This window comes from Paractinoplanes toevensis, assembly GCF_018332695.1.
GTDB lineage: Bacteria > Actinomycetota > Actinomycetes > Mycobacteriales > Micromonosporaceae > Actinoplanes > Actinoplanes toevensis.
Genome location: NZ_BOQN01000048.1, coordinates 1 through 113,316 on the forward strand (window position 1 = coordinate 1; position 113,316 = coordinate 113,316).

At 70.5% G+C, this 113,316-nt stretch carries 107 protein-coding genes and 1 tRNA gene (1 of these 108 only partly in view); 68 read left to right on the forward strand and 40 right to left on the reverse strand.

Annotated features, from left to right (window positions below):
* The 6 genes from Ato02nite_RS15955 to rocD all read left to right on the forward strand — a co-directional run.
* A partial coding sequence (locus tag Ato02nite_RS15955; protein ID WP_213007309.1) for a cyclic nucleotide-binding protein occupies positions 1–2,642 on the forward strand: 2,642 nt, incomplete at its 5' end.
* Positions 2,643–2,906: 264 nt separating this feature from the next.
* Positions 2,907–3,401, forward strand: a complete 495-nt coding sequence (locus tag Ato02nite_RS15965) for a hypothetical protein (RefSeq protein ID WP_213007311.1) — start codon at positions 2,907–2,909, stop codon at positions 3,399–3,401.
* 61 nt (positions 3,402–3,462) lie between these two features.
* Positions 3,463–4,062: an ATP-dependent Clp protease proteolytic subunit gene (locus tag Ato02nite_RS15970; RefSeq protein ID WP_213007312.1), complete on the forward strand. Its 600-nt coding sequence runs from the start codon at positions 3,463–3,465 to the stop codon at positions 4,060–4,062.
* A gap of 120 nt (positions 4,063–4,182) precedes the next feature.
* Positions 4,183–4,773: a hypothetical protein gene (locus Ato02nite_RS15975; RefSeq protein WP_213007313.1), complete on the forward strand. Its 591-nt coding sequence runs from the start codon at positions 4,183–4,185 to the stop codon at positions 4,771–4,773.
* A 187-nt stretch (positions 4,774–4,960) separates the two neighbouring features.
* On the forward strand, positions 4,961–5,746 hold the full coding sequence (gene ddaH / locus Ato02nite_RS15980; protein WP_213007314.1) for a dimethylargininase: 786 nt from the start codon (positions 4,961–4,963) through the stop codon (positions 5,744–5,746).
* Entirely contained in the window at positions 5,743–6,951 is a 1,209-nt protein-coding gene (gene rocD / locus Ato02nite_RS15985; protein ID WP_213007315.1) for an ornithine--oxo-acid transaminase, read from the forward strand. The genes ddaH and rocD overlap by 4 nt, the downstream gene beginning before the upstream one ends.
* On the opposite strand, the gene Ato02nite_RS15990 is transcribed toward rocD, so the two are convergent.
* Positions 6,948–8,102, reverse strand: coding sequence for an FHA domain-containing protein (locus tag Ato02nite_RS15990; protein WP_213007316.1), 1,155 nt, complete (start codon positions 8,100–8,102; stop codon positions 6,948–6,950). The genes rocD and Ato02nite_RS15990 overlap by 4 nt on opposite strands.
* Before the next feature lie 134 nt (positions 8,103–8,236).
* Between Ato02nite_RS15990 and Ato02nite_RS15995 the strand changes: the two genes are divergently transcribed.
* On the forward strand, positions 8,237–9,031 hold the full coding sequence (locus Ato02nite_RS15995; protein WP_213007317.1) for an LppX_LprAFG lipoprotein: 795 nt from the start codon (positions 8,237–8,239) through the stop codon (positions 9,029–9,031).
* Here the strand turns inward: Ato02nite_RS15995 and Ato02nite_RS16000 are convergent.
* Together Ato02nite_RS16000 and Ato02nite_RS16005 are read right to left on the reverse strand one after the other, a co-directional pair.
* Entirely contained in the window at positions 9,010–10,080 is a 1,071-nt protein-coding gene (locus Ato02nite_RS16000) for a 1-acyl-sn-glycerol-3-phosphate acyltransferase (RefSeq protein WP_213007318.1), read from the reverse strand. The two genes, Ato02nite_RS15995 and Ato02nite_RS16000, sit on opposite strands and share 22 nt — an antisense overlap.
* Positions 10,080–10,928, reverse strand: a complete 849-nt coding sequence (locus Ato02nite_RS16005; protein WP_213007319.1) for a patatin-like phospholipase family protein — start codon at positions 10,926–10,928, stop codon at positions 10,080–10,082. Before Ato02nite_RS16005 ends, Ato02nite_RS16000 begins: the two co-directional genes overlap by 1 nt.
* 80 nt (positions 10,929–11,008) lie before the next feature.
* On the opposite strand from Ato02nite_RS16005, the gene Ato02nite_RS16010 reads away from it, so the two are divergent.
* On the forward strand, positions 11,009–12,301 hold the full coding sequence (locus Ato02nite_RS16010) for a serine hydrolase domain-containing protein (RefSeq protein WP_213007320.1): 1,293 nt from the start codon (positions 11,009–11,011) through the stop codon (positions 12,299–12,301).
* Here Ato02nite_RS16010 and Ato02nite_RS16015 read toward each other — a convergent pair.
* On the reverse strand, positions 12,298–13,671 hold the full coding sequence (locus Ato02nite_RS16015) for a chitinase (protein WP_438873045.1): 1,374 nt from the start codon (positions 13,669–13,671) through the stop codon (positions 12,298–12,300). The two genes, Ato02nite_RS16010 and Ato02nite_RS16015, sit on opposite strands and share 4 nt — an antisense overlap.
* Positions 13,672–14,020: 349 nt before the next feature.
* Here Ato02nite_RS16015 and Ato02nite_RS16020 point away from each other — a divergent pair, with 349 nt between their 5' ends.
* Both Ato02nite_RS16020 and Ato02nite_RS16025 read left to right on the forward strand, forming a co-directional pair.
* Positions 14,021–14,257 (forward strand): hypothetical protein, encoded by a 237-nt coding sequence (locus Ato02nite_RS16020; RefSeq protein WP_213007322.1) that lies wholly within the window; start codon positions 14,021–14,023, stop codon positions 14,255–14,257.
* A gap of 831 nt (positions 14,258–15,088) precedes the next feature.
* The gene (locus Ato02nite_RS16025) at positions 15,089–15,898 is read left to right on the forward strand and encodes an Fpg/Nei family DNA glycosylase (RefSeq protein ID WP_213007323.1); all 810 of its coding nucleotides are present in this window, start codon (positions 15,089–15,091) and stop codon (positions 15,896–15,898) included.
* On the opposite strand, the gene Ato02nite_RS51620 is transcribed toward Ato02nite_RS16025, so the two are convergent.
* The 3 genes from Ato02nite_RS51620 to Ato02nite_RS16040 form a co-directional block, all read right to left on the reverse strand.
* The gene (locus tag Ato02nite_RS51620; RefSeq protein WP_246607033.1) at positions 15,895–17,205 is read right to left on the reverse strand and encodes a polysaccharide deacetylase family protein; all 1,311 of its coding nucleotides are present in this window, start codon (positions 17,203–17,205) and stop codon (positions 15,895–15,897) included. The two genes, Ato02nite_RS16025 and Ato02nite_RS51620, sit on opposite strands and share 4 nt — an antisense overlap.
* A 124-nt stretch (positions 17,206–17,329) precedes the next feature.
* Positions 17,330–18,700 (reverse strand): FAD-dependent oxidoreductase, encoded by a 1,371-nt coding sequence (locus tag Ato02nite_RS16035; protein ID WP_213007324.1) that lies wholly within the window; start codon positions 18,698–18,700, stop codon positions 17,330–17,332.
* Between the two features lie 46 nt (positions 18,701–18,746).
* Positions 18,747–19,904, reverse strand: coding sequence for a carboxylate-amine ligase (locus Ato02nite_RS16040; RefSeq protein ID WP_213007325.1), 1,158 nt, complete (start codon positions 19,902–19,904; stop codon positions 18,747–18,749).
* Between the two features lie 64 nt (positions 19,905–19,968).
* Here Ato02nite_RS16040 and Ato02nite_RS16045 point away from each other — a divergent pair, with 64 nt between their 5' ends.
* The 5 genes from Ato02nite_RS16045 to Ato02nite_RS16065 all read left to right on the forward strand — a co-directional run bounded on the left by Ato02nite_RS16045 (position 19,969) and on the right by Ato02nite_RS16065 (position 25,264).
* A complete protein-coding gene (locus Ato02nite_RS16045; protein WP_213007326.1) occupies positions 19,969–20,241 on the forward strand; it encodes a DUF6412 domain-containing protein in 273 nt (90 codons plus the stop codon).
* A 200-nt stretch (positions 20,242–20,441) separates the two neighbouring features.
* Positions 20,442–21,089, forward strand: a complete 648-nt coding sequence (locus tag Ato02nite_RS16050) for a YidC/Oxa1 family membrane protein insertase (RefSeq protein WP_213007327.1) — start codon at positions 20,442–20,444, stop codon at positions 21,087–21,089.
* A gap of 105 nt (positions 21,090–21,194) precedes the next feature.
* On the forward strand, positions 21,195–22,625 hold the full coding sequence (locus tag Ato02nite_RS16055; RefSeq protein WP_213007328.1) for a carbohydrate-binding protein: 1,431 nt from the start codon (positions 21,195–21,197) through the stop codon (positions 22,623–22,625).
* 179 nt (positions 22,626–22,804) lie between these two features.
* Positions 22,805–24,058 carry a chitinase gene (locus Ato02nite_RS16060; RefSeq protein WP_213007329.1) on the forward strand — a complete coding sequence of 418 codons (1,254 nt, stop codon included), beginning with the start codon at positions 22,805–22,807 and terminating at the stop codon, positions 24,056–24,058.
* A gap of 15 nt (positions 24,059–24,073) precedes the next feature.
* Complete coding sequence (locus Ato02nite_RS16065) at positions 24,074–25,264, forward strand: glycosyl hydrolase family 18 protein (protein WP_213007330.1); 1,191 nt, start codon at positions 24,074–24,076, stop codon at positions 25,262–25,264.
* Here the strand turns inward: Ato02nite_RS16065 and Ato02nite_RS16070 are convergent.
* A complete protein-coding gene (locus tag Ato02nite_RS16070) occupies positions 25,261–25,920 on the reverse strand; it encodes a DedA family protein (protein ID WP_213007331.1) in 660 nt (219 codons plus the stop codon). The two genes, Ato02nite_RS16065 and Ato02nite_RS16070, sit on opposite strands and share 4 nt — an antisense overlap.
* Before the next feature lie 70 nt (positions 25,921–25,990).
* Here Ato02nite_RS16070 and Ato02nite_RS16075 point away from each other — a divergent pair, with 70 nt between their 5' ends.
* Genes Ato02nite_RS16075 through Ato02nite_RS16105 form a run of 7 tightly spaced genes read left to right on the forward strand, consistent with a single transcriptional unit; the run spans position 25,991 to position 33,396 of the window.
* A complete protein-coding gene (locus tag Ato02nite_RS16075; protein ID WP_246607035.1) occupies positions 25,991–26,338 on the forward strand; it encodes a PadR family transcriptional regulator in 348 nt (115 codons plus the stop codon).
* Complete coding sequence (locus Ato02nite_RS16080; protein WP_213007332.1) at positions 26,335–27,270, forward strand: hypothetical protein; 936 nt, start codon at positions 26,335–26,337, stop codon at positions 27,268–27,270. The genes Ato02nite_RS16075 and Ato02nite_RS16080 overlap by 4 nt, the downstream gene beginning before the upstream one ends.
* On the forward strand, positions 27,267–28,913 hold the full coding sequence (locus Ato02nite_RS16085) for an alpha-amylase family protein (RefSeq protein WP_213007333.1): 1,647 nt from the start codon (positions 27,267–27,269) through the stop codon (positions 28,911–28,913). The genes Ato02nite_RS16080 and Ato02nite_RS16085 overlap by 4 nt, the downstream gene beginning before the upstream one ends.
* A gap of 49 nt (positions 28,914–28,962) precedes the next feature.
* Positions 28,963–29,727: a 3-oxoacyl-ACP reductase FabG gene (gene fabG / locus Ato02nite_RS16090; RefSeq protein WP_213007334.1), complete on the forward strand. Its 765-nt coding sequence runs from the start codon at positions 28,963–28,965 to the stop codon at positions 29,725–29,727.
* A 38-nt stretch (positions 29,728–29,765) separates the two neighbouring features.
* Positions 29,766–30,170, forward strand: coding sequence for a hypothetical protein (locus tag Ato02nite_RS16095; RefSeq protein ID WP_246607036.1), 405 nt, complete (start codon positions 29,766–29,768; stop codon positions 30,168–30,170).
* 2 nt (positions 30,171–30,172) lie between these two features.
* Positions 30,173–31,636 carry a glutathionylspermidine synthase family protein gene (locus Ato02nite_RS16100; protein WP_213007336.1) on the forward strand — a complete coding sequence of 488 codons (1,464 nt, stop codon included), beginning with the start codon at positions 30,173–30,175 and terminating at the stop codon, positions 31,634–31,636.
* Positions 31,633–33,396 carry a SpoIIE family protein phosphatase gene (locus Ato02nite_RS16105; protein WP_246607037.1) on the forward strand — a complete coding sequence of 588 codons (1,764 nt, stop codon included), beginning with the start codon at positions 31,633–31,635 and terminating at the stop codon, positions 33,394–33,396. The genes Ato02nite_RS16100 and Ato02nite_RS16105 overlap by 4 nt, the downstream gene beginning before the upstream one ends.
* Before the next feature lie 70 nt (positions 33,397–33,466).
* Here Ato02nite_RS16105 and Ato02nite_RS16110 read toward each other — a convergent pair whose 3' ends face one another.
* Together Ato02nite_RS16110 and Ato02nite_RS16115 are read right to left on the reverse strand one after the other, a co-directional pair.
* Positions 33,467–33,898: a hypothetical protein gene (locus tag Ato02nite_RS16110; RefSeq protein ID WP_213007337.1), complete on the reverse strand. Its 432-nt coding sequence runs from the start codon at positions 33,896–33,898 to the stop codon at positions 33,467–33,469.
* Positions 33,891–34,256, reverse strand: coding sequence for a hypothetical protein (locus tag Ato02nite_RS16115; protein ID WP_213007338.1), 366 nt, complete (start codon positions 34,254–34,256; stop codon positions 33,891–33,893). The genes Ato02nite_RS16110 and Ato02nite_RS16115 overlap by 8 nt, the downstream gene beginning before the upstream one ends.
* Positions 34,257–34,326: 70 nt before the next feature.
* Between Ato02nite_RS16115 and Ato02nite_RS16120 the strand changes: the two genes are divergently transcribed.
* On the forward strand, positions 34,327–35,241 hold the full coding sequence (locus Ato02nite_RS16120; RefSeq protein WP_213007339.1) for a Gfo/Idh/MocA family protein: 915 nt from the start codon (positions 34,327–34,329) through the stop codon (positions 35,239–35,241).
* Here Ato02nite_RS16120 and Ato02nite_RS16125 read toward each other — a convergent pair.
* From Ato02nite_RS16125 to Ato02nite_RS16135, 3 genes are all read right to left on the reverse strand, one after another.
* On the reverse strand, positions 35,213–36,379 hold the full coding sequence (locus tag Ato02nite_RS16125; RefSeq protein WP_213007340.1) for a hypothetical protein: 1,167 nt from the start codon (positions 36,377–36,379) through the stop codon (positions 35,213–35,215). The two genes, Ato02nite_RS16120 and Ato02nite_RS16125, sit on opposite strands and share 29 nt — an antisense overlap.
* A complete protein-coding gene (locus Ato02nite_RS16130; RefSeq protein ID WP_213007341.1) occupies positions 36,376–36,903 on the reverse strand; it encodes a SigE family RNA polymerase sigma factor in 528 nt (175 codons plus the stop codon). The genes Ato02nite_RS16125 and Ato02nite_RS16130 overlap by 4 nt, the downstream gene beginning before the upstream one ends.
* 64 nt (positions 36,904–36,967) lie before the next feature.
* Complete coding sequence (locus Ato02nite_RS16135) at positions 36,968–37,258, reverse strand: hypothetical protein (protein ID WP_213007342.1); 291 nt, start codon at positions 37,256–37,258, stop codon at positions 36,968–36,970.
* Between the two features lie 215 nt (positions 37,259–37,473).
* Between Ato02nite_RS16135 and Ato02nite_RS16140 the strand changes: the two genes are divergently transcribed.
* Positions 37,474–37,839: a hypothetical protein gene (locus Ato02nite_RS16140; RefSeq protein WP_246607039.1), complete on the forward strand. Its 366-nt coding sequence runs from the start codon at positions 37,474–37,476 to the stop codon at positions 37,837–37,839.
* Positions 37,840–37,843: 4 nt separating this feature from the next.
* On the opposite strand, the gene Ato02nite_RS16145 is transcribed toward Ato02nite_RS16140, so the two are convergent.
* On the reverse strand, positions 37,844–38,848 hold the full coding sequence (locus tag Ato02nite_RS16145; RefSeq protein ID WP_213007343.1) for an AraC family transcriptional regulator: 1,005 nt from the start codon (positions 38,846–38,848) through the stop codon (positions 37,844–37,846).
* A 298-nt stretch (positions 38,849–39,146) separates the two neighbouring features.
* Between Ato02nite_RS16145 and Ato02nite_RS16150 the strand changes: the two genes are divergently transcribed.
* Both Ato02nite_RS16150 and Ato02nite_RS16155 read left to right on the forward strand, forming a co-directional pair.
* Positions 39,147–39,503, forward strand: coding sequence for an STAS domain-containing protein (locus Ato02nite_RS16150; RefSeq protein WP_213007344.1), 357 nt, complete (start codon positions 39,147–39,149; stop codon positions 39,501–39,503).
* A gap of 26 nt (positions 39,504–39,529) precedes the next feature.
* The gene (locus tag Ato02nite_RS16155) at positions 39,530–39,865 is read left to right on the forward strand and encodes a YnfA family protein (RefSeq protein ID WP_213007345.1); all 336 of its coding nucleotides are present in this window, start codon (positions 39,530–39,532) and stop codon (positions 39,863–39,865) included.
* Positions 39,866–39,872: 7 nt separating this feature from the next.
* Here Ato02nite_RS16155 and Ato02nite_RS16160 read toward each other — a convergent pair whose 3' ends face one another.
* Both Ato02nite_RS16160 and Ato02nite_RS16165 read right to left on the reverse strand, forming a co-directional pair.
* The gene (locus Ato02nite_RS16160) at positions 39,873–41,435 is read right to left on the reverse strand and encodes an MDR family MFS transporter (RefSeq protein ID WP_213007346.1); all 1,563 of its coding nucleotides are present in this window, start codon (positions 41,433–41,435) and stop codon (positions 39,873–39,875) included.
* 1 nt (position 41,436) lies between these two features.
* On the reverse strand, positions 41,437–42,036 hold the full coding sequence (locus Ato02nite_RS16165; protein ID WP_213007347.1) for a TetR/AcrR family transcriptional regulator: 600 nt from the start codon (positions 42,034–42,036) through the stop codon (positions 41,437–41,439).
* 81 nt (positions 42,037–42,117) lie between these two features.
* Here Ato02nite_RS16165 and Ato02nite_RS16170 point away from each other — a divergent pair, with 81 nt between their 5' ends.
* Positions 42,118–42,507 carry a VanZ family protein gene (locus tag Ato02nite_RS16170; RefSeq protein ID WP_213007348.1) on the forward strand — a complete coding sequence of 130 codons (390 nt, stop codon included), beginning with the start codon at positions 42,118–42,120 and terminating at the stop codon, positions 42,505–42,507.
* Here the strand turns inward: Ato02nite_RS16170 and Ato02nite_RS16175 are convergent.
* Positions 42,413–43,261: an alpha/beta hydrolase gene (locus tag Ato02nite_RS16175; protein ID WP_213007349.1), complete on the reverse strand. Its 849-nt coding sequence runs from the start codon at positions 43,259–43,261 to the stop codon at positions 42,413–42,415. The two genes, Ato02nite_RS16170 and Ato02nite_RS16175, sit on opposite strands and share 95 nt — an antisense overlap.
* A gap of 70 nt (positions 43,262–43,331) precedes the next feature.
* On the opposite strand from Ato02nite_RS16175, the gene Ato02nite_RS16180 reads away from it, so the two are divergent.
* Positions 43,332–43,664 (forward strand): winged helix-turn-helix transcriptional regulator, encoded by a 333-nt coding sequence (locus tag Ato02nite_RS16180; protein ID WP_213007350.1) that lies wholly within the window; start codon positions 43,332–43,334, stop codon positions 43,662–43,664.
* Here the strand turns inward: Ato02nite_RS16180 and Ato02nite_RS16185 are convergent.
* Both Ato02nite_RS16185 and Ato02nite_RS16190 read right to left on the reverse strand, forming a co-directional pair.
* Positions 43,649–43,996: a VOC family protein gene (locus Ato02nite_RS16185; protein ID WP_213007351.1), complete on the reverse strand. Its 348-nt coding sequence runs from the start codon at positions 43,994–43,996 to the stop codon at positions 43,649–43,651. The two genes, Ato02nite_RS16180 and Ato02nite_RS16185, sit on opposite strands and share 16 nt — an antisense overlap.
* Before the next feature lie 45 nt (positions 43,997–44,041).
* Positions 44,042–44,515: a hypothetical protein gene (locus tag Ato02nite_RS16190; protein WP_213007352.1), complete on the reverse strand. Its 474-nt coding sequence runs from the start codon at positions 44,513–44,515 to the stop codon at positions 44,042–44,044.
* A gap of 10 nt (positions 44,516–44,525) precedes the next feature.
* Here Ato02nite_RS16190 and Ato02nite_RS16195 point away from each other — a divergent pair, with 10 nt between their 5' ends.
* The 3 genes from Ato02nite_RS16195 to Ato02nite_RS16205 all read left to right on the forward strand — a co-directional run bounded on the left by Ato02nite_RS16195 (position 44,526) and on the right by Ato02nite_RS16205 (position 47,879).
* Positions 44,526–45,659 (forward strand): serine hydrolase domain-containing protein, encoded by a 1,134-nt coding sequence (locus Ato02nite_RS16195; protein ID WP_213007353.1) that lies wholly within the window; start codon positions 44,526–44,528, stop codon positions 45,657–45,659.
* Positions 45,660–45,682: 23 nt separating this feature from the next.
* The gene (locus Ato02nite_RS16200; protein WP_213007354.1) at positions 45,683–46,048 is read left to right on the forward strand and encodes a nuclear transport factor 2 family protein; all 366 of its coding nucleotides are present in this window, start codon (positions 45,683–45,685) and stop codon (positions 46,046–46,048) included.
* 64 nt (positions 46,049–46,112) lie between these two features.
* Entirely contained in the window at positions 46,113–47,879 is a 1,767-nt protein-coding gene (locus tag Ato02nite_RS16205; protein ID WP_213007355.1) for a protein kinase domain-containing protein, read from the forward strand.
* On the opposite strand, the gene Ato02nite_RS16210 is transcribed toward Ato02nite_RS16205, so the two are convergent.
* Positions 47,819–48,826: an ArsR/SmtB family transcription factor gene (locus tag Ato02nite_RS16210; protein WP_213007356.1), complete on the reverse strand. Its 1,008-nt coding sequence runs from the start codon at positions 48,824–48,826 to the stop codon at positions 47,819–47,821. The genes Ato02nite_RS16205 and Ato02nite_RS16210 overlap by 61 nt on opposite strands.
* A 70-nt stretch (positions 48,827–48,896) precedes the next feature.
* On the opposite strand from Ato02nite_RS16210, the gene Ato02nite_RS16215 reads away from it, so the two are divergent.
* Positions 48,897–49,688: an isocitrate lyase/PEP mutase family protein gene (locus tag Ato02nite_RS16215; protein WP_246607043.1), complete on the forward strand. Its 792-nt coding sequence runs from the start codon at positions 48,897–48,899 to the stop codon at positions 49,686–49,688.
* Between the two features lie 16 nt (positions 49,689–49,704).
* Here the strand turns inward: Ato02nite_RS16215 and Ato02nite_RS16220 are convergent, their stop codons facing one another.
* The 3 genes from Ato02nite_RS16220 to Ato02nite_RS16230 all read right to left on the reverse strand — a co-directional run bounded on the left by Ato02nite_RS16220 (position 49,705) and on the right by Ato02nite_RS16230 (position 51,638).
* Complete coding sequence (locus Ato02nite_RS16220) at positions 49,705–50,016, reverse strand: hypothetical protein (protein ID WP_213007358.1); 312 nt, start codon at positions 50,014–50,016, stop codon at positions 49,705–49,707.
* A 44-nt stretch (positions 50,017–50,060) separates the two neighbouring features.
* Positions 50,061–50,804, reverse strand: a complete 744-nt coding sequence (locus tag Ato02nite_RS16225) for an alpha/beta fold hydrolase (RefSeq protein WP_213007359.1) — start codon at positions 50,802–50,804, stop codon at positions 50,061–50,063.
* A gap of 171 nt (positions 50,805–50,975) precedes the next feature.
* Positions 50,976–51,638 carry a type 1 periplasmic-binding domain-containing protein gene (locus Ato02nite_RS16230; RefSeq protein ID WP_213007360.1) on the reverse strand — a complete coding sequence of 221 codons (663 nt, stop codon included), beginning with the start codon at positions 51,636–51,638 and terminating at the stop codon, positions 50,976–50,978.
* Between the two features lie 161 nt (positions 51,639–51,799).
* On the opposite strand from Ato02nite_RS16230, the gene Ato02nite_RS16235 reads away from it, so the two are divergent.
* The 5 genes from Ato02nite_RS16235 to Ato02nite_RS16255 all read left to right on the forward strand — a co-directional run bounded on the left by Ato02nite_RS16235 (position 51,800) and on the right by Ato02nite_RS16255 (position 58,052).
* Positions 51,800–52,987, forward strand: a complete 1,188-nt coding sequence (locus Ato02nite_RS16235; RefSeq protein WP_213007361.1) for a HupE/UreJ family protein — start codon at positions 51,800–51,802, stop codon at positions 52,985–52,987.
* A 105-nt stretch (positions 52,988–53,092) separates the two neighbouring features.
* Positions 53,093–55,066, forward strand: coding sequence for a purple acid phosphatase family protein (locus Ato02nite_RS16240; RefSeq protein WP_213007362.1), 1,974 nt, complete (start codon positions 53,093–53,095; stop codon positions 55,064–55,066).
* A gap of 61 nt (positions 55,067–55,127) precedes the next feature.
* The gene (locus Ato02nite_RS16245; RefSeq protein WP_213007363.1) at positions 55,128–56,147 is read left to right on the forward strand and encodes a WxL protein peptidoglycan domain-containing protein; all 1,020 of its coding nucleotides are present in this window, start codon (positions 55,128–55,130) and stop codon (positions 56,145–56,147) included.
* A gap of 35 nt (positions 56,148–56,182) precedes the next feature.
* Entirely contained in the window at positions 56,183–57,814 is a 1,632-nt protein-coding gene (locus Ato02nite_RS53270; protein ID WP_213007364.1) for a GGDEF domain-containing protein, read from the forward strand.
* A complete protein-coding gene (locus tag Ato02nite_RS16255; protein WP_213007365.1) occupies positions 57,795–58,052 on the forward strand; it encodes an STAS domain-containing protein in 258 nt (85 codons plus the stop codon). The genes Ato02nite_RS53270 and Ato02nite_RS16255 overlap by 20 nt, the downstream gene beginning before the upstream one ends.
* Positions 58,053–58,684: 632 nt before the next feature.
* Here Ato02nite_RS16255 and Ato02nite_RS16260 read toward each other — a convergent pair.
* From Ato02nite_RS16260 to Ato02nite_RS16270, 3 genes are all read right to left on the reverse strand, one after another.
* Positions 58,685–58,756 (reverse strand) — tRNA-Arg (locus tag Ato02nite_RS16260).
* Positions 58,757–58,805: 49 nt separating this feature from the next.
* A complete protein-coding gene (locus tag Ato02nite_RS16265; RefSeq protein ID WP_213007366.1) occupies positions 58,806–59,474 on the reverse strand; it encodes a DUF305 domain-containing protein in 669 nt (222 codons plus the stop codon).
* Entirely contained in the window at positions 59,474–60,283 is an 810-nt protein-coding gene (locus Ato02nite_RS16270) for a thioredoxin-like domain-containing protein (protein ID WP_246607044.1), read from the reverse strand. Before Ato02nite_RS16270 ends, Ato02nite_RS16265 begins: the two co-directional genes overlap by 1 nt.
* 85 nt (positions 60,284–60,368) lie before the next feature.
* Between Ato02nite_RS16270 and argS the strand changes: the two genes are divergently transcribed.
* The 5 genes from argS to thrC are packed head-to-tail and all read left to right on the forward strand — an operon-like array spanning position 60,369 to position 66,204.
* Positions 60,369–62,033, forward strand: a complete 1,665-nt coding sequence (gene argS / locus Ato02nite_RS16275; protein WP_213007367.1) for an arginine--tRNA ligase — start codon at positions 60,369–60,371, stop codon at positions 62,031–62,033.
* A 3-nt stretch (positions 62,034–62,036) separates the two neighbouring features.
* Positions 62,037–63,422, forward strand: a complete 1,386-nt coding sequence (lysA, locus tag Ato02nite_RS16280) for a diaminopimelate decarboxylase (protein ID WP_213007368.1) — start codon at positions 62,037–62,039, stop codon at positions 63,420–63,422.
* Positions 63,419–64,729, forward strand: coding sequence for a homoserine dehydrogenase (locus Ato02nite_RS16285; protein ID WP_213007369.1), 1,311 nt, complete (start codon positions 63,419–63,421; stop codon positions 64,727–64,729). Before lysA ends, Ato02nite_RS16285 begins: the two co-directional genes overlap by 4 nt.
* 3 nt (positions 64,730–64,732) lie before the next feature.
* Entirely contained in the window at positions 64,733–65,104 is a 372-nt protein-coding gene (locus Ato02nite_RS16290; protein WP_203801101.1) for a VOC family protein, read from the forward strand.
* 50 nt (positions 65,105–65,154) lie between these two features.
* On the forward strand, positions 65,155–66,204 hold the full coding sequence (gene thrC / locus Ato02nite_RS16295) for a threonine synthase (RefSeq protein ID WP_213007370.1): 1,050 nt from the start codon (positions 65,155–65,157) through the stop codon (positions 66,202–66,204).
* On the opposite strand, the gene Ato02nite_RS16300 is transcribed toward thrC, so the two are convergent.
* Entirely contained in the window at positions 66,190–66,612 is a 423-nt protein-coding gene (locus Ato02nite_RS16300; protein WP_246607047.1) for a MarR family transcriptional regulator, read from the reverse strand. The genes thrC and Ato02nite_RS16300 overlap by 15 nt on opposite strands.
* Positions 66,613–66,835: 223 nt before the next feature.
* On the opposite strand from Ato02nite_RS16300, the gene Ato02nite_RS16305 reads away from it, so the two are divergent.
* Both Ato02nite_RS16305 and Ato02nite_RS16310 read left to right on the forward strand, forming a co-directional pair.
* The gene (locus Ato02nite_RS16305; RefSeq protein WP_213007372.1) at positions 66,836–70,090 is read left to right on the forward strand and encodes an efflux RND transporter permease subunit; all 3,255 of its coding nucleotides are present in this window, start codon (positions 66,836–66,838) and stop codon (positions 70,088–70,090) included.
* A 52-nt stretch (positions 70,091–70,142) separates the two neighbouring features.
* Entirely contained in the window at positions 70,143–71,363 is a 1,221-nt protein-coding gene (locus Ato02nite_RS16310; RefSeq protein ID WP_213007373.1) for an MFS transporter, read from the forward strand.
* Here Ato02nite_RS16310 and Ato02nite_RS16315 read toward each other — a convergent pair.
* Complete coding sequence (locus Ato02nite_RS16315) at positions 71,352–71,708, reverse strand: hypothetical protein (protein WP_213007374.1); 357 nt, start codon at positions 71,706–71,708, stop codon at positions 71,352–71,354. The two genes, Ato02nite_RS16310 and Ato02nite_RS16315, sit on opposite strands and share 12 nt — an antisense overlap.
* A 61-nt stretch (positions 71,709–71,769) precedes the next feature.
* Between Ato02nite_RS16315 and thrB the strand changes: the two genes are divergently transcribed.
* From thrB to Ato02nite_RS16335, 4 genes are all read left to right on the forward strand, one after another.
* Positions 71,770–72,681, forward strand: a complete 912-nt coding sequence (thrB, locus tag Ato02nite_RS16320; protein ID WP_213007375.1) for a homoserine kinase — start codon at positions 71,770–71,772, stop codon at positions 72,679–72,681.
* Positions 72,682–73,018: 337 nt separating this feature from the next.
* A complete protein-coding gene (gene rho, locus Ato02nite_RS16325; protein ID WP_213007376.1) occupies positions 73,019–75,004 on the forward strand; it encodes a transcription termination factor Rho in 1,986 nt (661 codons plus the stop codon).
* A 132-nt stretch (positions 75,005–75,136) separates the two neighbouring features.
* Positions 75,137–76,279: a nitric oxide synthase oxygenase gene (locus tag Ato02nite_RS16330; RefSeq protein ID WP_213007377.1), complete on the forward strand. Its 1,143-nt coding sequence runs from the start codon at positions 75,137–75,139 to the stop codon at positions 76,277–76,279.
* An 8-nt stretch (positions 76,280–76,287) separates the two neighbouring features.
* Positions 76,288–76,683 (forward strand): VOC family protein, encoded by a 396-nt coding sequence (locus Ato02nite_RS16335; protein WP_213007378.1) that lies wholly within the window; start codon positions 76,288–76,290, stop codon positions 76,681–76,683.
* Here the strand turns inward: Ato02nite_RS16335 and Ato02nite_RS16340 are convergent.
* From Ato02nite_RS16340 to Ato02nite_RS16355, 4 genes are read right to left on the reverse strand one after another with little or no spacing between them, the layout of a single operon-like run.
* The gene (locus Ato02nite_RS16340; protein ID WP_213007379.1) at positions 76,670–77,389 is read right to left on the reverse strand and encodes a class I SAM-dependent methyltransferase; all 720 of its coding nucleotides are present in this window, start codon (positions 77,387–77,389) and stop codon (positions 76,670–76,672) included. The genes Ato02nite_RS16335 and Ato02nite_RS16340 overlap by 14 nt on opposite strands.
* Positions 77,389–78,006 (reverse strand): RNA ligase family protein, encoded by a 618-nt coding sequence (locus Ato02nite_RS16345; RefSeq protein WP_213007380.1) that lies wholly within the window; start codon positions 78,004–78,006, stop codon positions 77,389–77,391. Before Ato02nite_RS16345 ends, Ato02nite_RS16340 begins: the two co-directional genes overlap by 1 nt.
* 2 nt (positions 78,007–78,008) lie before the next feature.
* Complete coding sequence (locus Ato02nite_RS16350) at positions 78,009–78,905, reverse strand: phosphatase domain-containing protein (RefSeq protein WP_213007381.1); 897 nt, start codon at positions 78,903–78,905, stop codon at positions 78,009–78,011.
* Positions 78,902–79,972: an RNA ligase gene (locus Ato02nite_RS16355; protein WP_213007382.1), complete on the reverse strand. Its 1,071-nt coding sequence runs from the start codon at positions 79,970–79,972 to the stop codon at positions 78,902–78,904. Before Ato02nite_RS16355 ends, Ato02nite_RS16350 begins: the two co-directional genes overlap by 4 nt.
* A gap of 214 nt (positions 79,973–80,186) precedes the next feature.
* On the opposite strand from Ato02nite_RS16355, the gene rpmE reads away from it, so the two are divergent.
* Together rpmE and prfA are read left to right on the forward strand one after the other, a co-directional pair.
* The gene (gene rpmE, locus Ato02nite_RS16360) at positions 80,187–80,411 is read left to right on the forward strand and encodes a 50S ribosomal protein L31 (RefSeq protein WP_203801071.1); all 225 of its coding nucleotides are present in this window, start codon (positions 80,187–80,189) and stop codon (positions 80,409–80,411) included.
* A gap of 78 nt (positions 80,412–80,489) precedes the next feature.
* A complete protein-coding gene (gene prfA, locus Ato02nite_RS16365) occupies positions 80,490–81,581 on the forward strand; it encodes a peptide chain release factor 1 (protein ID WP_213007383.1) in 1,092 nt (363 codons plus the stop codon).
* Here the strand turns inward: prfA and Ato02nite_RS16370 are convergent.
* A complete protein-coding gene (locus Ato02nite_RS16370) occupies positions 81,565–84,231 on the reverse strand; it encodes a TIM barrel protein (protein WP_213007384.1) in 2,667 nt (888 codons plus the stop codon). The two genes, prfA and Ato02nite_RS16370, sit on opposite strands and share 17 nt — an antisense overlap.
* A 10-nt stretch (positions 84,232–84,241) precedes the next feature.
* Entirely contained in the window at positions 84,242–85,012 is a 771-nt protein-coding gene (locus tag Ato02nite_RS16375) for a citryl-CoA lyase (protein WP_213007385.1), read from the reverse strand.
* Between the two features lie 152 nt (positions 85,013–85,164).
* Between Ato02nite_RS16375 and Ato02nite_RS16380 the strand changes: the two genes are divergently transcribed.
* The 6 genes from Ato02nite_RS16380 (at position 85,165) to Ato02nite_RS16405 (ending at position 92,167) form a co-directional block, all read left to right on the forward strand.
* A complete protein-coding gene (locus Ato02nite_RS16380; RefSeq protein WP_213007386.1) occupies positions 85,165–86,205 on the forward strand; it encodes a ThuA domain-containing protein in 1,041 nt (346 codons plus the stop codon).
* Between the two features lie 13 nt (positions 86,206–86,218).
* Positions 86,219–88,345, forward strand: coding sequence for an outer membrane protein assembly factor BamB family protein (locus tag Ato02nite_RS16385; RefSeq protein WP_213007387.1), 2,127 nt, complete (start codon positions 86,219–86,221; stop codon positions 88,343–88,345).
* A 94-nt stretch (positions 88,346–88,439) separates the two neighbouring features.
* Positions 88,440–89,117 (forward strand): thiaminase II/PqqC family protein, encoded by a 678-nt coding sequence (locus Ato02nite_RS16390; protein ID WP_246607048.1) that lies wholly within the window; start codon positions 88,440–88,442, stop codon positions 89,115–89,117.
* Positions 89,114–90,445: a pyrroloquinoline quinone biosynthesis protein PqqE gene (pqqE, locus tag Ato02nite_RS16395; RefSeq protein ID WP_213007389.1), complete on the forward strand. Its 1,332-nt coding sequence runs from the start codon at positions 89,114–89,116 to the stop codon at positions 90,443–90,445. The genes Ato02nite_RS16390 and pqqE overlap by 4 nt, the downstream gene beginning before the upstream one ends.
* Positions 90,442–91,251 carry a pyrroloquinoline quinone biosynthesis protein PqqB gene (pqqB, locus tag Ato02nite_RS16400; protein ID WP_213007390.1) on the forward strand — a complete coding sequence of 270 codons (810 nt, stop codon included), beginning with the start codon at positions 90,442–90,444 and terminating at the stop codon, positions 91,249–91,251. The genes pqqE and pqqB overlap by 4 nt, the downstream gene beginning before the upstream one ends.
* Positions 91,252–91,312: 61 nt before the next feature.
* Positions 91,313–92,167, forward strand: coding sequence for a shikimate dehydrogenase (locus Ato02nite_RS16405; protein ID WP_213007391.1), 855 nt, complete (start codon positions 91,313–91,315; stop codon positions 92,165–92,167).
* Here Ato02nite_RS16405 and Ato02nite_RS16410 read toward each other — a convergent pair.
* Positions 92,148–93,317: a CaiB/BaiF CoA transferase family protein gene (locus tag Ato02nite_RS16410; RefSeq protein ID WP_213007392.1), complete on the reverse strand. Its 1,170-nt coding sequence runs from the start codon at positions 93,315–93,317 to the stop codon at positions 92,148–92,150. The two genes, Ato02nite_RS16405 and Ato02nite_RS16410, sit on opposite strands and share 20 nt — an antisense overlap.
* Positions 93,318–93,338: 21 nt before the next feature.
* On the reverse strand, positions 93,339–94,103 hold the full coding sequence (locus Ato02nite_RS16415) for an IclR family transcriptional regulator (RefSeq protein WP_213007393.1): 765 nt from the start codon (positions 94,101–94,103) through the stop codon (positions 93,339–93,341).
* Positions 94,104–94,234: 131 nt separating this feature from the next.
* Here Ato02nite_RS16415 and Ato02nite_RS16420 point away from each other — a divergent pair, with 131 nt between their 5' ends.
* From Ato02nite_RS16420 to Ato02nite_RS16455, 8 genes are all read left to right on the forward strand, one after another.
* Positions 94,235–95,710: an aldehyde dehydrogenase family protein gene (locus Ato02nite_RS16420; RefSeq protein ID WP_213007394.1), complete on the forward strand. Its 1,476-nt coding sequence runs from the start codon at positions 94,235–94,237 to the stop codon at positions 95,708–95,710.
* On the forward strand, positions 95,710–97,425 hold the full coding sequence (locus tag Ato02nite_RS16425) for a thiamine pyrophosphate-binding protein (protein ID WP_213007395.1): 1,716 nt from the start codon (positions 95,710–95,712) through the stop codon (positions 97,423–97,425). Before Ato02nite_RS16420 ends, Ato02nite_RS16425 begins: the two co-directional genes overlap by 1 nt.
* Before the next feature lie 28 nt (positions 97,426–97,453).
* Positions 97,454–98,593 (forward strand): ABC transporter substrate-binding protein, encoded by a 1,140-nt coding sequence (locus Ato02nite_RS16430; protein WP_213007396.1) that lies wholly within the window; start codon positions 97,454–97,456, stop codon positions 98,591–98,593.
* Between the two features lie 53 nt (positions 98,594–98,646).
* A complete protein-coding gene (locus Ato02nite_RS16435) occupies positions 98,647–99,516 on the forward strand; it encodes a branched-chain amino acid ABC transporter permease (RefSeq protein WP_213007397.1) in 870 nt (289 codons plus the stop codon).
* A complete protein-coding gene (locus Ato02nite_RS16440; RefSeq protein ID WP_213007398.1) occupies positions 99,513–101,318 on the forward strand; it encodes a branched-chain amino acid ABC transporter ATP-binding protein/permease in 1,806 nt (601 codons plus the stop codon). Before Ato02nite_RS16435 ends, Ato02nite_RS16440 begins: the two co-directional genes overlap by 4 nt.
* Positions 101,315–102,046: an ABC transporter ATP-binding protein gene (locus Ato02nite_RS16445; RefSeq protein ID WP_213007399.1), complete on the forward strand. Its 732-nt coding sequence runs from the start codon at positions 101,315–101,317 to the stop codon at positions 102,044–102,046. The genes Ato02nite_RS16440 and Ato02nite_RS16445 overlap by 4 nt, the downstream gene beginning before the upstream one ends.
* A 2-nt stretch (positions 102,047–102,048) precedes the next feature.
* Positions 102,049–103,866, forward strand: a complete 1,818-nt coding sequence (locus Ato02nite_RS51625; protein ID WP_246607049.1) for an oxidoreductase — start codon at positions 102,049–102,051, stop codon at positions 103,864–103,866.
* Positions 103,867–103,963: 97 nt separating this feature from the next.
* Positions 103,964–104,620: a TetR/AcrR family transcriptional regulator gene (locus tag Ato02nite_RS16455; RefSeq protein ID WP_213007400.1), complete on the forward strand. Its 657-nt coding sequence runs from the start codon at positions 103,964–103,966 to the stop codon at positions 104,618–104,620.
* On the opposite strand, the gene Ato02nite_RS16460 is transcribed toward Ato02nite_RS16455, so the two are convergent.
* Genes Ato02nite_RS16460 through Ato02nite_RS16470 form a run of 3 tightly spaced genes read right to left on the reverse strand, consistent with a single transcriptional unit; the run spans position 104,604 to position 108,753 of the window.
* Positions 104,604–105,929 (reverse strand): outer membrane protein assembly factor BamB family protein, encoded by a 1,326-nt coding sequence (locus Ato02nite_RS16460; RefSeq protein WP_213007401.1) that lies wholly within the window; start codon positions 105,927–105,929, stop codon positions 104,604–104,606. The genes Ato02nite_RS16455 and Ato02nite_RS16460 overlap by 17 nt on opposite strands.
* Positions 105,929–107,251: an outer membrane protein assembly factor BamB family protein gene (locus tag Ato02nite_RS16465; RefSeq protein ID WP_213007402.1), complete on the reverse strand. Its 1,323-nt coding sequence runs from the start codon at positions 107,249–107,251 to the stop codon at positions 105,929–105,931. The genes Ato02nite_RS16460 and Ato02nite_RS16465 overlap by 1 nt, the downstream gene beginning before the upstream one ends.
* Complete coding sequence (locus Ato02nite_RS16470) at positions 107,248–108,753, reverse strand: GGDEF domain-containing protein (protein WP_213007403.1); 1,506 nt, start codon at positions 108,751–108,753, stop codon at positions 107,248–107,250. Before Ato02nite_RS16470 ends, Ato02nite_RS16465 begins: the two co-directional genes overlap by 4 nt.
* A gap of 80 nt (positions 108,754–108,833) precedes the next feature.
* Between Ato02nite_RS16470 and prmC the strand changes: the two genes are divergently transcribed.
* Genes prmC through Ato02nite_RS16490 form a run of 4 tightly spaced genes read left to right on the forward strand, consistent with a single transcriptional unit; the run spans position 108,834 to position 111,921 of the window.
* Positions 108,834–109,697: a peptide chain release factor N(5)-glutamine methyltransferase gene (gene prmC / locus Ato02nite_RS16475; RefSeq protein ID WP_246607052.1), complete on the forward strand. Its 864-nt coding sequence runs from the start codon at positions 108,834–108,836 to the stop codon at positions 109,695–109,697.
* 37 nt (positions 109,698–109,734) lie between these two features.
* Positions 109,735–110,379 (forward strand): L-threonylcarbamoyladenylate synthase, encoded by a 645-nt coding sequence (locus tag Ato02nite_RS16480; protein ID WP_213007471.1) that lies wholly within the window; start codon positions 109,735–109,737, stop codon positions 110,377–110,379.
* Position 110,380: 1 nt separating this feature from the next.
* Positions 110,381–110,974: an arsenate reductase/protein-tyrosine-phosphatase family protein gene (locus tag Ato02nite_RS16485; RefSeq protein WP_213007405.1), complete on the forward strand. Its 594-nt coding sequence runs from the start codon at positions 110,381–110,383 to the stop codon at positions 110,972–110,974.
* Positions 110,971–111,921, forward strand: coding sequence for an L-threonylcarbamoyladenylate synthase (locus Ato02nite_RS16490; RefSeq protein ID WP_213007406.1), 951 nt, complete (start codon positions 110,971–110,973; stop codon positions 111,919–111,921). The genes Ato02nite_RS16485 and Ato02nite_RS16490 overlap by 4 nt, the downstream gene beginning before the upstream one ends.
* On the opposite strand, the gene Ato02nite_RS16495 is transcribed toward Ato02nite_RS16490, so the two are convergent.
* Positions 111,914–113,316 carry the 3' portion of an SDR family oxidoreductase gene (locus tag Ato02nite_RS16495; protein ID WP_213007407.1) on the reverse strand. Its footprint extends 52 nt past the window's final position, so the window shows 1,403 of its 1,455 coding nt (coding positions 53–1,455); its start codon lies off the right edge, out of view; its stop codon occupies positions 111,914–111,916. The genes Ato02nite_RS16490 and Ato02nite_RS16495 overlap by 8 nt on opposite strands.

Genomic DNA, 113,316 nt, shown 5'->3' on the forward strand with positions numbered 1-113,316 from the left:
ACGTCGACGGCCTGGTCACCGCGCTCTACCGGGCCGGCGGCAGGCTCTTCTTCGGCACCGGCGCCGTCGTCGGCACCAGCCTGCTCGCCGTCGTCGGCCTGGCCCTGTTCCTGGTGACCTGGTCGCGCGGCAGCCGCTCGCTGTTCCTGACCGGTGATTCCTACCTGCTCGGCGCGGCCGTGCTGGTCGTGCTCAACGGCATCGTGCTGTTCACCCACGAGCTGGCCCGGGCGCTGGCCGCCAAGGCCGCGGGCCGCGAGGTGCCGGCCGCCGGTCTGCTGGTCTACTTCGGCATCCCGTCGTTCTTCGTGGACACCACCGACGTGTGGATGGCCGGTCGCCGGGCCCGCATGCTGGTGGCCGCGGCCGGCCCGGCCAGTGCACTGCTGCTGGCCGGCCTGGTCCAGCTCGGCGGTCTGGCCGTCCCGGCCCTCGGCGGCCTCGCCTTCAAGCTCGCCTTTTTGTGGTATTTGAACGCGTTCTTCCAGCTCAGTCCGTTCCTGCCGCTCGACGGGCAATACCTGTTGATGGACTGGCTGGAGATCCCGCAGTTGCGCGCCCGCGGCCTCGCCTGGATCGGCGCCCGGCTGCGCGGCCGCCCGCCGCGCTGGTCGGTGCTCGACCGCGAGGGCCGGCTCGTCGCGCTCTACGGCGTCCTCTCCGTCGCCTGGCTCGCCCTCGCCGCCGTGCTGACCCTGCGGGTCTGGCAGGACCGCGTCTCCGGCCTTGCCACCGGGCTGTGGCAGGCCGGGCTGCTCGGCGGTCTGCTGCTCCTGCTGGTCGTCCTCGGCCTCGGTGCACCCGCCGTCTTCTTCCTGCTCGGCCGCCTGACCCGCCGGTGGCGCCGCTCCCGGCAACGCAGCGCCGAGAGCGACCGGGAGGCGGACAGCCCACGCCGGGTCGCCGCGCTGCGCGCCTCCGAGCTGGGCGGACTGCCCGAGCCGGCGCTGCAGGGCCTGGCCGCCCGGGCCCGCTGGGAGCACCCGGCCACCGGCCGCCCGCTGATCCTGGCCGGCGGTTCGCAGTCGGCCGTCTACGTGGTGGTCGAGGGCACGCTGACCGCGCGCAAGCCCGGCGACCCGCCCGGCACGGTCCGCCACCACGTCGGTCCCGGCGGAGTGGTCGGCCTGGTCAACGCGCTCACCGGCCGGGCCACCCAACTCGACTGGTACACGTCCGGCACCACCCTGCTCTACATCCCGAGCGCCACGGTCGCCACCGTGGTCGGCCCGCTGCCCGGCCCGCCGCCGCAGGACCGGGCCGAGGCCGAGGCGCTGTTCGCCGACACCCCGGCACTGTCCGGGCTCGCCGTCGACCAGCGGCTCGCCCTGATCGCCTCGGCGCATCCGGTCGACCTCGAGCCGGGCGCGCCGGTAATCCTGCCCGGCCCCACCCACGCGGTCGTCGTCGAGTCCGGCGTGATCGCCATCCCGGACGGCATCGAGCTGCGCCGGGGCACCCTGGTCGGCCCGGTCGGCGACGGCAGCCCCGGCGAGGTGGCGCAGACTCTCACGCCCGTACGGCTGTGGGTCCTGCCTGATGCCTCTGACCTTCCCCCGCTGGTCGGGGCCACGCACCGGCCCGGTTCGCCGATGCCGGTGGTCGCCGTCAACGGTGGCCCGCGGCCCGGCGCGCCCGCGCCCGACGCGTACCCTCCGCTCGCCGTTCCGCCCGGCCCGCCGGAGGGTCCCGACGACCAGTCGGTCGACCGCCGGTTCGAGGGCCGGCTCTGGTGGTTCACCGTGGTGCTGCTGGTGCTCGCGCTGGTGCTGACCGTGCTCAGCTTCCGGCCCGGGCCGGCCTGGGCCGAAATGCCCCGCGACCGGGTGCTGGTCACCGTCGACAACGGCCGGGCCACCACCGAGGCCGGGAGCGAGGTGACCACGGTCGAGGCGGGTGCCGAGCGCTACGTCGGCCAGGGCACCGAAGTCGACGTGCCGGCCGCGTCCACCGCCCGGCTCACCTTCCCGGGCGGCGGCGTCACCGTCCTCTGCGCCGGTTCCCGGGTCATGGTCGGCGGCCTCTCGGTCGACGGCGGGCGGCACCAGAGCCCGCGCGGCGCGATCAGCCTGCAGGCCGGCCGGGTGCTCGCCGACACGACCGGCACGAGCGGCGCGTTCAACCCGCTCGCCCTGACCGTCACCCGGCCGGACGGCAAGATCACCAACACCGGAGCGGCCTGGTACTCGGTCGACCCGACCGCGGTGACCGTCTCGACCGGCAAGGTGTCCGTGGCGGGGCAGGCCGCCGAGGGCACCGGCGCGAAGCTGAGCTGCGGCGACGGCGTCGAGGTCACCCAGCCGTCGGAGGAGCAGAGCACCGAACCGCTGCCGTCCGAGTCGGTCGCGCCGGCCGAGTCGGCGAGCCCGGTGCCGTCGGTGAGCGCCACCAGCGCCACCGCCGACCCGACCGTGACCGCCGACCCGACCGAGGAGACGCAGCCGACCGAGGCCGCCACCACCCGGCCGCCGACGGCCCGGCCCACCACGACCCGGCCGGCGACGACGACGCCGACCACCAGGCCGACGACCGCGCCGACGACGACACCGCCGACCACCGCGGCGCCCGAACCAACGCCGACAACCACCGCACCGACCACAGATCCGGCCACTTCGGAGGTACAGCAGACGCCGTCCGGATAGGTAATGTCTGATGCATCGGAAGGGGAGCCGATGCTCTGTTGGTTCTGTGCCGAGGCCGCTCGCGCGAGTTGCCGCTTCTGCGGGCGTGCCGTCTGTCCCGACCATGCCCGCTTCGGGCCCTACCTTCTCCAGGTGAGCCGCTCCGAGACCCGCCAGCGGGTCGAGGCGCTCGTCGTGGAGGACGCCGTGCAGTGCGGCACCTGCCGGCCACGACCACACCCCGTGGCGATGCCCGAACTGGACTGAACGCCGTACCTTCTAGGAATGAAGCAGAAGGACGGCGGGCACGAAGACCACGACATGTGGTCGGAGTTCGGCACGGCGGCCGGGATCGCGGCCGCCAAGCTGCCCGGCGGCAGCCGGGCGGGCCTCGGTGAGCGGCCCGACATCGACGGGCTTCCGGCCGTGCAGGGGCTGGGCGACGCGCCGACCATCGGCCTCGACGAGGCGGTGCGGCACGCCACCGCCAAGGTGCGCCAGACCGCCGCGCCCGAGGGTTACCACAACCGGGTCGACGCGGACGGCGACGGCCACCTCGACAAGGCCACCTACCGCGGTGACGGCAAGGGCGGCGCCGAGATCCTGGTCGACCTCGACGGCGACGGGAAGACCGACTTCATCGGTCACGACACCGACCTGGACAACCGGGTCGACTTCGCCGATTACGACAAGGACCACGACGGCGCCTTCGAAAAGCGGATGTACGACGACGACGGCAACGGCTACCTCGACCGCACCGAGTGGACCCACGGCAGCTGATCATTTCTGCCTAGAGGAGAATCGCTGGGTGGGAGCACTGCGGCTGAGTAAAGGTTGGGTCATGAGTGACGAGCTGACGATGCGCGGCGGCGGCGCATCCTTCGACGACCAGGTCTTCGAGCGGCTCCTGCGGGAGCGCATCATCTTCCTGGGCAGCGAGGTGAATGACGAGGTCACCAACCGCATCTGCGCCCAGATGCTGCTGCTCGCCTCCAACGACAGCGAGCGGGACATCGCGCTCTACATCAACTCGCCGGGCGGCTCGATCAGCGCCGGCATGGCGGTCTACGACACGATGCAATACATCAAGAACGACGTGGCCACGATCGCGCTCGGCATGGCGGCCTCGATGGGCCAGTTCCTGCTCTGCGCCGGCGCGCCCGGCAAGCGTTACGCGCTGCCGCACGCCCGGGTGATGATGCACCAGCTCTCCGGCGGCATCGGCGGCACCGCGGCCGACATCGCCATCCAGGCCGAGAGCATGCTGCACGTCAAGCACGTGATGAACGAGCGGATCGCCTTCCACACCGGGCACACCCCGGAGGAGATCGAGCGGGACGCCGACCGTGACCGCTGGTTCACGGCGACCGAGGCCAAGGAGTACGGCATGGTCGACCACGTGATCGCGAAGGCGACCGACGTGGTGGCCCTCCCGGCCTGACCGGTCTTCCACCAGTCTTCCACCAGGGCGCGCGGCGGTTGCCGCGCGCTCTTTGTGTGCTCCTGGGGCGATCGGGGTATAGGACGTGTCATCCCCCACAATCGTCAAGGAGGTGCTGACGTGAGGCTCCCGACGTTCTCCCGCCAGTCCGAAGCCGAGACCGCGGAGGCGGACCGCCCGAGCACGGCGGGTCCCGCCACGACGACCGACACCCCGGCCCGGGCCGTTCGCCCGCGCAGCGACGACACCACGGCCGACCTGCGGCCGGCCGATCGCACCGTGACGCCGCCACCCCCGCCCGCCGCCGTCAAGCGGTGGCCGGACAACCACGACACCGCCGAGCAGCCGGTGGTCGAGGAGAAGCCGACCCCGGTGGTGACCGGGCCGAAGCCGCGCGCCAGCCTGCTGGCCACGCTCGGCCTGATCCTCAGTGTCGCCGCGGTCCTGCTGGTGCTCTCCGGCCCGCTGCTCGGTTACGGCATCGGCGTGGCCGGCCTGGCTCTGATCCTGTCGCTGGCGGGCATCCACGCCACCGGCAAGCGCCACGTGGCCGGTAAGACCGACGCCCTCATCGGCATGGTGCTGTCGCTCGGCGCGATCGTGCTCGGCGTGCTCGCCCTGACCGGCTCGCTGTCCTGGCTGGGCACCGATGTGCAGCCCGTGAACAGCCTCCGTGAGTGGCTTGATTCACAGTTTGTGAACAAGATCTGACGGGCATCATCCGTACGCGGTCAGCGGTTCGCGACCGCAACACACTCTGAAGGGCGGCTCAACGACGAGCCGCCCTTCGGTGTTTGCAACGAATCTTCGTCCTGCCGGGAAATGACGCAACGATCGAACGCGCAACGCATGATCGAGCCATGGGTCCGTGCGTCGATGCGGCCCTACCGTTTCAGTCATGCGCCGATACCTGATGTGCCGCCCCACCCATTTCGCGGTCACGTACCGGATCAACCCGTGGATGGACCCCACGGCGCCGTATGACAACGCCCTCGCCGTCCGGCAGTGGGAGACGCTCCGGCAGACCTACCTCGACCTGGGTCACACCGTCGAACTGATCGAGCCGCTGCCCGGGCTGCCCGACATGGTGTTCGCGGCAAACGGCGCCACCGTCGTCGACGGCCGCGTGCTGGCCGTGCAGTTCCGCGACGCCGAGCGGGCCGACGAGGCCCCGGCGTACGCCGCGTGGTTCCGCGAGCGCGGTTTCGACGTGACCGAGCCCAAGCACACCAACGAGGGCGAGGGCGACATCCTGCTCGCCGGTGACATCCTGCTGGCCGGCACCGGGTTCCGCACCGCGCACGCGTCGCACGCCGAGACGCAGGAGGTGCTGCGCCGGCCGGTGATCACGCTCCAACTCGTCGACCCGGCCTATTACCACCTCGACACGGCGCTCTGCGTGCTCGACGACACCAACGTCGCGTACCTTCCGTCGGCGTTCTCGCCGGGCTCGCAGGCCGTGCTCCGGCAGCTCTACCCGCACGCGATCATCGCAAATGCGGAGGATGCCGCGGTATTGGGCCTCAACGCGGTCAGCGACGGCCGTACCGTTGTCCTGCCGGTCCAGGCCACCCACCTGACCGCCGAGCTGAAGGCCGCCGGTTACCGGACCGTCGGGGTGGACGTCTCCGAGCTGCGCAAGGCCGGCGGCGGACCCAAGTGCTGCACGTTGGAGGTGCGATGACGAGCGTCGACATGCGTACGCCGGGAGAGCTGGCGGACGCCGAGCGGTGGACCGCGCACAACTACCACCCGCTGCCCGTCGTCATCACCGAAGCCGAGGGTGCCTGGGTGACCGACGTCGACGGGCGCCGCTACCTCGACTTCCTGGCCGGTTACTCGGCGCTCAACTTCGGCCACCGCCACCCGGGGCTGATCGCGGCCGCGCACGCCCAGCTCGACCGGGTCACCCTGACCAGCCGGGCGTTCGTGCACGACCAGTTCGCCGACTTCTGCCATGGGCTGGCCGAGCTGTGCGGCAAGGACCTGGTGCTGCCGATGAACACCGGCGCCGAGGCGGTGGAGACCGCGATCAAGGTGGTCCGCAAGTGGGGTTACCAGGTCAAGGGCGTGCCGGACGGGCAGGCCGAGATCATCGTGGCGGCGGACAACTTCCACGGGCGTACGACGACGATCATCAGCTTCTCCACCGATCCGGACGCCCGTAACGATTTCGGGCCGTACACCCCGGGTTTTGTCACCGTGCCGTACGGCAACCTGGCCGCCCTGGCCGACGCGTTCACGCCGAACACGGTGGCCGTGCTGATGGAGCCGATCCAAGGCGAGGCCGGCGTGCTGGTGCCGCCGGAGGGCTACCTGGGTGGCGTTCGTGAGCTCTGCGACGCGAACCACGCGCTGTTCGTAGCGGACGAGATCCAGTCCGGTCTGGGCCGCACCGGCCGCACGTTCGCGATCGAGCACGAGGACGTCGTCCCCGACATTTACGTGCTCGGTAAGGCCCTGGGCGGCGGCATCGTGCCGGTCTCCGCGGTCGCGGCGAACAAGGACGTGCTCGGCGTGCTCAAGCCCGGCGAGCACGGCTCGACGTTCGGTGGCAACCCGCTGGCCTGCGCGGTCGGCACCGAGGTGGTGCGGCTGCTGGCCACCGGCGAGTTCCAGAAGCGCTCGGCGGAGTTGGGCGATCGCCTGCACGCCGGCCTGAACGCGCTGGTCGGCCGCGGTGTCCTGGCGGTGCGTGGCCGTGGCCTGTGGGCCGGGGTCGACATCGACCCGGCGCTGATGACCGGCCGCGAGGCGTGCGAGCGGCTCGCCGAGCGGGGCGTGCTGGCCAAGGACACCCACGGCTCCACGATCCGCCTGGCCCCGCCCCTGGTGGTGACGGCCGAGGAGCTGGACCACGCGGTGGCCCAGCTCGCCGCCATCCTCTAACGATCGAATTTGCGGAGGGCCATCGTCGGGGCCTCGCCCATGACCGAATGCGGCTGGACGACCCCGCCGGTGGCCCACATCTTCGACCGGCCCACGTTGACGCCCGCGTAGAGCTCCACCACGTCGGCCGGGGCCAGCGGGCGGCTCTCGTTACGCCCGAGGGTGACCCGCTTCTCATCGTCCTCGGTGCCGCCCGGGCGCAGGCCGGAGCCGTTCGTGCTGACGTCCTGGACCGTCAGGGTGCCGTCCTCGTGCAGCGTGAACTGCACGTGGCCGCGGCTGATCCACTTCCGGGCGTCCTCGCTCAGCCACTGGCCGAGCATCACGCCATTACCGCCCTCGGGTGCCCGGCCGACCACCACCGGCGCGTCGGTCGAGACGACGAAACGCTGGCGGACGATGCCGTCGATGCGTACCGAAAGCACCTCGACCGCCGGGCGGGCACCGTTGTCCTTGAGTTTCGCGCCGTGCCGGGGGCACGTCGGCGCCCCGGCCCGCACGGCCGGCGGCGGCTGGGAGACCGGGCTGGTGAAGGTGCGCATGTCGGCGAACGGGCTGTCCGAGTCGACGCCCGACCCGAAGCTCGTGCAGTTCGACTCGGGGCAGCGCCACACCCGGGCCAGCAGCCGCTCGCCCATCGGCGAGCGCTCGGCCTGTTTCGCCGGGTCGCCGCGGCCCACCCGGGACACCAGCACCGGGGTGCCGCCCTCGCCGGCCACCGCGGCCAGCAGCCGGCCCGGCTCGTCGACCCACGGCCGGCGGGCCCGGAACTGCTCACCCCGGGTGCGGGTGAGCACCGGGACGCCGAGCAGCTCGGCCACCTCGAAGACCCGGTCGTCGAGCATCGGCAGCACCTCGACCTTGCCGTCGTCGGCCCAGCGGCGGATCACCATCCGCTCGTTCGAGGTGAGCTCGGTGTCGGAGAGCAGGGCGCGTGGGGACACCACGTAGACCGGCACGTTCTCCTCGGCCAGGTAGCGGCCGAGGGCGTCGACGACCAGGCCGAGGCGGACCGAGTTGGCCGGCCGACCCCCGTCGAGATCGGCGTAACGCACGATCTCCGACAGGTCGACCACCGCCCGCGCCAGTGCCGGGTCGGTGGACAGCCGCGCCTCGATGGCATCGAGGACCTTGCTGACCTCGAATCTCACGGATCCTCCAGGTGTTCTTTCCTCGGCCCATCATGCCGTACCCGGAAGGTGCCGTTTGCCCAGCGGGCCGGTCGGGAATTGACATCGATCAGCCGGAGTCACCCCGGACACCGGCCACGTCAGGGAGGACGTACATGCGGACACCACGGCTCGCCGGGCTGAGTCTTGCAACGATCGCCACGGTCGGCTTCGCGATGGCCGGCTGCGACAACGGCGGCACTGCCAGCACTTCTGCCTCGGGAGCGCCGGTGCCGAGCGTCGCGGCCGGCCCCTCCTCGGGCGCTGCCGAGGCCGGCGCGGTCTCGGCCCTGTCGAAGGCCACGGCCCTGCTCGGCACGACCAGTTTCACGCTCACCGCGACCTCCGGTACCGGTTTCAAACTGACCGGCGCCATCGACCCGGTGGGTGGCAAGGCCACCGCGCAGCTCACCGCGAGCGGCCCGAACGCCGAGATCAACATCAAGTCGCTGCTGATCGGCGACGACCTCTATGCCCAGGTGCCCGGCATCACGAAGGCCGGCACGTGGACCCACCTCGACGGTTCCCGGCTGCCCGCCGGGGCCAACATCGGCCTGCGGCCGAATCAGATCGACCCGGTGGGCACGGCGAATCTGCTGGGTGCGGCCACCGACGTCAAAGAGACGGGTACGGGTACGTACGCCGGCTCGCTCGACCTGACCAAGGCGGCCGGTCTCGCCGGTCTGAGCCAGGTGACGATCGACGGTTACGGCACCGCCGCGTCGAACGTGCCGTTCACGGCCACCCTGGACGACCAGGGCCGGCTCTCCAAGCTCACCATCACGGTGCCGCAGGGTGACCCGATCGACGTGACCTACGCCGATTACGGCGCTCCGGTGAACGTCACCGCGCCGGCCGCGGCCGAGATCACCGAGGCCCCGGACAGCTTCTACAACTCGCTCGGTTCCTGAGCCCGCCGGCGGGCGGTCCAGTCCGTGGTCAACGGGCGGGCCGCCGGCCGGTTCTCCTCGATCCACCTATCGATCCGGGCCCACCAGTCGTAGAGCCAGGCCACGCGTTCCTCCTCGCCGGCCGGCACCTCCTCCGGCGGGACACTCCAGAACCGCATGATGAGCTGCTTGTCCATCGGCAGCTCACGCCACACGTCGGAGACCGTGATCATCCGGTCCAGCCCGGTGTGGGCCACGAAGATCACCCCGGCGTCGGGGGCCGCGTCGATCGCCGCGGCCAGACCGCCTGGCTTCGGCGGCAGCAGGTTACGCAGGTTCTCCGCCTTCTTGGCCATGTCGGCGAGCCCGCGCTGGCGCAGCCACTGGATCGCCTTGACCCTGCGCCGAGGCGTGAAGTTGCCGCCCTCCGGGAAGATCACGAAGGCGTCGTTCTCGTCCAGGCCGACCGCGAGCTCGCCGACCTCGTCCTCCAGGCTCTTCGTCCCCGGCGTGGTCCGCCCCGGCGTGATGAACCGGCTGGGCAGGCGGTTGAGCAGCACGTCCACCGCCGGGTCCCACTGCAGGGTCGCCTTGAGCACGATCCGCGGTTCCCGGTCGAACCAGTTGACCAGCGCGTGGATCAGGATGAACGAGTCGCCCGGGCCGGCGTGCCGGCTCACCACGATCTCCGGGCGGCCCGGGATGGCGGTGTCCGGGTCGGTGCCGACCACGTCCACGGTCAGGTGCAGCGACCAGCGGGCCAGCCAGAACAGCACACCCAGGAACCGGCCGGTCAGCACGTAGTGGGCGCGCTGGAAGACCGGGCCGCGGATCTTCCACCCGAAGCCGGAGGCCACCCACAGCGCGGCCAGCGCCACCAGGGCCGCCGCGTCCCACACCACGTAGACGATGCCGAGGAAGACCAGGCGCGGCACCCGCAGGTGGCCCGGCACCAGCGGCGACGCGGCCAGCGCGAGCAGCAGCCAGACCGGCAGGGTAGTCAGCAGCACCACCGCGAGCAGGACGACCGCGGGGGCGAAGATCAGGCGCCGTATCCAGGTCGGCGGCATCAGTGCGGACCCGGCAATGGGTGCACGTTGGCGGCCAGGTAGCGGCGGGAGGCGGTGTAGGCACGGCTGATCCGGCGGCCGACCGCGGCCATGTCACGGTAGGCCCACGGGCTGTCGTCGCGCCCGTCGCCGCTGCCGGCCGGAAGGACATGCACCCGTACATCGTCGGGCAGCGAGGCAACCTCGCGCGCGAACCGGTGCCGGCGGGCGATCTCGAACGCCACCTGAGCCACCTCCCAGGGCCGGCGGGGCACGCTGAGCGGCCGCTCGATCCGCCCCACCTGAAGCACGAAGATCAGTTTCGCACCGATCCGGACCGCCTCGCCAATCGGAATCGAGTTGACGATGCCACCGTCCACATAGTGCTCGCCGGACATTTCCATCGGCGGCAGCAGCCCCGGCACCGCGGAGGAGGCCAGCACCGCGTCGACCAGCGGACCGCTGTCGAACCAGTGCTCGGCGGCCCGCTCGATGCTGGCCGCGCAGCAGCGGAACGGGATCTTCAGATCGGCGAACGTGGTGTGCTCGCCCAACTCGCCCTCGAGCAGGCGGCGCAGCGGCATCGGTGAGTGCAGGTGGGTGCGGGCCGCGAACCGGCGCACCTGCCGGCCGATCGAGTCGCCGTAGACCGCGGCCGCCTCGGGCGAGGTCCAGAGCCGCACCAGCCGGTCGGTGACCGACTCGCTGGGGTCGGCCGCGACCAGAGCACCGTTCACCGCGCCGATCGACGTGCCGACCACGACGTCCGGTTTGAATCCGGCCCGGAAGAGCGCCCGCAGCATCCCGACCTCGACCGCACCGAGAACGCCGCCACCACCGAGAACGAACGCCACCGACTCGTTGACCATGAGTTCATCGTGTCACGATCCGCGCCGGCCACAGCGGCTCTCGCCTGCGCCCGCACCGCGTCCGTGTCATCATCGTCGCCGTGACTCTTCCGCGCCGCGCTGTGCTGGCCGCCGGACTGGCCGCCGGTCTCGCCGGGTGCGGCCGGGCCGCCTCGCCCGCCTCGACCTGGGCGGAGCCGGTTGCCTCGGCCTCCGCAGCGCCGCCCTCGCCGGCTGCCGCCCCGGTCCGCTCGGCCGCGGCCGCCGGGCCGGCCTATGCCGGCAAGGTCCAGGAAACCCTCACCAAATACCTGAAACCCACAAAAGATAATCCCAAGCATCCCGGGTACGCCGGTGCCGTCGCGCTTGTCCTGCAGGACGGCAGCGCTCGGATGACCACGGCGGTCGGGCACGCCCTGCGGTACGGCGCCGGTCCGGTGGATCTGCCCGCGGCCAAGCGCGTCGCCATGCGTACCGACTCGATCTTCGACCTGGCCTCGCTCACCAAGGTCTACACCGCGATCCTCACGCTGCAGCTGGTCGACCAGGGCAAGATCGCGCTGGACGCGCCGGTCCGGCAGTACCTGCCGGACTTCACCGGCGCCGGCAAAGACAAGATCACCGTCGCGATGCTGCTGGCGCACACCAGCGCGCTGCCGGTGGGGGCCAAGGTGACCGGCATGGCGAACAACACCGCCCGCTGGCGATCGGTGATGACCACGCCGCTGGTCAGCGGGGGCGTGCCCGGCACCACGTTCCGTTACTCCAGCACCGGTCTCATGGTGCTGGGCCGGCTGGTCGAGAAGTTCACCGGCAAGACCTTGGACGAGGCGCTGCGCGACAACCTGACCACGCCGCTCGGACTGAAGGACACCGGGTTCCGGCCGCTGAAGTGGGTGTCCGACAAGTCCCGCCTGGTCGCCACCGATGCCCGCACCGCACGGGGCCTGCTGCGCGGCACGGTCCACGACGACGTGGCCAACATCCTGGGCGGGGTGGCCGGTCACGCCGGCGTCTTCGGCACTGCCCGGGACGTCGCGGTGATCGGCCAGATGCTGCTCGACGGCGGCACCCACAACGGCCAGCGGATCCTCTCGGCGGCCACCGTCCAGAAGATGCTCACCAACGTCAACCAGGGCAAGAAGGCGATCGACGCCGAGCGGCCGGGCCGGTCGGCCGACCACGGCCTCGGCGTCGAGATGAACCAGCCCTGGTTCATGGGCAAGCTGGCCTCGGCGACGGCCTTCGGCCACACCGGCTTCACCGGTACGTCGTTGCTGGTGGTCCCGGCCCGCCGCATGGTGGTAGTCCTGCTGACGAACCGGGCTCACCCGAACTGGTCGTGGTCCAACCCCGACACTCATCGCGTCGCCGTGCACAACGCGATCGTCTAGGGCAGCGCCTTCACGTACTTGCCGTTCTGGTTCTGGAACTCCCAGCCGTAGAACTTGTCCCAGTTGATGCTCCAGGTCATCAGGCCGCGGAAGTTCGGGTTGGTGCCGCTGCGAACCGCGTACCCTCCGCAATTGGCCCCGCTGACCAGGCAGCCGACCGCCTGCTGGACCGCCGCCGGGGCCACGTAGCCGTTGCCGGCGCTCACCGAACTCGGCGCGCCGAACGCCACCTGGTCCTCGCGCAGGGCCGGGAAGACGTTCGCGGTGTTGCCGGCCACCGGGAAGCCGGCCAGCAGCATGTCGGTCATGGCGATGTGGAAGTCGGCGCCGCCCATCGAGTGGTACTGGTTGTCCAGGCCCATGATCGAGCCGGAGTTGTAGTCCTGGACGTGCAGGATCGTCAGGTCGTTGCGCAGGGCGTAGATCACCGGGAGGTAGGAACCCGCCCGCGGGTCCTGACCGCCCCACGGTCCCGAGCCGTAGTACTGGTAGCCGAGCTGGACGAAGAACGTCTCCGGGGCCATGGTCAGCACGAAGCCGGTGCCGTACCGGGCCTTCAGGCTCTTCAGCGCACTGATCAGGTTGACGATCACCGGGGTGGTCGGGTTCTTGAAGTCGGTGTCGCCGGTGTTCAGGGACAGCGAGTGGCCCTCGAAGTCGACGTCCACGCCGTCCAGGCCGTACTTGTCGACGATCGCGCTGACCGAGCTGACGAACTTGTCACGGGCCGCCGTCGTGGTGAGCTGCACTTGGCCGTTGGCGCCGCCGATGGAGAGCAGGACCTTCTTGCCGGCCGCCCGTTTCGCCCGGATGGCGGCGATGAAGTCGGCCTCCGACTCCACGCCCGGGCATTCGGTGGCCGGGCACAGGGTGAAGCGGATGTCGCCGGAGGTCGCGCTGGTGGGCTCGCCGAAGGCGAGGTTGATGATGTCCCAGTTGGCCGGTACGTCGGACATCCGCAGGTAGCCGGAGCCGTTGGCGAAACTGGCGTGCAGGTAGCCGATGAGCGCGTGCTTCGGGATTCCGGTGACCGGGGAGCTGGTCGGCGGAGTCGTCGGCGGCGTGGTCGGCGCGGTGGTGGGCGGGGTTGTCGGCGGCGTGGTGGTCGGGGCGGTCGTCGGCGGCGTGGTGGGCGTGGTGCCCCCGCAGACCCCGCTGTCGGCCCACACGTCCCACTGGCCGGAGTGGGTGGCCGGTGACTCGTTCTGGGTCCACCACTTGGCCGAGTAGTTGTGGCCGTTCTGCGAGGCGGAGTTGCCACCGACGTAGACGGCCGTGGCGCTCCACGCCGGCGCGCAGGCGGTCGCGGCATTTGCCGAGGTGGCGAGATAGACGGGAATGCCGCCCAGGAGAAGAGCGGCGGCAGCCATGGCGAAGATCGTCGATCGGCGCATGGCCAATTATTAGGACTGTTAACTGTAAAAGTAAATAGACAGCAACCACTGCGCTGGGGTGGCGCTGCTCAGACGATCAACTCCGTGCCCGGCTCGTCACCCGGACAGGCGACATGGTGGAGGCAAGCGCGCTGTTTTGGATAGCGTCGGCCCGTCTTCGGCGATTGGACTAAACCGGAGCAACGAGACGGACATCTTGAAGGAAGCCGCCGGCCCCCGAGCAGGGCAAGGCGGGATGGCAAGCGTGGATGCCGGATCGTTCAACACCCCCGCATACTTTTCACCTGCACGCGGCTCGGCGTGGGCTTGTCGAAGGGTGCGTGCGTTGCACTGGCTCGTGTTCGTTCTTGTCCTCGCCTCCCTGCCCCTGGTGGCCTTCGGCATGTGGCTCGGCTTCAATCTCATGCTCGCCAAGTGGCACGGCTTGGAGGCGCTGGACAAGACGCCCCAGGTCTACCGACCCTTCCGTCCGCAGGACTGGACGGTGCGCAAGCTGCCGGTCGACCCGGTGCAGCCACCCGCCGACCCGCAGGCGCCGACCCAACTGCCGCCCGCTGCATAGCTCGGATGGCGCGGAAACGGGCCACCTGAGTACGTTGCCTCTCGTGCCAGAGGAACACCATCCGCAGCCGCGTTCGCGCTTAATCGGGTGTCTACCAGGGACTAAGCCGGGCAGTTCAGTCCACGTTGAAGCGCCATGGTCGAGATCGGTTCGGGCATGTCGAGCACGTCTACGCGCCTGAGGGCAGGCCGGTCGGCTTCGTGCGCGAGCCGCTGTACACCGTTGAGGATCTTGAGCGATTCTTTGGCTGACACGCGAAGGACCACCTAAAGGTCGGAAGCCCTCAAGCGGCCTGGGCGCCAATCCTTCGGCGCTACCCCGTGTGGCGGGTTCGCCAGACCGCCAGGTCAACGACCCCGCCCGCTGTGGCCGACGCTGCGGGCTCTGGGGTCGGCGGTTCGGCCGCCGCTATGGCTTGGCGGGCTGACGGATACGTCGAGAAATCGTGGCGATCTTGCTAAGGCGGAGCATTTCGTTTTGCATGGCGTTCTCTCTGTGTCGGGTCGCCGTACCCCGAAAACAGAAAAACTCGGGGGACACGGCATCTGTCAGATGCGGTGCTCTCCCGAGCGAGTGGTTACCTGGCGTCGCGAGCCACGAGGCGGCGTGACCGATGGTCTGAAGGTGCCGCCCCGGCTGCCCTGCGGCGGCCGTGCGACACCAAGGTACGTGCGGATGAGATCGCGTGGCAAGAGACCGGACCATCCGAACCTCCGACCCACCCGGCCCCACCCCCGTCATGCTTACTCAGGTCTGAGCAGGGGAAGTCACACAAGCCGCTGACCAGCTCAGATGGCGCGGAAACGGGCCACCTGAGTACCGTTGCTGTTCGTGCCAGAGGGACACACCATTCACCGACTCGCTGCCCGCCATCGTGAGTTGTTCGCCGGGGAGAAAATCGGCGTCGACTCGCCGCAGGGGCGGTTCGCCGCGGGGGCCGCGCTGGTCGACGGGCGCACGCTGGTCGACACCGAGGCCTACGGCAAGCATCTGCTCCACCACTATGACGGCGACCTCAGCGTGCACGTCCACCTGGGGCTCTACGGAAAGTTCGCGGACGGTGAGCCGCCCGCGCCGGCGCCGGTCGGGCAGGTGCGGATGCGGCTGATCGGCGACCGCCACTGGCTGGAGCTGCGCGGGCCGACCGCGTGCGAGGTGCTCGACCCGTTGCAGGCGCAGCGGCTGCGGGACCGGCTGGGCGCCGATCCGCTGCGCGACGACGCCGACCCGGCCGTCGCGTTCCGGCGGATCGCGACCAGCACCAAGCCGATCTTCGCGCTGCTGATGGACCAGTCGATCGTGGCCGGGTGCGGCCTGATCTACGCGAACGAGGTGCTGTTCCGGGCCGGGCTGGCGCCGACCACGCCGGGGCGGTTGATCGGGGCCGAGGGGTGGGACGCGCTCTGGGCCGACCTGCGGGCGCTGATGAAGGAGGGCGTGCTGCGCGGCCGGATCGACACCGTGCACACCGAGCACACGCCGGAGGCGATGCGGCGGGCGCCGCGGGTGGACCGGCACGGCGGCGAGGTGTACGTCTACCGCCGTCCCGGCCAGCCGTGCCTGGTCTGCGGCACCGCGGTGAGCCGTGGCCCGCTGGCCGGCCGGAACCTGTACTGGTGCCCGGCCTGCCAGAAGGGTTAGGAAGCGGCCGGCGCCGGGCTTACCGAAGCTGACGGCTCCGGCAAGGCCGGGGTCTCGGTCGGCGCCGGCTCCGGCGCGGTCGGCGTCGGGTCGGCCGGGGTCGGCTCGACCGCGGGCTGTCCGGGGATGCCGAGCGTGAAGTTCTCGGTCAGCCAGGGCAGGAGCTTCTGGTATGCGGCGATGGTGTCCGGCTGGTTGAAGTCGTGCGACAGCACGATCGAGCCGGGCCGCACGTGCTTCTTGACCTCGGCGATCACCCGGGCGATGTGCGCCTCGTCGGTCTCGCCCTCGGTGTGCTTCCAGTCCTGCGGGTCGACCTGCCAGTAGAGCGACGTCATCCCGGCGGCCGAGGCCACACCGACGAGCCGGTCGGTGAAGTTGCCGCCGGGCGCCCGGAAGAACGGGACCGGCGTGCCGGGCGCGGCCGCCTGGATCGCGGCGTTGGTGCGGGCCAGGTCGGCCTGGATCTGCTCCGGCTTGTCCTTACCGATGGTGAGGCTGTGACTCCACGTGTGGTTGCAGAGCGTGTGCCCCGCGGCCACGATCTCGCGGACCATCTCGGGATGCTTCTGCACCTGCTGGCCGACCAGGCAGAAGGTCGCCTTGATCTGGTACTGGTCGAGCAGGGCGAGGATCTTCGGCGTCTGCGCCGGGTCGGGGCCGTCGTCGAAGGTCAGCGCCACCGTCTTGCTGCCGGTGGTGAGCAACGAGTTGCCCGGACCGACGTGCTTGGCCTCTTTCGGCTGGCCGGCGTTGGTGGCCTCGACCACCGGGCTGCTCGGCGCGGGGGAGGCCGCGGCGGGGTCGGCGGCCGCGGAGTCGTTGCTCTCGTCGGTCGCCGAGGCGTCCGAGCCGCCGCCGGGCTTGGCCTTCTGGGTGGCGTGGGTGCCGGCTTTGCGCTGGGCCGCGGCGTTCACCGCGTCGATGGTGTCGCTGCCGCCGCCGCGGGTGCCGGGCACGGCCACCAGCAGCAGGCCCACCGCGACCAGCGAGGCGAGCAGCAGCTGCTGCCGCGTCTTGCCCATCAGCAGCCAGGACTCGATCGGCAGGGTGCCGGGTGCGCGGTGGCTGCCGGCGATCGGGCGCTCGTTGACGACGGCGCGGTGCGCGGCGGAGTGCCGGGCCGGGCGGTCGTTGCGCTGGTGCCGGGCGCCGCGCTGGGTCGGAACGTGAGCCCTGGTCGACGGCAGGTCGTAGGTGACCCGCGGCCGGGCGTCGGCCAGCGACTCCGGGCGGCGGTGACGGCCGGCCGACTCGGCGACGTCGCCGGACGCCGGGCTCAGGTATTGCAGGGATTGCGGCGACATGCTGCATCTCTACCGTGTGACAAGATCTGGCGCGATACCAGAAGGGTGATTCCGCCCGCACGGACGGTAGTAACACCTGCTGGCGCTCAGTGATCGCTGGCTCACAAAATCGGCCAAACTCGACTTACGCCGTCTTGTGCACCGCCTCGGTCGCCTTGCGGGCCGCGATCAGCACCGGGTCCCACACCGGGGCGAACGGCGGCGCGTAGCTCAGGTCGAGTGCCGTCATCTCCTCGACCGACATCCGGTTCCACACCGCCACGGCCAGCGCGTCGATCCGCTTCGCCGCTTCCGCCCGGCCGACGATCTGCGCACCGAGCAGTGTTCCGGTGCGACGCTCGGCGATCAGCTTGATCGTCATCTTGCTCGCGCCGGGGTAATAGCCGGCCCGGCTGGTCGACTCCACCAGCGCCGTCACATATTCGTACCCGGCCCGGGCGGCCTCCTTCTCGGTGAGGCCGGTCCGGGCCACCTCGAGCTCGCAGACCTTCGTCACCGCCGTGCCGATCACGCCGGGGAAGGAGGAGTAACCGCCGGCCAGGTTGATGCCGGCCACCCGCCCCTGCTTGTTCGCGTGGGTGCCGAGCGGCACGTGCACCGGCTCCCCGGTGATCAGGTGCCGGGTCTCCACGCAGTCACCGGCCGCCCAGATCCCCTCGGTGCCCTCGACCCGCATCCGCCGGTCGGTGCGCACCCCGCCGGTCGGGCCGACCGGCAGGCCGGCCGCGACGGCCAGCGCGGAGTTCGGGCGTACGCCCAGGCCCAGCACCACGATGTCGGCCGGCACCGCGCCGGCCGGGGTGACCACCGCGCGCACCCGGCCGCCGGCCGTCTCCAGACCGTCCACGTGCGCCTCGGTCACCACCTTGATGCCCTGGCCGCGGATCGCCTCGGCGACCAGGGCGCCGACGTCGGGGTCGACGGTCTTGCCCATCGGCTGTGCCGATTTCTCCAGCAGGGTCACGTCGAGACCGCGGAGCAGCAGGGCCTCGGCCATCTCCACGCCGATGTAGCCGCCGCCGATCACCACGGCGGTTTGCGGCGTCGGGTCGCCGTCCAGCCACTTCTGGATGGCGGTGCCGTCGTCCAGGGTCTGCACGCCGAACACGCCGCCCGCCGAGACCTGCGCCCACTCCGGCGTGACCGGGGTCGCTCCCGTCGCGTACACCAGATGGTCGAAGCTCTCCCGCACCTCGCCGCCGCCGGCCAGATCGCGCGCGACCACCTCGTGCCGTTCGGTGTCGATGGCGATCACCTCGTGCCGCAGGCGCACGTCGATGCCGGCCGTGCGGTGCGCCTCCGGCGACCGCGCGATCAGCGCGTCCAGGTCGTCGACCGCGCCGCCGATCCAGTACGGGATGCCGCAGGCCGAGTACGACGTGAAGTGCCCGCGCTCGAACGCGACGATCTCCAGCCGGTCGGTGCCGAGACGCTTGCGGGCCTGGGACGCGGCCGACATGCCGGCCGCGTCGCCCCCGATCACGACGAGCTTCACGACACCCAACCTACGTCGCGGGCGCGGCGCGGGCGGCCGGAAACGGTCAGGATTCGCCGCGGGTGGCGCCGGCCAGCCAGTCGACCACGTCGCTCACCGAGCCGTTCCGGCTGAGGACCGCGCGCTGCCGCGCCGCGCCGGTGCCATGCGACCGCAGGCGTCCCATCAGGACGGTGGTCATCTCCAGGTCGCCGTGCCGTTCCAGTTCCGGGCGTACGAAGTCGAAGAGCTGCCGCATCAACCGCCAGGCCGGTCGGGTCTCGCGGGTGGCCAGGTCGAGCAGCTGGCCCTCGAGCCCGTCCTTCGCGGCCCGCCAGTGTGCGGCCATCAGCAGCGGGTGCGGCACGTTCGGCGCCGGAGTCCCCTCCCGGATGTCCCGCAGCAGCGTCGCGACCAGTGCCCGGGCCAGCGCGGCGAGCAGCATCGCGTCGTCCAGGCCGGGCATCACGTCACCCATCCGGATCTCGACGGTGGGGTAGTTGGCGGAGAGCCGGGCGTACCAGTAGAGCATTCCCTCGTCGAGCATGGCGCCGCTCGTCACCAGGTCGGACACGAGCTGCTCGTAGTGCTCGTGCGACTCGAGGTGCGGCGTCGGGCCGACGGTGGGCCACCGCTCCCACAGCATCGACCGCCAGCTCGCGTAGCCGGTGTCGTGGTCGTTGTAGAGCGGCGAGTTCGCGGTCGCGGCCTGGAAGACCGGGAGCCACGGCCGCAGGTGGTTGAGCACGTGGATGCCGCTCTCCGGGTCCGGGATGCTGACGTGCACGTGTGTGCCGCACATGCCCTGACCGGGGGAGAGGTCACCGAAGCGTTCCCGCATCCGGTGGTAGCGGGGCCGGTCGACGAGCCGGGCGAGGGGGCCGGCGGCCGGTCCGGTGCCGACCGCCACCAGGCGGGCGCCCGCCTGTTCAGCCGCGCCGGAGACCACGCCGCGCAGTTCCCGCATCGCCTCGTAGAGGCCGCGCAGTTCCAGCTGCGGCGGGCTGGCCACCTCGATCTGGGTGCGGTAGTACTCGTGCTGCACCGACTCGGCGTACTCCGCCGGGATCCGGTCGATCACCTCCTCGACCGCCTCCACGCCGCGCGGTTCGACCGCGTCGACGAGCAGGTACTCCTCTTCGATGCCGAGCGTGAGCAGATGCTGCGACTCGGCCTCCTCGGCCATCTCTTCGGAGATAGTGGTCCCACCGGAAGCCGTGTCCATGTGCACTCCGATACCCGGCGTTCGCTGGGCGGAAACTGTTGCCCGGCCGGGCTACCCTTTGCTCATGCTGCTGGAGGGTTTCTGGGCGCTGGCCGCCCTGCTCGACCCGACCCCGTCCGGGGCGCCCGCGCAGCTCGTCCTCGGCCTGGCGCTGGTCGCCGCGGCCATCGTCATCATCGCGGCCACGGCCCTTCCGGCCCTGCCCCCGGCGATGCCGCTCGCGACCTTCGCCCTGTCCCGCCGAGCCCGCGCCACCGAGCGCCCCCGCCTGGCCGACCCGGACGCACCCGGCCGGCCGCGTTCCCGAGCACCGTCACCGGCCCCGGCGGCAGCGTAAGCACTCCAGCTCCGTTCCGGGGTTGGGTTCTGGGCGCGACCACTCACGCAGAATGAAGGGCCAGGGCCGGCTTTGCTGGGCCCCGGCCCGGCCTCGGCGGGAGCAGCGGTCCGCACCCACCACCCCGCTACGACATCTTCCGGGTTTGCTGTCTCTGCCGCCTTTTGCGTCCCTGTTTCTTCGGACCGCAAGGGGTCTTTGTGTTCATCTCCGACGCGTTCGGTGCCGTGGTCGGCGCCGCCCACTCCGCCATCGAAGTCCTCGCCACCCTTCTCGCGCCCGCCGCCGGCAGTCTGGCCACGGCTGCGGCGATCATCGTCTTCACCCTGCTGGTCCGCCTGTTGATCAGCCCGATCACCTATCTCCAGGTTCGAGGTGAGCGCCGCCGTGCCGCCCTGAATCCCGAGATCGAAAAGCTGCGCCAGAAGCACGGCGACGATCCGATGACTCTGGCCACCGAGACCCTCGCTCTGCAGCGGGCGAACGGGATCAGTCCGTTCGCCGCGTTCCTGCCGGCGCTGGCCCAGGCCCCGTTCTTCATGATCATGTATCGGGTGGCGATGACCGCGCCGGCCGGTGCGGTATTCGGCATTCCGCTGACCGCCCACCTGTTGACCGGCCTCCCGATCTTTGGCGCATTGATCGTCGCCACCGTGCTGATCGCTCGCTGGTCGTCCCGCCGGATGCCGTCGGACGCGCCCAAGCTGCTGCGCGTCATGCCCTATCTCACCGTTCTGGTGGTCGCCTGGATGCCTTTGGCCGGCGCTCTCTACCTGGTCACCTCCACCTCCTGGACCGCTCTGGAGCACGCCGTTCTGCGTAAGCCGGTAACAACGGGCAATCGTTGAACGCCAATGTTGACAACCTCCTGTAACAAGCGTGAAATGCGCTGAGAGCGCTCTCACGGCGCCCCGACTCCCGCCTCTCAACCCCCCTATCGAAAGGCGCACTCGATGGAAGCCCGCCCCAGGAAGAGACTCCGCGGTGTCCTCGCGGTGACCACCGTCGCCGCGGCGGTCGCCGCCACCGCCGTCTTCACCATGGATGCCAACGCGGCCGTCCCCGCCGCGCCGGCCGGCATGACCACCGTCTTCAGTGACGACTTCACCGGCGCGGCCGGCACCGGCCTGAACCGTTCGAACTGGCTCTACGACATCGGCACCGGCTATCCGGGCGGCGCGGCCAACTGGGGCACCGGCGAGGTCGAGAGGATGACCGACTCGACCAGCAACGTCTACCAGGACGGCGGCGGCAACCTGGTGATCAAGCCGATCCGGGACTCGGCCGGCAACTGGACGTCGGGCCGGGTCGAGACGCAGCGCACCGATTTCGCCGCACCGGCCGGTGGCAAGGTGCGGATCGAGGCGCGACTGCAGCAGCCGAACGTGAGCGGTGCGGCGGCGGCCGGCTACTGGCCGGCGTTCTGGGCGCTCGGCGCGGCGGCCCGCCCGGTGGGTGCCACGAACTGGCCGAGCATCGGCGAGTGGGACATCATGGAGGACATCAACGGCCGGTCCTCGGTGTTCGGCGCGCTGCACTGCGGCACCAACCCGGGCGGCCCGTGCAACGAGACCACCGGCATCGGCAGCGGTGAGCGGGCCTGTTCCGGCTGCCAGACCGGCATGCACACGTACGCCCTGGAGTACGACCGCAGCACCTCGCCCGAGCAACTGCGGTGGTATCTGGACGGCAACAACTACTTCACCATCAACTCGTCCCAGCTCGACGCCACCACCTGGAACAACGCCACCCACCACGGCTTCTTCGTGATCTTCAACGTGGCGATCGGCGGTGGTTTCCCGGCGGCGTTCGGCGGCGGCCCTACCGCGGCGACCCAGTCCGGCGTGCCGATGATCGTGGACTACGTGGCCGTCTATCAGTCGTCGGGTGGCACCACCACGACCCCGCCCACCACGACCCCGCCCACCACGACCCCGCCCACCACGTCACCCACCACCACGCCGCCGACCGGCTCCACCCGGGATGCGTTCGCGAAGATCGAGGCGGAGTCGTTCAACGCCTCGGCCGGGGTGCAGACCGAGACCTGCTCCGAGGGCGGCCAGAACGTCTCCTATGTCGCCAACGGTGACTGGCTGCAGTTCAACAACGTCAACTTCGGCAGCGGCGGCGTCAAGGACTTCGTCGCCCGGGTCGCCTCCGGTGCGGGGAGCGGGGTGAGCGGTCTCGTCGAGGTGCGCCTGGACAACCGCTCCAACGCCCCGATCGGCAGCTTCGCGCTGGGTAACACCGGTGGCTGGCAGACCTGGACGTCGATCCCGGGCAACGTCTCGGGCGTCACCGGCACGCACACGGTGTACCTGACCTTCACCAGTGGGCAGCCGGCCGACTTCGTCAACGTCAACTGGATCCAGTTCCGCAAGTAACTCATAGTCATCGATGGGCCGAAGGCGCTGACCTGCGCCTTCGGCCCATCTGTGTTCTCGAAGCCGGCGCTGCAAAAGGTGCGAAAGATTTAAGGTTGTTTAACGTCCGGCCCTCTGGACTTCACTGTTAAGAGTCTTAAAGATTGACGTATCTCACAGGCTCGCATGGAGGGACGGCGATGAAGCGCTCCAGATCGGTGGTCCTCGCGACCGTTGCGGCATTGGCCGCGGGTGGCGCGGCGGTCTACTTCTCGGGCACGGCCGGTGCGGCCGCCGCCTGTGCTCCCGCGTGGAGCTCCACGCAGGTCTACGTCGGTGGCAACAGCGCCTCGCAGAGCGGCCACAACTACACCGCGAAGTGGTGGACGCAGAACGAGTCGCCGGCCACCCACTCCGGTCAGTGGGACGTCTGGGCCGACAACGGGGTGTGTGGCGGTACCACCCCCACCACGCCGCCGACCACCCCCACCACCACGCCGCCGACGACGTCGCCCACCACGTCGCCGCCGACCACGGTGCCGCCCTCGAACGGCACGCTGCCCAAGCACTTCCTGACCGGCTACTGGCAGAACTTCTACAACGGCGCGGCGGCCCTCAAGCTGGCGTCCGTCCCGACCAACTACGACCTGGTCGCGGTCGCCTTCGCGGATGCCACCGGCACGCCCGGGGCGGTCACCTTCAACCTCGACCCCGGCCTCGCCGCCCAGGTGGGCGGTTACACCGACGCCCAGTTCAAGGCCGACATCGCCACCCTGCACTCGCGCGGCAAAAAGGTGATCATCTCGGTCGGCGGGGAGAAGGGCACGGTCAGCGTCGCCGACTCGACCGCGGCCACCAACTTCGCCAACTCGGTCTACTCGCTGATGACGACGTACGGCTTCGACGGCGTCGACATCGACCTGGAGAACGGGCTCAACTCCACCTACATGGCGAGTGCGCTGCGCAGCCTGCGAGCCAAGGCCGGCGCCAACCTGATCATCACGATGGCGCCGCAGACCATCGACATGCAGAGCACCGGCTCGTCGTACTTCGCGCTGGCCCTGTCCATCAAGGACATCCTCACCGTGGTGCACACCCAGTACTACAACTCCGGCGCGATGCTCGGCTGCGACCAGATGAACGCGTACTCGCAGGGCACGTTGAACTTCCTGACCGCCCTGGCCTGCATCCAGACCCAGAACGGCCTGCGCCCCGACCAGGTCGCGCTCGGCCTGCCGGCCAGCACCAGCGCGGCCGGCGGTGGCTACCAGTCACCGGCGAACGTCAACGCCGCCCTCGACTGCCTGGCCCGTGGCACGAACTGCGGTTCGTTCAAGCCGCCGGCCACCTACCCGGGCATCCGCGGCGCGATGACGTGGTCGATCAACTGGGACGTCACCAACGGCAACTCTTTCGCCAACACCGTCAAGCCCCACCTCTCCACCCTTCCCTGAAACCGGGAGTCCCCCATGAAACTCGGCAGAAAACTGCTGGTCCTCGGCGCGGTGACGGCCACCGGACTGGCCACCGCGATCATCCCCATGACCATGTCGAACGCGGCCGTGGCCTGTGCTCCCGCCTGGTCCTCGTCGGCGGTCTACGTCAAGGACAACACCGCCTCGCAGAGCGGCCACAACTACACCGCGAAGTGGTGGACGCAGAACGAGTCGCCGGCCACCCACTCCGGACAGTGGGACGTCTGGATCGACAACGGCGCCTGCGGCGGCGGAACCACCCCGACCACGCCGCCCACCACCGGCCCGACCACGAACCCGCCGACCACCGGCACCAAGATGGCCTCGGCGCCGTACGTCTACCCGGGCTGGGGCAACCCGCCGGCCCCGTCCACGGTCATCAACGCCACCGGCATCAAGGCTTTCACCATCGCGTTCGTGCTGGCCAACGGCTGTAACCCGGTCTGGGACGGCGAGGGCGGCCTGACCGGCGGCGCGCACGCCAGCTACATCCAGCAGGCCCAGGCGGCCGGCGCCAGCATCGTCCCGTCGATCGGCGGCTGGAGCGGCAACAAGCTCGGCCCGAACTGCTCGACCGCCGACGCGCTGGCCGGCGCGTACCAGAAGGTGATCGACGCCTTCGGCCTGAAGGCGATCGACATCGACATCGAGAACAGTGACGAGTTCGAGAACACGGTCGTGCAGGACCGCATCCTGAACGCCCTGAAGATCGTCAAGCAGAAGAACCCGTCGGTGAAGACCATCCTCACCTTCGGCACCTCGCCGACCGGCCCGAACTACTACGGCACCCGGCTGGTGCAGCAGGCCAAGGCGCTCGGCGCGAACATCGACATCTTCACCCAGATGCCGTTCGACTTCGGCGGCGGTTCGGACATGTACGGCGCCACCGTCGGCGCCTCCGAGGGCCTGAAGAACCTGCTGAAGACCACGTTCGGGTACACCGACGCGCAGGCCTACAGCCACATGGGCATCTCCGGCATGAACGGTCTCTCCGACCAGCAGGAACTCACCTCGACCGACACCTGGACGCGGATCCGCGACTACGCCAAGAGCAAGGGCCTCGCGCGGTTCACCTACTGGGCGGTCAACCGGGACCGGGGTTGCGCCGGGGGCGGCGTCGTCTCGAACTGCTCGGGTATCGCGCAGGCCGACTGGGCCTTCACGAAGATCAGCGCAGGGTTCTAGTCACGGTTGACTTGGGCGCGCGGCTGCCGGTCTCGGCGGCCGCGCGTCTTCTTCATGACCCACCAGCCCACCGCGACGACGAAGAACGCGCCGACCGCGTAGTCGAACCAGTGGCTGTACGTCTCGATGTTCTGCCATCGCTCGCCCAGCAGATAGCCACCGATGATGAACAGGGCGTTCCACACGCCGCTGCCGATCGCGGTGAAAACCAGGAACTGGCCGAGGTGCATGCGATTGGCGCCGGCCGGGATCGAGACCAGGGAGCGTACGACCGGAGCACAGCGCCCGACGAGCACGGCGCTCTTCTCGTGTTTCTCGAACCAGCGATCGGCCTTGTTCAGGTCGTCCGCGTCGACCAGCGGGATCCGGTCCAGCCACCGGCGCAGCCGGTCCTCACCCAGCGCCCGGCCCAGCCAGTAGAGCAGGAGCGCGCCGCCGACCGACCCGATGGTCGCGGTGACCAGCACCAGGATCAGGTTGACCCGGTCCTGCGAGGCGAGGTAGCCGGCCAGCGACAGCACGATCTCGCTCGGGATCGGCGGCACCAGGTTTTCCAGTGCGACGAGCAGGCCGACGCCCACCTCGCCGAGTGAGTCGATCACCGATGCGACCCAGCCCGTGAGTCCGGTCAGCTGTCCCAGGTCGCTCTCTGCCATCGCTCATGTCTACCCGACTCCGGCGCCCCCAACCCTTCTCATATACCGATCATCGGCATATGCTGCCGATGTGACCGACGGACCGATGCGCGAGCCGACCTTCCTGGTCCTGACCGCCCTCGCCGGCGGGCCGCAGCACGGCTACGCCGTCATCGAGGACATCGCCGGGATGACCGGCGGCCGGGTCCGGCTACGCGCGGGCACGCTCTACGCGGCGCTCGACCGGCTGCGCGCCGAGGGCCTGATCGAGGTCGACCGCGAGGAGATCGTCCAGTCCCGTCTGCGGCGCTACTACCGGCTCACGGGGGCCGGCGAGCAGAGCCTGACGGCCGAGACCGCCCGCCTGCGCACGCAGGCCACGATCGCGGAGCGCCGCCTGCGCGCCCGCCGGATCCAGCTCGGGGGAGCCACCACATGACCGGCCCGGAGTCCCGTTTTCGCCGCCTGCTCGCGCTCTATCCGAAAGACCACCGCGAGGAGTACGGCGAGGAGATGCTCGGCGTCCTGCTGGCCGACGGCCGCACCGGCCCGGGCGTGACCGCCGATCTGGTGCGGGCGGCCCTCGGCGCGCGGTTCCGGCAGGCGTCCGCATCGGTGCGGGAGGAGTTGCGCGAAGAGGGGTGGCGGCACGCGGCGTTCGCGGTGCAGTTCTTCGGCTCGCTCCTGCTGCTGGCCATGGCCGTCCGGCGATTCGCCATGGTGATCTGGACGATGGTTCGGTGGCCGGGTTACGACATCTCCCCGTTCTACGGTGTCGACCTGGTGCGCGCCCTCGGCTGGGCGGTCGCCGTGGCCGGGGCCGTGCTGGGCATCCGGCTGCTCGGGGTCACCGGCGCGGCGGCCGGGCTGGCCGGCGAGATCGTCGCCCCGTTCCGGTTCTACCTGGACACTCCCGCGCAGGTCCTCAACGCCTACTGGATCATCACGGCCGCCGCGGTGGTGCTGATCGCCGCCGCGGTGTCCGTCCGGCGAGCCGCACCGCGCGGGTGGCCGTTCGTGGTGGCGGCCGGAGTGGTGCTGATCGCGCAGGGCCTGGCGCCGTTCAGTCTGCGCGTGCCGATGTTCGGCGTGGCCGCGATGCTGGCGCTGATCGGTGTCGTCCGGCTGGATTCCACGATCCGCGGCCGGGTGATCGTCTTCGCGGTTCCGGTGCTCGCGGTGTTCCCGCTGGTGCGCCTGGGGTTCGGCGGCTTCGTCGAGCACAACATGCGGCACCCCGAGGCGATCGCGCTGATCGGCCCGGTGCAGTGGGCGGTGCTCGTGGTCGTGCCGGCCGCCGCCTTCGTCGTCGCGGCCGGGATCGGCCGGCGGTTTCGAGGCCTGATGCCGCGGACAAGTAAGGGGGCATGAGTGACCGCTGGTACCAGAAAGCCGTCGTCTACTGCCTCGACATCGACACCTTCGCCGACTCGAACGGGGACGGCGTCGGCGACATCCGCGGCCTCATCGGCCGGCTCGACTACCTGGCCCGGCTCGGCATCACCTGCCTGTGGCTCAACCCGATCCACCCGACCCCGGGCCGCGACGACGGGTACGACGTGGAGGACTTCTACAACGTCGACCCGCGGCTGGGCACGCTCGGCGACTTCGCCCAGCTGCTGCACGAGGCGGGCAACCTCGGCATCAAGGTGATCATCGACCTGGTCGTGAACCACACCTCCGACCAGCACCCGTGGTTCCAGTCGGCCCGTTCGTCACCGGATTCGCCGTACCGTGACTGGTATGTCTGGGCGGACAGCGCGCCGCCGGACCGCCACCAGGGCATGGTTTTCCCCGGTGAGCAGGGTGAGACGTGGTCGTTCGACCGCACCGCGAAGCTCTGGTATTACCACCGGTTCTACAAGTTCCAGCCCGACCTCAACATCAAGAACCCCGAGGTCCGCGAGGAGATCAAGAAGATCTGCGCGTTCTGGCTGCAACTCGGGGTGGCCGGGTTCCGGATGGACGCGGTGCCGTTCATCATCGAGGAGACCGAGCCGGGCAACCCGAACTCGCCCAAGGACCTGGACTACCTCACCGACCTGCGACAATACCTCCAGTGGCGCAAGGGCGACGCGGTGCTGCTGGCCGAGGCGAACGTCGAACCCGACGAGCTGGTGAAGTTCTTCGGCGACAGCGGTGGCTCGAACAACCGCATCCACATGCTCTTCGACTTCATGCTCAACGGTCAGCTGATCCTGGCGCTGGCCCGGCAGAACCCCGAGTCGATCATCGCGGCGCTGCGCGAGACCCCGAAACTGCCGGCCGGCGGTCAGTGGGCCACCTTCCTGCGCAATCATGACGAGATCGACCTGTCCCGGCTCACCGCCGACCAGCGCAACCACGTCTTCGCCGAGTTCGGCCCGGACGAGAACATGCAGCTGTACGGCCGCGGTATCCGGCGGCGGCTGGCCCCGATGCTGGGCGGCGACCGGCGGCGGCTCGAGATGGCCTACTCGCTGCAGTTCAGCCTGCGGGGCACTCCGGTGCTGCGCTACGGCGAGGAGCTCGGGATGGGCGACGACCTCCAGCAGGAAGGCCGCAACGCGATCCGTACGCCGATGCAGTGGTCGACGCTGGAGAACGCCGGCTTCTCCACCGCCGACCGCAAGAAGCTGATCCGGCCGGTGATCGAGGGCGGCGAGTTCGGCTACGACAAGGTCAACGCGACGAAGCAGCGGCACGACCCGACGTCCCTGTTGTCATGGTTCGAGCGGATGATCCGGACACTCCGGGAAGCGCCGGAGGTCGGCGCCGGTAGCTGCACTCATGTCGATGTTCCGGTCCCCGAGGGCGTGCTGGTGCACCGCGCCGACGACGCCACCGGTACGATGTTGTTTGTGCACAACCTGTGCACAAAGGATGCGGTCGTCGACCTCAGCTCCGTCTACGCCGACGCCGAGTCACCGAACGACGTTCTCGCCGACCGTGAGTACCCCGACCTGGGGAAATTCACCGAGGTGGCGGTCGCTGGGTATGGCTATCGGTGGATCCGGCTGCGGCGTCATTCGTGAGCCGGGTTAAAGTCGGCCGTCGGCGCAGAGATCACTACCGGAGGCCGCAATGTCGCAGTCCGCACCCACCCGCGTAGCCATCGTCACCGGAGCCGCCCGAGGGATCGGTGAGGCCACCGCCCGCAAGCTCGCCGCCGACGGACTGGCCGTCGCCGTCGTCGACCTCGACGAGGGTGCCTGCGCCAACACGGTCACCGCGATCCACGACGCCGGCGGCACCGCGCTGGCCGTCGGCGCCGACGTCTCCGACCCGGTGCAGGTCGCCGCGGCCACCGAGCGGGTCGTCGCCGAGCTGGGCGCGCCGACCGTGCTGGTCAACAACGCCGGGGTGCTGCGCGACAACCTGCTGTTCAAGATGACCGAGGACGACTGGGAGACCGTCATGGCGGTCCACCTGCGCGGCGCGTTCCTGTTCAGCCGGGCCGTGCAGAAGCACATGGTGGACGCGGGCTGGGGCCGCATCGTCAGCCTCTCCAGCACCTCGGCCCTGGGCAACCGCGGCCAGGCCAACTACTCGGCGGCCAAGGCCGGCCTGCAGGGCTTCACCAAGACGATCGCGATCGAGCTGGGCCGTTACGGCATCACCGCCAACGCGGTCGCGCCGGGGTTCATCGTCACCGACATGACCGCGGCCACCGCCGCCCGGGTCGGGGTCGATTTCACCGATTTCGAGAAGGCCGCGATCAGCCAGATCCCGGTCGGCCGCTCGGGCCGTCCCGAAGACGTCGCGAACACCGTATCCTTCCTCGTCAGTGAGGGCGCCGGGTTCGTCTCGGGACAGGTCATCTACGTGGCGGGCGGCCCTCGTGATTAGTTGCTGAGGGGCGCTACAAAGAGATGATGAATCGACGCATGACCTCCCGCCGCGTCTCGCTGACCAGCACGTTCCTGTTGCTGGCGGCGGGCGGTGCGGCGGCCTGCGACAGCGGCAATAAATATCATGACGAAGGCTTCTACTGCGCCGACGCCAATGGCGTGATCGTCGACGAGGACCTCTGCGACGACGACAACTACCACTCCTCCGGTGGGATCTACCCCTACTACCTCTGGCACTCGCCGTCCTACGGGCGGGGTTACGCGGTGGGCAGCAAGCTTCCGTCCGGGGGCAGCAAGTTCGCCTATAACGACAAGGCGTCGCGCACGGCGTTCGGCCTGCCGGCCAGCGGCAAGGTCGGCAACGGCACGGTCAAGACGAGTGTGGTCGGCAAGGGCGGCAGCGGCAGCTCGTCCTCGTCCGGTAAGAAGTCCGGCAGCTGACTATGCGCCGGGTTCCTTATGGTCCGGTCAGGGACGGGTGGAAACTCACCAATTACAGTCTCGGGCTGACCTACAACGACACCGAACTGCCCGACGGGACGATGATCTCGTACTGGCAGGAGGGTCCGTACTACGACTTCACGGCGGCCGAGATCGAGGAGCTCGAATCGGCCACCGCGAAGGTCTTCGCGATGTGCCTCGAGGCCGGCGACTGGATGGTCCGGCAGTGCCCGCGGCACACCGTCCAGGGCCGCCGGGACGGCTACTTCGCCTCGGTGTGCAACCCGCAGAGCTGCTTCCTCGCCAAGATCGGCATCCCCGAGTTCGCGCACGAGCAGATCATCCGCACCTGGTTCGACGGCGACGCCGAGACCTGGACGCATTACGACAAAGACCCCGACATGCGTACGCCGATGCAGACGCCGGACTTCTCGCCGAGCATCTACGGCCGTTTCGACTTCTGGTACAACGGTGCCGGCACCACGCCCAAGCTGCTCGAGTTCAACGCCCAGACGCCGACGTCGCTGGTCGAGAGCGCGGTCATCCAATGGCACTGGGTCGACCAGACCGGCGTGACCCAGCACCCGTGGCGGCAGTGGAACTCGATCCACGACCGCCTGGTCGGCTGGGAGGCGGCCGACGGCGAGCCGGCCAACCCCGGCGCCTGGCGCCGCAACATCAACAAGCTGCGCGAGGCCCGCACCTGGCTGCCGGAAAAACCCAAGATCTTCTTTGCGTACGAGACGAGCGAGACGTCCGGTGAGGACCGGATGAACGTCGCCTACCTGATGTCGACCGCCGAGGAGGCCGGTTACCCGGTCGAGCTGATCGCGATGAGCCAGATCGGCTGGGACGTGGCCGGCGACCGGGTGCTCTTCGTGCCCGAGCCCGGCCGGGAGGACAAAGCCCAGCCGATCGACATCATCTTCATGCTCTACCCGTGGGAATGGTTCTGGCACGAAGAGGGCGGCAAGGGCTTCTTCCGCAACATGGCCGACCCGACCAAGCACGGCACGGTCTGGATCGAGCCGCCCTACAAGGCCGCCCTGCTCGGCAACAAAGCCCTGCTGCCGGTGTTGTGGAAACTGTTCGGCGACGACCCGGAGCGGTCGAAATACCTGCTCCCGTCATACTTCGCCGGTTCTGCCGGCGCGGCCTCGCTCAAGAGCTACGCGAAGAAGCCGGTGTGGGGCCGGGAGGGCGGTTCGGTCACGCTGGTCGGTGACGGCCAGGTGATCACCGAAAACCCCTCCGAGTACGGCTCGGACGGCCTCTTCGTCGTGCAGGAGCTGTGCGAGCTCCCGTCCTTCGACGGCCTCGAGGGCACGGTCCACCCGGTGATCGGCGCCTGGCTGATCGACGGCGAGCCGGCCGGCATGGGCATCCGCGAAGGCCTGGGCACGGAGGGTCTGGTCACCAAGGACCGCTGCTACTTCGTTCCGCACACGGTCGAGGCCGAGGCTTGAGCGTTCCCGACGTGCCGCTGTCGCCACCGAGCGACGATCGGCTCACCGCACTTGCCCGGACCGGTCTGGGAGCCGAGCCCGACCCGGCGTTCGACCGCTTCGCCGAGCTGGTTCGCCGTGTGCTGAAGGTGCCGGTCGCCCTGGTCAGCCTGGTCGAGGCCGACCGGCAGGTGTTCCCGGGCGCGGGCGGACTGGCCGAGTCGTGGCAGAAACGGCGGGAGACCCCGCTGTCGCACTCGTTCTGCCAGCTCGTGGTGACCACGGCCGCGCCGCTGATCGTCGAGGACTCCCGCACCGATCCGCGGGTGGCCGGCAACCCGGCCATCGTCGACCTCGACGTCGTGGCCTACGCCGGCATGCCGCTGACCGACGACACCGGGAAAGTTCTCGGATCGCTGTGCGCGATCGACACCGCACCCCGGGAGTGGATGCCGAGCGATCTCGCGATGCTGTCCGACCTGGCCGCGGCGTGCTCGGACACCCTGCGGTTGCGGATCGCCACGCAGACCGCCCGGCGCCGGGAGAGCCGGGCCGGGGTGGCCTTCGGCCGCAGCCAGCTCCTGCTGCGCGCGAGCGTCTCGCTGGCCAACACCACCACGCTCGACGACATCGTGAGCGTCGTCCGGGAGCTGGTGACCGGCTCGCTGGACCCGGCCTACGTCGGCGTCTCGCTGCGGGACGGCGCCGGCCGGGTCACCCTGCGGTCCGGCCGGACGTTGCCGCCGACCGTCGCCGAGCGCTGGAACAGGTACCCGAGCAGTGCCACCACCCCGTCCGGGCTGGCCATCCGGCTCGGCGTCGTGGTGCTGCTGCCCGACCTGGAGTCGGTCCGGGCGCAGGCGCCCGACTCGCTCGGGACGTTCGTCGAGATGGGCTGGCAGTCGGCGGTCAGCGTCCCGTTGCCCGGCCCGGCCGGCCCGATCGGCTCGCTGACCCTGGTCTGGAAGGAGCCGTACACCCTCGACGAGACCGAGCAGGCGGTGCTCGCGGCGCTGGCCGGTTACGTCGCCCAGGCACTGCAACGCGCCGACTATCTGCGCGCGCAGAAGAACACGGCCGAGGTCCTGCAGCGGGCGTTGCTCTCCGAGCTGCCCGACGCGACACCGTTCGAGATGGCCGCGCGATACGAACCGGCCGCCCGCGGCGAACACGTCGGCGGCGACTGGTACGACGCGGTCCGGCTGGAGGCCAACCATCTCGCCCTGGTCGTCGGGGACGTCACCGGGCACGACATGGGGGCCGCCGCCCTGATGGGCCGCCTGCGCAGCAAGATGCGGCTACTGATGGTCGACCGGCACGAGCCGCCCGCGGCCCTGCTGCGCCGCCTGGACGCCGCCAACCAGGCCCTCGGCGACCGGATAGCGGCGACCGCGGTGCTCGCCTACCTTTACCCCGACCCGGTCGACGGCGGCCACCAGCTGCACTGGTCCAACGCCGGGCATCCCAGCCCACTGCTGATCACCGACGAGGGCCTGACGGTCCTCGACCGCCGCGACCCGCTCCTGGGCGTGCTGCGCCGCACTCCGCGCACCAGCCACCTCCGGCACGTGCCGCCCGGATCGACCCTGCTCTTCTACACCGACGGCCTGATCGAGACCCGCACCACCCTGTGGGACGACCGGGAACGAGCGTTGTGCGAGCTGGTGGCCGGCCTGACCGCCCTCCCACTGCCCGAGCTGCTCGACCGGCTCTACCGCGAGCTGGCCGGCACCGACCACGAGGACGACGTGGCCTTACTAGCCGTCCGAACGCCGCGCTAGCCGGCTCCGCTCCGCGGGGCGATTGCGGGCAGTTCCGTGTTACCGACCTCGCGCCAATAGCGGGCGAAAGTCAGTTCCTTGGCCTGTGGCGGTAGATCCACCAGAGGCCGATGAACGGGAGCACCAGCGGGACGTAGCCGTAGCCGCTGCCGTAGTGCGACCAGACCGTGTCGTCGGGGAAGGCGACCGCGTCGGCGATGCTCAGGGTGCCGACGATCAGCACGCCGAGCAGCTCGATGCTGCAGCTCACCAGGGCGATCAGGCGGCCGCGCTCCCCGCCGATCGCGAGGCCGATCGTCGCCGAGATGTAGACCAGGCCGGCCACCGCGGACAGCAGGTAGGCCAGCCGTGCCTCGGAGAAGTGGGTGGCGATCTGCACGAGGGCGCGGGCACTCGCCGAGAGGGCGAAGACGCCGTAGACGAACAGCAGCACGCGGCCGAGGCCGGTGTTCAGTGCGGCGTCGGCCGGCCGGGTGCGGGCGGGAGCGGGTGAGTCAGGCAACGGTCACCGACGCAATCTGCTGCAGTCGCAGCACCAGGACCGGCAGCACCAGGCAGGCGACGCCGAGGATCAGGTTGCCCCACCGGGTCGGCTCCATCCGGGCCAGGTAGATAGCAACCGGGGCGAACGCGATCGTAGTGATCAGGTAGCCGCCGAAGGTAGCCGTATCGGACGGTCGATGATCACCGAAGAGGCCGACCACGGCGACCAGGACGAGCACCGCGACCAGCGCGCCGAGTACGGCGGTGGCCAGCAGGTCGAAGCGGCTGGGCGCGCGGTTGAGCGCGGCCCGCAGCAGCAGCCACGCCGCGAGCACGAGGGCGACGACGATCGTCGCAACCGACAGGGGACCGTTCACCCGGCACAGCGTACTGATGGTCGTCGGCCTGATAGCTTGCGGTCGGGCACCAGGAGAGGCAGGCCGCACGATGCGCTTCGGACTATTCGGCACGGGACCGTGGGCGCACCTCGCGCACGCGCCGGCGCTGGCGCAACATCCCGATGTCGAGCTTGTCGGGGTCTGGGGCCGCAATCCGGATAAGGCGGCCGCGGTCACCAAGGAGTTCGGCGGCCGGCCGTACGCCGAGATCGACGAGCTGATCGCGGACGTCGACGCCGTCGCGATCGCCCTGCCGCCGGACGTGCAGGCGCCGATCGCCCTGCGCGCCGCGAAAGCCGGCCGGCACCTGCTGCTCGACAAGCCGGTGGCGTTCACCGCGGCCGAGGCCGACGAGATCGCCGCGGCGGTCACCGAGCGCGACCTCGCCTCGGTGGTCTTCTTCACCCGGCGACTGATGCCGCCGGTCGCCGACTTCCTGACCGTGGCCGCCGAGACCGGCGGCTGGCGGGAGGCCCGCGTCGACCACCTCGGTTCGATCTTCATCGACGACAACCCGTTCGGCGCGTCGCCGTGGCGCAAGGAGAGCGGCGGCCTGTGGGACGTCGGCCCGCACGCGGTCGCCGTGCTGCTGCCGGTGCTCGGCCCGGTCGCCGAGGTGGCCGCGATGGCCGGCCCGCACGACATGACCCACCTGCTGCTGCGGCACACCGGCGGCGCGATCAGCACCCTCACCCTCTCGGTGGACGCGGCACCGGCCGCGGCCCGCGAGGAGACGGTCTTCGCCGGCGAGGCCGGCGTCCGCCCGGTCCCGGACGCCGAGTGGCTGCCCACCGAGGCTCTGGCCCGCGCGATCGACCAGCTGTTGGCGGCGGCCGGCGGCGGCGAGAAGTCCGGCCTGGACGTCCGCTTCGGCGCCGAGGTGACCGCCATCCTGGAAGCTGCCCAGGAGGCGGCCACCACCGGCCGCACGGTCGCTATTCGCAGCGCCACAGCAGCGGGATGAGCGCCGCGGTCGGATCCGAGCCGGTAGAGACGGTGTAGTAACCGCTCAGGGTGTGTGCGTCCGCGCTCACCCGGGTCACGTAGTAGAACGCCGACGACGCCGTGTCGTGCGGCAGATCCACCACCGTGGAGCCGAAGACGATCCGGGGATCCCCAAACCCGGCCCGTCCCCATCCGGTCGGTGCGGCGGTGCCGATTTGGGCGCGGTTGCCCTCGACCACCCGCTGCCAGGTCGCACTGCGCGGCTCGTACCGGTAGACGCCCTCGCTGCCGGGTTCATCGGCGTCGAAAAGACCGTAGAGCCAGCCGAAGCGCAGGGTCACCGGCCGGAATTCGCCGGCCGGTGTCTGCGGCGGCTTCGGGACCTCCCGGACCGTGCCGTCCGGGAGCCAGAGATAGGTCTTCACGCCCTGCACGTCCAGGTAATCGGCCACCACCGTGCCGTTCTCGTCCAGGTCGACGACGGCCCGCAACTGCCCGGTTCCGGGCGGTGCGGCCAGCGGCTCGGGCTCGGCATCGAGCGACCGCCAGCGCACCGGGATCCAGGCGTCTCGCTCGCCCAGACTGCCGACGATCACGCCGCTGTCGTTGATCTGGATCGCCCGGGCGATGTCGCCCTTGAGCCGGTGGAACACGCCGTCGCGGTAGGCGTACGCCCGGGACTTGTTGCCGTCGGTGTAGCCCACCGCCACGCCGGTGGCATTGATGTCGTGCAGCGTGAGCTGGCGCACCGGAATCGGGGCCTTTTCCATCAGTTTGCCGTCGTGCCAGATGACCACCGGTGATTGGACCCCACCCTCGACCGGGTCGTTCAGGCCGACGTGCCACCGCCCGGCGCTGTCGCTGCCGGTGAGCTCGACGCTGCGGAGACCGCCGGTGGGCAGCCGCTGCGTGGTGCAGGAGGTGGGCACCTTCGGGTCCGGTGGCAGGGTCGGTCCCGGGTCCTTGTCGGCCGCCGGTGCCAGCAGCAGGCCGCCGCCGGCCAGGACGGCCAATACCGCCGCGCCACCGGCCCACCAGCGCCGGCCGCGCCTCCGGCGGCCCTCGCGCATGGCCTTCGGCACGTCGATCGACGGCGGGCCGGACGGTTCGCCGCGTAGCGGTTCGAGCAGTGTCAGGCCGTACTCGTCGTCGTTCATGACCGCCTCCCCGCGCGGACGGCGGGCGAAGGCTCGCCGAGGATCTTGCGAAGGGCGGTCAGGCCGTGCGCGGTCTGGCTCTTGACCGTCCCCTCCGAGCATCCGAGGATCTCGGCCACCTCGGCGACCGGGCGGTCGCAGAGGAAACGCAGCACGAGTACGGCCTGCTGGCGCGGCGGCACCTTGGCCAGCGCGGCACGCAGCACGGTGCGGTCATCGGTGGCCGACGAGGTGGCGCCCGACGACGAAGCGGCGCGGTCCGGTGCGGCGCCCCACAGGCGTACCCGCCACCAGCCGCGCCGCTTCTCGTCCAGAAACGCGCGCACCATCATGGTGTGCACGTACGCGTCGATGTTCTCCACCGCGGCGATCCGCGGCCATCGCGCGTACAGCTTGGTGATCGTCTCTTGCACCAGGTCATCGGCCTGGGTCTCGTCGCCGCTCAGCAGGTATGCGACCCGCCGCAGCGCCGGTATCCGGCCGTGGACGTACGCCAGGTACGCCCCATCCGATCCGTCATCCATCCGCACTCCCCGTCAGAGTCTCCCCAGTAGACGGCGATCGTGCGGAAGAGGTTGTAGAGGATTTTCAGGGAACCGTGCGTTCGATGGCGGCGGGGCCGTCCTCCTCGAGCTCCTGGCGGGCCCGCTCGACGTTCTCCGGGGTGGGGTCGCGGCCCTCGGCGACGGCCAGGTCCTCGGGGTCCCACGGCTGGTCGGCGCCGGTGCGCCAGTTCGGCTCCTGGCCGGGCGGCAGGAATTCGGGAGTGTCGCGATCGGCGCCGCCGCCGGTGATGAAGGCATCCACCGCCACGTCGTCCTCGATCGCGTCGGCCACCTCCGGGCTCTCCTCCAGCGGCGGGCGAGGTTCGTCGGTCATGTCATCCCTCCAGGTTGGTTCTCTCTCGTCTTACCCCGTTGTTCCCATCGTGACCATGCGGCAGAAACGGACGATCATGTCGTCGGGGGACGAACTGAGCGCTAACTGGACAGGACCTGCGTGTTACGGATGGACGCTACGTAGCGGGCCGAATACATTTTCGCGTGGCAAGTGTGCGACGGTGAGTGTCCGATCGTGCGGCGAGGGGGTGACGCGTGACAAGTCTGTCCGACGCGGAACGGGACGCATGTGACGTGATGCAGGCCCTCAACGGTCTGGCCGCCCTGTTGCGCCGGTCCGTGGACGATGTGCCCGGCGCCGTCCCCGACGACCCGGCGGCCGCCGAGACGTACCGATTACTGCTCGCCATCGCCGAGGACGGCGGCGTGGCCGCCGCCCGGGTGGTGGCCTATCTGAACGAGCAGCGCGGCGCCGGCGACGGCGAGCTCATCGCCGTGCCCCGCCGGCTCGGCCAGTTCCGCGACTGGGTTCCCCCGCGCGGCCACGTGTTCGGCGTTCCCGGCGGTGTGCACCGTCCGAACGGCGTACCCCAGCCGCGGCGCAGCGACCCGGGGGAGTGACGCCTCACCCGGCCGAACGCAGGGTCTCCGACGGCGGCACCCCGAACCGGGTGCGATAGGCCGAGGCGAACCGCCCCAGATGGGCGAACCCCCAGCGGTGTGCGACGGCGGCCACAGTGACCCGCAGCGGATCCGACCGGCGCAGCGTCTCGTGCGCCCGCAGAAGCCTTTCCTGCTGGAGGTACGCCATCGGCGCGCAGCCGAGGTGGTGGCGGAAACCCTCCTGCAGCGAACGCACGCTCATCCCGGCGATCGTGGCCAGGTCGGCCACCGTGAACGGCCGTTCCGGCTCGTCGTGGATGGCGTCCACCACCCGGCGGATGGCCCGCGGCGGTCCGGCCGTGACCGGGCCGGTCAACTCGTCGTGGTAACGGTGCGGCAGGCTCATCAGCAGCCCGCTCAGCACGCTGCTGCGCAGTTGCTCGGCGATCAGTGGCTGGTAGATCAGGCCCCCGGGGTGTTCCAACTCGTCGCGCAGCAGCCGCACCAGGCGGCTCCAGCTGTGGCTGGGCCCGGTGGAGACGTCCATGGCCGGCGGCAGGTCGATGGGCCCTTCGACCGGGCGACCCAGCATGGCGGCCAGTTCCTGTTCGAGGGCGGCCCGTTCGATCTTGATGGCGAGCTCGGTCGAGTTGCCGTCGTGCACGGTGTAGACCGGTTTGCCCGGACCGAACACGGCCGCGGTCGACGGGTCGGCCAGGACCTCGTGACCGGCGTGCCGGGCCTGCATGCGCCCGGTGGTGGGCATGCTGACGTGGTAGGCGTCGATCTCGGCCACGGTGAGGATCATCGGGACGGCGTAACTCAACTGTCCGACCGTTAGCGGTCCGAGTTGGATCACTGCCATGCCCAGGCCGAAGCCATCGGCGCCGTCCGGAATTCCGACTGCCACGGGATAGTAGAAACGATTTAGCGCGGAGCGGGCCTGATCGATATCTACGCTGCTGAAGTGGAGTATGTCGGGACCTTCCGGAGGCGCTGGACCGGACCGCGGGTAGACGTCACCCATGCCGAAGCGAACTCCATTGCATACCGTGAGTATTCGGCCCCGACACGCGGAACGTCAACGTTCCCGCCACGCGCTGACCGTTCCAGCACATTCAGGCCATATGAACTACTCTGGCGTTCCGCGCCTACGTGGCGTAACTTGCAGACCAGCGGATTGTTGTAGGAACGCGGTTGGAGAGCGGCGCCTGGGCGAGGCGCCCCACACCCGAGCAAGGCCACGAGGCAGGGCCACGGGCCTACGAGTGTGACTTCACGCGAAACTCGGCGTCGCCCCACTCGACGCCAGGAAGAGGGCAGCCGTGTATCTGCCGATCACCACGCGCCAATTGGCCGACGGCACCGTCGAGATCGCACCCAGCGGCGAGATCGACCTGGACAATGCTCACGTGATGCGGGACGCGGTCAACGACGTCCTGACCAGCAGCACGCCGGGCAAGATCTGCCTCGACCTGCATCGGGTGATGTTGATCGACAGCATCGGCATCGGCATCCTGGTGGCCTGCTTCCACACCGCCGCCGCCAGCGGCGTGAAACTCGTGGTGAGCCACCCCAGTCCCACGGTCTACCGCCAGCTCTGGGTGTCCGGGCTGGTGGGCCTGCTGGGCTGCGCCGAGCCGCCCTCCCCGCGCACCTCGGTGGGCCTGCGCCCGTCCTGAGCCACCCGACTGGTTGAATGCGGCACGTGACCGTGCTGCGTTCGATGGGCCTGTTCGTGCTGGCCGCCCTGGCCGAGATCGGTGGTGCCTGGCTGGTCTGGCAGGGCGTCCGCGAGCATCGTGGCCTGCTCTTCGCCGGCGCCGGCGTGGTCGCCCTCGGCGCGTACGGCTTCGTGGCCACCCTGCAGCCCGACCCGAACTTCGGCCGGATCCTCGCCGCCTACGGCGGTGTCTTCGTAGTAGGTTCACTCATCTGGGCGATGGTCGTCGACCGATTCCGCCCAGACCGATACGACCTCGCCGGCGCGCTGCTGTGCCTCGCCGGCGTGGCCGTCATCATGTACGCCCCGCGCGGAGCGTAGATCCCGCTCAGTGCAGCGGCACCTGCTCCTGGGCCAGGCGCTCCTCGCCGGAGAGGGTGGACAGCGGCTTCTCCCGGATGAAGAGCACCACGATGATCGCCAGGAACGCGATCGGCGCACCGACCAGGAACAGATCGGCTGTCGCATCGCCGTAGATGCCCTTGACCACGTCGAGGACCTGCGGCGGCAGCGTCGCCAGGTCGGGCACCTTGCCATCGCCGGCCGACGCCGCGGCGGCCCCGAACTTCTCGGTGAACATCGTCGTCACCCGGTTGGCCAGCACCGCACCGAGCGCGCTCACCCCGATCGCGCCGCCCATGCTGCGGAAGAACGTCAGCGCCGAGGTGGTCGCGCCCAGCTCCGCGGCCGGCACGTCGTTCTGGGCGGCGAGGATCAGGTTCTGCATGAGCATGCCCACGCCGACGCCGAGCACCAGCATGTAGATCGACAGCAGGAGCACGCTTGTGGTCGCGTCGATGGTGGCGAGCAGCAGCATGCCGATGGTCATCACGACCGAGCCCGCGACCAGGTACATCTTCCACTTGCCGAATTTCGTGATGAGCTGTCCGGCGACGGTCGAGGAGACGAGCAGTCCGAAAATCATCGGCAGGCTCATCAGGCCCGCGACGGTCGGGGACTTACCGAGAGCAACCTGGAAGTACTGCGACAGGAAGACCGTGCCGCCGAACAGCGCCACGCCGACCAGCACGCTGGCGACGATCGTGAGGCTGACCGTCCGGCTGCGGAAGATGCCGAGCGGGATGACCGGCTCGGCCGCCCTGGACTCCACCAGCACGGCGAGGGCCAGCAGCGCGACGCCGCCGACCACGAACACCGCGGTCTCCCACGACGCCCAGTCGAAGTGCTGGCCGGCCAGGGTCGACCAGATCAGCAGGGTGCTGACGCCCGCGGTGATCAGCAGCGCGCCCAGCCAGTCGATCTTCACGGCCCGCCGGGATGCCGGTAGGTGCAGCGTCTTCTGCAGCAGCAGGATCGCGGCCACCGAGAACGGCACGCCGATGAAGAAGCACCAGCGCCAGCCGAGCCAGTCGGTGTCCACCAGGACGCCGCCGATCAGCGGGCCGGCGATGGTGGCGACGCCGAAGACCGCGCCGAACATGCCGGAGTAACGACCGAGCTCGCGCGGCGGGATCATCGCGGCCATCACGATCATCGCGAGCGCGGACATGCCGCCCGCGCCGACGCCCTGCGCGACCCGGCTGACGATGAGCACACCGACGTTCGGCGTGAAGCCGGCGATCAGGGAGCCGGTCACGAACAGCAGCAGCGAGATCTGGATCAGCAGCTTCTTGCTGTAGAGGTCGGCGAGCTTGCCCCAGAGCGGGACGGTCGCGGTCATCGCGAGCAGCTCGGTGGTGACGATCCAGGTGTAGACGGACTGGCTGCCGCCGAGGTCGGCGATGATCCGGGGCAGTGCGTTGGAGACGATCGTCGAGGCGAGGATCGCGACGAACATGCCGAGCATCAGGCCGGACAGCGCCTGAATCACCTCTTTGTGGGTCATCCGGGCGGGTGCGGCCTCGGCCGCGAGGGGTTCCGCGACTGACATGTCACGTGCCTTTCGTAGTGGGGTCGGCCAGGCCGGTGGCAACCATGCGGAAGGACTCGCGGACGAAGTCGGCGAGCTGGTCGTCGGGGCCGGCGGTGGCCCAGCGCATCATCGCGATGCGGAACGCCGAGCCGGTGACCACCGACGCGAGCTGCGGGAACGTGTCGGCCGGGGTGAGCCCGACCCGGGCCGCGATCGCCGCGATGAACTCCTGCTCCTTGGCCGCGCCCTGGGTGAACAGGGCCAGCAGCAGGGACGGGTTGTCCTTGATCACGCGCATCCGGAGCAGCCACAGCTCGCGGTCGGCCTGCATCACCTCGATCGCCGGCTCGAAGACCGTCAGCACGGCGTCGACGATCGGGACGTCGCGGGGCAACTCGAGCAGCCGACGGCAGACCGTCTCGTTGTCGATCACCGGCTCGCCCAGGATCGCGTCGTCCTTGGTGGCGAAGTAGTTGAAGAACGTGCGTGACGAGACGTCGGCGGCCGCGCTGATCTCCTCGACCGTGACATGGTCGAGGCCGCGCTCGTCGGCCAGTCGCAGTGCGGCGGCGGTCAGCGCGGAACGGGTCTGTTGCTTCTTGCGGTCCCGGAGGCCCATGGAGAGGAGACTACGGTAAAACTTTCAGGCACTGCAAACTTTTATTGGCTGCAAGTCTGTGGCGCGGCCTACACCCTGGGCGTGATCGCCGTGACGGTCCTCCCGATCACGCCGCAGGAACCGGCCGGGCCGGTGATCCACTTCATCCCGTTCCTGGTGGACGCGCCCAGCTTCGTGCTGAACGTGATCATGTTCGTCCCATTCGGGGTGCTGGTGCCGCTGCGGTGGCCGCGCGCCGACGCGTACCGGAAGATCCTGGGTCTGGCCGTTGCCGCCAGCACCGCGATCGAACTCACCCAGCTGATCCTCGGGCTGGCCGGGGGCAGTCGCCGCACGGTCGACGTCAACGATCTGATCGCCAACGTGACCGGCGCTCTTATCGGCTTGGCGGTGCTGCGTCTCGCCGTACCCCATGAAGTGCACCGCCGTGCTTTCGCAAGAAAGCGGCCGTCGCCGCGACCGCCTGGCTGACGTAGGGCTCGGTGTCGTAAAGATCGACATGGCGTTCGCAGTCCAGCCAGACGGTCTCGTCGGCCTTCAGCGCGGCAGCGAGCTCCGGCGAGCAGTAGTCGTCGGTGCGGCCGTGCACCACGAGGCTCGGCGGCAGCAGCGGCCGGGCGGACGACAGCACGTCCAGCGTCATCAGGCTGTGCAGCGAGCCGCGGGTGACGCGGTTGGTCCAGTTCGCCGGGTGGGTCGAGTAGTACGACCACGGCTCCTCGCCGGGCATCGCGGCCTCGCCCTCGGCCGCGACCGCCGGGAGATATTCGTCGTAGCGGTCGAGCATGCCGCGCAGGGCCTCGCGATAGCCGGCCAGGCCCATCCGCTCGGCGAACCAGGCCGGGCTGTTGTAAGCGCCCGCGATGCCGGCCACCGCGGCCACCCGCGGATCGGTCGCGGCCGCCTTCATGGCGTATCCACCGCCCAGGCAGACCCCGACCACCGACACCCGGTAGCCCTGGCCGGCCAGCAGGCCCACCGCCGCGCGCAGGTCGGCCAGCTTGCCCTGGCTGTCCTCGTGCTGGGGGCGGCCCTCGCTGTCGCCCCAGCCGCGGTGGTCGAAGGTCAGCGTGGTGAAGCCCTCGGCCGCGAACCGCTCGGCGTAGACGCCGGTCACCTGCTCCTTCACGCCGGTGAACGGTCCGGTGAGGACGATCGCCTGCGGGTCGTCGGTGCGGTGCAGGACGCCGGCCAGGCGCAGGCCTTCGCTACGAAATTCGGTCACGCGGCGACACTAGGCCGGCCGGGCTGAGGTATACAGAAGGCACTTCCGCGTACCCATGGGGAGGGTGGCCGTGGATCTGATCGTGCCCGACGTGCTCGAAGAGAGCTGCACCACCCGGCAGGCGCTGGAGCGGCTCGCCACCAAATGGCGGGTGCTGCTGATCTATTCGCTGCTGCCGGGGCCGCAGCGCCCGGCCGAACTGCGCCGGCGGGTGCCCGGCATCACCCAGAAGATGCTCACCGAGACCCTGCGCGGGATGGTCGAGGACGGCCTGGTCGCCCGCCGGGTGCTCAAGGCCGATCCGCCGCAGCACGTCGAGTACGAGTTGACGCCGCTCGGCCGCACCCTGGAGCAGCCGCTCGCCGCGATCTGCGCCTGGGCGCGCGATTACGGCTCGCGCTGACTGATCTTGACGATCGTGCCGTCCGGGGTGCGGATGCACAGCTGCTCGCCGAGGTCCTGGTCGGCGGTGACCTCGGTGACCGGCAGTCCGGCCCGGTGCAGTCGCCGCTCCCACTGCTCCAGCGGGCCGGACGTGCCGAAGTGCAGCTCCACCGGGGTCTCGCCGCGCGCCTCGTCGGCCGGGCGGGCGAGCAGGCCGAGCTGGACGGTGCCGAGCTGGAGCAGCACCCACTCCGAATCGCGGCCGCCGTGGATGATCTCGGCGCCGAGCTTCTCGTAGAAGGCGATCGCGGCGGCCATGTTGCCGACGTGAACCAGTGGCCGCAACTCCATGATCGTCCCCTCTCTCGCGCCTGTCCCGGCGTGTTCAACGACCGATCAGTCGTTGAGCTGCGCGCGTTCGATCTCGGCCAGCGCCGCGGTGAGGAACGGCGGGACCGGGCGCGGGCCGAGCAGGTCGGCCAGCAGCAGCGCGGCGTGCCGGGCCAGCTCGTCGAGTTTCGGCGGGGGCGTCTCGTCGTCCTCGTCGGCGACCCCGAGCGCACCGGCCAGCAGCAGCAGGATCACGTGCGGGTCGACCTCGGTCTGCCACTCGGACGCGCCGCGGACGGACCGCTCCAGCACCGCCCGCACGCCTTCGGCATCGATGCCGTCGGGCTGGGTGTCCTCCAGCAGCAGGCGCACGGTCACGCCCAGGATCAGGCCGGTGTGCGCCGGGTCGAGAGCGGCCATCCGGGCGACGGCGTCGGCCAGCGCGTCGCCGTCCCGGTGCTGCGCGGCCCCGACCGCGTCGGTCGCCGCGGCCGCGATCGGCCGGGCCGGAGGTGGGAGATGCCGCCAGTTCTGTTCCATGCTGTACCCCATGACGAGTTCGTTGCGTGCGGCGATCACCGCTCGGGTTGATCGTGGCGAGTTCCCCGGTGTCGTCGCGCTGGTAGCGCGCGGCGACGACGTTACCGTCCACACCGTCGGCGTGACCCGCTTCGGCGGTGACGTCCCGATGCGGCGGGACACGCCCTTCCGGATCGCCTCGATGACCAAGCCGGTGCTGGCCGCCGCCGCCCTGATGCTCGCCGAGGACGACCGGATCGACCTCGAGGAGCCGATCGCCAAGGTGCTGCCCGAGCTGGCCGCGCCGCGCGTCCTGCGCCGCCTGGACGGGCCGCTCGACGACACGGTCGAGGCGGTCCGCCCGATCACCGTGGCCGATCTGCTGACCTTCACCTGCGGGTTCGGGCAGGTGATGGACGGCGACCGGTTCGACCCGCCGTTCCCGATCGTCGACGCGTGGCGCGACCTCGGCCTGATCATGAGCGACCCCTATCCGCGCAACCAGCACGACCCGGACGAGTGGATCCGCCGGCTGGGCACGCTTCCGCTGATGCGCCAGCCCGGCGAGACGTGGATGTACAACGCCGGGACGCTGGTGCTCGGGGTGCTGCTGGCCCGGGCTGCCGACCAGCCGCTCGACGAACTGCTGCACGAGCGGGTCCTCGCGCCGCTCGGCATGACCGGCACCGCCTTCTGGCTGCCGGCCGAGCGGGCCGCCGAGTTGCCGGCCTATTACATGAGTGCGGGCGACGAGCGGCGGGACAGCGGCCCTGATCTGTGGAGCACCCCGCCGATCTTCCCGTCCGGTTCCGGTGGGCTGATCTCCACCGCCGACGATTACCTGGCCTTCGGCCGGCTGCTGCTGAGCGGCGGTGTCGCCGGTGGCACCCGGCTGCTCTCCGAGCAGTCGGTGGCCGCGATGACCCGCAACCATCTGACCCCGGCCCAGATCGAGGGCGCCGGCTCCCTGCTCGGCGGGGAGGGCTGGGGGTACGGCATGTGCGTGACCGCCACCGGACGGTACGGCTGGTCCGGCGGTTTCGGCACCGACTGGTTCAACGACCCGGCCGAGGATCTCACGGTGATCCTTCTCAGCCAGGTCAGCGATCTGCTGTGGAACGGGGCACTGCAGGAGTTCAGCCGCCTCGCCTACGCTGCGGATTGAGACGAGCTGGGGAGGCGTACGCGATGAGCAGTCTCGATGCGGTGACGGCGTGGGTGGAGAACTACCGCAAGGCGTGGGAGTCGAATGATCCACACGACATAGGTGATCTTTTCGCAGAGAATGCCGCCTATTTCACGGAACCGTTCGCGAAGCCGTGGCTCGGTCGCGACAAAATTGTCGAGAAGTGGCTGAAACGTCGGGACAAACCGGGAACGACCACGTTCGAGTGGCATCCGCTGCTGGTCACCGAGGATCTTGCGATCATCGAGGCGACGACCAGGTATCCGAAAAAAACTTTCAGCAACCTGTGGGTCCTGCGCCTGGACAACCTGGGTCAGGCTCGCCAGTTCACCGAGTGGTGGATGCAGCATCCGGCTCCGAAACAATAGGGAAATGTGAAACACGAATAGCATTCGATGTGCGAATTTCCGGCCGGGCGGGCAGACTGCCACGGTGGAGGTTCGGCAGACGATCGGCGGCCGCTACAAATTGCTGGACGAACTCGGCAGTGGTGGCATGGCCGTGGTGTGGCGTGCGCGCGACGAGGTGCTCGGGCGCCCGGTCGCGGTGAAACTTCTGGCCGGCCGCTACACCGATGATCCGCAGTCGCGCGTCCGCATCCGCGACGAGGCGCGGGCCGCCGCCACCCTCTCGCACCCGAACATCGCCCAGGTCTACGACTACGGCGAGGCCGCCGACACGGGCACCCCGTACGTCGTCATGGAATTGATCAATGGCCCGACCCTGCAGCAGCGGGTCTCGGCCGGGAAGCTGCCGCCGCGCACGGTCTTCCGGATCTGCGGCGAGGTGGCCGCCGCGCTGGCCGCCGCACACGCCGACGGCCTGGTGCACCGCGACATCAAGATGGCCAACATCATGGTCACCCCGGCCGGCGCCAAGGTGGTCGACTTCGGCATCGCGGCTGCGATCGGTCCCGCCTCGCCCGAGGAGATGCTCGTCGGCACCCCCGCCTACCTGGCCCCCGAACGGCTGACCGGGGCTGAGATCGTGCCGGCGTCCGATGTGTACGCGCTCGGCGTCCTCCTCTACCGCCTGCTGGCCGACGAATCGCCCTGGTCGGTGGAGAGCACCACGCAGATGTTGCGGGCCCACGTCTACCTCGAACCGGCCCCGCTGCCCGACCTGCCCGGCGTGCCGCCGGCGGTGACCAAGCTGATCAGCCGCTGCCTGGCCAAGGACCCGGCCTCCCGGCCGAGCGCGAGCGAGGTGTCGAGCACGCTGGCCGACGCGGCCGAGGCTTCGCTGGCGATCAACCCCGATGCCGTACGGGGTGAAGCCGGCACCCACGCACCCCGGATCCCGCACCCCGCCTCCGGTGCGGCCGACGACCTGGACGCCGAGACCGGGGTGTGGCAGGCACCGTTGCGCTCGGACAATTCCGGGGCGGCGCGGGACGGGAACCGGGCCGGCAACATCGGCCCGGGCGGGCGTGCCGGTGTCGCGAGCGGGTCCGGCAACGCGTCCGGTGCGGTGGGGGCCGGGCCCTCCGGTCGACGCGATGCCGGCCGGAAAGCCGGTAACGTGCCACGGGCGCGGGCCGGGCGAAACCGGCCGGCCGCGGTGGTCACCGAGGTCCTACCGGCCGTCCGGGGCGGCTCCCTGGCCGGTGCGGGGCAGTCCAGGGGCGCTCGACGCGTACGCAAAAAGCAGTTGATGTTGATTGTGGCGATCGTCGTGGTGCTGACGGCGGCCATCGTCGGTCTGGTGTTGCAGGGCGACTCCGGCGCGGGGATCGCGACACCGGACGCCGCCGAGACCGTCTCCGTTGCACCCACCGTGAGCAGGTCGGCGGGCGTGCCCACGGTGAGTAAGGGCGGCGAGGTCACCCGGCCCACGGCCACCGGGGTGCCGGCCAACCCGCCGGTCGCCGGGAGTGAGCCGATCGCCTCGGTGAGCCCGGGCGGCTCGGCGGCCTCGTCCGGCGCGCCGAGCTCACCGGCGCCCAGCACCTCGGACGGCGCGTCGTCGGCGCCCGAGGGAAAGCAGCTCGAATCGCCGGGCGGCGTGATCCACGCCGTCTGCACCGCGGGCAAGGCCAAGCTGACCTCGTGGGAGGCCAATCCGGGCTACGAGGTGGAGAAGGTGGAACCGGGCCCGGCACTGACCGTGGTGGCGATCTTCAAGAGCCTCACGAGCCGTTACCGCACCACGGTGACCTGCGTCGCGGGCACGCCCACCCCGGTGGTGCTCCCGCTCTGACTCGCGGCCAGCAGGGCCTCGGCGATCTCGGTGCGGGTGTTCAGCAGGGAGCGGCCTTGACGGTGGGTCACCACCAGACCGGCCGCCCGCAGCGTGGACAGGTGCTGGGAGACGCCACCGGCGGTCATGCCGGTGCGCCCGGCGAGCTCGGTGGTGGACCGCGGTGTGCCGAGTTCCCGCAGCAGGGCGGCTCGGCCGCGACCCAGCAGGGCCACCAGCGGTTCCGGCGATCGGGACGACTGCTCCCACAGGGTGGCCACCCCGTGCGCCGGATAGGCCAGTTGCGGCACCTCGCCCGCCGTCACGGTGAGCACCGACGGCCAGACGAACACCGACGGGATCAGCACCACCCCGGTGCCGTCCGGCACGTCGGGAGCGGTGCAGTGCGGCTGGTCGATGGTCAGCCCGCCGTCGTGCCAGGTGACCTGGGGATGCAGATCGTTGAGGACGGCGGTGCTGCCGCTCTCGGCCACCCGGCGGGCCTGCCGATGCACCTCGGCCTCGAGCAGGGCGCGCATCCGCGGCCAGTCGGGGGCGATCGCGACCTGCCAGTACGACTCGATCTCGGCGGCCAGCCGGGCCAGGCCGGTCACCGGGTCGGCGTGCAGCTTGCGCAGCGGCCGCGGCCGGTCGGCACCCAGCAGGTCGAGGTGCTCCCGGACCAGCGCGGCCGGGGTGGCGCGCAGGCCGGTCAGCTCGCGCCGGAGGTCGGCGGAGAGGCCGGACGGCGGCGGGGTGAGGAAGTCGGGCGTGTAACCGCCGGTCGGGGCGATCAGGTGCCAGAGCAGCGTCTCGGAGGAGAGCCGGGCCCGGCGCGACCAGGTGCGGAAGATCGGCGGCACACCTGGGTCGCGGAGGATGCGGACGCTGGCCAGCACCTCCCACAGGCAGGAGACGGCGAAGCGGATGCGGGTCGCGGACGTCGCCGACAGGCCGATGGTGGCCAATTCCGCCTCCGTGGTTTTAGCTGGGACTCAAACCTTACGTCCCGGCCGGGTCGTCGCGAAGACTGTGCAGGTGACTGAAAAGGCAGCTCTTCTTCGTTCTCTGCACGTCCCGGGCGCGCCGCTGGTGCTCGCCAACGCGTGGGACGCGGCCAGCGCCCGCATCGCCGAGGAGGCCGGGTCGCCGGTGGTCGCCACCACCAGCGCCGGCGTGGCCTGGAGCCTCGGCGCCCCGGACGGCGACACCCTCGACCGCGACCTGGCCGTCGATGCCGTGCGCCGGGTGGTCGCGGCGGTGTCGGTGCCGGTGACCGCCGACATCGAGTCCGGTTTCGGGGAGGATCCGACGGGGGTCGCCGAAACCGTGCGCCGGATGGTGGCGGCCGGTGCGGCCGGCATCAACCTCGAGGACTCGGTGCGGCCGATCCCGGAGTACGTCGCACGGCTGACCGCGGCCCGGGCGGCGGCGCCCGCCGAGGTGCTCTTCATCAACGCGCGGATCGACACCTACCTGCGCGGCAGCGGTGACCTCGAGGAGACGGTGGCGCGGGCCGGGGCCTATCTGGCGGCCGGAGCGGACGGCATCTTCGTGCCGGGTGCGGTGGATCCGGCGGTGGTGGCCGCGCTGGTCGAGCGGATCCCGGCGCCGCTGAACATCCTGGTCTGGCCGGGGGCGCCGACGGTGACGGAGCTGGCGAAACTCGGGGTGGCGCGGGTGAGCCTGGGTTCCGGGGTGGCCGAGGCGGCGTACGCGGTCATGCGGCGCGCGGTGCGGGAGGCGCTGAGCTCCGGCACGTACACGTCAATTGCCGATGCCATCGCCTACGGCGACCTGAACGGTCTGATCGGAGACGGGCGGCCTTAGGCCGCCCGTCGGCCGGTCATTCCGCGTAGCGGGTGGGCGGGAACGGGTTGTCCGCGGACAGCGGGGTGGTCTCGCCCTCCGCCTCCTGCCGGGCCGTGACGCTCTCGATGTCCTGCTCGTCGGCGTCGAAGGCCGGGTCGAACGGCACCGGATCGTCGGTGGCCGGCGGTACGTCGTTCGGGTCGTAGTCGGTCACGCCGGCCTCGGCCCGTTCGGCCTCGGTGCGGCGGGCCAGCTCGTCATCGTCCAGGTGCGCGGGCGATCCACCGTGGAACCGGCGGTCACGCTCGCCCTCGGCCGCCTCGGTGGAGAAATTCTCGGTAGCCATGTCGCCTCCCCTTGTCACCGGAGCCTTACCCAACCCGCCCAGGTCTACCACTCGGCACCCAGAAATCGGAGCAGGGCCGCATTGACCGCCGCCGGTTGCTCCAGGCCGGGCAGATGTCCGGCGCGGTCGACCACGACGAGTTCGCTGCCCGGGACGAGTTTGTGAATCAGCTCGGCATCGGCGACCGGCGTGTAGGGGTCCTCGGCGCCGACCAGGACCAGCGTCGGAACGCGTACCTCGGAAAGGGTGGGCCGGTAGTCCGGGCGCTGCGCCCGGCCGCGCAGCGCGGCCGCCGCGCCCTGCGGCGACGTCGCGAGCATCATCCGGCGGACGTGCGCGGCGACGTCCGGCTTCTCCACCACGTGGTAAGGCGTGATCATCTTGCCCAGCACCTCGTCGGCCCAGCCCGCCACGCCCTCGGCCAGCAGCCGGTCGGCGAGCTGGTAGCGCCCGGCCCGCCCGGCCTCGTCCTCGGGAATCGGCGAGGTGTCGGCGAGAACCAGCCCGGCGACCCGATCCGGGTACTGCCGGTGGAACTCCATGGCGATCTGGCCGCCCATCGAGACGCCGCCGACGACGGCTCGGTGCACGCCGGCCGCGTCCAGGTGAGCGGCCAGGTCGGCGGCGAACTCGGCGAACAGCGTCACGTCGCCGGTGGCCGGCGCACTGCCGTAGCCGCGCAGGTCGGGGGCGACGACCTGGTGGCCGGCCGCGCGCAGGGCCTCGGCCTGGGGGTCCCACAGGGTGTGGTCGAACGGGTGGCCGTGGATCAGCAGGATGGCGGTCATGCCCTCGACGCTGCCGGTGCGGATCGGCGGCGGCAACGTCCAGTTCGGCGACGGTGGACCCGTGCGACGCAGCCACCCACTGCCGCGTCGCACGGGCGACTATCGACCGTGGTCATTGTTTTACCGAGCGCCAGCGAAAGTCAACGGCTAGTTCTCGGAAACCTGCCGAAACTATCGGACCCAGATCACTATCCCGGTGAGCTTGTTCAGCACCGCCGCGGCCCCCGCGCGGATCGCGTCGGCGCAGCGCTCGGCGGTGAAGGACGCAGCATCGTAGGTCGAGGACATACCCAGGCCCTCGCCCCGGAACGACGCGCCCGACCAGTCGACCGCGGTGACGTTCGCGGTCGGCTCGGCCACTTCCGCGCCGACCACCAGGAACTGCTGCGACAGGTGGTTCGCGGTGACGATCGCGAGCGGGTCGATCAGGTCGTTGCCGGCGCTGACGATCAGATCCGCGTTCATGCCCAGAGCCTTGGTGATGCTCGGGATCGGGTCGTGCGCCGGTGCCGTGACGGTGCGCAGTTCGGCGTCCTCCGCCTCGGCCCACTCCTGGACCGCGCCGACCAGCGCTCTGGTCGGCGCGTCGTCGCCCGAGGTGAGCAGCACGACCCGGTAACCCTTCGGCGGATGCACCTCGTCCCATGAACCGGGGCTCGGCGTGATGGTGGCCTCCGGCGAGGGGGACGCCGACGGGTCGACGAAGCCCGGCCCGAGGGTGCCGACCGGGGTCGGGGTCGGCTGCGGCGCGGCCCAGCCCTTCTGCGAGGCGCAGCCGGTGGTCAGGGTGGCGGCCGCGGCCAGGGCCACGGCGGCCTTGATCAGGGTGCGCAAGGGTCTCCTCCTTCGGTGCGGCTCCTTCTTATCCCAGGTGGGGCCCGGGTTGGGTGGTCGGAACTTGATCTTGGCTGGTTGTTTTCCGGGGTTCTCCGACTGGCCGGATCCTGTTCACCCGGAACAGGGACCGTGCACTCGCAAACCCTCGAAGGAGTCTCATGTCCCGCCCCGTTCGCGCGACCGTCCTGGCGGTCGTCGCCACGGCGATCGCACTGCTGAGTGCCGGTCCGGCGTTCGCGCACGGATTTTCGTCCACCGTTTACGTCGACGTCTCCGCACATGCGGGACAGGTGCGGACGGCGCTCGAACTCGAGTACGACCTGTTCGTCGTCTCCGCCGCGGACGCCGCCAAGGAGGACTCGCTGTTCCAGGACGGCACCGCCGCCTTCGACGACGGCGACCCGGTCGCGCAGGCGGCGGCGCTGGAGAAGCACTCCGATGCCGCTCTCGCCTATGTCCGGGCCCGTTTCTCGGTGCGGGACTGCACCCCCACCAAGGTCGGGGCATTCACCATGGGGCAGCGCGAGGGCGTGCCCTACACCGACCTGACGCTGGACTGGGATTGCCCCCGGTCGGACGCGCACGAGGTGCGCAGCGGCCTCTTCGGAGACGACGAGGGCTTCGTCAAAGGCGTGAAAACCATCGTTACCTACGATTTGGACGGCCGGACCGGCAGCGCCGCACTCGACGCCGGCCAGCCGTCGTTCTCCACCGCCCAGACCTGGTACCAGCGGTTTTGGGAGTTCTTCCGGCTCGGCGCCGAACACCTGCTCACCGGCATCGACCACATCCTGTTCCTGCTGGCGCTGATCGCCGGCTCGCGGCGGCTGCGCGAGATCGTGCTGGCCGCCACCAGCTTCACCCTGGCCCATTCGGTGACGTTCATGCTCGCCGCCCTCGGCGTGGTCGACGTGCCCGGCGCGGTCGTCGAGCCGATCATCGCGCTGTCCATCGCCGTGGTCGCCGGCTGGTACCTGTTCCGCGTCTGGCGGCGCGGCGACCACGCCACCGACCTGTCGGTGAACGGCGGCCACTTCGCCCTGGACCGGGCCGGCTGGACCCGGCTCGCCGTCGTGTTCTGCTTCGGACTCGTGCACGGGCTCGGCTTCGCCGGCGCGCTCGGCATCGACGAGGCGTGGTCCTGGACCCTGCTCTGGTCGCTGCTGGTGTTCAACGTGGGCATCGAGGTCGTCCAGCTCACCATCATCGCGCTCGTCTTCCCGCTGCTGATGCTGCTGCGCCGCCGATCACCACGGGCCGGTCTCTGGGTCACCGGCGGGGTCTCCGCCGGGGTCTCGCTGATGGGCCTCATCTGGTTTGTCCAACGCGTCGCCGGTCTTTCGTGAAGATCCATCACCGCGAACGCCGCCATTCACGCCGGGTTCATGGCGCACCGCCAACTTGATCAAGCTTCACGCAACTCTCATCAGGGAAAAGGGGAAACAACACCGATGAGAACGAGCAACTCGGCATCGGCCCTCGGGCCGGTGCGACGCCGCGTGGTCGCCTCGACCGTCGCCGCGTTCCTCGGCCTCGGCGTGGCCTTCGGCAGCGGCCTGGCCGCTCCCGCCTTCGCCGCCGACTCGGCCACGCTCTCCGGCATCATCCTCGGCGTCGGCTCCAACGAGACCCAGCGCATCGTGACCTGGTACTCGTCGGCCGACACGGCGCAGCAGGTGCAGCTCGCCCCGACCAGCTCGCTGGTCGACGGCGCGTTCCCGGCCTCGGCCGTCACGTTCGCCGCCTCCGGCGCCGCCAACATCGCCACCAGCGGCGGCTTCAACCGCCACGCCACCCTCACCGGCCTCAAGGAGAACACCGGGTACTCGTACCGGGTGGGCTTCGAGGGCAACTGGTCCTCGGCGTACGCGTTCAAGACGCAGTCCTTCGAGGGCGACTACGACTTCCTGTTCTACGGCGACCCGCAGATCGGCTCCTCCGGCAACCTCGCCAAGGACCAGGCCGGCTGGGTCGACACGGTGAACGTCTCGCTCGCCGCCAACCCGAACGCCGAGATCCTGGTGTCCGGCGGCGACCAGGTCGAGACCGCCAACACCGAGGCCCAGTGGGACTCGTTCCTCGCGCCTACCCAGCTCAAGTCCTACCCGTGGGCCGCCACCATCGGTAACCACGACGTCGGCGGCAAGGCGTACGAGCAGCACCTGTACACGCCGAACACCGACCGGTCGGGTGCGTACTACTCCAACGGCACGCCGTCGTCGAACACCTCCGGTGGCGACTACTGGTACATCTACAAGGACACCCTGTTCATCGACCTGAACAGCAACAGCTACGCGACCGCGCAGGGTGGCGGCGGCGACGCGGCCCACCTGGCCTACGTCACCGACGTGATCAACCAGCACGGCACCGAGGCCAAGTGGAAGGTGCTCGTCTACCACCACGCGATCTACTCGCCGGCCGACCACGCCAAGGACGCCGACAACAAGATCCGTCGCGTGGACTTCTCGCAGAAGTTCTCGGACCTGGGCGTGGACCTGGTTCTGCAGGGCCACGACCACAGCTACTCGCGTAGCTACCTGATCAAGAACGGTGCCAAGGCGGACGCCACCGAGCAGCCCGGTGCGGCCGACGTCTACCCGGGCCCGGGCGGCGTGCTCTACGTGACCGCGAACTCGGCCTCGGGTTCGAAGTACTACGACATCACGCAGCCCGACAACAGCGGCACCAGCGGCGCCGGCAACGGTGCCGACCCGCTCGACGCCGGTAAGTACTGGTACAACTCGGTGCAGAACCAGGAGCACGTCCGGTCGTACGTCAAGGTCGAGGTCCGCAACGACAAGCTGGTCGTCCAGGACCTCCGCTCCGGCACCTGCGCGGCGCCGAACGCGGCCGTCGAGCTGGCCAAGTCGCCGTGCACCGAGACCGGCCAGGCGGTCGGCTCGATCGTCGACAAGGTCACCGTGCACCCGTACCACGGCTCGGGCCAGGACATCCAGGTCAACGTGCCGAACGCCGCCCCCGGCGAGTTCGGCTGGACGATCGACGGCTACAACGGCCTGGTCGACCTGGGCACCGCGGTGGACCACAACGGTGACTACTTCGAGGCCACCGGTTCGATCAACCCGATCGCGGTGTCGGACAGCCGCCGGTCCCTCGCACCCTGGTCGATCTCGGCCGGCGTGAGTGACTTCAAGGACGGCGCCAAGACCTTCTCCGGTTCGTACCTGGGCTGGACCCCGAAGGTCGTGACCGCCGGTGCCGGCGCCAAGGCCGGAGCCGCGGTCGGCTCCGCCTACGACGGCGGTGGCCAGGGTCTGTCGGTCTCCCGCGGCCTCGGCTCGGCGGACCAGGGCCACGCCCGCGGTACCGCCAAGCTCGGCGCCGACCTGGACCTCAAGATCCCGGGCAGCGTCGACAAGGGCAACTACCGCGCCACCCTCACCATCACCGCACTGAGCAGCTGAGTTCTACCCCCAGGTGGGGCGGGCGCATCGGCGCCCGCCCCACCACCCTTCGGAGGAATCAATGCGCAAGATCGTCGCCGCCCTGCTCGCGACCCTCGTGTCCGCCCTGTTCGCCGCGCCCGCCCACGCCGAGGGCGGCGATGTCACCTGGACGGTGCGGACCGCCGCCAACAGCTACGGCGACGACCGGACCAGCTACAGCTACGCGATCAACCCCGGCGGCACGATCAAGGACGCCATGGTCGTGGCCAACCGCGGCAAGGCCCCGCTGAACCTCGCCGTCTACACGGCCGACGGCTACACCACCGATTCCGGCCAGCTCGACCTGCGCAACCGGGACGTCAAGGCGGTCGCCGTCGGCACCTGGGCCCGGCCGGCCGGCGCGACCATCACCGTGCCGCCCGGCAAGACCGTCGAGGTGCCGTTCACCGTGACGCTGCCGGACAACGCCACCCCCGGCGACTACGTCGGCGGCATCGTCACCTCGCTGACCCAGCCCAGCAGCACCGAGACCATCAACGTGGAACGCCGCCTGGGCATCCGGATCAAGCTGCGGGTCGGCGGCGACCTCAAACCGGCCCTCTCGATCGAGAACCTGTCGGTCGACTGGCACGGCTCGGTCAACCCGTTCGCCAAGGGTGACGCCGCGGTCAGCTACACCATCCACAACACCGGCAACGCCACCCTCTCGGCCACCCAGGCCCTGCGGGTCGAGGGCCCGTTCGGGATGTTCCGCACCGACGCCGCGAAGATCGCCGCCCCGCCCGAGCTGCTGCCCGGCGAAAGCTGGAAGGTGAGCGTCCCGGTGCACGCCGTGGCCGCCGCCTTCGACCTGGTCGCCACCGCCACCGTCACCCCGGTCGCCACCGACGCCTCCGGCAGCACCTCGGCGCTGCCGGCGATCCACGCGGATACGCATTTCCGGGCCGTCTCCTGGACGCTGCTGCTACTGATCGCCCTGATCGTCGCCGCCGCCTTGATCGTCCGGCGAAACCGGGCCCGCCGCAGTGCCCGCGAGGACGACCGGGTGCAGAAGGCCGTGGCCGACGCCCTCCGTGAGAAGGCCGACACGACGGCCTAACTCAGATCGCCACCGGCCGGGCCGATCGGAGGCAGGTGATCCTGCCGCGCGTCCTCGCCGTCCTGGTCGCCGGTGTGCTCATGCAGTTGCTGTTGCCGCACCTGTCGGACCGGGCCGGCATCGTGGTGGTCAGCGTCCCGATCGGGGCGGCGGGCTTCTACGCGACCGCCGGGTTCGCCCGGTGGGCCCGCTCGGAGCGCGGCCGGCTGCGGGCGGGCTGGCTGCTCGGCGCCGTCGCGGCGTCCGTCTTCGGCATCGCGTACCTCGGCTACATCGCCGCCGCGACGCTGGACAGCCCGCCGAAGAGCGCCGCCGACGGCCTGTCGCTGATAGCGGCCGGCCTGGCCATGGTGGCGCTGGTGCTGGCCTCGCCCAAACTGCCGGACCGATCCGCCCGACTCGCCCTGGCCCTCGACGTCACCGCGGTATCCGGCGCCCTGTACGCCCTGGCCTGGCAGTTGATCCTGGACGGCGCCCAGGAGCACCTGGCCGCCGGCACGTTCCTGATGTTCACCATGGTGATCGCGGTCGAGTCGGTCGGCGCGGCGCTGGCCCTGGTGCTCATGTCGAGAAGCACCCCCACCCCCGACGGTTACGCCCTGCGCCTGCTCGCCGCCGGCCTGGGGACCTTCGCGCTGACCGCGGGCGTCGCGGTGCACAACGACGTACTCGATCTGCCCTGGTACCGCACCGGCGCGGGCGGCGGCTACCTGATCGCCGCCCTGCTCATCGCGGTGGCCAGCCGTACCGTCCTGCCCGTCGGCGACAAATCCGGCGAACGCGTCTTCGCCGGCATCTGGCCGGCCCTGCCCTACATACCCGTCGTGCTGGCCCTCGCCGAGGTGCTCCGGGCGTACGTGCAAACCGGCACCCTCACTCCCGTACTGATCTGGTTCCTGCTGGCCGTGGTGACCGTGGCCATGCTCCGCCAACTGCTCATGCTCTCCACCATCCGCAGTCTGATCGGCACCCTCCGCCACCAGGCCCACCACGACGCCCTGACCGGCCTGCCGAACCGGGCCGCCTTCTACGACCTGGCCACCGCGAAACTGGCCACCGCCGAACACCACACCGCCGTCCTGCTGCTCGACCTGGACGGCTTCAAAGAGGTCAACGACACGATGGGCCACGCGGCCGGCGATGCCCTACTGATCGAGGTCGGCCACCGCCTGCGAGCCGCGCTGCGCGCTGCCGACACCCCGGCCCGGCTGGGCGGCGACGAAATTCGTGGCCTTCCTGCCCGCCCTGGCCGACCCGCGGGAGGCCGACGAGGTGGCCCGCCGCCTGCTGCACGACATCGCCGAGCCCGTCGTCGTAGCCGGCCGGGAGCTGCGCATCAAGGCGAGCGCCGGGATAGCCGGTTGCCAGGGCCCCGGCCACGATCTGGAACGCCTGCTGCTGGACGCCGACCTGTCCCTGTACGAGGCGAAAAACGCCGGCAAGGGCACCTTCCGCCGAGCCGGCCGCACCCTCACACCATCGGGTGGGTGACCGCTTCGCCGAACCCGGCGCCCTGGTGCACGATTGGCGTGCTGCCCGCACTAGGCAGCACGGGGGACCGCTGGAGGACTTGCCGTGACGGTGCCGTTCGCGGTGACCAGGGAGGCCGGCAACGACGGCGTTGCCCGTCTGCGCATAACCGGCCGAGTGGACAACAACGTCTGTGACACGCTGACCGCCCTGATGATCAACGCGATAGAAGAGGACGACGTCCAGGAGCTGGAAGTAGACCTGACCGACGCCCAGTTCCTGTCGATAGCGGGCCTGCGGTGCCTGCTGGACGCCCGAAGCACCGCCCTGCGCCGAGGCCGAGGCTTCCGCCTGAAAAACCCGACAGCGTTGGTGACCCAGGTCCTGCACGTAACCGGCTTCGCCGAACTACTGGACCCTGCCAACCCCGCGTAGTAGCCGCACGTTCGTGCGGTTTCAACGCCCAGCCGGTCCTGGAGAGCTCGGCGGGCGCCAAGACCCGCACGTTCGTGCGGTTGGCACGGGGGACACCGAAATGCCTGATCTCAACCCGAGCAGTGCCTTTGCCGACGCGGTGCGACTACGCCGACGGCAACGCGGCCAGGGGCAGGGCAAACTGGCCGACCTTTGCTGACATGTCGGAGCGATTCGTCTACGCACTGGAGCACGGCAAAACATCTGTTCAGCTGAACAAGATTCGATGACAGCATCGCTGGACGACAGCCTTGAAGAGCTCCTCCAGTGGGCGCCGGCGAGGCTTCGCTCGGATGATGCGTGAATTGAATTCCCAATTAGTCGCAGACGCCGTGGCTTACGGCGTATCCGTACTGCGCACGATGGCGCTTCCGTGCGAGAACAACCACTCAACACGGATGAGCTTGGGTCACGGCCACAAGCGGACCAGCGGAGGCAGTAGGCGGACGCCGCTCGCAGTCGGGGCCAGGGCGGAGCCCGGCGGGGATCCGGGGGCGGAGCCCCTCGGCGTGGGGTCTGGGGCTCGGGCCCCAGGAGAAATAGCACGACCTCCCGGTTCGCGCTTCTCAGCGAACAGGGAGGTCCCAAGGTCGTGCCCCCGGCAGGATTCGAACCTGCGCTTTCGCCTCCGGAGGGCGACGCTCTATCCCCTGAGCTACGGGGGCTCAAGTGAGACTGAGCCTAGCAGGGCCCCGGCGGGCCCTGCCAACCGGGTTATGACGCCTGGACCTTCTTCAGGAGGTCGTCGATCAGGGCTATCTCGTTCTGCTGGGACTTCACCATGGTGCCGGCCAGCCAGGTCACGTCGTCGTTGTCGGAGAGCTTGACCGCTTCCTGAGCCATGTGGATGCCGCCCAGGTGGTGCTGGCGCATCAGGGTCAGGTATTGCGTGTCGAGGTCTTTGCCGGTGGCCTTGCGCAGGGCAGTGAGCTGCTCGGGGGTGGCCATGCCGGGCATCAGGCCGTTGACCACCGAGCCCTCGGAGTCGGGCATCCAGGCCATCGGCTGCTCGGAGCTGGTCGGGCTGAGGTGCCAGTCGCGCAGCCAGGCCTGCATGTAGCCGATCTGGCCGTGCTGGGTCAGCGCGATGTCGTTGGCCAGGTAGACGATCTGGGGGTCGGCCGACTTCTCGTGGGCGATCATCGACATCTCCACCGCTTGGGCGTGGTGGGTCGACATGTCGCGGAGGAAGCCGGCCTCGACCGAGTTGTCGCCGGGGGTGCGCAGGTGCGGCACCACGACGCCGATGCCGACGCCGAGCACGGTGCCGACCAGCAGGGCGGCGATGACCAGAAGCAGGGTGCGACGGCTGCGCGTGGGGCGGTTGCCGTTCACGGATGCGGCGGCCTCGGCCACCGCATCCGAGTCGGTGGAGACGGTCATCAGCTGCCTGTCATGCCCGTGCCGGTGGCGGCCGCGGTGACCGGGCCGGTGGTGGTGTTGCCGCCCGAGCAGGAGATGCCGGGCTCGAGGGCGGCCACGACGCGGGTGTCCTTGATGAACTCGTCGATGCGCGCGTCGTTGACGTCGTCGGTCTTCAGCTGGAAGCCCCACACCTGGACGGACACGTTCTTGTCGAGGCCGGCGTACGGCGACATGAACGTGTAGTCCTTGCCTTCCATCTTCTTCTGGAGGATGGCGACCTGGTCGGCGGCGAGGCCCTGCTTGTAGGTGATCCAGACGGCACCGTGCTCCAGGCTGTGCACCGCGTGCTCGTTGGCGATGGGTGCGTCGTACACGTCGCCGTTGCAGTTCTGCGGGGTGGCGTTGTGTGCGCCGCCGACCGGCGGGCTGGTCACGTAGGTGAGCGTGCCGTCCTTGTGGCTCTGGTCGTCGATCGCCGCGTTCTTCTGGGCGCGGTAGTTGACCACGCCGGCGATGTCGGAGGCCTTGTCTTCCCAGCTGCGGGAGCCCTTGACGACGCTGTATACGCCGAAGCCGACGATGCCGAGGGCGATGACCGCGACCAGGCCGATCACTGCGATCGGGCCCCAGGGGCGGCCACCGCTGACCTTGACCGGGGTGACGGGCTTGCGGCCCTTGCCGCCCTTCGCGCCGGGCTTGGCCGCACCGGGTTTGGCGGCACCGGGCTTCGCCGCCGGCTTGGACGCGGGGGGCTTGCCCTGGCCGGACGTCTTGCCGACCTTGACGCTGGACGGGACCCGTTCGGGACCCGGCGTACTCATGCTCATCGTGCCTCGTCGATTCGTTAAAAGCGGAAGGGCGGGGCTCGGGCTGCCGCCGAGGGCGAAAGTCTACCCCCGATAACATGGTTCGGTGACTCCCGCCAACCTTGCTGCCACTGTTCTCTCAGCTGCTCGTGCCGTGTTCGAGACCCGGGGCCTCGACACGTCCCTGCTGCCCGGGACGACGACGATGGAGCGACCCCGCAATCCCGAGCACGGCGACTACGCCTCCACGCTCGCCCTGCAGCTGGGCAAGAAGACCGGGGTGGCGCCGCGTGAGCTGGCCGCCGCGCTGGCCGAGGAGCTGGGCCGGCAGCCGGGCATCAAGTCGGTCGAGATCGCCGGTCCGGGCTTCCTGAACATCCGGCTCGACGCGGCCGCGGCCGGCGTGCTGGCCCGCGACATCGTTCTCGCCGGTGCGGATTACGGACAATCCGCCACGTTGCGCGATGAGCGGATCAATCTGGAGTTCGTCTCGGCCAACCCGACCGGCCCGGTGCACATCGGCGGGGTGCGGTGGGCCGCGGTCGGCGACGCACTCTCCCGGCTGCTGCGCACGGCCGGCGCGACGGTCGGCACGGAGTACTACTTCAACGACGCCGGTTCGCAGATCGACCGGTTCGCCAAGTCGCTGTACGCGAGTGCGAAGGGTGAGCCCGCCCCCGAGGACGGCTACGGCGGTGCATACATCGCCGAGATCGCCGCCGCGGTGCTGGCCGAAGCGCCCGACGTACTGAATGAGCCCGAAGACGCGGCGATCGAGACCTTCCGGCGGGTCGGCGTCGACCTGATGTTCGCCGAGATCAAGCAGTCGCTGACCGAGTTCGGCGTGCACTTCGACACGTACTTCAACGAGAAGGACCTGCACAACCGGGGTGAGCTGCAGGAAGCCCTGGACCGGCTGCGCGAGCAGGGGCACATCTTCGAGGCCGACGGCGCGACCTGGCTGCGCACCACCGAGTTCGGCGACGACAAGGATCGGGTGCTGCGCAAGTCCGACGGCGACTGGACCTATTTCGCCGCCGACTGCGCCTACTACCTGGATAAGCGCAAGCGTGGCTTCGACCGGATCGTGATCATGCTGGGCGCCGACCACCACGGCTACATCGGCCGGATGAAGGCGATGTCCGCGTGTTTCGGTGACGACCCGGCGAAGAACCTGGAGATCCTGATCGGCCAGCTGGTCAACCTGGTCCGGGACGGCGAGCCGGTTCGGATGAGCAAGCGGGCCGGCACGGTGGTGACGCTGGAGGACTTCGTCGACGCGCTGGGCGTGGACGCCACCCGGTACGCCCTGGCCCGCTATTCGTCGGACTCGCCGATCAACCTGGACATCGCGGTCTGGACCAAGGCCGGCAACGACAACCCGGTCTACTACGTGCAGTACGTCGCGGCCCGCACCGCGAACGTGGCCCGGAACGCGGCCGACGTCGGCCTGACCCGCGGTGAGCCGGCCGGCTTCCACCCCGAGCTGCTCAGCCACGAGAAGGAGAACGACCTGCTCAAGGCGCTGGGCGAATACCCGGCGGTGGTGGCCCGGGCGGCCGAGCTGCGCGAGCCGCACCACGTGGCGCGCTACCTGGAGGAGGTCGCCGGGGCGTACCACCGGTTCTACGACAAGTGCCGGGTGCTACCGCTGGGCGACGAGCCGATCACCGACCTCCAGCGAGCCCGGCTCTGGCTGAACGACGCCACCCGTACGGTGATCGCTAACGGTTTGGCCCTGCTCGGGGTCTCGGCCCCCGAAAGGATGTAGGGCATGCGAGCTCATGAGGCCGGCGCGCTGCACGGCGACCTGGGATCCCGGGGGCCCGCCTGGTTGCGTACGCCCGAGGACGTCAATGCCCTCGTGCCGCAGCTGTGGCCACGCACCGTAAGCCGCACCGAGGCCGGGTCTTTGCAGGTCGGCGGGGTCGGCATCGCCGACCTGGTGGCCGAGCACGGCACCCCGGCCTACTTCCTCGACGAGGACGACCTGCGGGCGCGGTGCCAGGAGTTCGCGGCGTCGTTCGGCGACGCGGACGTCTATTACGCGGGCAAGTCGTTCCTCTGCAAGGCGGTCGTCAAGATCGTCCACGAGGAGGGGCTGTTCCTGGACGTCTGCACCGGCGGCGAGCTGGCGGTGGCGCTGGCGGCCGGCTTCCCGGCCGAGAAGATCGGTTTCCACGGCAACAACAAGTCACCGCGGGAGCTGGAGCGGGCGCTCGACGCGGGCGTGGGCCGCATCGTTGTCGACTCATTCGACGAAATAGCGCGCTTGACCGACTTGTCGGAAAAGAAGAACAAAAGGCCAAAGGTTCTCGTACGCGTAACAGTCGGTGTCGAGGCTCACACGCACGAGTTCATCGCGACCGCCCACGAGGACCAGAAGTTCGGGTTCTCACTGGCCGGCGGGGCGGCGTTCGCGGCCGCGGCCCGGATCATCGACGACGGCGTGCTCGACCTGCGCGGCCTGCACTCGCACATCGGTTCGCAGATCTTCGACACCAGCGGTTTCGAGGTCGCCGCCCGCCGCGTGCTGGAGCTGCAGGCGCAGATCCGGGACGCCCGCGGCGTGGAGCTGGAGGAACTCGACCTCGGCGGTGGCTTCGGCATCGCGTACACCACGCAGGACGACCCGCAGGCCGCCGGCGACCTCGCCAAGCGGATCAACAAGATCGTCGAGTCCGAGTGCGAGCTGGCCAACCTGCGCAAGCCGAAGCTCTCGATCGAGCCGGGCCGGGCGATCGTCGGCCCGGCCGTGTTCACGCTGTACGAGGTGGGCACGGTCAAGGACGTCGACGGCATCCGCACCTACGTGAGCGTCGACGGCGGGATGAGCGACAACATCCGCACCGCGCTGTACGACGCTTCCTACTCGGCCACCATGGCCAACCGGGCGAGTTCCGCCGAGCCGATGCTGGCCCGCGTCGTGGGAAAGCATTGTGAAAGCGGGGACATCGTCGTGAAGGATGAATTCCTGCCCGCTGACGTGCAGCCCGGAGATCTTATTGCGGTGCCGGGAACCGGTGCCTACTGCCGGAGCATGGCCAGCAACTACAACCACGTGCCTCGGCCTCCGGTGGTGGCGGTGCGCGACGGCGCCTCCCGCGTGATCGTGCGCCGGGAGACCGAGGACGACCTGCTCGCATTGGATGTTGGATGAGCTCTGTGAAACCGGTCCGCCTGGCCCTGCTGGGGTGCGGGACCGTCGGTTCCGAAGTTGTCCGCCTGCTGCACGAGCAGGCGGGTGACCTGACGGCCCGGATCGGCGCGCCGCTGGAGATCGTCGGCGTGGCCGTGCGCCGGCTCGGCCGCGAGCGGGGCGAGTTGCCGATCGACTCGAGCCTGTTCACCACCGACGCGCTCGGCCTGATCAAGCGGGACGACGTCGACGTGGTGGTCGAGGTGGTCGGCGGCATCGAGCCCGCCCGCACCTGGCTGGTCGAGTCGCTGCGGGCCGGCAAGAGCGTGGTCACCGCTAACAAGGCGCTGCTGGCCGAGGACGGCGCGGCGCTGCACGACGCGGCCGCCGAGGGCGGTGCCGACCTCTACTACGAGGCGTCGGTGGCCGGTGCCATCCCGCTGCTGCGCCCGCTGCGCGAGTCGCTGCACGGCGACCGCGTCACCAAGGTGACCGGCATCGTGAACGGCACCACCAACTTCATCCTCTCGTCGATGGACTCCACCGGCGCCGGCTTCAGTGAGGCCCTCGAGGAGGCCACCGAGCTAGGTTATGCCGAGGCCGACCCGACCGCCGACGTGGAGGGCTTCGACGCCGCGGCCAAGGCGGCCATCCTCGCCTCGCTGGCGTTCCACTCCCGGGTCACCGCGGCCGACGTGTTCCGCGAGGGCATGACCGGGGTGACCGCCGGCGACATGGCCAGCGCCAAGGAGATGGGCTGCACGATCAAGCTGCTCTGCATCGCCGAGCGCGGGCCCGACTCGGCCGGCACCGACTCGATCAGCGTGCGGGTGCACCCGGCGATGATCCCGCGCAGCCACCCGCTGGCCGGCGTCGGCGACGCGTTCAACGCGGTGTTCGTCGAGGCCGAGGCGGCCGGTCAACTGATGTTCTACGGCCGGGGCGCGGGCGGCACGCCGACCGCGAGCGCGGTGCTCGGCGACATCGTCGCGGCGGCCCGCAACCGGCTCGCCGGTTTCCGGGCGCCGAGCGAGAGCAACTACGCCGACCTGCCGGTTCGCCCGATCGGCGAGGCCGTCACCCGCTACCACATCAACCTCGACGTCGATGACAAGCCGGGTGTGCTGGCCGCGGTGGCCGGCGTCTTCGCCAAGCACGAGGTGTCCATCGCCACGGTCCGCCAGTCGGGCCGCGAGGAGGACGCCAAACTGGTCATCGTGACCCACGGTGCCCCGGACGCCAACCTGGCCGCTACGGTCGACGCACTGTCGCAATTGGACATCGTCCGATCCATCGCGAGCGTGTTGCGCGTCGAGGGAGGGGTCTGAGCCGTGCTCGACCACGTGGGTTTCCAATGTTCCGACCTGGCCGCGAGTGCGGCCTTCTACGACGCCGTGCTGGCGCCGCTCGGCGTCAGCCGGCTGGTGGATTTCAAGGTCGCCCTGGGGTACGGCGTGGGCGACCACGCCGACTTCTGGATCAGTGAGTTCAGCGAGGGCGAGGGCTTCCGCGAGTCGCACATCGCGTTCGCGGCGGCCGACCGCGCCCAGGTCGACGCGTTCCACCGGGCGGCCGTGGCGAGCGGCGCCGAGGTGCTGCACGAACCGCGGATCCACGAGGAATACCACGAGAACTACTACGGCGTGTTTGTCCGCGATCCGGACGGCAACAACGTCGAGGCCGTGAGCCACCGACCCGAGTGATGAAATACGGGTCCGAGGATGTGCTGGGAAAATGAGTTAAGGAGTCGACCATGTATCGGGGACTGATCGAGCGTTACCGGGACCGTCTGCCGGTCACCGACGCCACCCCGGTGGTCACACTGCACGAGGGCAACACGCCGCTCGTGCCCGCTCCCGTGCTGTCCCAGCGGGTCGGCGCCGACGTCTACCTCAAGGTCGAGGGGGCCAACCCGACCGGCTCGTTCAAGGACCGCGGCATGACCATGGCCGTCTCCAAGGCGGTCGAGGAGGGTTCGAAGGCGATCATCTGCGCCTCCACCGGCAACACGAGCGCGTCCGCCGCGGCGTACGCGGCCCGGGCCGGGCTCACCTGCGCGGTGCTGGTGCCGCAGGGCAAGATCGCGCTGGGCAAGCTGGCCCAGGCACTCGTGCACGGCGCCAAGCTGTTGCAGGTCAACGGCAACTTCGACGACTGCCTCGCGCTCGCCGCGAAGCTGTCGCAGGACTTCCCGGTCTCGCTGGTCAACTCGGTGAACATCTTCCGCCTGCACGGGCAGAAGACGGCGTCCTTCGAGATCGTCGAGGCGCTCGGCGACGCGCCGGACATCCACTGCCTGCCGGTCGGCAACGCCGGCAACATCTCGGCGTACTGGATGGGTTACCTCGAGGACAAAGACGCCGGGAACGCTACGAAACTCCCGAAGATGTACGGCTTCCAGGCGTCCGGCGCCGCCCCGATCGTCAACGGCAAGGTCGTCCCGGAACCGTCGACGATCGCCACCGCCATCCGGATCGGCAACCCGGCGAGCTGGACCAAGGCGCTGGATGCCCGGGAGGCGTCGGGCGGCCTGATCGAGGCGGTCACCGACCGGGAGATCCTCTCCGCCTACCGTCTGCTGGCCCGCGAGGTCGGCGTCTTCGTCGAGCTGGCCAGCGCGGCCAGCGTCGCCGGCCTGATCCAGCAGGCCCAGGCCGGCAAGGTGCCGGCCGGTTCGCGTGTGGTCTGCACAGTCACCGGGCACGGCCTCAAGGACCCGGAGTGGGCCATCTCCACCGCGCCGTCGCCCACCACGATCCAGAACGACGTCCTGATCGCCGCGCGGGAGCTAGGACTCGCCTGAGCCGGCCTCTTCCTCGGCCGCCTTCACCAGCAGCAGGGACGCCTGGGCGACCAGGTCGAGTTCCTCGGCTGAGAGGCGGCTGAGGAGGGCGCGCATCTTCGCCTCCCCGGCGTTCATGATGCTGCCGATGAGCTCGCCGCCCCTCCTCGTGAGCCCGATCCGGCGGACCCGCCGATCGTGCAGGTCCTCGGTGCGTGCCACCAGGTCCTGCTGCACGAGTCGATCGACCATGCCGCTGAGCGCGGCCAGGCCGACGTCGAGCATCCCGGCCAGCTCACCGCCCGATACATTGCCGTGCCGGGCGAGCAGCATGAGGATTTTGAACTGGGACAGCGTGAGGTGGGACGAGAACAACGGATCGGAGCGGTCGTACGCGAACAACTGCTGGAGCCGCTGCTGCGTGCCCATAATGTCCGCGATGAGCTGTTCGTTACCGGACAATGCCGACCTTTCTCTGTGACGCGCTGATGGCCGACGCGAGCCCCCGTCCAACCGCCCCACCGCCGCCCTTAAGCGGTCTAAAGGCTCAGTACTTCCGGGACGGACGCTACCAGCGGACCCCGGCGGAAAATCATTTGTTCGCGTCAGGCAAACTATTCGTACAGGCCGAACTTTAGCGGGGGGAGCGCCAATGTCATTCCTGACCCGGCTCAGTCTTGCCAATCGCATGCTCGTAGCCCTGATCGCACTCGTGATCACCGGCTTCGGGGTCTACGCCGTGCCATCCCTGAAACAGCAGCTCTTTCCCTCGATCGAGCTGCCCGCCGCGTTCATCGGCGCGGCGCTGCCGGGAGCCGGCCCGGAGATCATCCAGGACCAGGTGACCAAGCCGATCGAGGACGCGGTCAAGGGTGTCGACGGCATCGACTCCGTCACCTCGACCACGAGCCAGGGCTACACCACCATCGTGGTGTCGTTCGTCTTCGGCACCGATATCGAGCAGGCGGCCAACCAGTTGACCACCGCGGTCAACCGGATCCAGACGCAGCTGCCGGACAACGTCGAGCCGCAGATCTTCTCGGGCGGCACCGACGATATCCCGGCGATCGTGCTGGCCGCCTCGGGTGGCAGCGACGAGAGCGACCTGCTCACCAAGCTCAACCAGACCGTGGTGCCCGAGCTCAACGCGATCGACGGGGTCCGTGACACCACGGTCAGCGGCGCCCGCGCCAAGCAGGTCGTCATCACCCCCGACCTCGCCAAGCTCACGGCGGCCGGGGCCAGTCCGCAGTCGATCACGACGGTGCTGCAGGCCAACGGTGTCTCCATCCCGGCCGGTTCGGTCACCGACGGCACTCGGTCGCTCAACGTGCAGGTCGGCAGCACGATCAGCTCGGTCGACGACCTCAAGGGCCTCTACCTCAGCGGCAGCCGCGGGCCGGTGAAGCTCGGCGACGTCGCCACGGTGGAGAGCAAACTGCCGATCGCCACGTCCTACACGCGGACCGACGGTGTCGACAGCCTCGGCATCGCGGTGACGGCCAAGCCCGACGGCAACCCGGTGCAGATCTCCCACGCGGTGCGCGACAAGCTCGCCGAGTTGGAGAAGGACTCCGGCGCCAAGCTCACCGTCGTGACCGACCAGGCGCCGTTCGTCGAGCGGTCGATCAAGAGCCTGACCACCGAGGGCCTCCTCGGCCTGGTGATGGCCGTGATCGTCATCCTGATCTTCCTGCTGTCGGTGCGCTCGACGCTGGTCACGGCCGTGTCGATCCCGCTGTCCGTACTCATCGCGTTGATCGCGCTCTGGATCGGCGACTACACCCTCAACCTGCTCACGCTGGGCGCGCTCACGATCGCGGTCGGGCGGGTGGTGGACGACTCGATTGTCGTTCTGGAAAACATCAAGAGACATCTCGAGTACGGCGAGGAGAAGGTCCACGCGATCATCTCGGCCGTGCGTGAGGTGTCCGGCGCGGTCACCGCCTCGACGCTGACTACAGTCGCCGTGTTCCTGCCGATCGCACTGGTCGGTGGCTTCGTCGGGCAGATCTTCTCGTCGTTCGCGATCACCGTGACGGTGGCCCTGCTCGCGTCGCTGTTCGTGGCGCTGACCGTGGTGCCGGTCCTGGCGTACTGGTTCCTCAAGCCGCCGGCCGCCGATGCCGACAGCGAGGCGATCCGCCAGGCCGCCGAGGCGAAGGAGCTGCGCAGCCCGCTGCAGCGGGCCTACCTGCCGGTGATCCGGTTCGCCACGGTGCGGCGCTGGACCACGCTGGCGATCGGCCTGGTGGTTCTGATCGGCACGCTGGCGCTCGGCACCCAGCTGAAGACCAACTTCCTGGACCAGTCCGGCCAGGATTCGCTGAACATCAGCCAGGAGTTGCCGGTCGGCACCAGCCTGGCCGCCACCGACGACGCGGCCAAGAAGGTCGAGGCGATCCTGGCCGACCGCGACGAGGTGAAGACCTACCAGGTCACGATCGGCAACGGGGACTTCAACCCGTTCGCCTCGACCGGGGCCAGCACCGCCACCTTCCAGGTCGGGCTGGACGAGGACGCCGATGCCGAGAAGGTGACCGACGACCTGCGGGCCGAGTTCGACAAGCTGACCGACGCCGGTGACATCACGGTCGGCGGCGACAGCTCCGGCCTTGGTGGCAGCGAGCTCTCGGTCTCGGTGCAGGCGGCCGACAACGACACGCTCACCTCGGCCACCGATCAGGTGCGCCAGGCGATGGCGTCCACCGGCGGCGTCACCGACGTGACCACCACGCTGGCCGCCAGCGTGCCGCGGCTCGACGTGGCGGTGAAGCGCGACGTGGCCGCGAGCTACGGCCTCACCGAGGCCTCGATCGGGCAGAGCGTCGCCGGAGCGTTCCGCAGCGCGCCGGCCGGCCAGATCACGGTCGACGGCACGAGCGAGGACGTCGTGGTGTCGTTCGGCTCGGCACCGGCCGATCCGGCCGCGCTCAAGGCCATGCCGCTCACCACGGCCCGCGGTGTGGTGCGTCTCGACCAGGTCGCCACGGTCACCGAGGTGTCCGGCCCCGAGCAGGTCACCCGGGTCGACGGCAACCGCAGTGCCACGGTCAAGGGCACGGCCACCGGCTCCGACGTGGGTGCGACCTCGGCCGACCTGAAGAAGAAGCTGGAGGCGCTGAACCTTCCGGCCGGCGCTTCGTACACCGTCGGCGGCGTCAGTGCCGACCAGGCGGAGGCGTTCCAGCAGCTGCTTCTCGCCGTGCTGGCGGCCATCGCGATCGTCTTCATCATCATGGTGGCGACGTTCCGCAGCCTGATCCAGCCGGTCATCCTGCTGGTGTCGATTCCGTTCGCGGCCACCGGCGCCATCATCCTGCTGCTGGTCACCGGCACCGCGCTCGGCGTTCCAGCGCTGATCGGTGTGCTGATGCTGGTGGGCATCGTGGTAACCAACGCGATCGTGCTGATGGACCTGATCAACCACTACCGAGCGGCCGGCATGGGCGTGCAGGAAGCGGTGATCGAGGGCGGCCGGCACCGGTTGCGGCCGATCCTGATGACCGCGATCGCGACCATCTTCGCGCTGCTGCCGATGGCCCTCGGGCTCACCGGCGAGGGCGGCTTCATCAGCCAGCCACTGGCCATTGTGGTCATCGGCGGTCTGGTCAGCTCGACGCTGCTGACCCTGGTGCTGGTGCCGACGCTCTACACGATGGTCGAGAACCGCAAAGAGCGGCGGAAGGCCAAGCGGGCCGCGAAGCGGGCGGCCAAGGGCCTCCCGCCGGCGGGGGCAGAATCGGACACCGCGGTGCCGGACGACGTTCCGCTGGCGCCCACCCCGGAGTACGGCGGCGGGAAGCACGAGGCGCCGGAACCGGCCCAGCCGAGCACCGCGCTCCGCGGGTACACCGATCAGTTCGAGGTGCTGAAGGTGCCGAAGCGACCCAACGAACAGAAGTGATCTGAGACAAGGCCGGTCCCTCGGGACCGGCCTTGTCGCGTAGCGTCCGTACGTGCCATCGATGTTCTCGGTCCTTACCCGCAACCGGGACTTCCGTCGTCTGTTCGGCGCCGAGCTGGTCGTCTTCGGCTCGGACTGGTTCGTGATGGTGCCGCTGCTCGTGTTGTTGCCCGAGCTCACCGGCAGCGGCGTGTGGGGCGGCCTGGTGCTGGCCGTGGACACCGGGATCAGCGCGTTGCTGCTGCCGTTCACCGGGACGGTGGCCGACCGCTTCGATCGCCGCCGCATCCTGGTGCTGGCCAACCTGGCTGCGTTCGCGGCGGTGCTGCTGTTGTTCGCGGTGCGTTCGGCCGGCACCGCACCGCTCGCCCTGGTCGCCATCGGTGCCATGGCGGTCGCCAAGTCCTTCTACACCCCGGCCGCGTCGGCCGCGCTGCCCAACGTCGTGGAACCGGCCGATCTGCCGGCCGCGAACGCCATCTCCGGCTCGACGTGGGGCACCATGACGATCGTCGGGGCCTCGCTCGGCGGCGTGGTCGGCGCCCTGTGGGGGCCGTACCCGAGCTTTGCCGTCACCGCCTTCTGCCTGCTGATCGGGGCGGGCCTCACCGCCACCGTCCGGCGCCCGCTGCAGGCGCCGCGCGAGCACGCGGCCCCGCCGACCTGGCCCGCGATGCGCGAGGCGCTGCGCTACATCGGTGCGCGGCCGCTGGTCCGGGCGCTGATCACGGTCAAGTCGGCGGCCGGCCTGGGCAACGGCGTGCTCATCGTGTTTCCGCTGATCGCGCAGTTGCACGGGGCCGGGGTGCTGGGTGCCGGCCTGCTCTTCGCGGTGCGCGGGGCCGGCGCGCTGGTCGGACCGTTCGTGCTGCGGCCGGTGCTGGGCCGCCGGTCATGGCTGCTGACCTGCCTCGCGCTGTCGATGGGCCTGTACGGCGTCGGCTATCTCGGGGTCGCCGTGACACCGTGGTTCCCGCTGGTCCTGGTGCTGGTCTTCGTGGCGCACTTCGCCGGCGGCGCCAACTGGACGCTCTCGAACTACGCGCTGCAGGGCGAGGTGCCGGATCGCCTACGCGGCCGGGTGTTCGCCATCGACATGATGCTGGCGACGCTGGCCATCGCGATCAGCCAGCTGGCCGCCACCGCCGTCGTGGACCGGGTCGACGATCGCGCGATCCTGGCCGGCTGCGGCCTGGTCACCGCGACTTACGCGATCGGCTGGCGGATCGCCACCCGCAAGCTGACCCTCGCCGAGGAGCCGTCAAAGCTCTGAGCGGTCGAGTTGCCGCGCCGTCAGCAGCGCGCCGATCACCAGGCCGATGCCGACCGCGAACAGCAGCGACATGAAGAAGCCGACGATGGCGGTGGCCAGGCTGTAGACCCGCAGCGAGTCGCTGCCGTAACCGGTCTGCGACAGCAGCTCCGGGATGAAGGCCGTCCACAGGACCGAGACGGCCCCCTCGGCCAGCATGATCGCCAGCCCGGCCCGGGCCATCAGCCGGCTGCGCCGGGGCAGCCGATGGCCCTGAACGGCCAGCAGGATCAGCCCGATGACCAGCACGCCGAAAAGCGGCAGCTGCACCAACAAGGTCCCGAAGAACGCACCAACGGAGATCACGCGGGCACGGTACCGGCCGGGTGCGACATTTTGGTGAATGATCAACGCTTAGCATGTGCCGATGGGCCTGACCTTCGCGACCGATCCGGTCACCGTTCGCACGCCGGCCACCAGCGCCAACCTCGGCCCCGGCTTCGACGCGCTGGGTCTCGCGCTGACCCTGTACGACGACCTGACCGCCCGGGTCACCGAGAGCGGCTGCACCGTGACGGTGCTCGGCGAGGGCGCCGGTGAGCTGCCCGGCGACGAGCGGCACCTGGTCGCGCAGGCGATGCTGGCCACCTTCGACGAGCTGGGCGAACGACCGTCCGGACTGGCCGTGGAGTGCGTCAACCGGATCCCGCAGGCGCGTGGCCTCGGCTCCTCGTCGGCGGCCATCGTCGGTGGCGTGCAACTGGCCCGTGGCCTGGTCGAGGGCGGTCTCACCCGGTTCGGCGACCAGGCCGCGCTGCGCCTCGCGGCCCGCCTCGAGGGCCATCCCGACAACGTCGCACCCTGCCTGCTCGGCGGGTTCACGATCGCCTGGACCGAGGGGTCGGGCGCGCGGGCCGTGCGGTTGTCGCCGCACGACGGCGTACGCCCCAAGGTTTTCATCCCGACCGAGCGTGGTTACACGGCCAGCGCGCGGGCCGCGCTGCCGTCCGCCGTGCCGCACGACGACGCGTCGTTCAACGCGGGCCGGGCGGCGCTGCTCACGCACGCGCTCACATCAGATCCCTCCTTGCTGCATCCGGCCACCGAGGATCGGCTGCATCAGGGGTACCGGGCCGAGGCGATGCCGGGCACCGCATCGCTCGTAGCGGCGCTGCGATCGGTCGGTGTGGCCGCCGTGGTGAGCGGAGCCGGGCCGACCGTTCTTGCGTTGTCCGAGGTCCCGGCCGATTTCCACCCGGGAACAGCATGGCGCGCGGAGACGTTGGGCGTGGATGCGCACGGTGCTCTTGTCAAAGGGAGTATGGTGGAACTCGCCTAGCGGGGCCCTGTTGCCGCAGGTCGAAAGAGTTGACTACGCTCAAGACCTAGCACAGCCGCGAAGCAAGCGATCTCTGCGGTTCGGCGCGCACCCCCGAGACTTCGAAGGCCACATTCTGGCCGTCTCATTTCTCAGCAAGGCACAACGCCGAGAAGCAAGCTCCCAGGTCGCCGCTGCACTCGCCGAGACCTACCCGTCAACGTAGGACGGGCAGGGACACCGTCGAGCTGCCGTGCTGAACAAACTCCCGCGCCGCTCCGGCGAAGCGGGTTCCGAGCCTCCCGGCCACCAGGCTGCAGACCGGGGGTCCCGGGCTTTTTCCGACGGAAGGAATCCATTGAGCGACACCACCGACGTGACGTCGGGTGTTTCTGACGTCGCTGACGACGGCGCCGGCACCACCGCGACCGCCACGAAGCGCCGCCGCGGCGGCACCGGGCTCTCCGCGATGCTGCTGCCCGAGCTGCAGAGTCTCGCCGCTTCCCTGGGCATCTCCGGCACCGCCCGGATGCGCAAGGGCGAGCTGATCACTGCCATCACGGAGAAGCAGAGCGGTGGCTCTCCGGCTCCCGCCGCCGAGAAGGCACCGCGTCCGCGCACCAGCGTGGTAGCGACGGCCCCCGTTGCCGAGCCCGCCACCGTGGTGGCGACCGCCCCGGCTCCGATCGCGGAGAAGCCCGCGGTCGTCGAGGCTGCGCCGGCCACCGTCGTGCAGCCCGAGGCCGCTCCGGTCAGCGAGGGTGGCAGCAGCAGCCGTCGCAACCGCGACCGCAATGTCCAGCGGGAGAGCGCTCCGCGCGAGACCGTTGCCCCGATTGCCGAGCCGGCCACCGCGCCGCAGCCCACCGAGGGCAACGAGCAGCGCGGCGAGCGCCCGGAGCGTGGCGACCGCAACCGCGACCGCCAGCGCAACAACAACCAGCGCGACGACCGCAACCAGCGGGACGACCGCGATCGCGGCCCGCGCAACAGTGACCAGGGTCACGACGATGACGACAGCGACGGCGGCGACGGCGGTCGGCGCAGCCGTCGCAGCCGCTTCCGGGACCGTCGTCGCGGACGCGACCGGGACGGCGAGGGCGGTGGCAACGTCCAGCGCGACAGCGGTCCGCGGGACAGCGGTCCGCGCGAAAGCGGTCAGCGCGACAGCGGTGGCCGCGAGCCGCACGTCAGCGAGGACGATGTTCTCGTCCCGGTGGCCGGCATCCTCGACGTGCTGGACAACTACGCGTTCGTCCGCACCACGGGTTACCTGTCCGGGCCGAACGACGTTTACGTCTCGATGTCGCAGGTGAAGAAGCACGGCCTGCGCCGCGGCGACGCGGTGACCGGTGCCGTGCGGGCCACCCCGCGCGACAGCGGCAACAGCGACAACCGGCGCGACAAGTACAACCCGCTGGTCCGGCTCGACACCATCAACGGGATGGAGCCCGACGAGGCGCGGCGGCGGCCCGAGTTCTACAAGCTCACCCCGCTCTACCCGCAGGAGCGGCTGCGCCTCGAGACCGAGCCGCACATCCTCACCACCCGGGTCATCGACCTCGTCATGCCGCTCGGCAAGGGGCAGCGCGCGCTGATCGTGTCGCCGCCCAAGGCCGGTAAGACGATGGTGTTGCAGGCGATCGCCAACGCGATCACCGAGAACAACCCCGAGTGCCACCTGATGGTCGTGCTGGTCGACGAGCGGCCCGAAGAGGTCACCGACATGCAGCGCTCGGTCAAGGGCGAGGTCATCGCGGCCACGTTCGACCGGCCGCCGCAGGACCACACCACGGTCGCCGAGCTCGCCATCGAGCGGGCCAAGCGACTGGTCGAGCTGGGCCACGACGTGGTCGTGCTGCTCGACTCGGTGACCCGTCTCGGCCGGTCCTACAACCTGGCCGCGCCGGCCTCCGGCCGCATCATGTCCGGTGGTATCGATTCGACCGCCCTCTACCCGCCCAAGCGGTTCCTGGGTGCGGCGCGCAACATCGAGAACGGTGGCTCGCTCACCATCCTCGCGACCGCGCTGGTCGAGACCGGCTCGATGATGGACACGGTGATCTTCGAGGAGTTCAAGGGCACGGGTAACGCCGAGCTCAAGCTCGACCGGAAGATCGCCGACAAGCGGGTGTTCCCGGCCATCGACATCGACCCGTCGGGTACGCGTAAGGAAGAGATCCTGCTCGGCAAGGAAGAGCTGGCGATCATCCACAAGCTCCGCAAGGTGCTGCACTCGCTGGACTCGTCGGCCGCGCTCGACCTGCTGCTCGATCGGCTCAAGCAGACCCGCACGAACGTCGAGTTCCTGATGCAGATCGCGAAGTCGACGCCGGGCGAGTAACGGCGATTCCGCACGGAAAAGGACGCAGCCCCACGGGCTGCGTCCTTTTTGTCGCACACGGTGTCTGATCCTTCCCGGTCGGGGTCGGGCAAATTGCCGAATACATCTCGGCTACCCGTGGGAGGCAACACGATGATCGTGCCGGGCTATCGGGACAACCCGACCGAGCCGTGGGACCCGGCCGCACCGGTCGACCCCGCCGAGGCCGAGGATTTCCTCCGCCGCTGCTACGTCGAGAACCCCCGGCTCGGGCCGGTCGAACCGCGGCTCGCCATCGTCCGCGCCCAGGTCGCCGCGACCGGGACTTACGTGCACACCACCGAGGAGCTCGGTTACGGCGCCAAGATGGCCTGGCGCAACGCGAGCCGCTGCATCGGCCGCCTCTACTGGCGCAGCCTCATGGTCCTCGACCGGCGCCGCGCCCGCACCGCCGACCAGATCTACTCGCTGCTCGTGCACCACCTGCTGGCCGCCGGCAGTGGTCAGCTCCGGCCGGTGATCAGCATCTTCGCGCCGGCGCAGCCCGGACAGCCGCACGCCCGGGTGTGGAACGAACAGCTGATCCGCTACGCCGGCTACCGCGGCGAGGACGGGCGCGTCGTCGGCGACGCCCGGCAGATCGACTTCACCGAGCGGGTGCGCGGCTTCGGCTGGCGGGGCAAGGGCGAGCACTTCGACGTGCTTCCGCTGGCGATCGAGACACCCGCCGAGGGGGTACGCCTCTACGAGCTGCCCGAGCGCGCGGTCCGCGAGGTGCCCATCGCCCACCCCGAGTACGGCTGGTTCGCCGAGCTGGGACTGCGCTGGCACGCCGTGCCGGCCATCTCCAACATGCGGCTGACCATCGGCGGCGTGCACTACCCGCTCGCGCCGTTCAACGGCTGGTACATGGGCACCGAGATCGGCGCCCGCAACTTCGCCGACGCCGACCGCTACGACATGATCCCCACCGTGGCCGCCCGGATGGGCCTGGACACCACCCGGGAATCCACGCTCTGGCGGGACCGGGCGCTCGTCGAGCTGAACCGGGCCGTGCTGTGGAGCTTCGAGAAGGCCGGCGTGAAGATGTCCGACCACCACACCGAATCGCAGCGGTTCATCAGCCACCTGCGCAACGAGGAGAAGGCCGGCCGCCCGGTGCCGGCCGACTGGTCGTGGATCGTCCCGCCGATGTCCGGCGGCATCACTCCGGTGTTCCACCGCTACTACCAGGAGATGGATCTGAAGCCGGCGTTCTACCTGGACAGCGATCGTTGTCCATACGGACACGGTTAAGATGTGGGATGACTTCGTTCATCTCGCATACGACGGTGGACTGCTCGGACGCGTATGCGTTGTCCAAGTGGTGGGAGAAGGTGCTCGACTACGTCGAGAACCCGGACGACCCCAACCTGCCCGGCCACGAGGAATGCCCGATCAGCAGCCGCGACGGTTCGCACACGGTGCTGTTCATCGAGGTGCCGGACGTCAAGGCGGGAAAGAACCGGATCCACTTCGATCTGCGGCCGGTGACCGGCACCCGCGACGAGGAGCTGGCCCGGCTCATCGATCTCGGCGCCAAGCCCGTCGACGACCTGCGCAATCCCGACGGCGGCGGCTGGGTCACGCTGACCGACCCGGAGGGCAACGAGTTCTGCATCCTGCGCAGCCCGGCCGAGTTAGCCGCTAGCGGCTCCTGACCGCGGTCACCAGCAGGGTGGGCAGCCACGGCCCACCCCACCACATCCGCCACCCCAGCGGGCGGGTCACCGGTTGCAGGCCGCGCCTCTCCAGAAATGAGTGGTAGGACCTGGCCGCCGTGATGTCGGCGATCACCAGCCGGCCGCCGGTCCGCAACACCCGCAGTGCCTCGTCCAGCGCGATGAAGCGGCCCCGCGCCGGATGGATGTTGTGGATCGCCATGCTCGCCACGACCAGGTCGAAGGACTCGTCGGGGTAGGGCAGCGCGGTCATGTCCGCGGTGTCCAGCGAGACGCGGTCGGCGACCCCCTCGGCGGCCGCGTTCGCCGCGGTCACCTCGGGCGCGTTGCCGGACTGGTCCACCGACCGCCACCGGTCGGCGCCGGTCACGTGCCCGTCGGGCAGGCGCTTCGCGACCGCGATCAGCACCGCGCCGCGGCCGCAGCCCAGGTCGAGAACCTGCTCGTCGCCGCGTAGAGCGAGTCCGTCGAGAATCTCCGCCCACACCGCGAACTTGCCGCGCGTCGTGGTGTGCAGGTAGAGCGCCGCGCTCACGGTGAAATAGACGAACAGCAAACCCGGCCAGAGCGCCCACCAGCCGGCGAAGACGGCGGTAAATATCGTGCCCGGTATCAGCAGCACCGCGCCGGATATCAACCCGAACAGGGCGGGCGGGGCGTCGATGCCGTACCGCGCCGGGGACATCAGGCGAACTCGTTGACGGCGAAATCGTCGCGGTGGCGCCATGAGTCGGGGGTGCGGACGTGGTCGGCGCGCACCCATTTGAGCAGCCTGTGGGAGAACTCGGCGGCCGGTATGCGGCCGGTCGCGCGCACCACGTACCCCTCCGAGGTGGATGGGTCGCGCTGGACGGCCCACGCGGCGCGAGCCTCGGAGAGGCTCCCGCCGCGGTACAGCACCGGGACCACCGGTAACTCCAGCCGGCGCGCCCAATCCACCGTGTCGTCCCAGCCCAGCAGCGTGTCCGTCTCGTCCCAGATGCCGAAGACGATGAACACGCCGGGCAGGTCGGAGTAGGCGATGCTGCGTCGCGCCCACATCGACTCGCCGCACACCCGCCAGTCGTCCGGGATGCGGTAGGCGGTCATCGCCCAGAGCGCCTTGGCCGGCCGGTCCCACGGCTGGGTGCCCGAGTCGGGGGACCGGCCGTACATGGCGTCGCGGGTGAACGTCAGGTTGCCGCCGTCGAGTTTCTCCGTCACCACCAGCTCACCGTCCAACCACGACAGATCGCTCTGCACCTTGTCGTCATCGGTCGCACCGGGCGAATCGGGCAGGTGGTAGGTGCGTGGGTACTTCAAGGTCAGAAGTCTCCCTCCGCAACCTGGAACACGGTGAGGCCGAGCGCTCGCCACATACGTACCACCTGCTGGCGGTCGTCGAAAACCCCGGAGATCCGCCATCTGTCCCGGATCTGGCGATCGAAGATCTCCCGCTTCACGATCGCGTCCTTGCGGCTGTCGCCGGCCGGCCGCATGAAAAGGGACGCATACGGCACATCGACATAAAGCTGCAGCCACGCCTCGGTCTCGGCCCGGCACTCCTCGTCCCGCCCCGAGCAGAAGATGATCGCGTAACCGGCCGCGTGCATCGCTCGCACCGCCGCGATGACCGCCGGGTTGGGCGCGTCCTCGCCGACCCGCGACCAGTCGTAGGGGCTGCGCCCGGTCATCAGCGCGACCGTGCCGTCGATGTCGACCAGCACCGCCTCGGGCAGCTCCGGATCGGGCCGGTAGACCACCCCCGGACCGCCCGGCTCGACGAACGGCACCGGCAGCGGCAGGTTCCGGCCGGCCAGATAGCGGTCGTGCATCCGCCGGATGCCCGCCTCGCCCACCCGGACGTCCTCGGGACGCTCGGCGTCGCGCCGCAGGCATTCCTCGAGGGGTACGTCGGTGAAGTCATGCACCTCGAACGTCGCACCGTGCCGCGCGGCCAGCTCGGCCCACTCGCGGACGGTCCTGGCCCGCAGGTTGGTGTCGTCGACGATCACATCGGCGTGTGCCCGCAGCAGCGCCTCGACGGCGGCCCGCTGCGCATGCGTCACCTGCGCCTCGGCCCACTGGGTGTAGAGCCGGTCGCCGTGCAGCATGCGCCGCAGGTCGTCCCGGTTGACCCGGACCACCCGGGGCTGCAGCTTCTTGGCAAAGGTGGTCTTGCCGGACGCCGGCAGCCCCCGGGTGATCAGCAGTCTCGTCATTCCTCGGTCACCTTGGTCCCGTGTGGCGTCCGGTCGCCCTCCGGTCGCGCCTGCTGCCACAGGCTCGGACGGTAATCCTTGTCGTCGAGGCGCAGGAACAGGGCGCCCCGGTGTTCGCTGCGCACCGCCGCGGCCGCGAACTCCTTGCGGCCCCAGCCGTCCGGCAGCCCGGCCAGGATCGTGGCGTAGGCGGCCTCGATCGCCGCGGCCCGCTCCTCGACCCCGGCCGTGAGCTCCGCGGCGACGCCGCGGACCCACGGATGAAATTCCTCCGGGAGAGGCTCGAGCAGGGCGTCCAGGTCACCGCCGTGGACCAGGACATCCCAGACGGTACGGGCGGTGAGCCCGGTGACCAGCCGGTGGAGCCGGACGTACTCCGCATACTTGATCTTCACCCGCTGGTCGGCCTCGATGAAGTGGACGACCAGTCCTTCCCGGCCGTCCCGCGGCGCCGCGGCGAGAGCGTCGGCGAAGGTCGGGTAGTCGAACGACTCGACGACCGGCCCCGGCCAGTCCGGCACCGCCTCCGGCCCGTAGCTGCGCCCGGTGGCGATGTCGACCGCCCCGAGCAGAACGAGATCGTCCATCCCGTCGTAGTCGAGCACGATCCGGTTGGCCGGGTAGATGATCTCGACAAGCACGGTGAGGCCGTCCGGCGGCAGAAACCCGGCATAGCGCGTGTTGAGCACCGTGGTGGCATGAATCGCCTGATCTGACCCGAAGGAGCCGCGGGTCGCCACCGCGACGCCGCTGCCGTCGCGGTAGATGATCCCGAGGGAGCCATCCGACTTGTCGGTTACCTGGACCTTGCCGTCGAGCTTGGGCGCGTGTGCCTCATTGTGGTTGAAAAATTTGTTGAACGGCCGCGCGACGACCCGCCCGGACTCGTCCACGATCAGGCCCCGGCAGGCCAGGGTGACCGGGGTCCAGGCGCCCAGGTACTGGCACGCCTCGGTGTAGTTGTAGATCACCAAGGGCAGGGAGGGGTGGCGCTGCGTCCGGACCAGTCCGGTTTCGACCGCGATGGCCAGTTCGGCCGGGTCAAGGACGTCGGCGAGCAGCGTCATGGTGCCTTTCCTTCCAGGTGGGGAATGCCGTGAGGGCCGCTCACGTTATCGACACAGGATCAGGAAAGTCGCCTCGATTTCTCGTCGGGGAACGTCACATGGCAGACTGGTCCATCGGCCACGGTTCCGGTTCACGCCCGAGCCCACCGTCCTAGCGGGGCGGCGCGGTGCTGACAGCGACCCGGCGACCAGACAATGAGAGGGACCGAGAAACATGAAGACTGGCATCCACCCGGAGTACACGGCCACCGAGGTCATCTGCTCCTGCGGCAGCACCTTCACCACCCGCAGCACCGCCAAGGGCGACGAGATCCGCGTCGAGACCTGCAGCGCCTGCCACCCGTTCTACACCGGCAAGCAGCGCGTGCTGGACACCGCGGGCCGGGTTGCGAAGTTCCAGGCCAAGTACGCCAAGGTGAACGCGGCCAAGAAGAAGTAACTGCTTCAACGACGCCCGCACCCCGGTTCACGGGGGCGGGCGTCGTTCGTGTCTGGGCCAAAAAAGGGGATGGCTGCTGTGAGCACCGATCGGCTGAGCACGCTTCTCGCGGAGTACGCGGAGCTGGAGAAGCGGATGGAGGACCCCTCCATCCACTCCGACCAGGCCCTCGTGCGCCGGGTGGGCCGTCGTTACGCGGAGCTTGCCCCCCTTTATGCGGCCCACGCCGAGCTCGAGGCGGCCCGCGGTGATCTGGCCGCGGCCAAGGAGCTCGCCGCCGAGGACTCGGCATTCGCCAGCGAGGTCGAGGCGGTCGCCGCCACCCTGGCGCCGCTCGAGGAGAAGCTCGGCGAGATGCTGATCCCGCGCGACCCGCACGACGCCAAGGACGTGATCGTCGAGATCAAGGCGGGCGAGGGCGGCCAGGAGTCGGCGCTGTTCGCGGGCGACCTGCTGCGGATGTACACCCGCTACGCCGAGCGGCACGGCTGGATCGTCGAGGTGATCGACTCGCAGGAGTCGGACCTGGGCGGCGTCAAGGACATCTCGGTGGCGGTCAAGACCAAGGGCGTGCCCGAGGGCGGCCACGGCGTCTGGTCCCGGCTGAAGTGGGAGGGCGGCGTGCACCGGGTGCAGCGCGTCCCGGTCACCGAGTCGCAGGGCCGCATCCACACCTCGGCGGCGGGCGTGCTGGTGCTGCCCGAGGCCGAGGAGGTCGACGTGCAGATCGAGCCGAACGACCTGCGCATCGACGTGTTCCGGTCGTCCGGCCCGGGCGGCCAGTCGGTCAACACCACCGACTCGGCGGTGCGGATCACGCACCTGCCCACCGGCACGGTGGTGAGCTGCCAGAACGAGAAGTCGCAGCTGCAGAACAAGGAGTCGGCGCTGCGCATCCTGCGCTCCCGCCTGCTGGCGATCGCGCAGGAGGAGGCGAACGCGGCGGCGTCCGACTCGCGCAAGGCCCAGGTGCGTACGGTGGACCGCTCGGAGCGGATCCGCACCTACAACTACCCGCAGAACCGGATCACCGACCACCGGATCGGCTACACCGCGTACAACCTCGACCTGGTGCTCGGCGGCGAGCTGGACGCGGTGCTGGACGCGCTGGGCGAGGCCGACCGGCAGGCCCGGCTGGCCGGCGACACCGAGATCAGCCGGCGCCCGTAAGGACACCGACGCCCAGGTGCTTTCGTGTGGCGGCCAGCGCCATCCGGGCATGCTCCTTGCCGCCGACCTGGGCGACCAGGGTCGCCCGCGGGATCTCCAGCGCGTAGGGCAGGCCGGGCGGCAGGGCGCCGAGGATGCCGTGCACGTCGATGCCGCCCTCGCCGGGGAACAGCCGCTCGAAGCGGGCGGTGTGGATCAGGCCCTCGTTGGTGGTGGGCACCGCGGGCGGGGCGTCGCAGACGTGCGCGAAGTGGAACCAGTGCGCCGGTAGCTGCCGCAGGTCGGCGAGGCTGGAGCCGGAGCGGGCGAAGTGCAGCAGGTCGATCAGGATGCCGGCGTTGGGCTGGTCGGCGCCGCGCAGGATGCGAACCGCCGCGCCCAGGTCGGGTGTCTCGGTCCAGGACGGGAACTCGAGGTCGACGGTGAGGCCGAGCGGCCGCGCCATCTCGCAGAGCTGGGCGTACCGGTCGATCTTGCGAGCCCGGTCCGGGTCGGGCAGCTGGGCGATGACGTGCCGGGCGCCGAGCTCGGCCCCGGCGTCGAGGAAGCGCTGGAGATCCCGGGGGTTGTCGTCGGGACTGATCCGGGCGAGCTCGATGTCGAGCACCTCGATGCCGGTGGCGGCCAGCCGGGCCTTGGTGCTGCGCATCAGGGCCGGGTCGGTGGCCAGCGGATAGTGCGGTTCCTCGGGGGTGACCCGGGTCAACCGCAGGCCGACGTACCGGTAGCCGGCCTCGGCCGCCGCGTCGACCAACTCCGGTGGGGACAGGCTGAGCGCGGTCAGGTGGGCCAGCGAGAAGTCGTGGTGCGTGGGGTCGGACGGGTGCGGGTCGCGCAGCATGAGCAGTCGGCGTTCGCGGTGGGCCGCCATCCGCACGGGCGTGCTCGGGCCGCCGTATTCGGTGTAGTCGTCGAGGCGCTGCACCACCGCGAAGAAGACCCGGGAGCCGAGCATTTCGGTGTAGAAGTGCAGGTAGGCGCCGGTGGCGTCGCGGTCGTAGAGGATCGAGTGCGAGCGCAGGTCGGCCAGCAACGAGGGGTCGAGGTCGAGGCGCGCGTCGAGGTCGGCGTAGTAGTTGGCGGGGACCGGGAGGATCGGCGCGCCGAGGGCCCGCATCGCCCGGGCGCTGGCGATCGCGTCGTCGGTGCGGAAGGCGATGTGCTGCGGGCTGGGGATGGCCGGTGCCCAGTCGCCGCGGCGCAGCGGGGCGGTGTTCAGCGTGATCCGCACCCGGCCGGCCGGGTCGGTGGCGGCCCAGCTGCGGATGAGCCCGAACGGGGCGGCGATGTCGCTCGATCCGCCGGAGCGCAGGCCGAGCACCGATCGGTAGAACAGGGCCGCCTCGTCGAAGTCGTCGATCGAGTCGGTCAGCGACAGGTGGTCGGTGCCGATCAGGCCGGTGCCGGTCGCGGACGGCGGGTCGGCCGGTTCGAAGTCGCGGAGCCAGGTCTCGGAGTTCACCAGGAACACGGCGGTGCCGTCGGGGGCCGCGATGGACGCCAGCTCGGCCTCCCCGGGCTGGCGTAGCCGGGGCAGCACCGGCGCGAGCAGCTGTTCGGCTCGCCGGGTCGACCCGGCCGGATCGGCGCTCTCCACCGCGAGCGCGCAGATGGTCGTGGTGCCCGGGGCGACGCTGCGCTGGGCCGCGAAGTTCAGCAGGACCCGGGCGCCGGACTGTTCCCAGAGTTGGACCGGTTTCGAGCGGTGCCGGCCGGTGTGGGCGAAGCCGAGCGCGGTGAGGGCCCGCGCGACGACCGGGCCGGAGACGTGGTCGACCGCGAGTTCGGTGAAGACGATGCCGCCGAGGTCGGGGGCGGGGACCGGGCTGCTGATCGTGAGCCGCTCGCGTACGGCCGCCGGGGTGGTCTTGGCCGTTGATTCTTGCAGGGCCAGCAGCGAGCGCATGCCGTCGATGGCGGCGTGCCGGGGGTCGGCCTGCCGGTAGACGTCGTTGATGACCTCGAGCGACAGCGGCCCCGCATAGCCGGTGCCGAGCGCGTGACCGAGGAAGCCGGGCAGGTCGAAGGTGCCCAGCCCGGGGAATTGCCGGTGGCGGCGCGCGAGGTCGGCCAGTTGCAGGTGGAACAGCTTGTCGCCGGGGATGGCCCGGATCGCGGCCGGGTCGCCCTGGGACAGCACGTGGAAGCTGTCCAGGCAGAGCCCGAGCGCGGGGTGGCCGGCCCGGCGCACGATCCGCCAGGCTTGGGGGTAGGTGCGCACGAACCGGCCCTCGGCGATCGGTTCGTAGGCGATCCGGAGGCCGCGCTCGGCGGCGCGGTGGGCCAGGGTGTGCAGCTGTTCGGCGGCGAGGTCGTCGTCGTCCACTGCGTCGGCCGAGACCGAGGAGCTGACCAGCAGGGTTCCGGTGCCGAGTTGCTCGAGCAGGTCGAAGGTGCGGTCGGCCCGGCGGAGGTTGGCGGTGAAGACGTCGGGCGGCACCGCCTCGACGTCGCGCAGCGGTTGGTAGGCGTCGATGGTGAGGCCGCGGCGGGCACATTCCTGCCGGATCCGGGCCGGTGACCAGGACGACGTGACCAGGTCGCTCTCGACGATCTCGACGCCGGAGAACCGGGCCGCCGCGATCGCGGCCAGCTTGTCCTCGAGCGTGCCGGAGAGACAGGCGGTGGCGATGGACAACCGATAGCGCATGGGGATCTCCTCAGCCGAGGTAGGTCGGGAGCACGCTGGGCGGGATCGGGCCCTTGTTGCGCCGGCCCTGGCCGGTCTCCTCCCAGGCGTGCGCGAGGATGCCGACGCTGCGGCTGAGCACGAACAGGCCGCGGGCCAGCGGCGCGGGGAAGCCGAGCTCGGCGTAGATGACGGCGGTGGCGCCGTCGATGTTCATCGGCACCGGGGCGAGCGCGGCTTCGACCGCGCGGGCCGCCCGCAGGTGTCCACCCTCGACGATCCTCTCGGTGACGGCCCGGTCGACCAGCTCCAGCAGGGGATCGCGGCGCGGGTCGCGGGTGTGGAAGCGGTGCCCGAAGCCGGGCAGGTAGCGAATGCCGCGCTCGCGCCACGCGGCGATGACCTCGTCGGTGGCGTCGGTCAATTTCGAGCCGGCCGCCTCGAGCTCGCGGATCTCGTCGAGCAGGAGTACGCATTCCTGGCCGGCGCCGCCGTGCGAGTCGCCGAGCGTGTTGATGGCGCTGGCCATGGCGTTGTTGAGGCCGACGCCGCAGGTGGCGGCCATCCGCGCGACGGCGATGGAGGGTGCGTGCGGGCCGTGGTCGACGCCGGCCACGAGAGCCGCTTCGAGCAGGTGGGCCTGCTGGTCGGTGGGCCGCTCGCCGCGCAGCATCAGCCAGATCATCGCGCCGAAGCCGATGGTGCCGATCAGGTCCTGGACCGGGATGCCGCGCAGCTCGACGCGGTTGGGCTCGATGCGGGACACCGCGGTGCCCCACCAGTCTGCGACGGGATCGGTCATGACGCGACCCTAACCGAGGTCCGCTTAACGGTCTATAAGTACCGCACAGTGGATGCTTGCGCGTTCGGAAACATCGTCTTTATATTGAGCCGGACCTTAGAGCGGTACTTCTGGTCCGCCTGGTGGACCTTAGTACAGAAGGGCAGCCATAGATGGCAAAACTTCCTCGGCGTGCGGTCCTCCGGGGCGCCGCCGCCACGGCCGCAGCCACCGCGGCCGCCACCGCCGGCGCGGGCCCGGCCGCGGCCTCCGGCGGTTCCGAGCCGACCGTGAAGCAGCCGATCACCACGAACATCCCGCGCGGCCAGGACGACTTCTTCGACCCGTACTACAACGTGATCCGGGGCCGGGTGCCCGCGTCGTATCACCCGTGGGTCAGCAACCGGCAGGACCGGATCCTGCTCTACAGCCGTACGGCCGGGCCACGGCACGCCCACCTCGGGCCGGCCCTGGCCGCCGGGCTGAACCCCCCGCTGACCGCGGCGCACGTCCTGCAGAACGCGATCGTGAAATGGATGGGCGAGGTCGGGGTCGGCGTCGACTGGACCGAGGACGTCACCCTGATGCCCGGGATCGGCAGCACCTACAAGGCGGTCGTCTTCGGCAGCACCAGCCGCGACACGCTGTGGAAGCACGGCACCGCCGTGCAACCGGCCGCGGCGGTCAACACGACCACCGGCGCGCACCTCGACTCGGCCAAGACCGCGCTGCGGCAGTACATGCGGGCCGGCGGCGGGTTCGTCGGCATCCACAACGCGATCGGCGGCACCGAGTACAACTGGCCGTACTACGAGGGGCTGTGCGGCGGCACCCAGTACTACGACCACGGCGCGCACCAGAACGGCACCGTGGTCACCTACGCGAAGGACTCGTCCACCCGGGGATTGCCGGCCCGGTGGGACTTCAAGGACGAGTGGTACAACTGGATGCCCGTTCCGGGCCGGGTCAAGTGGCTGCTGGGCGTCGACGAGTCGACCCTCGCCACCAGGTCGAACACGCATCCCGGCCACGGCCGGTTCCACCCGCTGTCCTGGTGCCAGTACTACGACGGCGGCCGCTCCTGGGTCACCGCTCTCGGCCACGACTCCGCCGCCTGGACCGACGGCTCCGGCTACGTCGGACAGGCCTTCTTCAAGAAGCACATCGTCAACGGGATCCTGTCCGCCATGGGCAACCTCCCGTTCTGCAGCTGAGGCGGGGAAAGCGATGGAGCGACGCAAATTCCTGGCCGGCGCGGCCGGGGTGGCCGGCGCGGCCGCGGTCGGAACGCCGGCCGAGGCGGCCACGATCATTCCGCCGCAGCCGTTCGGCCGGCCCGGCCGGAACTTCCCGAAGGTCGGCGGCGACCTGGGCAACACCAACCACTCGAACCTGAGCCAGATCAACAAGCGGACGATCCGCCGGCTCGGCGGGGCCTGGCACACCAACCTCGAGGGCGGCAGCACCAGCAGCCCCCAGCAGAGCACCGCCGTCGTGCAGGACGGTGTCCTCTACGTGCAGACCACGCAGCAGAACGTCTTCGCCGTCGACGGCCGTACCGGCGCGATCAGGTGGCGGACCAATCTCGGCACCCGGACCACCAACATGCGCGGGGTCGCGCTCGGCGACGGCAAGGTCTTTTCCACCTCCGGAGCCAACATCGTGTACGCGCTGGACCAGCGCACCGGCGCGATCGTCTGGCAGAAAGCCCTGATCACGGCGGACGAGGGCGGTGCCGACAGCGGCTGCGATCCGGGCAACGGGCAGTGCGGCGGGCTGACCGGCACCCTGGCCGGGGCGGTCGTCCACCACGACGGCCTGGTCTACGTCGGGATGCAGGGCAGCACCGGCGGCGCGCGGGGACGGGCGTACGCCCTGAACGCCGCCACCGGCGAGATCGTCTGGATCTTCTGGTCGGCGCCCGGGCCGGGGGAGTTCGGCCACGACACGTGGGAGGGCGACTCCTGGAAGACCGGCGGTGCGGTGCCGTGGATCCACCCGGCCGTCGACCCGCAGCTCGGGCTCGTCTACTGGACGTTCAGCGGGCCGTACCCACGCACCGACGGCTCCTCCCGGGGCGGCGACAACCTCTTCGCGAACTCGATCGTCGCGCTCGACGCCAAGACCGGCCGGCGGCGGTGGCACTTCCAGTCCGTGCACCACGACATCTGGGACATGGACAACGTGATGGCCCCGGTGCTGGTCGACCTCGTGATCGACCGGAAGCCGCGGAAGGTGGTGGTCTACGGCAGCAAGGTCGGCATGTACTACATCCTCGACCGGCGCACCGGCGAGGCGATCCACGGCATGACGGAACGGCCGGTTCCCCAGGACGTACGCCAGAAGACCGCACCCACCCAGCCGTTCCCCGGCGGGGAGGCGTTCGTCCCGCAGGAGCCCCGGATCGACAAGGCCACCCGGCCGGTGCCGTTCTACGAGACCGGTGGCCTCTACACGCCGCACTGGGACCGGCCGGTCATCATCTTCCCCGGCGCGGGCGGCGGGGCGGACTGGTCGCACCTGTCGTTCAACCCGCACACCGGGTGGATCTACGTGGGCTACGGCCTGATCAACTCCGGTTTCTCCAACGCGCGGGACGGACGGGTCAACACCTCGCGGCCGCTGGGGGAGTACTTCGCCGGCGGCATCGCCGCGGTCGATCCGGTCACCAACCGTCCGGTCTGGACGAAGGACGGCGAGTGGTCGCTCGCGCACGGCAACGGCATCCTCACCACGGCCGGGCGAGTGATGTTCCAGGGCGGCCCGGACGGCGTGCTGCACGCCATGGACGACACCGACGGCGAGGTGCTCTGGAGCTTCCAGACCGGCGCCGGGGTACACACCAGCCCGATCGCCTACGAGATCGACGGCGAGCAGTACATCGCGGTGTTCGCGGGCGGCAACGGACTGCCGTACCCGGACATCCCGCGCGGTGACCACCTGTGGGCATTCAAGCTGGGCGGGACCGTCGCACCGGCGGCCGCGCCCACGCCGCCGTCAAAGCGCAACGACGTGCGCACCGCGCCGGTCACCGGGGCGGCCGCGAACAACACCGTGACCATCGGCCGGATCTGGAACGCCACCACCGGCACGCCGGGCACCACCGAGAACACCGTGGCCCAGAACGCGATGTCGCCGCAGCATCTGGCGATCCCGGTGGGCACCACGGTGACCTTCGTCAACCCGGCCGACAACGCCTCGGCGCACGCCGCCGTCTCGTTCTTCGACGATGAGTTCGACACCGGCGTGCTCATGCCGGGCAAGTCCTACCAGCACACCTTCAACACCCCCGGCACGTACTTCTACAACGACGCCATCTACCCGCAGAACACCGGCAAGATCGTCGTCTCGTGAAAGGAATCGCCATGAAGAAGACCTGGACCAAACCGAAGACCGAATGCCTGGAGTCCCGCGCCGAGGTTTCCGGATACGCCGGGGTCGGCCAGCCGTGGCGCAAGAGCCGCTGAGCCGGGACGCCTTCGCCGCCGCCCTGCACGGTCTCGCACCTCGTTACTGGGACCGGCACCCGTTTCACCTGCGTCTGCACGCGGGCGAATGCACGTCGGCCGAGGTGCGGGGCTGGGTGGCGAACCGGTGGTACTACCAGCAGATCCTGGCCCGGAAGAACGCCGCGGTCATCGCCAACTGCCCGCTGCCCGAGGTGCGGCGGCGCTGGCTGGACCGGGTCACCTTCCACGAGCAGGCCCGCGAGGACTGGCTCGTCCTGGCCGACGCGGTCGGCCTGGCTCGCGAGGAGTTGCTGGACGAGCGGCACGTCGCCCGGGGCACCCGCTTCGCGGTCGACGGATACCTGGACTTCTGCCGGCAGCAGCCGTGGATCGTGGCGGCCGCCGCGGCGCTGACCGAGCTGTTCTCGCCCGAGCTGATGGCGGCCCGGGTGGTCGCCTGGAAAAAGCACTACGACTGGATCAAACCCGAGGGGTACGCCTACTTCGCCAACCGGATCCCGGTGGTGCGGGACGACGCCCGCTACACGCTCGACCTCGTGCTGACCCACTGCCGCAGCGCGGACCAGCAGCGGGCGGCCTTGCGCGCCCTGGAGTTCAAGTGCGACGTGCTCGGCGCGATGCTCGACGCGATCGACTATCAGGGCGGTGTGCCGTGAGGCCGGGGCTGGCCAAGGGCGTACGCCTGGTTCATGATCCGGTGCGCGACGCCGACGCCCTGCTCTACCCGGAGGGCAGCCTGATGCTGACCGGGCCCGCGCCGGAGGTGGTGCTGGCCTGCGACGGCCGCCGGGATCTGGCCGGCATCGCCGTCGAACTGGCCCGCAGCTTCGACGGCGTGCGTACCGAAGATGTCGGTGAGCTCGTCGACGAGTTGACCGGACGGCGGTTGCTGGCCGACGGCGGCCGGGCGGCCACCCGGGAGACCTGTGCGGGCTCGCGGGCCCCGGCCGAGCCCCTGCCGATCGGCCTGGTGGCCGAGCTGACCTACCGGTGCCCGCTGCGCTGCGGCTACTGCTCCAACCCGGTGCAGATCGACCCGGTGCGCGACGAGCTGACCACCGCCGAGTGGATCGCCGTTCTCGATCAGGCACGGGAACTGGGTGTGCTGCAGGTGCACTTCTCCGGCGGGGAGCCGCTGCTGCGGGCCGATCTGCCCGACCTGATCGGCCATGCCCGGGCGCTCGGCATGTACACCAACCTGATCACCAGTGGGATCGGGCGGCTGGAACATCTCGGCGGCGTCGACCATGTCCAGCTGTCGGTGCAGCACGCCGACACCCCGCTGGCGGACGCGATCGCCGGGATCAAGGCCCACGAGAAGAAGATCGCGGCGGCCGGACTGATCCGGCGGGCCGGACTGCCGCTGACCGTCAACGTGGTCCTGCACGCGGCCAATGTGGATCGTCTGGCCGACATCGCCGCGTTCGCCGCCGGCCTCGGTGCCGACCGGCTGGAACTCGCCCACACCCAGTACTACGGCTGGGGTCTGCGCAATCGGGCCGCGCTCATGCCGAGCGTCGCGCAGGTGCGCCGGGCCGCTCTGGCCGCCGCCGAGGTGCACGAACGGTGGGGTGGGGTGATGGAGATCGTCTACGTCGAACCCGATCACCACACCGGCCGGCCGAAACCGTGCATGAACGGCTGGGGTGCCCGGCAGCTCGCCGTCACCCCGACCGGCGTGGTGCTGCCCTGCCTCGCGGCGCAGCAGCTGCCCGGCCCGCCGGCGCCGACCGTACGGCAGCAGGGGCTCGCCGACATCTGGTACCACTCCGAGCTGTTCAACCGCTACCGCGGCACCGCCTGGATGCCGTCCCCGTGCCGGGATTGCGAGCTGCGCGAGGTGGACTTCGGCGGCTGTCGCTGCCAGGCCTTCCAGCTGACCGGTGACCCGGCCGCCACCGATCCAGCCTGCTCGCTGTCGCCGCACCACGGCGAGCTGGCGGTGCTCCGGAAGACGCCGATGATCCCGCGACGCTACCGATGAGGGTGATCGTGCTGGGCAGCGCGGCCGGTGGCGGTGCTCCGCAGTGGAACTGCGCCTGCGCCGTGTGCCTGGACGGGCGCGCCGACCGGACCCAGGACACCGTCGCGGTCAGCGGGGACGGCACCGTCTGGTATCTGATCAACGCCGGGCCGGACATCCGCTCGCAGATCCTGCGCACGCCGGACCTCGCGCCGGGGCCGGGGCTGCGGCAGACGCCGGTGCGCGGGGTGCTGCTGACCACCGCCGAGCTCGACCACACGCTCGGATTGCTCAGCCTGCGGGAGGCCGTTCGGCTCGAGGTGTACGCCACGGCGGCGGTGACCGAGGCGCTGGCTCCGGTGCGGTCGATGCTCGGGCACTACACCGATCTGCGATGGCGGGCGATGCCCGTACGGCTGGATGGTGGGCTTGATCTTGATCGGCTCACCGTGGGGCGCAAGCGGCCGCGCTATGCGGCGGACCTGGACGGCGCGGACTGGGTCTCGGCGTTGCGGCTGACCGACCGGCGAACCGGCTCGTCGTTCGTCTACGCGACGTGCTTGCCGGCCTGGACCGCGGAGTTCGACGCGTTTGTCGCCGGGGCCGACCAGGTGCTGCTCGACGGCACCTTCGCGACCGAGGACGAGCTGACCCGCGCGACCGGGCGGCCGGGGAGTGCGAGCAGCATGGGCCATCTGCCGATGGCGTCGTCGCGGGTTCATGCGGCTCGGCATCCCGGGACGCGGTTCCGCTACGGCCATGTCAACAACACCAATCCGTCCACCGCCGACGTGGTCGCGGACGGGTCGGAACTGCTGACCTCTTGACATCTTGTGTTTCGAACTTGATAACTAACGTACTGGTTCGTACAAAGAGCTGGAGGCGGCCGTGCGTTATCTCGTGGGCCTGATCGGCGCGGGCATCGGCACCTCGATGAGCCCGGCCCTGCACGAGCGCGAGGCCGACCGCCAGGGTCTCCGTTACCTCTACCAGCTCATCGATCTGGACGACCTCGGGCTGGCCCCCGGTGACGTCGGCGAGCTGCTGGCCGCCGCCCGCCGGCTCGGCTTCCGCGGGCTCAACATCACCCACCCCTGCAAGCAGGAGGTGGTCAAGTACCTGGACGATCTCTCGCCCGAGGCCGCCGAGCTGGGCGCCGTCAACACGGTCGTGTTCGCCGACGGCCGGGCGGTGGGGCACAACACCGACCGGTACGGATTCGCCGCCGGCCTGGCTCACGCGCTGCCCGGCATCGTGGCCGAGCACGTGGTGCTGATCGGGGCCGGGGGAGCGGGCCTGGCCGTGGCATCCGCCCTGGCCGGTGCGGGCGCGCGCCGGATCACGGTGACCGATGTGGACCCCGCGCGCGGCGACCGGCTGGCCCGGTCGATGGCCGTGCACGACGGGGTGATCGTCGACGTGGTGCCGCCGGAGGCGGTTCCCGACCGGCTCGCCGAGGCCGACGGGCTGGTCAACGCCACCCCGATCGGGATGGAGGGCCACCCCGGCCGGCCGATCGCGGCCGAGCACCTGCGGCCGGAGCTGTGGGTCGCGGACGTCATCTACCGGCCGCTCGACACCGAGCTGATCCGCGCGGCCCGCGAGCGCGGCTGCCGGACCGCCGACGGCGGCGGCATGGCGGTCTACCAGGCCGCCGCATCTTTCCGGCTGTTCACCGGCCGGACGGCCGACGAGGGCCGGATGTACCGCGATTTCGCCGAGCTCACCGCACGCCGTGACTAGCGCCGCGCCAGCGCTCCAGCAGCGCCGGCAGTTCGGCGTTGTGCTCGCCGAGCACCGGTGGTGGCGCCGACGGGGTCAGGGGTTCGCCGTCGAAGAGCACGCCGCTGCCGGTCACCTTGAGGTTTCCCATCTCGGTCACGAAACCGCGGCCGGCCACCTGGTCGACCGCGACCGCCTGGGCGACGGTGAGGATGCGGGCGGCCGGCACCCCGGCGGCCGACAGCCGGCGCTCCCACTCCAGCGCCGACCGGCGCCGCAGGGCATCGTTGAGCTGCTCGTTGAGTTCCGCCCGGTGCTGTTTGCGCGTCTCCCGGTCGGCGAAACGCGGATCGGTGATCAGGTCGGCCCGGTCGACCAGCCGGCACAGCGTTTCGTACTGCTCCTGGCGGTTCGCCGCGATGTTCAGCGGGCCGTCGGCGGTGTCGAACGTGCCGGAGGGGGCGGCCGTCGCGTTCTGATCGCCCATCGGCTGCGGTTCGATGCCGCTGACCAGATAGTTCGACACCGCCCAGCCCATCGCCGAGAGCGATGCCTCCAGCATGGACACGTCGAGGAACCGGCCCCGCCCGTCGCGCTGCCGGCCGGCCAGGGCGGCCGTGATGGCGAGCGCCGCGCTGAGGCCGCCCACGGTGTCGGCCACCGGGAAACCGACCCGCAGCGGTGCCGTCTCGGGCGTGCCGGTGACGCTCATCATCCCGGACAGGCCCTGGATGATCTGGTCGTACGCCGGGGCCTGGCTCATCGGCCCGGTCTGGCCGAAACCGCTGATCGCGCAGGCGATCAGTGCCGGGTTGAGCAGGGACAACCGCTCCCACGGGTAGCCGATGCGGGCGAGCACCCCGGCCCGGTAGTTCTCCACCAGGACGTCGGCGTGCGTCACCAACTCCTCGAACGCCGCCCGGTCGCCGTCGTCCTTCAGGTCCAGCTCCACCGATTTCTTACCGGCGTTCTGGGCGAGGAACGACGCACCCATCCGGGCCCGGTTGAGCTCCGGATCCGGCCCGAGCCGGCGGGCGAGGTCGCCCCGGCCCGGCATCTCGACCTTGATCACCTCGGCACCGAGCAGCATGAGGTGGTAGGTGCAGTAGGGCCCGGCGAGAACGTTGGTGAGGTCGAGGACCCGGACACCGTCGAGCGGCCGATCCGGCATGCGCGATTCTCCTTCCCGGGGTTAATAGGACGAGCTGAGCGGGTGGTCGAACCCCCGCTCGTTCACCTGTGTCGCGGCGGCGAGCAGCGCCTCGGTGAACTCGGTGACCCGATCGTCGGTGAAGCGCACGGTCGGCCCGCTCAGCGTCAGCGCCGCCACCACCGAGCCGGACCGGCCCAGGATCGGAACGGCGACGGCGGACAGGCCCGTCTCCCGTTCGCCGTGGCTGACGGCGTACCCCTGCTTGGCGGCCTCGTCGATCCACTCCCGCATCCGGTCCGCGTGCCCCTCGCCCCACGGCGAGGACCGCGCCACCCGCTCGAGCAGGCCCGGCGTGGCGTTGCGAAGCAGCACCTTGGCCGAGGCGCCGGCCCACAGCGGAAGCTCGTCGCCGACCCGCACGACGTGCCGCAGCGGCTGCGGGCTCTCCTGCTGGGCGATGCACACCCGGACGATGTCGCGGGCCACGTAGACGTTCACCGTCTCGCGCTCGCGGGCCGAGAGCTCGCGCATCAGCCGCTGGGTCTCCGGCGGCAGTTCCCAGGTGCGCTGGGCCAGGTGGGCCCACCGCCACAGCCCGGGCCCGGCCATGTAACCGGAGCTGGTGCCCCAGAGCAGGCCGCTCTGTTCGAGGGTCTGCACGATCCGGATCACGGTCGTCTTCGCCAGCCCGGTGGCGGCGACGATGTCCCGGATCGTGATCAGCGGACGGTCCTCGGTCAGCAACGACAGGATGTCGAGCGCCCGCTGGATGCTGCGAACCCCCTGGCCGTCGGACGTCTCCACGCCGTTTCCTTTCGCCTTTTCGACCGCGGCCTATTGCTTTGGCCCCGCAGCCAACCGTACGTTACACCGGAGTCCACACAGTGGTCCATAAGTACGGTCACAGGTCCATCTAGCGGACCGAAGGAGGTCTGATGCTCGACACGTTCCTGAATGCGGCACCGGATTCCGTAACGCACGCGCCGGCCCTGCTCGCCGGCAAGTGGATCGGCGACGGGCCGACGGCCGAGCGTGTCGGGCCGTTCACCCGCACGGTGGTCAGCCGGGCCCGGGTCGCCGAGCCGGCCGACGCCCGGGTGGCGGCCGAGTTCGCCCGGATCGGCGCCCGCACGATGGCCCGGCTGGCCCCGGCCACCCGGGCCGCGATCCTCGACCGCGCCGCGGCACTGGCCCTCCGCCACCGCGACGCGCTCGCCCGGCTCATCGCGCTCGAGCTGGGCAAACCCCTCAAGGACGGCCGCGGCGAGCTGGACCGGGTGGCCGATACGTTCGCCGTCTGCGCGGCCGAGGCCCGGCTGATCGGGGGCGCGGTGCTGCCGGTCGCCGGTTGGGCGCGCGGCACCGGCAACACCGCGATGACCTACCGGGCCCCGGCCGGCGTCGCGCTGGCCATCACGCCGTTCAACGCGCCGGCCAACCTCCTCGCGCACAAGCTGGGCGCCTCGTTCGCGGCCGGCAACAGCACGATCGTCAAGGCGCCGCCGCAGGCTCCGGCCGTGTCCACCGCGATCGTCGCGCTCCTGCTCGAAGCGGGCGCGCCGGTCGACGCGGTGCAGGTGCTGCACGGCGGCGGCGAGGTCGGCGCCGCCCTGTGCGCCGCCCCCGAGGTCGCCGTCATCAGCTTCACCGGCAGCGCGGCCACCGGTGCCGCCGTGGCCCGGGCCGCCGGTGCCAAGAAACTGGTGTTGGAGCTGGGCGGCAACGCGGCGACCATCGTCTGTGCCGACGCCGACCTGGCCGCCGCGGCCACGGTGTGCGCCCGCACCGGCTACACCAACTCCGGCCAGAGCTGCATCTCGGTGCAGCGCATCTATGTGGACCGGCCCCGGTTCGACGAGTTCGTCGAGCTGCTCGGCGCCGAGGTCGCGAAGCTGCGGGTGGGCGATCCGCTCGACCCGTCGACCGACGTCGGGTCGATGGTCGACGACGCGGCGGCCGAGCGGGTGTTGGCCTGGGCCACCGAGGCCGCCGACGGCGGTGCGCGGATCACGGCCGGCGGCACCCGGGACGGCGCCACCCTCACCCCGACCGTGGTCGCCGACCCGCCGCCGGACGCGGCCGTGGTCACCCGGGAGGTCTTCGGGGCGCTGGTGACCGTACTGCCCTTCGACGACTTCGACGCGGTGCTGGAGACCTGCAACTCCAGTTCGTACGGGCTGCAGGCCGGCCTGTTCACCGCCGACATCGGGCGCATCCTCACCGCCTGGCGCGAGCTCGAGGTGGGTGGCCTGGTGGTCAACGGCTCGTCCAACTTCCGGCTCGACCACGTCCCGTTCGGCGGGGTGAAGGACTCCGGCTTCGGCCGGGAGTCACCGCACCACATGGTCGAGGACTACACGGTGGTCAAGACGCTCCTGCTGCGGGGCCTGTCGATCTGGGGAGAGAACTGATGACAACCGCCGCCGACGCGCTCGTCGCCCAGCTTGAGTCCTACGGGGTCGAGCACATCTTCGGGACCTGCGGGCACACCAACATCGCGCTGCTCGACGCGATCGGGCGCAGTTCCATCGACTTCGTCATCGCCCGGCACGAGCAGACCGCCGCGCACGCCGCCGACGGGTACGCCCGGGCCACCGGCAAGCCCGGCGTCGTCCTCATGCACGTCGGCCCCGGGATGATGAACGCGGTCACCGGGGTGGCGACCGCCGCTCTCGACTCGATCCCGTTGGTGGCGATCTCCGGCGACATTCCGTCCTACCTGTACGGTCGGCATCCGCACCAAGAGGTCAACCTGCACGCCGACGCCGACCAGACCGCCATCTACCGGCCGTTCGTCAAGCGCGCCTGGCACGTGCACCGGGTCGAGGACCTGCCCCGGTTCACCGAGCGGGCGTTCTGGACCGCGACTTCCGGCCGCCCCGGCGCGGTGCTGCTGAACGTGCCGATGGACCTGTTCTCCCGGGCTGCGTCGACCGCCGCTTTCCCGCTTCCGAAAAAAGCGACAAGTCCAGATTTGCCGATCGAGGACGCCGAGCGAATCGCGGCGGCCCTCGTCGAGGCCGAGCGACCGCTGATCTACATCGGCGGCGGGGCCGGCGGCCCCGCCATCCGGGAGCTGGCCGAACATCTGGACATCCCGGTCGCGCACTCGCTCATGGCCAAGGGCGCGCTCCCCGACGAGCACCCGCTGGTGCTGGGCATGACCGGCTTCTGGGGCCTGACCGAGACCAACGGCTACGCCCGCGACGCCGATGTGGTGCTGGCCGTCGCGACCCGGTTCGCCGAGACCGACGCCAGTTCCTGGGATCCGGCCTACACCTGGCGTTTCCCGCCGAGCCGGCTGATCCAGATCGACATCGACCCGGCCGAGATCGGCCGCAACTACCCGGTCGAGATCGGGGCGGTGGCCGACGCCGCGCTCGCCGCGCGGCGGATCCTCGAAGCGGTCCGCCGACTGCGTCCCGACGGCGCGACCCGGCCCGGCCTGCGGGAGCGGATCCACGCCGCCCGCTCCGAGATGTTCGCCGCCAGCGCCGACCGCGGCCGCAGCGACCAGTTCCCGCTGCGGCCCGAGCGCATCCTCGCCGACGTGCGCGCCGCCCTGCCCGACGACGCGGTGCTGGTCACCGACGTCGGCTGGAACAAGAACGGGGTGGCGCAGTGCTACCCGCTGCCGGAAGCCGGCCGGTTCATCACCCCGGGCGGCGCGTCCACCATGGGCTTCGGGCCGGCCGCCGCGCTCGGCGTGCAGCTCGCCCAGCCCGACCGGGTGGTGGTGGCCCTGATCGGCGACGGCGGCATGAGCGCCCAGTTGCCGGCGCTGCCGATGGCCGTCGAGCAGGGCCTGCCGGTGATCTTCCTGGTGATGAACAACCGTGCCCACGGCACGATCTCCGACCTGCAGTCGAGCTTCTTCGGCCGCAGTTACGGGTGCGACTTCGTCGATCCGGAGGGCAACCCGTACAGCCCCGACTTCGCCGCCCTCGGCCGCGCCTGCGGAGCGGACGGCTACCTGGTCGGTGAGCCGGGCGACCTGACCGTCGCCCTCAAGACAGCAGTCGAGCGCCGCCGCCCCGCGGTGATCGACGTTCCCATGGTCAACGAACCGGTGCCGACTCCCGGCCACTGGAACATCAAAGACATCTACCAGGGAATTTTCGAATGATCCGCCGTCCGAATGAGGTGACCCGCACATGCTCCGTCGACGCGCCACCATTGTCCTTTTAACCGCTCTTGCCCTGACCGCGTGCAGCGCCCCGGGCTCCGACAAGAAAGCGGCCGGGGACGACTCCGGCCCTATCAAGATCGCACTGGTTGACGCGCAGAGCGGGCAACTCAGCTCGCTCGGCGCCTGGGAGCTCAAGGGCGCCAAGCTCGCGGTGGACGAGTGGAACGCCCAGGGTGGCATCAACGGCCGGCAGATCCAGCTGGACGTCTTCGACGACCAGGGCGACCCCACCGTCGGCACCAACCTGGCCCGGAAGATCGACAGCGAGGGTTACATCGGCATGATCGGAACCGCGGAGAGCGCGGTCACCATCGCCATGGCGCCGACGCTGAAGCAGGCGGAGATCCCCAACATCTGCTCCGGGCAGTCGCCCGGCCTGGTCGCCGTGGGCAGCGAGTTCCTGTTCCTGAACGGGCCGACCAGCACCACGTACGACGAGACCCTGGCCAAGTACATCGTGGACGGTCAGGGCATCAAGAACATCGCGATGATCACCAACAACGGCTCGTACGGCAAGGGCGAGCACGATGCGTTCCTCAAGGCGCTGAAGGCTCGTAACGTCACCCCGCTCGCCGACCAGGTGGTCACCACCGACCAGAAGGACTTCAGCGCCGCGCTCACCGGCATCCGGCAGAAGAACCCCAAGGTCATCTTCCTCGGTGCGGAGGAGGTCGAGTCCGGCCTGATCGTCAAGCAGGCCCGTGACCTCGGCATCACCGCGACCTTCGCCGGCGCCGCGCCGCAGGGCACCCCGGTCTTCCTGGACACCGCGGGCGCCAAGAACGCGGAGGGCACGATCGTCAGCTCGCCGTACCTCAGCAACGACATCAGCGAGGCCTCGAAGAAGTTCGCGGCGGCCTACCTGGCCAAATACAACGAAGCAGCGGAACTCCACGGTGCCAAGGCGTACGACGGCGCGCAGATCATGCTCACCGCGCTGAAGAGCAGCAACGTGGCCACCGGCAAGGAGCTGGCCGACGCGATCCGGGCCACCAAGTATCAGGGCCTGCTCGGCGGCTTCGCGTACGACAAGACCGGTGTCGGGATCTTCGCGACGTCGATCGGCACCATCAAGGACGGCAAGCTCGTCGCCGCCTCGAGCTGAACCCCGTGATCCCGGCGCTCCGGCGCCGGGATCCGCCCTATCCAAGGAGAGCCATGCAGGTCTTTCTGCAGACTATCGTCGGCGGGGTCAGTCTCGGTGCCGTCTATGCCCTGGTGGCGCTGGGGTTCTCCCTCGTCTATCGCACCATGGGCCTGGTCAACTTCGCGCACGGCAACGTCGTGACCGTCGGCGCCTACCTCGCCTCCACCTTCTACCTGTCCAGCAAGCTTCCGTTCGCCCTCGCCATGGTGATCGCGATCGGTGTCACCGGCGCGATCGGCCTGGTCATCGAGCGGGTGCTGCGGCCACTGGAAAATCGTGACTTCGACCTGATGCTGATCGGCACGATCGGCTTCGGCATCGTCCTGGACGCGCTGATCATCATGATCTGGGGCGCGACCGGGCGGGCGGTGCCGTCACCCGTACCCTCCGCTCCGATTGATGTCTTCGGCCTGCGCATCCGCACCTACGACCTGGTGGTGCTGGCCATCGCGGCGGTCGCCACGGTGCTGCTGGTGCTCTTCCTCTCCCGCACCAAGCGGGGTGCCGCGATGCAGGCGGTCGCCATGGACCACGAGGCAGCCACCGCGGTCGGCATCCATGTCGGACGCAGCAACGCCATCGCCTTCATGATCGGCGCCGGTCTCGCCGCGCTGGCCGGCGGGCTGGTCGGGCCGTTGCTCTACGTCAGCCCGGCCCTCGGCGGCGCGCTCGGCATCAAGGGGTTCGCCGCGGCGATCCTCGGCGGCTTCGGCAGCATCCCCGGCGCGATCGTGGGCGGGATCGCCATCGGCATCCTCGACTCGTTCGCCGCCGGGCACTTCCAGGGTTACTCCGAGTTGGTCACGTTCCTGGTCTTCACCGTGATCATCATGATCCGGCCGACCGGGGTCTTCGGCGAGCGGACGGTGAATCGGGCATGAGACAACTGCGCTTCGCTCCGCTCGCGCTGATCGCGGTGGCGGCCTGGCTTCTTCCGTACGGCCTCGACTCGTACGCCATCCATGTGGTCAACGTGATTCTGATCTTCGCGGTGCTGGCCATCGGTCTCGGCCTCTGCATGGGCGTCGGGGGTCAGGTCAACCTCGCGCAGGTCGCCTTCTTCGGCATCGGCGCCTATGCCACCGCGATCCTCACCACCCGGAGCGGCTACGGCTTCTGGATCTCCGCCGTCCTGGCCCTGGCCGCCACCGTGGCGATCGGGCTGGTGATCGGCACGCCGGCATTGCGCGTCCAGTCGCACTACCTCGGCATCGTCACCCTCGGCCTCGCGCTGGCCTTCACCAACTGGGTGACCAACGCCGAGATCACCGGGGGCGCGGAGGGCATCTCGGCCATCCCGGTGCCGACGTTGCCGGGCGTCGACCTGTCCAGCGAGTACCTCTACTACTACCTGGAACTGATCGTCTTCACCGTCGTACTCGTCTTCGGCCTGTTCGTCGTCCGGACCGGCCTCGGCCGGCGGATGCGGGCGATGCGCGACGACGCGCTGGCGGCCGGCGCCCTCGGCGCCGAGGTGCCGGTGTTGCGGATGACCGCGTTTCTGCTGGCCAGCATCTACGGCGGGGTCGGCGGGGTGCTCTACGCCGGCCTGATCCGCTACGTCGCGCCGGAGTCGTTCTCGATCGCCAACATGTTCCTGCTGCTCGGCATGGTGATCATCGGCGGCCGGCAGAGCCTGATCGGGTGTGTGGTCGGTGCGATCGGGCTGTCGCTGGTCCGCGAGGCGTTCGTCGACCACCCGACGGTCGCGCAGATCGGGTACGGCGCCGTGGTCGTCCTGGTCGTGGTGTTCGCGCCGACCGGACTGGCCGGACTGCCGGGCCGGATCCGATCGTGGTGGTCCCGCCGGCGCGGACAGCCGGGCACGGCCGCGCGCCTGCAGCCGTTCCAGCCGTATCCCGCCCTCGCCGAGCGAGCGGACGCCGAGGAGGTCTTGCGGGTCACCGCCCTCAGCAAACAGTTCCGCGGGCTCAAGGCGCTCGACGACCTGTCGCTGACCGTCACCGAGGGCGAGATCCGGGGCATCGTCGGCCCGAACGGATCCGGCAAGACCACGCTGTTCAACGTGATCAGCGGGCTCTACCGGCCGACCCGCGGCCGGGTCGAGTTCCGCGGCCGGGACGTCACCAACCAGGCGCCGTATCGCCTGGCCCGGGCGGGTATGTCCCGCACCTTCCAGAACCTGCGGCTGTTCGGTGACCTCACCGTGGAGGAGAACCTGCTGGTCGCGCTGGACCGCAGCGCCACCGTGGACAGCTGGCGTTACGTGCTGCGGCCGATCAGCGTGCTGCGGCGCAACCGCGACCTGCACCGGCAGGCCCGCGAGGTGCTCGACCGGTACGGCCTGACCGAGTTCGCCGGGCTGCCACCGAAGTCGTTGCCCTACGGCATCCAGCGGCGGGTCGAGATCGCCCGGGCGGTCGCGGCGGGCCCGTCGCTGCTGCTGCTCGACGAACCGGCGGCCGGCCTCAACGGCGAGGAGGTCCGCCAGCTGAGCGAGATCGTCCGGTCGGTCCGGGACAGCGGCATCACCGTGATCATTATCGAGCACAACATGGGCCTGGTGATGTCGCTCTGCGAGCGGATCACCGTGCTGGCCGGCGGCCGGGTGATCGCCGAGGGCGGGCCGGCCGAGGTGGCCACCCATCCCGCGGTGATCGAGGCGTACCTCGGCGATTCCATGGACGACATCCCACCCGTCGCCGAGGAGGCGTCCCGATGACCGCGGTCCTGGTGGAAAATGCCGACCTGACGGTCGAGGGCTTGACCGTCCACTATGGCGGTGTCTGCGCCGTGCAGAACCTGAGCTTCTCGATCCCGGGCGGCGACGCGGTCGGCGTGATCGGTGCGAACGGCGCCGGCAAGACATCGACCCTCAAGGCGGTCATGGGGCTCATCCCCCGGAAGGTGTCGGCGCTGCGCTTCGGCGACATCGACCTCACCGGGGTGGCCGCCCGCGACATGGTGCGGCACGGCATCGGGTACGTCCCGGAGGGCCGGCACGTCTTCGCGGGCCTCCCGGTGGAGAAGAATCTGCTGCTCGGGGCGTACGCCCGCAAGTGGAACGCGGAGACCCGGGCGACCCTGGCCGAGGTCTACGAGCTGTTCCCGGTGCTCGGCGAGATGCGTGGCCGGCTCGCCGGGGCACTCTCCGGCGGCCAGCAGCAGATGCTGGCCATCGGCCGCGCCCTGATGTCGCGCCCCCGGCTGCTGCTGCTCGACGAGCCGTCGATGGGCCTGTCGCCCAAGCTGGTCGAGGACATCCTCGCGGTCCTGCAGCGCCTGCGGGCCGAGGGACTGAGCCTGCTGCTGGTCGAGCAGAACGCCAAGCTCACCTTCGAGGCGACCGGCAGTTGCCTGGTGGTGGAGAACGGCGAGGTCGCCATGCGGGGCACGTCGGCCGAGCTGCGGCACAACCCGGAGGTACGCCGCATCTACCTCGGCCTATGAGCATGTTGGGCACGCCGGTGCGGGTCGGCCCGCACCGGCTGCGCAACCGGGTCGTCCTGCCGCCGATGGAGCGCAACTACGGCACCGCCGACGGCCGGGTCACCGAACGGTACGTGGAATACCTGCGGGCCCGGGCGGCCGGTGGGGCCGCCCTGGTCTTCACCGAGGCGACCTTCGTGCGGGCCGACGGCCGTGGCCGCTCCCACCAGCTCGGCGCGCACGACGACCACACCGTGCCCGGCCTGCGGGCCCTGGTGGAGGCCGTGCACAACGAGGGTGCCCTGCTCGGCGTCGAGCTGAACCATGCGGGCCGAGTCGGCGGGTTCGAGCCGGTGGCACCGTCGCCGGTGCCGTTCGTCGGCCGTACGCCCCGGGAGCTCTCCACCGCCGAGGTCGCCCTTCTCGTCGACGACTTCGGGATGGCGGCCCGGCGCTGCGTCGCGGCCGGCGTGGACGTGCTGGAGTTGCACGCGGCCCACGGCTACCTCGTCCACCAGTTCCTGTCGCCGCGCACCAACCGGCGCACCGACCGCTACGCCGATCCGGTGCTCTTTGCCGGCGAGGTGGTCGCCGCGATCCGGCGCGCCGCACCCGGCGTCGCTCTCTTCCTGCGGTTGTCCGCGTTCGAGGGGGTGCCCGGCGGCCTGGACACCGACGAGACCCTCGCCCTGTGCCGGCGGCTGCCGCTGGACCTCGTCGATGTGCTGGACATCTCGGCCGGCTGCTACGAGGCCGGCGAGTGGATGGTCCAGCCGGGTGAGGTACCGCGCGGCGTGCTCGCGCCGTATGCCGCCCGTTTCCGGGAGTTCGGCAAACCGATCGGCGTCGCCGGCCGGATCACCACCGGCGACGCCGCCGAGGAGGTTCTCCGCGCCGGTCAGGCCGACCTGATCGCCGTCGGGCGGGCCCAGCACGCCGACCCGGCCTGGACCGGCACGGTGCTGGCCGGGGCCGAACCGCGGCCGTGCATCGGCTGCAACCAGGGCTGCATCGACGAGCTGCACCGCGGGCACCCGATCTGGTGCCTGGTCAATCCGGCGACCGGCAACGAGTGGCGGCAGGCTCCCCCGCGCCGGGCTTCTCGGCAGCGTGTGGTGGTCGTCGGCGCGGGCCTGGCCGGTTTGGAGGCCGCCCGCGTCGCGGCCGTTGCGGGACATGCGGTCACCGTCCTCGAAAGCGAGGATGAGATCGGCGGCCGGTTCCGGCTCGCCGCCGGCCTGCCCGGCAAGCCGGAGTTTCGCCGCCTGCTCGACTGGTATGCCGCCGAACTGGCCCGCCTGGCCGTCGACGTCCGGCTCGGTTCCGGTGCGGGCCCGCTCGCCTCGCTGGGGCCGGACGTGGTGGTCTGGGCTGTCGGGGGAGTGCCGCCGCGTCGGCCGATCGACCATCCGCGCGTCGTCGACCTGCACACCTGGCTGCGCCACCCACTCCCGGCACCGGAAGTCACCGTCTGGGGCGCCGACCGGGCCGGGATGGCGGTGGCCGATGCCGCCGCCGCGGCCGGACAGCGGGTTCTGCTGATCGGGTCGGAGCCGGAGATCGCCCCCGAGGCCGGGCCGCGAGAGAAGGGCCTCGCGGTGCGGCGGCTGACCACCGATCCGGCCGTCCGGGTCCGGCTGGGCACCAGCGTGGAGGCGATCGACGGGGACCGGCTCCTGGTCGGCGGTGCGTGGTTGAGCGCAACCGGCCCGGTGATCGTCTCCCAGGGCACCGTGCCCCGGCCGGTCCCGGTCACCGACGAGCGGTGGCGGACGGTGGTGATCGAACATGCCGAGTCGGCGGCCGAGGCGATTCGGTTCGGTGCGGGGGTCGTTCTTTGACCGCGGGCGTCTCATCTCCACGTACGAACCGGTTCGTCTCCTGCCGGTGCCGCTCTGACTAGAGTCGATTTCAAGCACTGGTCGAAAGGAAGGGCGCATGGCGCCGGAAACGACAGCACCACGAGTACGCGACGCCGAGCGCACCCGCGCGGAGATCATGGAGGTCGCCACGCACGAGTTCGCCGACCAGGGCTACGACGGGGCCCGGGTCGACGAGATCGCCGCGAAGACGCGCACCACCAAGCGCATGATCTATTACTACTTCGGCGGGAAGGAGGGCCTCTACCTCGCCGTGCTGGAAGGCGCCTACCGGCATATCCGCTCGCTGGAGCAGCAACTCGACGTCGACCATCTGGAACCGGTCGACGCCCTGCGTCAGCTCGCCGAGCTCACCTTCGACCACCACGAGTCACATCAGGATTTCGTCCGCCTGGTCGCGATCGAGAACATTCACTACGCCCGGCACCTGCAGCGTTCGGAGTCCCGCGAGGTGCTGGCCGCGCCGGCCCTCGAGGTGCTGACCCGGATCGTCGAGCGTGGCCGCGCCGGCCGCATCTTCCGGGACGACCTCGACCCGCTCGACGTTCACATGATCATCAGCGCGTTCTGCGTCTTCCGCGGCGCCAACCGCTACACGTTCCGGACCATCTTCGACCGCGATCTGATGGACCCGGCCCGGCGCGACGACCTGCGCCGCATGATCGGCGACCTGGTCGTCGCGCACGCCACCGCGCGGCTCAGCCCACGGCCGTGATGTCCAGGGCCATGCCCTGCGCGCCGGTCCGGACGCAGGCAAGGTAACCGGAGGTGGTGATGCAGACGTCCTCCGCGGCGAGCGGCGGGACGGTGCCGAGCGTGCGCTGGGTGCCGTCGGCCGGGTTGACGGCGACGAGCGCGAGCCGGCCGGGTGGCTCGACGGCGGGCCGCAGGAACATCGGCATATCGCCCGAGTCCTGCGGGTAGACCATCCGCCCCACGATCGGCGCGCCGATGGTCGTGCCGGTGACCGGGTCGGCCAGGTAGTTGTCGCCGGTCACCGCGTCACCGGTAACGATCATGCGGTCGTGGCCGAGCAGCGTCATGTCCCGCATCCCGGCCAGCGTCCACACCTCCTTGCCGGTCCGCGGGAGCCGGCCGACGATCGCGCCGCCGCCGATATCGCACAGCCCGTCGCCGCAGGCGGTCACGTAGGCCGTCGACTGCGTCGTGTACCACAGCCGGCGCAGGTCCTCCGCGTCGTAGACGGCGGTCTCCGAGCCGACCGGCAGGTCGCGCATGACCACCAGATAGGAGCCGGCCGGCATCAACGTGACGCTGCGCTTGCTGGTGGTCGCCGAGCTGAACCGGGTGCTTCTTCGCAACTGCCCGTCGGCGTAGTCGTAGACGCTGAGCAGGCCGCCCTCGGTGGCGACGGCGATCGCGACGATGCGGCCGTCGTTCCGGATCGGGGTCCACGAGGGCGCGGCCGGCACCGGGCGGTTCCAGACCTCGCCGCCGTCGGTCAGCCGGATCAGCCGCAGCCGGGTCGTGCGGGCCTGCTCGTCGTGGTCGCTGATCAGCAGCGTGCCGGACTCGCCGGACGCGTACGCCTCACCGCTGACCCGCCACCGCTCCTCGCCGGTCGCCGCGTCCAGGGCGATCGTGGTGCGAACCGTCTCGTAGTAGTAGCGCGAGCCGTCCGCCTCCTCCTGGGAGATCATCACCGGGTCGGCCGGCACCAGCAGGAGATCGCCGACCAGCCGCGGCCGCGGATCGCCCAGCTCGGCCCCGGCCGGCACGCTCCACCGCAGTTCACCGGTGGTCAGGTTGTAGGCCGAGACCTTGTCGTCGAGCCGGGTGAGATAGACCGTGTCGGCCGACAGCGACCACGACTCGCCCTGCCGCAGCGGGGTGCTCCACAGTTGCCGCACGCCGGTCGAGGCGGCCGGTGCCGCGCCGGCCAGCACCAGCACCCCGGCCACGCTGAGCAGGGCGAGCGCGAGCCGTCGCAGTTGCGGGATGTTGACCGGCACCGAGGGGGCGACCGCCTCCTCGGTGACCTCACCCAGGTCGATGATCGTCATCAGCCGACCGCCGTGACCGTGAATTCTTGGTCCTGCGAACAGCCCAGGTAGTGGGCGATCGACTGGCACCGGTTCACCATCAGGCCGCCGACCGCGCCGAGCAGATCGCGCCGGCCGGTGGCCAGGTCCCAGCGGGTGATCGCGGTGCTGCCGGGCGGCTCGTGGGTGGCCCGCAGCACCAGCAGGAACCGGCCGGGATCGGTGGTCCAGACCGTCTCGCCGGGGCCGGACTCGCCGACCGGGAGCCCGGTCTCGGCATCGATCAGCATCTGGCCCTCGGCGGACAGCTCGACCACCACCCGGTCCGGTCCGGCCGCCCAGGTGCCGACGCCGGGCCTGGTCCAGCGCATCCGGCCGGTCGCCGAGTCGTACGCGGTCAGGTTGTCGCCGTCGTTGAAACAGATGCCGGTGCCGCAGGGAAACGCGTAACCGCGGTCGGTGCCGGTGATCCGCCACGCCTCGGCCAGGGTGTCGAGGCGGTAGACGGTCAGCTCGGCCTGATCCTCGCGGGCACGGTTCACCACCAGATAGTCCCCCGCCGCCGCAACGTTGTTGTACTCACCGGTCTGCGCGTCGAGCGGGTCCCACCGCAGGTGGGCCTGGGCCAGCAGGGCGCCGTCGGCGAAGCGCAGCACCTGGGTCAGGCCGTCCCGGCCCATCAGGATGGCCTTCTCGATCCGGGTGCCGTCCAGCGCGAACGCGACGGAGTCGACGCCGCGGGTGTCCCGGCTCCAGATCGCGCGCGGTCCGCCGGGGCCGAGCCCGATCAGCCGCAGCCGGTCGTAGGAGGTGCCGTCGCCGACGTAGTCGACCATCAGGGCGGTCCGGCCCTCGACCAGCATCGGCTCTCCCGGCGCGGTCCACCGCACCGCGCCGGTGCGGATGTCGATCGCGGTGGTGGCCTGGCTGTACGTGCCGTACCGCTCGTTCTCGCGGCCGTCCGCCATCTCCGGGTCGACCGGCAGCAGGAGCAGGCCGGCCTGCTCGGCGAGCTGGGTGTAGCCGAGCGTCCCGTCCAGCGCCGTCTCCCACCGGACCGCCCCGGTGGCCAGGTCGTACGCGGTGAGCCGGGCCCGGCCCGCGGTGGTTCGCTGCAGATAGACGGTGTCGGTGCCGATCGTGGTGCCGTCGCCCTCGGCGCTCGGCACGCTCCACAGCGGATGGATGGCGGGCACTCCGCCACGGGTCGAACCGGCCGCGCCGAACAGGCAGAGCAGCAGGGCGAGGGCGACTCCGGCGCGGCGGAGCAGATGGTGGCTGAACTCGGCACCGATCTTCGGGTCGGGCGTCGAGCCGATCTCACCGAGATCGATCGTGGTCATCTCGTGGGCGTGCGATTCGCGGCCGCGGCCGCCAGGGCGGCGCTCAGCGTGCGCCCGTTGGTGCCCACCTCGGACCAGCCGGCCGCCAGGCCGATCGGCGTGCCCGGCACCAGCACCTGCCAGTTCTCCGCGTTGGTGGCGGCCGCGATCCGGCGGGACACCTCGGCCGCCTGCGCGGTGCCGGCCCCCGGCAGCACCAGCACGAACTCGTCGCCGGCGAAGCGGGCCACGAAGTCGCCGCGGCGCATCACCCGGTTGAGCACCCCGGCGATCCGCTGGAGCACGAGGTCGCCGCAGTGCCGGCCGTGCCGGACGTTGACCGCGGTGAAGCCGACCAGGTCGCAGACGCCGATCGCGGCACGTTCGCCGCGCTCGAGCATGGCCCCCACGTAACGCTCCAGCTGGCGGCGGTTGGGCAGGCCGGTGAGCGGGTCGGTGAGCGACTCGTCGCCGTACCGGCCGGCGTCGCGCTGGGTCTCCTGGGCGTCCAGCCGGGCCGCGACGCCGTCGAGGTAGCCGTCCCGCAGCCGGTCGATGCGCTGGACGGCCAGGCGGAAGGCGTACCGGTCGGCGGTGTGCGCGGCCGCGTGGTCGCCGGCCGCGGCGTGGCAGATGCTGCGTAGCCGCGCCGGTTCGGCCGCGCCGAGGATCTCCGGCGAGACCGGCACCGCGTCCAGCATGGAGAGTGCCTGCTGGGGGCGGCCGGCCGCGATGCTCAGGCAGACGTGGCCGAGGTGGTGCAGGTCGCGGGTGCGGACGCTGTCGCCGCCGCCGGTGAGCCACTGCAGGGCGTTGGCCTCGGTCTCCTCGCCGAGGGCGGCCCGGCGGGCGAGGGCGTAGCCGTAGGCGGCGCGGCTGCCGGGCCGCATCTGGTCGGCGCCGATCGCCACGTATCGCGACAGCTCGGCGTCGATGTCGCGGAGCACCCGCAGGCAGCCGTCGGTGTCGCCCTGGTGGTCGAGGGAGACCGCGTTGCGCAGCCGGATGCCGGGCGCCGCGAAGATCTCCGGGGCCAGGCCGACCGCGGCGCCGACCTGCCGGGCCTGCTCGATGGCGGTCAGCGCGTGCCCGTGAAAACCCAGATAGGAGTAGGCCATCGCGAGGTCGTGCCAGCCCCAGGCGGTCTCCCGGTCGCTCTCCCGCACCGCGGCGAGGGCCCGGGACGCCTGCACGAGGTGGGTGACGCCACGGTCCAGATTGCTCTGCAGGTGTGCGCCGAGCGCCGCGAACGCGTGCATCTGGCCGCGCAGATAGGGGTCGGGTATCTCGCGGACGGCGTTGGCGGCCACCGTCATCGCGGTGGACAACTCGGCGATCCGGCCCAGGTTGATCATCGCGCCGAAGCGCTGGATCAACGCGTACGCCCTGGTGTGGGGGTCGGTGGCGGTGGACAGGACCTCGTCGAGGATCGGCAGGGCCTCGGCGGACCGCCCGTTCTGTTGCAGGTGCCCGGCCCGCTTCAGCTCCTCGACGTTTTCAGGGAGCTGGTCCAACCAACTCACCGGGCGCCTCCCACGCGTGCCGCGCGTCGATGCACCGACCCGGCCGGTCGGCGTCGCACGTGACGATTGATGATTATGCCGTGGACCCGGACGACGAACACCCCTCCCGACCTTCGGTATCGAAAGCACTCGCCGCGGCGGCCGCCGAGCTAGCCGCGGCCGGTGTCGAATCGCCCCGGGTCGATGCCGAACTGCTCGCCGCGCACGTGCTGGAGATCCCGCGCGGCCGGCTGCTCCTGATCGAGGCGATGCGCCCGGACGAACTGCGCCGATTCACCGCGCTGGTGGCCGAGCGGGCCCGGCGCATCCCGCTGCAGCACCTGCTCGGCACGGCCGCGTTCCGCCACCTGGAGCTGTCGGTGGGGGACGGCGTGTTCATCCCCCGGCCGGAGACCGAGTTGCTGGCCGGGTGGGGCATCGACCGGACGGCGCCGGGCGCCGTCGCGGTCGACCTCTGCAGCGGGACCGGCGCCATCGCGCTGTCGCTGGCCGACGAGACAAAGGCCGATGAGGTGTACGCCGTGGAGCGGTCCCCGGTCGCGTTGTCCTTCCTGCGCCGCAACGCGGCCGCGTTCCCGGTCGTGCGGGTGGTCGAGGGTGACGTCACCGACCCGTCGTTGCTGGCCTCGCTGCGCGGCCGGGTGGACGTGCTGCTCTGCAACCCGCCGTACGTGCCGGAGGGCACCCCGGTGCCGCCCGAGGTCGCCGAGCACGATCCGGCCGAGGCGGTTTTCGGCGGGGCCGACGGTCTGTCGGTGATCCGACCGGTCGTCGCGCTGGCCGCGACCCTGTTGAAATCCGGGGGACATGTCGGAATTGAGCACGATGACCGGCACGGTTCAGCGGTTCCGGCCATCCTCCGCGAGGACGGCCGGTTCACCGAGGTGACCGCGCACGACGACTACAGCGGCCGCCCGCGCTTCACGACCGCCCGCCGCAGCTGATCGGTATCGGCAAACACATGGCAGACTGCACGGTGTGATGCTCTACGACTGCCGTACCACCGCGGACCGCGATCGCGGCATCGCTGCCGCCGTCGAGGCGGTCAAGAGCGGCGAGCTCGCGGTGATGCCCACCGATACGGTCTACGGCATCGGCGCGGACGCGTTCACCCCGCACGCGATCACCGCGCTGCACCACGCCCGCAGCGTCACCAACCAGGTGCCTCCGCCGGTGCTGGTCGGTTCCCGGCACACCCTCGACGGCCTGGTCTACTCGCTGCCCCGGGCGGCCCGCGAGCTGGCCGACGCGTTCTGGCCCGGCGCGCTCACCCTCTACGTGGAGCATTCGCCCAGCCTCCAGTGGGACCTCGGCGACACCGGCGGCCGCATCGCCGTGCGCATGCCGCTGCACCCGGTCGCGCTCGAGGTGCTGCGCGAGGTCGGGCCGATGGCGGTGACCACGGCCAACAAGGTCGGCAGCCCGGCGCCCACCACCGCCGAGGAGGCCCGCGACCAGCTCGAGTACGCGGTGCGGGTCTACCTCGAGGCCGGCCCCGCGCACGATCCGGCGCCGAGCACGATCGTCGACGTGAGCGGCGACGTGCCCCGGGTGCTGCGAGCGGGCGCGATCCCGTTCGAGAAGCTGCACGATGTGGTCCCCGAGCTGATAGCGCCGGAGGCCTGAGGTGGAGCCGTTCACCATCCTGCACGTGTGCATGGGCAACATCTGTCGTTCCCCGATGGCCGAGCGCCTGCTGGCCCGGGCCGTGCGCGATCGGGTCGGCGAGGAGGGCGATCAGCTGGTGCGCAGCGTCAGCGCGGGCACCGGCGGCTGGCACGAGGGCGAGGAGATGAACCCGCCGGCGGCCCGCCAGGTGCGCTCCCGCGGCGGTTCGACCACCGGCTTCGAGGCCCGCAAGCTGCGCGGCGACTTCATCGACGAGGCCGACCTGATCTTTACGGCCACCGCCGATCAGTACGACTACGTGGTGGCCCTGCGCCCCGATGCGGCCGACCGCACGTTCGTGATGGGCGAGTTCGGCCGGTTGATCGGCGCACTCGACCAGTCCGCCCTGCCGCCCGCCGACGGCAAGCCCGACTCGGTGCACGCCCGCGGCGTCGCCATCGTCGAGGCGGTCCACGCGCTGCGCGGCCCCGACGGCCCGCAGCCCGGCGACGACCTGGACGACCCGTGGGGCCGCGGCGACCAGACGTTCCAGCGCATCGGCGACGAGATCGAGGACACCACGGTCCCGTTCGCCAAAATCCTCCTGCCGTGACCGGAAGGATCGTTCAGCCCGACGACGCGGGGATCGCCGAGGCGGTCGCCCTGCTGCGGGCCGGGTCGGTGGTCGCCTTTCCCACCGAGACGGTCTACGGCCTGGGCGCCGACGCGTTCTCCCACAAGGCGGTCGGTGAGATCTACCGGCTGAAGAACCGCCCGTCCTGGAACCCGCTGATCGTGCACGTAGCGACCGTTGAGGTAGCGCGCGATCTGGCCGCTGGTTGGCCGATAAATGCTGACAAATTGGCGGCGGAGTTCTGGCCAGGACCGCTGACCCTGGTGGTGCGGCGGGCGACACACCTGACCGGCGTCGGTGCCGACAACGACACCATCGCGTTGCGCATCCCCGCGCACGACGTGGCGCTGCGCCTCCTGGCCGCGAGCGAGCTGCCACTGGCCGCGCCCAGCGCGAATCGATCCGAGGGCATCTCGCCGACCACCGCCGCTCATGTGCTGCGCAGCCTCCCCGACGTGCCGCTGGTGCTGGACGGCGGCCCGAGCTCGTGGGGCATCGAGTCGACCGTCCTGGACCTGACCACCGATGTGCCCACTCTGCTGCGGCCGGGTGCGCTGGCCCTGCGCGCGCTGCGGGACGTGACCGGCGCGATCGCCCTGCGCGGCGCGGAGACGGTGGACGGCGCGGCCCGGCCCTCGCCGGGGATGAGCAAGCGGCACTATGCCCCGCGAGCCACCCTGGTCCTGGCCAAGGACGTGCGTGACGTCGAGGTCGACGGCCCGGTCGGCGTGCTGACCTACGAGGGCGCCGCGCTCGACGGCGCCGAGATCCTGTCGGCCGACCCGCGTGAGTACGCCGCCGATCTCTACGCCGCCCTGCACCGCCTGGACGACGCGGGCGTCGCGACGATCCTGGTGCAGGAGCCCCCGCAGACCGAGGACTGGCTGGCCGTCCGCGACCGGCTGGGCCGGGCCGCCGCTAAGTAGCCGCCTCGGCTCCGGAGGCGATGTTGCGGGCCATCCCCTTGAAGACGACGCCGTGGAACGGCAGGACCGACGCCCAGTACGCGTGGCCGGCCAGGCCGCGCGGCAGGAAGACCGCCCGCTGCCGGTAAACGCTGTGCCCGTCGCCGTCGGCGCTCGCCGTCATCTCCAGCCACGCGCGTCCCGGCACCCGCATCTCGGCTCGCAACCGCAGCAGTGATCCCGGCACGATCTCCTCGACCCGCCACCAGTCCAGCGCCTCGCCGACCCGCAGCCGATGCCGGTCGCGCCGGCCGCGGCGCAGCCCGACCCCGCCGACCAGCTTGTCCAGCCAGCCGCGCACCGACCAGGCGAGCGGGAACGAATACCACCCGTTCTCGCCGCCGACCCCCTCGATGACCCGCCACAGCGACTCGACCGGGGCTTGCACCTCCTGGCAGCGCTCGTCGACGTAGACGCTGCCGCCGGACCAGTCCGGGTCGCTGGGCAGCGGCTCGGCGGCCGCGTCCCGGCCGGCGGCGCTGGACCAGCGCGTCTCCACGTCGGCGTTACGCACCTTGAGCAGCGCGAACCGGACCGCCTCGTCGAAACCGATCGGCTCGAGGCCGGGAACGTAGGCGGCGATGTCGTTCTCGCCGGCCACCGCCTCGTGCACGAGGCTGGCGACCAGGGGACGGGCGATCGCGTTCGGCACCGGCGTGACCAGGCCGACCCAGAACGCCGACAGCCACGGGCTGAGCACCCGGGTCGGCACGATGATCCGGCGGCGCAGGCCGGCCACCCGTGCGTACCGCATCATCATGTCGGCGTAGGTGAGCACGTCGGCGCCGCCGATGTCGAAGGCCCGGTTCAGCTCGTCCGGCATGGTCGCGGCGGCGACCAGGTACTGCAGCACGTCGCGGACCGCGATCGGCTGGATCCGGTTGTTCACCCAGCGCGGTGTCACCATGGCCGGCAGCCGCTCGGTGAGGTAGCGCAGCATCTCGAAGGACGCCGAGCCGGAACCGATGATCACCGGGGCGCGCAGCACGATCGTCGGCACCCCGCTGTCGAGCAGGATGCGGGCCACCTCGGCGCGGGAGCGCAGGTGCGCCGATGGGCGCTCGCCCGGCGGCGGCTCCGGGCCGCCCAGGTAGATGATCCGCCGCACGCCGGCCGCGCGGCAGGCGGCCGCGAAATTCTCGGCGCCCTGCCGGTCGAGGTCCTCGAAGTCGCGCCGGCCCAGCGAGTGGACGAGGAAGTAGGCCACCTCGACGCCGTCCAGGGCGGCGGTCAGCGAGGACGGGTCGGTCAGATCGCCCTCGGCGATCTCGACCCGGTCGGCCCAGGGCGCGTCGCGCAGCCGGGCCGCCGAGCGCGACAGGCACCGCACCTCGTGGCCCGCGCCGAGCAGCCGGG

Excerpts from the sequence above, each read along its gene's own strand:
- lysA (WP_213007368.1), top strand. The coding sequence starts at position 62,037 with ATGCGAGCTCATGAGGCCGGCGCGCTGCACGGCGACCTGGGATCCCGG.
- Ato02nite_RS16330 (WP_213007377.1), top strand. The coding sequence starts at position 75,137 with ATGATCGTGCCGGGCTATCGGGACAACCCGACCGAGCCGTGGGACCCG.
- Ato02nite_RS16100 (WP_213007336.1), top strand. The coding sequence starts at position 30,173 with ATGCGCCGGGTTCCTTATGGTCCGGTCAGGGACGGGTGGAAACTCACC.
- Ato02nite_RS16375 (WP_213007385.1), bottom strand. The coding sequence starts at position 85,012 with ATGACCGATCCCGTCGCAGACTGGTGGGGCACCGCGGTGTCCCGCATC.
- Ato02nite_RS16460 (WP_213007401.1), bottom strand. The coding sequence starts at position 105,929 with ATGACGATCATCGACCTGGGTGAGGTCACCGAGGAGGCGGTCGCCCCC.
- Ato02nite_RS16235 (WP_213007361.1), top strand. The coding sequence starts at position 51,800 with ATGTCCCGCCCCGTTCGCGCGACCGTCCTGGCGGTCGTCGCCACGGCG.
- Ato02nite_RS16005 (WP_213007319.1), bottom strand. The coding sequence starts at position 10,928 with ATGGTCAACGAGTCGGTGGCGTTCGTTCTCGGTGGTGGCGGCGTTCTC.
- Ato02nite_RS16425 (WP_213007395.1), top strand. The coding sequence starts at position 95,710 with ATGACAACCGCCGCCGACGCGCTCGTCGCCCAGCTTGAGTCCTACGGG.
- Ato02nite_RS51620 (WP_246607033.1), bottom strand. The coding sequence starts at position 17,205 with ATGTCGCCGCAATCCCTGCAATACCTGAGCCCGGCGTCCGGCGACGTC.
- Ato02nite_RS16350 (WP_213007381.1), bottom strand. The coding sequence starts at position 78,905 with ATGACGAGACTGCTGATCACCCGGGGGCTGCCGGCGTCCGGCAAGACC.
- Ato02nite_RS16135 (WP_213007342.1), bottom strand. The coding sequence starts at position 37,258 with ATGACCGACGAACCTCGCCCGCCGCTGGAGGAGAGCCCGGAGGTGGCC.
- Ato02nite_RS16095 (WP_246607036.1), top strand. The coding sequence starts at position 29,766 with ATGACCTCCCGCCGCGTCTCGCTGACCAGCACGTTCCTGTTGCTGGCG.
- Ato02nite_RS16445 (WP_213007399.1), top strand. The coding sequence starts at position 101,315 with ATGACCGCGGTCCTGGTGGAAAATGCCGACCTGACGGTCGAGGGCTTG.
- Ato02nite_RS16000 (WP_213007318.1), bottom strand. The coding sequence starts at position 10,080 with ATGCCGCCGACCTGGATACGGCGCCTGATCTTCGCCCCCGCGGTCGTC.
- Ato02nite_RS16195 (WP_213007353.1), top strand. The coding sequence starts at position 44,526 with ATGACGAGTTCGTTGCGTGCGGCGATCACCGCTCGGGTTGATCGTGGC.
- Ato02nite_RS16045 (WP_213007326.1), top strand. The coding sequence starts at position 19,969 with ATGCTGCTGGAGGGTTTCTGGGCGCTGGCCGCCCTGCTCGACCCGACC.
- Ato02nite_RS16455 (WP_213007400.1), top strand. The coding sequence starts at position 103,964 with ATGGCGCCGGAAACGACAGCACCACGAGTACGCGACGCCGAGCGCACC.
- Ato02nite_RS16055 (WP_213007328.1), top strand. The coding sequence starts at position 21,195 with ATGGAAGCCCGCCCCAGGAAGAGACTCCGCGGTGTCCTCGCGGTGACC.
- Ato02nite_RS16435 (WP_213007397.1), top strand. The coding sequence starts at position 98,647 with ATGCAGGTCTTTCTGCAGACTATCGTCGGCGGGGTCAGTCTCGGTGCC.
- Ato02nite_RS16440 (WP_213007398.1), top strand. The coding sequence starts at position 99,513 with ATGAGACAACTGCGCTTCGCTCCGCTCGCGCTGATCGCGGTGGCGGCC.
- Ato02nite_RS16380 (WP_213007386.1), top strand. The coding sequence starts at position 85,165 with ATGGCAAAACTTCCTCGGCGTGCGGTCCTCCGGGGCGCCGCCGCCACG.
- Ato02nite_RS16430 (WP_213007396.1), top strand. The coding sequence starts at position 97,454 with ATGCTCCGTCGACGCGCCACCATTGTCCTTTTAACCGCTCTTGCCCTG.
- Ato02nite_RS16285 (WP_213007369.1), top strand. The coding sequence starts at position 63,419 with ATGAGCTCTGTGAAACCGGTCCGCCTGGCCCTGCTGGGGTGCGGGACC.
- Ato02nite_RS16240 (WP_213007362.1), top strand. The coding sequence starts at position 53,093 with ATGAGAACGAGCAACTCGGCATCGGCCCTCGGGCCGGTGCGACGCCGC.
- Ato02nite_RS16120 (WP_213007339.1), top strand. The coding sequence starts at position 34,327 with ATGCGCTTCGGACTATTCGGCACGGGACCGTGGGCGCACCTCGCGCAC.
- Ato02nite_RS16335 (WP_213007378.1), top strand. The coding sequence starts at position 76,288 with ATGACTTCGTTCATCTCGCATACGACGGTGGACTGCTCGGACGCGTAT.
- Ato02nite_RS16420 (WP_213007394.1), top strand. The coding sequence starts at position 94,235 with ATGCTCGACACGTTCCTGAATGCGGCACCGGATTCCGTAACGCACGCG.
- Ato02nite_RS16410 (WP_213007392.1), bottom strand. The coding sequence starts at position 93,317 with ATGCCGGATCGGCCGCTCGACGGTGTCCGGGTCCTCGACCTCACCAAC.
- Ato02nite_RS16355 (WP_213007382.1), bottom strand. The coding sequence starts at position 79,972 with ATGACGCTGCTCGCCGACGTCCTTGACCCGGCCGAACTGGCCATCGCG.
- Ato02nite_RS16480 (WP_213007471.1), top strand. The coding sequence starts at position 109,735 with ATGCTCTACGACTGCCGTACCACCGCGGACCGCGATCGCGGCATCGCT.
- Ato02nite_RS16085 (WP_213007333.1), top strand. The coding sequence starts at position 27,267 with ATGAGTGACCGCTGGTACCAGAAAGCCGTCGTCTACTGCCTCGACATC.
- Ato02nite_RS16185 (WP_213007351.1), bottom strand. The coding sequence starts at position 43,996 with ATGGAGTTGCGGCCACTGGTTCACGTCGGCAACATGGCCGCCGCGATC.
- Ato02nite_RS15970 (WP_213007312.1), top strand. The coding sequence starts at position 3,463 with ATGAGTGACGAGCTGACGATGCGCGGCGGCGGCGCATCCTTCGACGAC.
- Ato02nite_RS15995 (WP_213007317.1), top strand. The coding sequence starts at position 8,237 with ATGCGGACACCACGGCTCGCCGGGCTGAGTCTTGCAACGATCGCCACG.
- Ato02nite_RS16305 (WP_213007372.1), top strand. The coding sequence starts at position 66,836 with ATGTCATTCCTGACCCGGCTCAGTCTTGCCAATCGCATGCTCGTAGCC.
- ddaH (WP_213007314.1), top strand. The coding sequence starts at position 4,961 with ATGCGCCGATACCTGATGTGCCGCCCCACCCATTTCGCGGTCACGTAC.
- Ato02nite_RS16130 (WP_213007341.1), bottom strand. The coding sequence starts at position 36,903 with ATGGATGACGGATCGGATGGGGCGTACCTGGCGTACGTCCACGGCCGG.
- Ato02nite_RS16465 (WP_213007402.1), bottom strand. The coding sequence starts at position 107,251 with ATGACCACGATCGATCTCGGTGAGATCGGCTCGACGCCCGACCCGAAG.
- Ato02nite_RS16370 (WP_213007384.1), bottom strand. The coding sequence starts at position 84,231 with ATGCGCTATCGGTTGTCCATCGCCACCGCCTGTCTCTCCGGCACGCTC.
- thrB (WP_213007375.1), top strand. The coding sequence starts at position 71,770 with ATGGGCCTGACCTTCGCGACCGATCCGGTCACCGTTCGCACGCCGGCC.
- Ato02nite_RS16060 (WP_213007329.1), top strand. The coding sequence starts at position 22,805 with ATGAAGCGCTCCAGATCGGTGGTCCTCGCGACCGTTGCGGCATTGGCC.
- Ato02nite_RS16300 (WP_246607047.1), bottom strand. The coding sequence starts at position 66,612 with ATGGGCACGCAGCAGCGGCTCCAGCAGTTGTTCGCGTACGACCGCTCC.
- pqqB (WP_213007390.1), top strand. The coding sequence starts at position 90,442 with ATGAGGGTGATCGTGCTGGGCAGCGCGGCCGGTGGCGGTGCTCCGCAG.
- Ato02nite_RS16165 (WP_213007347.1), bottom strand. The coding sequence starts at position 42,036 with ATGGGCCTCCGGGACCGCAAGAAGCAACAGACCCGTTCCGCGCTGACC.
- Ato02nite_RS16270 (WP_246607044.1), bottom strand. The coding sequence starts at position 60,283 with ATGAGCATGAGTACGCCGGGTCCCGAACGGGTCCCGTCCAGCGTCAAG.
- Ato02nite_RS16080 (WP_213007332.1), top strand. The coding sequence starts at position 26,335 with ATGACCGGCCCGGAGTCCCGTTTTCGCCGCCTGCTCGCGCTCTATCCG.
- rocD (WP_213007315.1), top strand. The coding sequence starts at position 5,743 with ATGACGAGCGTCGACATGCGTACGCCGGGAGAGCTGGCGGACGCCGAG.
- Ato02nite_RS16200 (WP_213007354.1), top strand. The coding sequence starts at position 45,683 with ATGAGCAGTCTCGATGCGGTGACGGCGTGGGTGGAGAACTACCGCAAG.
- thrC (WP_213007370.1), top strand. The coding sequence starts at position 65,155 with ATGTATCGGGGACTGATCGAGCGTTACCGGGACCGTCTGCCGGTCACC.
- Ato02nite_RS16070 (WP_213007331.1), bottom strand. The coding sequence starts at position 25,920 with ATGGCAGAGAGCGACCTGGGACAGCTGACCGGACTCACGGGCTGGGTC.
- Ato02nite_RS51625 (WP_246607049.1), top strand. The coding sequence starts at position 102,049 with ATGTTGGGCACGCCGGTGCGGGTCGGCCCGCACCGGCTGCGCAACCGG.
- fabG (WP_213007334.1), top strand. The coding sequence starts at position 28,963 with ATGTCGCAGTCCGCACCCACCCGCGTAGCCATCGTCACCGGAGCCGCC.
- Ato02nite_RS16245 (WP_213007363.1), top strand. The coding sequence starts at position 55,128 with ATGCGCAAGATCGTCGCCGCCCTGCTCGCGACCCTCGTGTCCGCCCTG.
- Ato02nite_RS16265 (WP_213007366.1), bottom strand. The coding sequence starts at position 59,474 with ATGACCGTCTCCACCGACTCGGATGCGGTGGCCGAGGCCGCCGCATCC.
- Ato02nite_RS16385 (WP_213007387.1), top strand. The coding sequence starts at position 86,219 with ATGGAGCGACGCAAATTCCTGGCCGGCGCGGCCGGGGTGGCCGGCGCG.
- Ato02nite_RS16160 (WP_213007346.1), bottom strand. The coding sequence starts at position 41,435 with ATGTCAGTCGCGGAACCCCTCGCGGCCGAGGCCGCACCCGCCCGGATG.
- Ato02nite_RS16190 (WP_213007352.1), bottom strand. The coding sequence starts at position 44,515 with ATGGAACAGAACTGGCGGCATCTCCCACCTCCGGCCCGGCCGATCGCG.
- Ato02nite_RS16340 (WP_213007379.1), bottom strand. The coding sequence starts at position 77,389 with ATGTCCCCGGCGCGGTACGGCATCGACGCCCCGCCCGCCCTGTTCGGG.
- Ato02nite_RS16145 (WP_213007343.1), bottom strand. The coding sequence starts at position 38,848 with ATGGGTGACGTCTACCCGCGGTCCGGTCCAGCGCCTCCGGAAGGTCCC.
- Ato02nite_RS16065 (WP_213007330.1), top strand. The coding sequence starts at position 24,074 with ATGAAACTCGGCAGAAAACTGCTGGTCCTCGGCGCGGTGACGGCCACC.
- Ato02nite_RS16125 (WP_213007340.1), bottom strand. The coding sequence starts at position 36,379 with ATGAACGACGACGAGTACGGCCTGACACTGCTCGAACCGCTACGCGGC.
- Ato02nite_RS15965 (WP_213007311.1), top strand. The coding sequence starts at position 2,907 with ATGAAGCAGAAGGACGGCGGGCACGAAGACCACGACATGTGGTCGGAG.
- rpmE (WP_203801071.1), top strand. The coding sequence starts at position 80,187 with ATGAAGACTGGCATCCACCCGGAGTACACGGCCACCGAGGTCATCTGC.
- Ato02nite_RS16220 (WP_213007358.1), bottom strand. The coding sequence starts at position 50,016 with ATGGCTACCGAGAATTTCTCCACCGAGGCGGCCGAGGGCGAGCGTGAC.
- Ato02nite_RS16225 (WP_213007359.1), bottom strand. The coding sequence starts at position 50,804 with ATGACCGCCATCCTGCTGATCCACGGCCACCCGTTCGACCACACCCTG.
- Ato02nite_RS16040 (WP_213007325.1), bottom strand. The coding sequence starts at position 19,904 with ATGGACACGGCTTCCGGTGGGACCACTATCTCCGAAGAGATGGCCGAG.
- Ato02nite_RS16015 (WP_438873045.1), bottom strand. The coding sequence starts at position 13,671 with ATGGCTGCCGCCGCTCTTCTCCTGGGCGGCATTCCCGTCTATCTCGCC.